Here is an 89,023-nt window from a genome sequence, read left to right as displayed (position 1 = left end):
GGGATTGGCCTTCGACGCGCTGATCGCCGACAAGGCGTTCGACAGCAACGCCATCATCGCCGAACTCGATGCGCGCGGCGCCAAGGTCGTCATCTCCCAGCATCCGCGCCGCGCCAAGCCTCTCACCATCGACGAGGAGATGTACAAATGGCGGCATCTCATCGAGAACTTCTTCGGCAAGCTCAAGGAGTTCAAACGCATCGCCATGCGCGCCGAAAAGACCGATCAAAGCTTCGCCTCCATGATCCATCTGGTCGCGGCCGTGATAAACTCCCGATGAATCCCAACAGACCCTAGTCCAACCGCGCGATCGTCTGGACGGCGATCAGGAACGATCCCCACTGCGCCACGTTGACGGCAAATCTGAAACCTCTTGCGACGGCTCTGGAGGCATGCCGAGACCGTCTTCCGATGACCCGCCGTGAGAACATTCCCGTATGCAGCGACGCGACTATTTCCTCGAGAAGATGTGCTTCAGGTAGCAGAGCCCCTCGTAAGTCAGCCGCGTCTCACGGGTTTCTCCCTTTGCCACTTCGCCTTCCAGGAACGTCTCAAGCTCCGGAAGCGCGCGGTCGAACTTCTCCGTGATGCCCATCATCACGCAGGTTTCCTTGATACGCTCTATCGGTTTTTCAAGAACGTCGATTTGAACCATCGCCTTCAAATTCATGATCCCGCGCTTTGTTCCGACGCCGCAGCGGAAGTCCGCCGCCGGTCACTGAGAATCATCTGGTGATCGCTTAACTAGCCGTGAGTCTACTTGCCATGCGTGTCAGCATGAAGAAGGAGCGGTCAGGCAACGCGGCGCGGCTGTGGCCTCTGCTCGCTCTGAACTTCTTCATGGCGGACATGCAGTCCGGCATCGGGCCGTTCGTCGGCGTCTTCCTGCAGGCACATGGCTGGGCCAGCGGCTGGATCGGGACCGCGATGACGATAGGTAACGTCGCGGGCATGCTGATCACGACCCCGATCGGCGGCTTCATCGATGCAAGCCGTCACAAGCGCGCCTGGGTGATCGTGCCGGGCGTCGCCGTTGTCACCGCATCAGCGCTGATTCTCGTCTCGCAGAATTTCTGGACCGTCGCCGCATCGCAAATCGCGACCTCGCTTGCCGGCGCCGCCATCATTCCCGCCGTCACCGGCATCACGCTCGGCATCGTCAGACAGAAGGGCTTCAACCGGCAGAACGGTCGTAACCAGGCCTTCAACCATGCCGGCAATATGGTCGGAGCAGCGGCATCGGGCTATCTTGGCTGGAAATACGGCTACACGGCCGTATTCCTGCTGGCGGCGATCTTCGGCGCCATTGCGATCGCCTGCGTTCTCCTGATCCCACCTGATGCCATCGACAACAACGCCGCGCGCGGCGCGAGAGAGCATGATCCGGAGAGCCAGCCAAGCGGCTTCACCGTCCTGGCCAGGCACAAACCGCTGCTCGTGCTCGCGTTGGCGCTGGCCGCCTTCCATCTCGGCAATGCCGCGATCATTCCGCTCTATGGATTGGCCGCGGTTGCCGGCGGCCATGCCAACGGCCCGGATTTCGTGGCGACGACGATCGTGATCGCGCAGGCCGTCATGATCGTGACCTCGATCGTCGGCATGCGCGCGGCGGAAAGCCGCAGCTATTGGCCGGTGCTTCTCGCGTCCTTCCTGGTGCTGCCGGTGCGCGGCATCCTGGCGTTCTTCCTCACAGGCTGGTGGGGCGTGCTCCCCGTGCAGATTCTTGATGGCATCGGGACCGGCCTGCAGAGCGTCGCCGTCCCTGGAATGGTCGCGCGCTCGCTGAACGGGACCGCATCAATCTCGGACAGGGTGCAGTGATTACCGTTCAAGGTGTCGGCGCTTCGCTGAGCCCTGCCCTCGGCGGTTGGATCGCGCAATGGATCGGCTATCCGCCTACGTTTGTCCTGCTCGGCGCACTTGGCTTGGTCTCGGTAGCGTTATGGGTCGGCTTTGCTTTCGAGATGAAGAAATATTGACGCCTGCAAATCCGGTCTGGTTCCAGGGGACCGGAGTGCCTAAGTATCGGACGGAGCTGGCCATCGGAATAAGACATTCGTTCTCGGAGTGCTTCTTTGCGTCTTCTCAGTCGTGCCGCTACCGCCGCCCTCGCCTTGGGTATCCTGCTTGCTTTCCCTTTCCCGAAGGCCTATCGCGACGCGAAGGCACAAAGCGCGACCGCCGCTGTCACCAAGCCCGTATCATTGCCTGACATCGCAATCGGCTCGCCGAAAGCGCCGGTGACGATCACCGAATATGCCTCGATGAGCTGTCCGCACTGCGCCGCATTCGGCGAGAACGTATTTCCGATGCTCCGTTCGAAATATATCGACACCGGCAAGGTCCGCTTCGTGTTTCGCGAATTCCCGCTCGACATCAAGGCAGCGGCCGCCTCGATGCTGGTGCGTTGTATCGGCAAGGACGATGCGGAAAAGCATTTCGCCGTCATCGAGACGATGTTCAAGCAGCAGGCCGGCCTGATGGATCGAACGAAGGAAACGCTGATCCTGATCGGCAAGCTCAACGGGATGAGCGAGCAGGACGTCGAAACCTGCGAGACCGACCAGGCGCTGCTCGACAAGATCGCTGCCGACCAGCGCTACGCAATGGAGACGCTCAAGGTCGACGCGACGCCAACCTTCTTCGTCAATGGCGAGCGATGGAAGGGAGCGATGTCCTATGAGGAGCTGGACGCGAAGCTCAAGACCCTGCTCAAGCGCTGAAACTGTCTACTCTCGCAAATGCGATTGTGCAAAGCGGGATACATCACCTCATCGTTACAACGCAGACGTGCCCCGCGTGTTGGTGGGCTTGTCGTTCGCCGCGGCTCAAGGATAGCCTTGTTAACCATAGGCGGGGCGATGGGCGCGACGCCCGCTTGAACCAATTGAACAGGCGCCAAGGGGAAACGCCATGTTCGAGATTCTCGATCGCCGGAGGCGTCTGACCGGCAACCAGATCAAGATCCTTTCGGCTGCCATCATCGGCGACGCGCTGGAATTCTTCGATTATTTCCTGATCGGATTCGTGCTCGCCTTCCTGATCGGGCCGTGGAAACTCACCTTCGGACAATCGGCGACCGTGCTGATGAGTTCCGGTATCGGCGCAATCATCGGAGCCTACGTCTGGGGATGGCTCGCCGACCGCGTCGGGCGCCGTATCGTGTTCGTCGGCACCGTGCTCAACTTCTCTATCGCCACGGGCCTGCTCTATTTCACGCCTGACAACGGTTGGATCTATCTCACGATCATGCGCTTCTTCGTCGGCACCGGCGTCGGCGGTCTCTATTGCGTGGACCTGCCGCTGGTGCAGGAGTTCATGCCTTCGCACAAGCGTGGCTGGATCGGCGGCCTCGTCACCTGCGTGATCCCGCTCGGCGTCGGACTTGGCGCCATCCTTGGTGCCTTCATGGGCTCAGACCAGTGGCGGCTGTTGTTTGCGATCGGCCTGCTGCCATCCCTGCTCGTGCTGCTTGTCCGGCTCTGGGTTCCCGAGAGCCCGCGCTGGCTGTGCCGCCAGGGCCGCTACGAGGAAGCGCGCAAGTCGCTGGCCTGGGCGCTCCAGGTGGAGCCGTCCTCTCTCCCGCTGCCGACGGCGGCCGATGCCGGCCCGGTCATCAAGACGAGCTGGCTAGATCTCTTCAAATATCCGCGCAGCCTGATCGTCTCCTGGCTCGGCAATGCCGGCGCCCAGACCGGCGTCTACGGCGTCACCCTGTGGGCGCCGGCGCTGTTCGTGTTGATCCTGAAGGCGACGCCACAGGAAGCCGCCAGGATGATGATCCTGCTCAGCCTCTCGGGCTTCCTCGGCCGCATCTCCTTCTCCTATTTCTCGGAGCTCCTGGGACGGCGGACCGCCGGCGGCCTGCTCGGCTTCGGCGCGGGCGCGCTGACGATCATCGCTGGCTATCATTACGACGCCACGCTGTTCGGCGTCTCGGCGTTCTGGCTGATCTTGACCCTGGCATTCTTCTTCGCCGATGGCGGCTTTGCCATTGTCGGGCCCTATGCGGCAGAGGTCTGGCCCTCGCATCTGCGCACCACCGGCATGGGCTCGGCCTATGGCTTCGGTGGCATCGGCAAGATCATCGGTCCGGTCGGCCTTGCGCTGATCGTCGGCTCAAACAACTACCTGAAGCCTGATGTGCCGCTGACACAAATCCCGACCGCCTTTGTCTATCTCGGCTGCTGGTTCCTGATGGCCGGTCTGGTCTATTATTTCCTCGGCATCGAGACCAGGGGCAAGTCGATCGAACAGATCGATCGGGAGCTGACGGCCGGCGCCGACGTGGCGGCCGCCGCGTCGGTTCGCCAAGCCTAGGAGCCTTGAGCGATGATCGCGACGTCTGCTGAACTCGCGGGCGATCCAGCCGTGATCGCCCGCGCGAAAGCTGTCCAGCCGCTGGTCGCAGCGGCCGCAAACGAGATCGAGCAAACGCGTCGGTTGCCATCTCCTCTGCTTGACCAGCTCCATGATTACGGGCTGTTTCGCCTGTTGCTGCCGCAATCATCACAGGGGATCGAGACCGATCCCCTCACCTTCTTCCAAGTCATGGAGATCATCGCCCAGGCTGATGCCTCGACGGCGTGGTGCCTGAGCCAGGCCGGCGGTTGCGCAATGGCGGCCGCCTATCTCGACCTGCCGGTCGCACATGCGGTGTTCAGCGATCCCCGGGCGGTGCTGGCCTGGGGTCCAGGTCCGAAGGTGAAGGCGGTCGAATGCGAAGGTGGCTACCGGGTCACCGGCACCTGGTCGTTCGCGTCCGGCGGACGGCACGCCACCTGGCTGGGCGCGCATTGCCCGATCTATGCAGCCGATGGCATGCCGAAACGCGACGCCAACGCCTCGCAGATCGAGCGCACCATGCTGGTGCGGACCGAGGACGTCGAATGGACCGACATCTGGAATACGGTCGGGCTGCGCGGCACCGCGAGCGACCAGTTCACGCTGAACGACTTCTTCGTCCGCGCGGACCATTCGATCACCCGCGAATTCGACCGCGAACGCCGCGAGGACGGCCCGCTCTACCGGATGGGTTCTGGCACCTGCTACCAGGTCGGTTTTGCCGGCGTCGCTTGCGGCATCGCCCGCGGCGCGCTCGATAATTTCGTCGACATGGCGCGCAACAAGGTACCGCGCGGCGCCAAGAGCCCGCTGCGCGACAACGCCGTGGTGCAGTCCGGCCTGGCCCAGGCCGAAGTCCATCTGCGCGCCGCGCGCGGCTTCGTGCTGCAGTCGATGGCCGACATCTGGAAGGACCTCGTCGCCGGCAACGACATTACGATCGAGCAGCGGATCACCATTCGCATGGCCGCCACCCACGCCATCCACAAGGCGCGCGAGGCCGTCGACTTCGCCTACAATGCCGCGGGCGCCACCGCGATCTTCGACGGGCATCCGCTGGAGCGCCGCTTCCGCGACATCCACACTGTGACCCAGCAGTTGCAGGGCCGGCTCAGCCATTTCGAAACCGTCGGCGCCTGGATGATGGGTGCCGACTGCGACCTCACCTTCGTCTAGAGCTTCGGTTCTGATTCGAATCAGAACCGAAGCTCTGGATTCTTGTTTTGACGCGTTTTCTTCACGCGAACCGGTATCCACTTTGCTCGAAAACGCTATAGCTTCCAAGGAGAACACCATGCCGCTTGGTCCACTGCAGCACTACACGATCGAACCCCAGGACCTCGAGAAGACCAAGAATTTCTATTGCGACGTGCTGGGTCTGGAGAACGGCGAGCGCCCGCCGCTCGATTTCCCCGGCTACTGGCTATACTCCGGCGGCCTCGCCACCGTGCACCTGATGGGCACCCGCAAGCCGCGCGAAGGCATCGTGGTCCGCGGCACCGAAAAGAAATACGAGGACACGGGCCGACTCGACCACATCGCCTTTTCCGCCACCGACGTCGATGGCGTGCGCAGGCGCCTGCGGGAGCACAAGGTTCAATTCCGCGAAAGCATCGTGCCACGGACCGGCGATACCCAGTTCTTCCTCTACGACCCGGACGGGGTGGGCGTGGAACTCAACTTCGCCAAGGCCTGAGGGAAGCTCTTCAGGTGTAAGCCCGCCACCCCCCTCATCGGCCAGCCCCACGCTGGCCGATGCCATTTTATAGCGCCGCGCCAACGGGTTCCCGACAAGACCTTCAATCAGCCATAAGTCCGGCCTGAATCAGTCGAGGTTTCTTCAACTTTGCATGACGATTGGAGCGGCCGCGCCGCTGCGGCAGGATAGCCGGGTGCCACGCCTTCAACCTACCCCAGGGCATGGTTACCCGGCTATTCGTGGTGGCGGCCGCTCAATCCAGTCCGCGTTCGTGGCTGAGGCGGACCATTTCGTTGATGAAGATCTGCTTCTGCTTGTCGTCGAGGCTTGCATAGAGCGGCTCGGCGGCATCGGCGACGTTGCGCTGGTCGACCGCGCGGTCGTTGAGGAACTGGGCCTCGTTGCGCATCTGTTCGATGACATCGTCCGGCGGGTCGCGCTGGGCACGGGCAATGCGCAGGTTCACGCGATCGGCCCCGTTGTGGCCGAGATAGTGCATCGCACTATTGAAAGCCCCCCAATACTTCTCCTGCTCGGGCGTGAGGTTCAGCTCCTTCTTGATCCGCTCGATATTGGCGTCGCTGTTGACAACAATCTGTTCGGCCGTGAGCTGCGGCGCGTTCGTTTGGGTCAGCATCTGCGGCTGCTTGGCGGTCTTGTCCTTGCTGGCCTTTGCAGCCTTGCTGCTCTTGGCCGGAGCGCCTTGCTTGTCGGCCGGCGCCGGGTTGCGGTTGGTGCCGGTGAGCACGCCGGTCACCCCCGTGACCACGCCAACCACGCCTCCGATTGCACCGCCCAAGACGCCACCGACCGGCCCGGCCGCTTTGCTGCCTTCGCGGGCGCCCTGCTGGACTCCCTGAACCAACCCCTGCGCGTTGGCGCGCGGCGACGAGTTGACGCACAGGATGGCAGCCACCGCCAGCGCGGCGCATAGCCTCAAGCGCGCACGCAGCTTCGATACCAGGCTTGGCATGATCGGAGTCTCCATGATCGATCGTGGGTTACCGGTCTGACGTTCGATTGCAGCTGAAGGGCCGCAGATCCGGACCTTATCGTTCTCGCCGCGAGCAGGTCTACCTGTCGCGACCCTTCGATCCGACGACGAAAAGCCGCGAGGGGCCACTTGGATCGCCCGCTTCGCGGCTCCGCAGCCGCTCGCGTGCGCCGCAAAAAGATGCCTGCCGGCGTCCTGCGGCAGGCATAGCGCGAAGATTAACAGGCCTGACTGCCTGCAATTTGTACACAACGTTAGTTCTAGGAAAGCGCGCACCTGGTTTCTCGACAGGCGCCAACAATTCTGCTCTGATCTCGTTCGAGGAAATCGCCCCGCCGCCTCGAATGCGGCGAGCAAAAAAACAAAAACGAGATTTCGCAAGTCTTTGACCGTCGGCTCACCAGGGAGGGAACGCCATGTCACGGAAGAAGCTTTCTCGACGAGAATTTGTTGCGGCTACGGCGCTGTCATCGGCAGCGCTGATTACGGCTCCTTACATCCGCGGCGCCCATGCAGCGGGCAAGCTCGCGATTGGTTTCTGGGATCACTGGGTCCCCGGGGCCAACAAGACCTCGACGGCTCTCGTCAATGAATGGGCCGAGAAGGAAAAGGTCGAAGTTCAGATCGATTACATCACGAGCCAGGGCAACAAGACTCTCCTGACGATGGCAGCCGAAGCCCAGGCCCGGTCCGGCCATGATATTCTGGCCCAGGCGACCTGGCAGGCGCATGCCTACGCCGAGCTGCTTGAACCCGTCAACGATATCATGGAACCGATCATCAAACAGAACGGCGCCGTGAACGACACCGTCAATTATCTCGGCCAGGCCAAGGGCAAGTGGCTCGGAGTTCCCGCCTGCATCGGCAGCCAGATCAAGGGGCCCTGCTCCCGCATCGACCTGATGAAGAAACACGCCAATATCGACGTGCAGGCGATGTACCCGGCTGGCAGTCCGCCGAAAGCCGACAACTGGACATTGGATACGTTCCTCAAAGCGGCGGAGGCCTGCCATAAGGCCGGCCATCCCTTTGGCATCGGTCTCGGCGAAACCAGCGACAGCGTCGATGCCGCGGGTGCGATCTTCAACTCGTTCGGCGCAGAACTCGTCGACGCCAAAGGCAACCTGACCGTGAAGACCGACGCTGTTCGGCAAGCGCTTGAGTACTACAAGAAGCTCATCGCCTTCCTGCCGCCGGATGCGGCGGCCTGGGACGATGCTTCGAACAACAAGTGGTTGGTGTCCGGCCGGGGCGCACTGATCATGAATCCGCCAAGCGCCTGGGCTGTCGCCAAGCGCGATGCGCCACAAGTTGCCGAGCAGTGCTGGACGCACGGATTCGCGGCTGGGCCGAAGGGCCGGTTCGCGCCTTATCTGCCGTTCTTCTGGCTCACCTGGAGTTTCTCCAAGAACAAGGCGGCGGCCAAGAGCCTGCTCACGCATCTGTCGCAACCGTCGTCGATCGAGAAGCTCGTCGCGGCGAGCGGTGGCTACGATCTGCCGGCGTATGAGAAACTGACCACCTTGAAGACGTGGGCGGAAGAAGGGCCGCCGAAGGGCACGCTCTATCACTATCCGAACCCCTACAACCATCAGAAGCTGTCGATCGCGGCTTCGCCGGCGCCGCCCAAGGTGGCACAGCAGATCTACACACAGGCGACGCTGACGAAGATGGCGCTCCGCTACTCGCAGGGCGAGAAGATGGAAAGCACGCTCGCCTGGGCCGAAGGCGAGTGCGAGGGCTTCATGCGGAGCTAAGCGGAACGATGCTGCCGGACGGCTCACCGCGTGGGCCGTCCGGCGCGTTCGCCCCTACGCCTGCGCGATCGGGAATCGGCCCGCGCCCTTGCGCGGCGGGACCAGCTTACAAGGAACATAGTCATGGCTGATGTCGTATTTCAGGAAAGGCGCGTCGCCCACCGGCCAAGCGTTGGCAAGCGGTCAAGCCTGCACTACGCGCTCAAGCGGAAATCGACTGTGGCATTCCTGATGGCGCTACCGCTGATCCTGCTGGTCGCCCTGCTTGTGGTCTATCCTGCCCTCTACTCGCTGCATCTGGCGACGCTGAACAAGTCGATGACGAAATTCATCGGCTTGGGCAATTTCGAATTCCTGTTCAAGCGCGATACGTTCTGGCTGGTCGTGAAGCAGTCCTGCATCTTCGCGATCTCGGCGGTGATCTTCAAAGCACTGATCGGCTTCATCGTCGCGCATTTCGTGCACAACGTTCCCGCCAACAAGCAGCGCAGATGGCGCGGCATGTTGCTCGTGCCCTGGGTGATCCCGCCGGCGATGAGCACGCTCGCCTGGCTGTGGCTGTTCGATCCGTCCTACAGCGCCTTCAACTACACGCTATCCTTCTTCGGCATCGGGCCGATCCCGTGGACCGGCGATGCCATGTGGGCGCGCTTCTCGGTCATCCTGGTCAATGTCTGGTATGGCGCGCCGTTCTTCATGATCATGTATCTGGCGGCGCTGAAATCCGTGCCCGATCAGCTCTATGAGGCGGCCGCAATCGACGGCGCCAATTGGTGGCAGCGCATCTGGTACGTGACGCTGCCCATGATGCGCAACATCATCGCGATCACGACACTGTTCTCGCTGATCGTCACCTTCGCCAATTTCGATATCGTGCGGATCCTGACAGCCGGCGGCCCACTCGACCACACCCACATCTTCGCAACCTGGGCGTTCCGCGTCGGCATAGAGGGCAGCGACATCCCACTTGGCGCCAGTGTCTCACTATTCATGGTCCCGATCCTAGCCGTCGCAGCGATCTTCATCCTGCGCGACATCTCCAAACGCGGGAACGAAGCCTGATGAGCACGCTCACGATTGACAAGGCCGGCCCTCGCCGCAAGGTCAAATATGGCAGCATGAGCCGCGACCGCGCCTGGGCGCTGCGCTGGTCGTATTTCTTCCTCACTGTGTTCGCGATTTTCTCGCTGACGCCGCCGCTTTACATGCTGATCACCTCGCTCAAGAGCAGCGCGGAGATTTCGGCGGCGACCAATCCGTGGTGGGTTTACCATCCGACGCTGGAGAACTACATCCAGCTTCTGACCTCGAACCAGTTTCTGCGCTTTTTCTGGAATTCGGCCTGGGTCTCGATCATCGTCGTGACCATCACCATGCTGATCAGCGTGCCGGCAGCCTTCGCGCTTGCACGGATGAAATTCTGGGGTTCGGCGACGCTCGCGACCGGCGTATTCCTGACCTACCTCATTCCCGACAGCCTTCTCTTTATTCCCCTGTTCAAGACGTTTGCGCTGATCGGCGACTGGACAGGCATCCAGCTAATCAACCGCTGGTACGTTCTGCTGTTCATCTATCCGACGCTGACGGTGCCGTTCTGCACCTGGATCATGATCGGCTATTTTGCCTCGATCCCGAAGGAGCTCGATGAGGCCGCGATCATCGACGGCGCCTCCTGGTTTCAGACGCTGACCCGGATCTTCATCCCGGTGGCGCTGCCTGGCCTGATCGCCGCGACCATCTTCGCCTTCACGGTGTCATGGGCGCAGTTCCTCTATCCGATGGTGTTTACCACGTCGACGGATCAACTGGTGCTGCCGGTCGGCATCATCACCACGCTGATCAAGGGCGACGTGTTCAACTGGGGACAGATCATGACCGGGGCGCTGCTCGGCGCCGCGCCACCGCTGATCATCTACGCCTTCCTGATGGACTACTACATTGCCGGCCTGACCGCCGGCGCGACAAAGGGTTGAACTCATGGCTGAAGTTTCGCTGCGAAAGGTTGTGAAGCGTTATGACGAAGTCGAGGCGGTGCGCGGCATCGATCTCGACATCGCCGACCATGAGTTCGTGGTGCTGGTCGGTCCCTCCGGCTGTGGCAAGTCGACCACGTTGCGCATGATCGCTGGGCTGGAAGACATCTCGGATGGCGACATCACGATCGGCGGTGACATCGTCAACGACGTACCGCCGAAAGACCGCGACATCGCGATGGTGTTCCAGAACTACGCGCTCTATCCGCATATGACGGTGGCCGAGAACATGTCGTTCGGGCTGCGGCTGAAGCACTATCCCAAGGCCGAGATCAAGAGCCGGGTGGCGGAAGCCGCGCGCATGCTCGACATCACCGACCTGATCGACCGCAAGCCGAAGCAACTCTCCGGCGGCCAGCGCCAACGCGTCGCCATGGGCCGCGCCATCGTGCGCAATCCCAAGGTGTTCCTGTTCGACGAACCGCTGTCGAACCTCGACGCTAAATTGCGTGTGCAGATGCGGATCGAGATCAAGAAGGTGCACCAGAAGGTCCGCACCACCACGGTCTACGTGACCCACGATCAGGTCGAGGCGATGACGCTCGCCGACCGCGTGGTGGTGATGAACCACGGCCGCATCGAGCAGATCGGCACGCCGAACGAGCTTTACCACAAGCCGGCGACCCGTTTCGTCGCCAGCTTCATCGGCTCGCCGGCGATGAACTTCGTGCCCTGCCGGCTCGAGGATGTCGGTGGCCGCCTGCATCTGCGCCTGACCGACCGTCTTGCCTTTCCAATGCCGCCGGTCCGAGCCGCCCGCTACCAGGCGGTGCCGCGCACCGACAAGCTGCTGCTCGGAATCAGGCCGGAACACATCATCGAAGCCAGGCAGCATCTGGCGCCCGGGGTCGAGCCGTTCGACACCGTGCTCGACGTCACCGAGCCGATGGGCATGGAGACCCTGGTCTATTTCACCCTCGAGGGCAGCCAGGTCTGCGGCCGGGTCAATCCCAATGCCGGCGCGCAGGATGGCGCCCCGCTCCGCTTGGCTGTGGACCTCAACAACATGCATTTGCTAAACGAGGTGACGGGCGTCGTCCTTTGACGGCGTATTACGCAATAGCTAAGGGCAGGAAATGGCCACCAACAAGAAGAAGATTTTCGTCACCCAAACACTCTCGCCAGGGGCACGGGCTCTCCTCAACGAACGGGACGACATCGAACTCGTCGAATTTCCCAACCTGATCTCCGCCAAGGATTTCGAGGCCTTGCTGAGACAGCATGCGCCAGTGCATGGTGTGGCGCTTGGCGCCACCCGTTTCGGCGAGCCGGAGCTCGAAGCGTCCGGAGACATGAAGGTGGTGACGCGGATCGGCGTCGGTTACGACGCGGTCGACGTCCCCGCACTCTCGCGCCGCAAGGTGCCCCTGATGGTGGCTGGCACGGCGAACTCGCCGTCGGTGGCCGAACACGCCCTGTTCATGATGCTGACGCTGGCCAAGCGCGCGCAGGAAATGCATGCCGTCGTCAAGGACGGCACCTGGGCGAACCGGCTCGGCGTGCTGCCTTTCGATCTCTACGGCAAGACGGTGTTGATCGTTGGCTTCGGCCGCATCGGCACCCGCACCGCCAAACGGTGCCTCGCGATGGAAATGCAGGTGCTGGTTTACGATCCCTACAAGCCGGCCAGCGAAATCGCGGCCGCCGGCTGCGAAGCGGTGCCGGATCTCGACGCAGCGCTGCCGCGTGCCGATTTCGTCACCATCCATTGTCCGAGGACACCGGAGACGATCGGCATGTTCAATGCCGCGCGCCTGCGGCGGATGAAACCGACCGCCTATCTGATCAACACCGCGCGCGGTGGCCTCGTCGACGAAGCGGCGCTCTATGATGCGCTGGTGTCCGAAAGACTCGCCGGCGCCGGCCTTGACGTGTTCGAGCAGGAGCCGCCGCCGGTCGGTCAGCCCCTGCACAGCCTGCCGAACGTCATCATGGCGCCACACGTTGCCGGCGTCACCGTCGAGGCTGTCGACCGGATGAGCGAGCAGACCGCGCGCAACATCCTGAGCGTCCTGGACGGCGCCCCGCTGCGGCACAACGTGATCAACCAGGACGTGCTCAACTAATCCGATAGAACCGTCTATCTTCGGATGGGCCGACAACGATCGGCCTGTCATCAGTGCATGACCCGGTGGATACTGGTCCTCCGACAGGTCAGGCTCCAAACAAGAGGGATAGAGACGAAACGCGTCGAAGATGCGCCGTTCGGCTCTAGGTGTGGAATATGGCTTTCAAGGAATTCGGCAACTACGATGCGGTGGGCCTCGCCGAGCTGGTCCGCAACAAAGAGGTCACTGCGCGCGAATTGCTCGACGAGGCGATCGACCGCACGACCAAGGTTGATCCCGAGATCAACGCCGTTGTCGTCAAGCACTACAACTATGCCGAGCAACAGATCGAGAGGGGGTTACCGGACGGACCGTTCACGGGGGTACCATTCCTTCTGAAAGACCTCGATCTCCTGCAGGGAACCCGCACAACCTCGGGTGCCAGCGTCAATCGGGATTTTGTTGCCGATCACAGCAGCACCCTCACCCGGCGCTTCCTCGACGCCGGCGTGACCATTTTCGGCAAGACCTCGAGCCCGGAATTCGGGCTGATGCCGACCACGGAGACTCGCCTGTTCGGGCCCACCCGCAATCCCTGGAACCTCGCGCATTCCTCGGGCGGGTCCTCCGGCGGCGCCGCTGCCGTTGTCGCCGCACGCATCCTGCCCGTGGCGCATGCCAGCGACGGCGGCGGCTCGATCCGCATCCCTGCTTCCGCCTGCGGCGTGTTCGGCATGAAGCCAAGCCGGGCCCGCAACCCGGTCGGTCCCGATCGCGGCGAGGGCTGGAGCGGCTTTTCGACCGCGCATGTCGTCAGCATCAGCGTGCGCGACAGCGCCGTGATGATGGACGCGATCCATGGTCCGGAGCCGTGGAGCCTCTATGTCGCGCCGCCGCCGGTGCGGCCATTCTCACAGGAGGTCGGCCGCGACCCCGGCAAGCTTCGCGTCTCCTTCACGGACAAATCGCCCTATGGGGATGCGATCGACCCGGAGGTCGCCGCGGCCGTTCGCGACACCGCAATACTGCTCGCCGACCTCGGCCATCACGTCGAGGAGCGCTCCCCCATCCTTCCCGCCGACCCCACCGTCGTGATGACCGCCATCGTGAGCGCGAACACGGCAGTCGCGGTGCGCACCATCGAGCAACGCATCGGTCGCGCAGTGACACGTGACGATCTTGAAATGCTGTCGCTCGCAAGCGCCCACAATGCGCAGACCATCGCGTCTGCGGACTACATCGCCATGCAGCTCGCGGCGTTCCAGATCTCGCGCAGCCTTGCGATCTTCTTCGAGGGCTGCGACGTGTTCTTAAGTCCAACGCTGTGCACGCCACCGATCCGGCTTGGCGAGATCAACACCATGTCCGAGGACCTGTCGCATATCGGGCCGATCCTGCGGCGCTATATGCCGGGTACCTCGATGTTCAACATGTCCGGACAGCCCGCGATGTCGGTGCCGCTCGCCTGGAGCAAGGACGGCCTGCCGCTCGGCATGATGTTTGCGGCCAAGCTTGGCGACGAGGCAACGCTGTTCCGCCTGGCCGGCCAGCTCGAGCAGGCGCAGCCCTGGAAGGACAAGCGCCCACCAGTATGCGCGTAGGGGAAAAGCTGCCACGGGGCCAAATCTCAGCCTCATTCCGGGTTGAGTAAATGGGAAGCGTCGGCAGCCATCTTTGCCAACCAACTTCCAAGGAAAAAGATTTTGAGCCAGAGCGATCCTACTGACAATGCGCTTGCGGCCATCGCCAGCATTTTGGACGAGCAGCAAGCGCCGCCACCGATCGAGAAGCCGCAGGCCGAGCCGGAGACCGTCGAAGACACGCCCGCGAGGCCTCCGCCGCTGGAGGCGAATGGCTATTCCAAGGTCGGCCCTGGCCCGATGGCCGCCCTCCGCTTCAAGTGGACGGTGCGTGAGCAGGATGGCCAGTACTATGTCGACGAGACCATCGGCGAGAATTCGAAGGCCATGGTGAGCGGCCCGATGGATCGGGAGGCCGCGATCAAGTTCGTCGACGACCGCGAGGCCGACGCACATCAGCGCTTCGAGGTCTTGAAGCAGGAAATGTCCAGCCGTGCCGCTGTCGCCAGCCTGGTCCGCGAGGAAGGCGGCGAGATCTAACTTCGCAGCTACGCCGGTCTTGGCGGCCCCAGGAAGTCCTTCTTAACGAGATCAACGCCGGCGTGCCGCAGGATGTCGTAGGCGGTTGTAACGTGAAAGAAGAATTGCGGTACGCTGAAGCTCAGCAGCAGCGATCGTCCGGTGAATTTGCGCTGCGCGCCGCTCTTGAACGTGAACACCACCTCCTTGTCGCCGGCCTCGTCGATCGCAGCACGCGGCAGGCTTTGGACGAAATCGATCGCGGCCGCGATCCTGCGCTTGAGTTCGTCAAGATCAGGTTCGATATCGCTGAATCTGATTGGCTCCTGCCCGGCGAGCAGCGCGCAGCAGGCGATCGCATGACGGTTGGCTTCCCCGACCTGCTGTCTGAAACTGTACATGTTCGGATAGAGCCGCATGCCGAGCAGCACGGCAGGATCGATGTTTCGTGCGTAGGCGGAGGCGTGATCGAGCAGCCCGGAAAGATTGCCAAGATACGGCACGAATACGCCGACCGATGCTTCGTAAACCGAGATTGTCACGATTTTACTTCCTTTGACTGGTTCGACGCGCACATCTCATCTAAAGCCGTTGCAACAAATTAGCATCGAAGCAATCGATGGAGGAAAGATTGATGTTGCGGGCATTCGTCGGCCTTGCGGCCGCCATGCTGATGATGGCTCCCGCCCATGCCCAGCAAGGGGCGCCGTCCCGGCTCGACAACATCATCCGGCGCGGCACGCTGCGGGTCGGCATGACCGGCGATTACGCGCCGTTCAGCTTTGTCGACAAGACGACTTCCGCCTTCAGGGGATTCGATGTCGACATGGCGGAAGCGCTTGGCAAGGCGCTCGGCGTCAAGGTGGAATATGTCAAGACAGCCTGGCCACAGATGACGAACGATTTGGAAGCCGATCGCTTCGACATTGCGATGGGTGGCGTCTCGATCACGCTCGATCGCCAGAAGAAGGGGTTCTTCTCGATCCCCGTCATGCGCGAAGGCAAGACGCCGATCACGCGCTGCACGGACGTCAACAAGTACCAGACGGTCGCCGAGATCGACCATGCCGGCACGCGCGTCATCGTCAATCCCGGCGGCACCAATGAGCGCTTCGCGCGGGCGCATATGAAGAACGCCAAGATCAAGGTCTTCAACGACAACACCAGGATTTTTGACGAGATCGTCAAGGGCGATGCCGACCTGATGATGACGGATGCGTCCGAGACGCGCTACCAGCAGAAACAGCATCCCGGCGTGCTCTGCGCTGTGCATCCCGATCAGCCGTTCGACTTTGCCGAAAAGGCCTACTGGCTGCAGCGCGACGTCACGCTGAAGTTCTTCGTGGATCAATGGCTGGACATCGCGATGAAGGACGGCACGTTCAAACGCATCTATGCCGCCTGGTTCGAATGATCCGACCGGCGGCAAAAGCCAGGAAAATTGACCACCTGACGAGCTCTAACTAGACTGGCGGCCAGCCGTTTGAACCAAAGCCGCTAGTACACGACTTACGTTTTGAAAGTGATCCAGGTCACGTTGCATCAGGTTGCTGATGTGTAGTTTCGCTGACCGGGGATTCCTGCTCAGGAGGTCATCATGAAGAAGCTTCTGGCTATCGCTGCGCTTTTGCTTGCGAGCACTGCAGCGCACGCCCAGTACACCTTCGAATATGGCGGCCGCACCATCCGCATCGACCCCGATCGCGGCACCGTCTCGATCCCCGGCGTCTACGATAATACCGGCCACAAGTCCAAGCGCGCCAAGAGCGAGGAAGGCACTCGCAAGCAGAAGTCGAACCAGGAAGCCAAGACCGATTCACAATCCGCGCCAGCTCCGGCGCCCGGTCCTGCTGCGCCGCCTGCGGCAGCGACCTCCACCGAAGCCACAACGGCCGCCGTCGCGCCGAGTAATGGCGCGGGTATGCCTCAGACCTCACCGCCCAGCCCGCCAGCGCCGCAGAGCCAGCAGACCGCGGTGCCCGCCTCGCCTCCTTCGCCTCCACCTCAAGCGCCAGCCCCGACAGTCGCGACAGCCGCTCCGGCGCCAGTCGCGAAGCCTGTGACGCCCGCGGCGGCAGCGCAGGCCAATTCCCCAATCGGGATGTGGCTTACAGAGGAGAAGGAAGGTCAAGTCCGCATTGAGCAGTGCGGCACCAATCTCTGCGGCTATGCCGTCGACAAGACGTCGAACCAGAACGGCGAGCAGGTCCTGATCAACATGAAGCCCGGCAAGGACAAATGGAGCGGCCGCATCCTCGATCCGAACACCGGCAGTACCTATGACTCCACGATCGCGCTGAAGGGCTCCGACACGCTGCGCGTGCAGGGCTGCGCCTTCGGCGGCATGTTCTGCGGCGGCCAGACCTGGACGCGGGTGAACTGAGCTTCGCCGCCTGGTGGCGTGGACGGAGCGCAGCGCATTGAAGGAGCGCTGCGCGATTATCCAGTTGGAGAACTAGCCGACCTTCGCGTTATACTGCTCGTCGGTGACATGCTCCATCCAGTTCGAATAGACGCCGTCGAGCGCTTCTTGCATTGCGATGTGTGTCATAGCGTTGGTTGGCGAAGCGCCATGCCAATGCCTTTCATTCGGCGGAATCCAGACCACGTCGCCGGGCCTGATCTCCCTGACAGGACCGCCCTCGGCCTGGACCCGGCCGATGCCCGAGATCACGTAGAGCGTCTGGCCGAGCGGATGGGTGTGCCAGGCGGTGCGCGCGCCCGGCTCGAAGGAGACGCGCGAAGAGTTCAGCCGCGCCGGCCCTGGCGCCATGATGACGGGATCCTGCAGCACCGTGCCGGTGAAATATTCGGCCGGCCCGCGACGGGTCGGCCGCATGCCAGCGATATGGATTTCCATAGGCTTACCTCGCTCTTTTGAAGTTATTTCTTGCTCGCGGCGTAGCGCGCCTTGGTCTCGGCATTCATCGGATAGAGGCCCGGCAGTTGCGCGCCATTGTTCACCTCATTGACGATCCAGGCCTCCATCCGTTCCTGCTCCGGCCCTTCGGCCAGCACTTGGTCGAGGAAGGCCTGCGGGATCAGCACCGCGCCGTCCTGATCGGCGACCACGACGTCGTTCGGGAACACCGCCACCCCGCCGCAGCCGATCGGCTCGCCCCAGCCGACGAAAGTCAATCCGGCGACGGATGGCGGCGCGGCAAAGCCGTTGCACCACACCGGCAGTCCCGTGCCGAGCACGCCCTCGACGTCGCGCACCACGCCATCGGTGATCAGCGCGCTCACGCCACGCTTCATCATCCGCGCGCAGAGGATGTCGCCGAAGATTCCTGCGTCGCTGACGCCCATGGCATCGACCACGGCAATACAGCCTTCCGGCATCGCCTCGATCGCGGTGCGGGTCGAGATCGGAGACGACCAGGATTCCGGCGTCGCCAGATCCTCGCGCGCCGGCACGAAGCGCAGCGTGAAGGCGGGTCCGACCAGCCGTTTCTGGCCCGGCCTGAGCGGCTTGGTGCCGCGCATCCAGACGTTACGCAGCCCCTTCTTGAGCAGGACCGTGGTGATGGTGGCGGTGGACACGTGCGACAGCGTCGCGATGGCTTCTGCAGTCAGGGACATCTTGAAAGATCGGCTCCGGTGGGAATGATTTGGCGCGCGCATCTTGCGAGCCGCAGCACTCGCGTCAAGGGCGAGAATACAAGACCGATTACGCTATCTTATCGCCAGCCCGTGGTTTAATTTATTGAAGTTGTTTGGTGATTTTTCACAGGCCGAATTCCACTTCGCTCTGAAACACGCTAGCTTGATGCGCGATGAGCAATGACGCCATGGCCGCGAGCCAAGCCCCCCCACGCCTATTGCCGAGTGGCGACAGCGCTATCACGGTGGAATTCAGCCGTGACATCGATGACGCCGCCAACCGGCGGGTGCTGGCGCTCGATCGCAACCTTGCCGCGGTGCCGGTCGCCGGCGTGACCGAAACCGTTCCGACCTATCGTTCGCTGCTCGTGCACTATGACCCTGTCCATATCGGCTTCGAAGCGTTGGGGGAACAATTACTCGGACTGGCGCAGCGCCCCGATCCGGCCGCCGCAAGAACGCGGCGCTGGCGCATCCCCGTGGCGTACGGGGGCGAACATGGCATCGACCTCGAGGACGTCGCCAAGACCCTCAACGCGACGCCCGACGAAATCGTAAGACGCCATGTCGCCGGCGATTACCGCGTCGCCATGATTGGTTTCACCCCCGGCTGGTCCTATCTCAGCGGCCTGGACAAGTTCCTGCACTTGCCGCGCCGCCAGAGTCCACGTGTGCTGACGCCTGCCGGCACGATTTCGATCGGCGGCGTACAGACCGGGATCCAGTGCATCGCCGGACCCAGCGGCTGGCACCTGCTCGGCCGCACCCCGGTTCGCACTTACCAGCTTCACCGCGATCCGATCTTCCTGCTCGAGCCGGGCGACACCGTCAGCTTCACGCCGGTTGACGCCAAGACCTTCGCCGAGCAGGACCGCGCCGCCGAAGCCGGCGAGTTCGTCGCCGAACTGGTCGCCGCATGAGCAAGCTCATCGTCTCCTCGATCGGTCCGGCGAGTTCCGTGCAGGACGGCGGCCGTCCGGGCTCGCAACGCTATGGTCTGACGCCGAGCGGGGCAATGGATCGCCTCTCGCTGGCGATCGCGAATACGCTGGTCGGCAATGAGCCGTTCGCCGCTGCCGTGGAGATCGGTCCGTTTGGCGCGGCCTTCACCGCGCACTGCGGCGCGGTACGTATTGCGCTCTCAGGCGCCTCGCGCAGCGCTGACATCGCCGGACGACCCGTGGCGTTTGATAGCTCCGCAACCCTGGCCGATGGCGAGACGCTGACGCTCGGCTTCGCCAAGGGCGGCGCGTTCAGCTACCTCGCGATCGAGGGCGGGATTGCAGGGGAGCCGATGTTCGGCAGTCTCGCCGTGAACGCACGCGCGGGCCTCGGCAGCCCCTATCCACGCCCACTCCAGAGCGGCGATGAACTGCAGGTACAATCCGCCAGCGGCGCGGCCGAGCGGCGGATCGAATTGCCCGAACAACCGGACGCGCCGATCCGCATCCTGTTCGGTCCGCAGGACGACGAATTCTCCGAGGACAGCAAAAAACTGTTCCTGGACAGCGAGTGGAAGGTTTCCGCGACCAGCGACCGCATGGGCTACCGGCTCGAGGGTCCGGTGATCAAGCATCTGCACGGTCACAACATCGTCTCCGATGGCACCGTGAACGGCAGCATCCAGGTGCCCGGCAACGGCCAGCCGATCGTGCTGATGCCGGACCGCGGCACCAGCGGCGGCTATCCCAAGATCGCGACGGTAATCACCGCCGATTTTGGCCGCTTTGCCCAGATTTCTGCGGGCCGCGCGTTCCGCTTCAAGGCGGTCACCATGGCCGAAGCGCAAGCCGAGGCTCGAAAATTTGCCGAACTGTTGCACACCCTGCCCGACCGGCTGCGGCCGCTCGAAAGCCTTGATCTCAACCTTGAAGCGCTGAGCGCGGCCAATGTTGCGGGGCACGCCGTCAATGCCGTTGACGCCGCCACATGGCAGGTCGCGGAATCAGCGACTAGTTAGCCAAGAACCACCCACGCAAAGCGGGACAGCACCATGACAACAACGATCGACCTCAACTGCGATCTCGGCGAAAGCTTCGGCCCGTGGGAGATGGGCAACGATGCCGCGATGATCGAGCTGGCGACCTCCGTCAACATCGCCTGCGGTTTCCATGCCGGCGACGCCGACATCATGCGCCGCACCGTGGATCTGGCAAAGGCGCGCCGCGTGAGCATCGGCGCCCATCCGGGCTATCGCGATCTGCATGGCTTTGGCCGCCGGCCGGTTCCCGGCCTGAAATCATCCGAGATCGAAAACCTCGTCGCCTACCAGATCGGCGCGCTGCAGGCGATCGCGACCGCGGCCGGCCACAAGGTCACCCACGTGAAGGCGCATGGCGCGCTCTCCAATGTCGCCTGCGAAGACGACATGACGGCGAAAGCGATCGCGAGCGCGATCAAGGCGGTCGATCCGAACCTGATCTTCGTCGTGCTCGCCAACTCGAAGCTGGTGCGCGCCGGCGAGGAAGCCAATCTCCGCCTAGCGCATGAAGTGTTCGCCGACCGCGCCTATGAGGACGACGGCAATCTGGTCTCGCGCAAGAAGCCGGGGGCGGTGCTGCACGATCCCAAGGCGATCGCCGATCGCGTGGTGCGGATGGTGCAGGACGGCGCGGTGGTTTCGGTCACCGGCAAGGTGATCAAGATGCGCACCGATACGGTCTGCATCCACGGCGACACGCCCGGGGCTGTCGAAATCGCGCGTGGCGTGCGGCAGGCGTTGAAGAATGCCGGGATCACGGTCGCGCCGTTCAAGACAGCGCAGTAATCCGCCCACAATTTCCGCGCATCAAAACGGATGGACGGACAGCGTGCCGAACACGATCGCCGCGATGACGGCGAATGCGCTGTAGAGCGCAATGATGTGGAAACCCGTCCCCGATTTCCGTGACGTGCTGCGCGTATAAAGATGCAGGCGGGTTTCCGCCGATAGTTCGCGCATCGTCGATCTCCAATGCAACATCCGCAGCATATGGAATGGCGTTCGTGGTCGAACGCAAGACGATCGGAAAAATAGCGATGTGGGCGCTTCCAGCCAGTTCCCTTGAAGGGAAAACTTCTCCGCCTCGCGATCGGAGAAGAATATTATTCGCTCGAATTTGGGCCGGATTTGCCGCTCAGTAGACGTCGAGCTGGAACCTGCTCTTCTTCTTGAGGTCGGCGACGAAGGCGATCGCCTCATCCACCGAGCGGGCGCCGAACTGGGCGACAATGTCAACCAGCGCGCGTTCGACATCCTTGGCCATGCGCTTGGCGTCGCCGCAGACATAGACGTGCGCGCCTTCCGCAAGCCAGGTCCAGAGCTCGCGGCCGACCTCGCGCATGCGGTCCTGCACATAGAACTTCTTCTCGCCGTCGCGCGACCAGGCAAGCGACAGTCGCGTGAGCAGGCCTGCCGTCTTCATCGCATTGAGCTCGTCGGCATAGAAGAAATCGCAGTCGCTACGCTGATGGCCGAAGAACAGCCAGTTCTTGCCAGGCGCGCCGGTAGCGCGGCGATCGAGCAGGAAGGCGCGGAACGGTGCGATCCCGGTGCCCGGTCCGATCATGATGATCGGCGTCTTGGCATCCTGCGGCAGCGCGAATCCGTGCGCCTTCTGCACATAGACCTTCAGCTCGTCGCCCGGATTGACGCGCTCAGCCAGGAAGGTTGAGGCCAGCCCAAGCCGCTGGCGCTTGTTGATGACGTAGCGCACGCAGTCGACCGTTAGCGACAATTTCCCGGGTGTCGCGTTGTGTGACGAGGAGATCGAATACAGCCGCGGCTGCAGCGGCTCCAGCGCCTCGACGAAGGCTTCCGGATGCGGCCGCACCTTCGGGAATTTCTGCAGTACCGCCATCACGTCGAGCGTCGCGGCATCGCCGTCGGGATCCTCGCCTTGCGCCAGCGCCCGCGCCTTCTCGCGCTGCGCACCGCCGGTCAGATAGGTGATCAGCTCGAACAGGGAGTCCGGCGCCGGGCACAGCAAGACATCATTGAGCAGGACGTCGCGCAGGGTCTTGCCGCGAACTTCGGTCATGTGCGACGCGCCGAGCAGCGCGATGATCTGGTCGACCAGGCCGAGGTCGTTCTTCGCAAAGATGCCGAATGAATCGCCCACGACATAATCGAGCCCGCAGCCGGAGAGATCGAACTCGATATGCCAGGTCTCCTTCTCGGAGCCGGATTTGTTGAGCAGTCGCCGCGAGACAAACTTTGCGGGCACTGGATTGTCGCGCGAGCGCCCGGGTTCGGCGGCGGGCATTGTGGCCGCAGGCGCGGGCGCCGCAGCCGCCGGTGGCGCTGATGGCGCCTTGTCGAGTTCCTCATAGAGCGACTTCAGCATCCGCGCGGTTTCCTTGCCGCCGGGGGCGCAGAGGTTGATCCGCGCTTCGCTCTTGTTGGCGATCGCTTCCGAATAGTCATGGCAGTTGTAGCCGCACTGCCCGCAATCCTGCTGCGCCATCGCCGCCATCATGCGCCGCCGCAGCGGCCGCCCCTCGGCGAGTTTCATGCGCTCCGCGATCGGCATCATCTGGTCATGCCAAGGCGCTTCGCCATCATCGCCATCGCCGGCAGGGCCTTGCATAACGGCCGCTCCCTGCTCCGCCGACAGCGGCGTCGCAGCGTCAGGCGACAGGAGTCCCGCAAAGAAGCCGTTGAGCCAGGAGCGCTGCGCGTCGGAGAACGGCGCGCTGGCGGGAATGATGTCGAGCTTCGGTGGAGGCGTGATCTGGTTCATGCGGATGCCTCGGCAAGCTGGCGCAGCGTCTCGCCATCATGGCGGCGCGCGAAGGAAAGGAAGGATTCGTCTGATGATGAGCGGTGCGCCAGATAGGCCTTCAGGAGCTTCTCGACCGTCTTCGGCGCGTCCTCTGCCTTGAGGTCGTGATAGACCTCCTGCCCAACATCGGCGTCGGGGCCGAAGCCGCCGCCGGTGAAGAGATGATAACCCTCAACCGGATCGGTATCCTCGCCGACATCCACTTTCGCTGCGATCAGGCCGATGTCGCTGATATAGTGCTGGGCGCAGGAATGATGGCAGCCGGTGACATGGATGTTGACCGGCTTGTCCATGGCAACACGCGGCTCGCACCAGTCGCCGATCTCGGCAGCATGGCGCTTGGTATTCGATGCGGCGAAGCGGCAGCCGGCATTGCCGGTGCAGGCAATCAACCCCGCGCGGATGTGCGAGGCCTCGACCGCGAGCCCCATCGTCTTGATCGCGGCGATCGCGAGTTCAACATTCTCGTCGCGCACGCCTGATATCAGCAGGTTCTGCCAGACCGTCAGGCGGATCTCGCCGTCGCCGAGATCGCGGGCGATCTTGGCCAGTCCACGCATCTGCTTGCAGGTGATCTTGCCGAGCGGCAGCGACACGCCGATCCAGTTCAGTCCCTCCTGCTTCTGCTTGTGGACGCCGATATGCGCCATGCGGTCCGTCGGAGGCCGCGGCGCCAGTGCTTCGCCCGGCACGCGGCTGAAGGGTTTCTTCAGCCGCTCCTCGACGAGCTTCAGGAACTGGTCGTGACCGATCCCATCAAGAACATATTTCAGCCGCGCCTTGTTGCGGTTGGTGCGGTCACCGAGATCGATGAAGACGCGGACGATGGCGTCCGCCACCTTCGTCGCCTCCTCCGGCTTGACAATGATGTCCGAGTATTTTGCAAAATCCTTGTGTCCGGTGATGCCGCCGAGCCCGAGCCGGAACCAGACGCCGGGCTCCACGCCGAATCCCTCCTGCACTTCTACCGCCGTGAAGGCGATGTCGTTGGTCTCTTCCAGCACCGCGATCCTTCCGCCGCCATCGAAGGCGACGTTGAACTTGCGCGGCAGGCCGTAGAGCGAGCGGTCGTTGAGAATGTGGTAGTGCCACTCGCGCGCGTAAGCGCGTGTGTCCAACAATTCCTGCGGGTCGATGCCCGCGGTCGGTGTGCCCGTGACGTTGCGGATATTGTCCGCGCCGGAGCCGCGCGAGCACAGGCCTAGATCCTGGATGCCCTCAATCAGTTTCACCGCATTCTTGGGCGGGATCTCGCGCACCTGCAAATTTGCGCGCGTTGTGACGTGGCAGTACGGGCCGCAGAGTTCTTCGGCGAGATCGGCAAGGCCAGTGAACTGCCAGTGCTTCAGGATGCCGTTTGGAATGCGCAACCGGCACATATACGAATCCTGCGCCGGAGCGACGTAGAACAGGCCGAAATAACGCCAGCGGAAATTATCAGCGGGCGACGGTGGCGCATTGTCGAGCGCCTGTTGCTTCAAGCGCGGATAGGCATCGAAGGGATGCTCGTCGCGTTTGAATTTTTCCTGGTCGACGAGCTTCTTGCCTGACGCGACGACCTTGTCCTGTGCCTTGATATGCGTGGCATCCGGACCCGTCGGCTCGGCATTGGCTTTGGCCGCGCTCCCGCCAAGCCCGCGGCCGACCCGGCTGATCTGCAGGCCAGTGGCAAAGCCTTCGAGGTAACGTTTCTGCTCGTCGGTGAAGTCGACTGAGAGCGGCTCGATTTTCATGGTCTGCGACGAAGCTCCTGCGGCCACGGCGAGTGGCGTCAACGGCGTGGAAAGCGACCGCTCGGAACCCGGCTTGGCCTAGGACTGCCTTGCTTGATCCCTGGGAGCGGTCCGATCAGCTTCGTTGCTGCGGAAATCCATCTTGGACGTGAGCCAGCAGACATCTGCGACAGGCTGGCTGCACTGCAACATTCAACTTACGTGCCAGACGTCGCCGAAGAAAATATCGCGCTATTTCAGTGTATTAGACGAGCAGCCTGGAAACCCGGAGGTAAGCCTCGTTGCGAATTTTCGAGCAGCCCGCTCAAAACTTAGCCAACTTGTGGCAACTGCCTAAGATCGCAGCGCCAGTTTCACGGCTTCCAGTGACCGATCTTGAACGCGGCTAGATGCCCACGAATATCGTCGGGATCGAAGGGCGGCCCGGCGAAAGCGCCGATCGCCTGGGGCGCATCAGCGGGTGCCGGATGATGCCCCACGGCCGCGTCGTAGAGACCGGGCCGGAACACGTCCATGGCCGTCTTCAGGGCGTCCGGCTTCATCGCCGCCTGCCCCCACCGCACCATCTGCGCATAGAGCCACGCGGCCTGCGCTGGATCGGGCCGCGCCACGCCCTGCCGGCCCACCAGCAGGTAACGCTCGCTTTCGCGCTTGGCGCCGTCGGGCGAGATCTTGAGCCGGCCGTCAAGCGTGCGCTGGATCACCTCGGCGTCGACGCCGATCCGCTCCGGCTGCGCCAGGATCGCGGCGGCTTCGGCACGGTTGTCCGGCTGCTCGATGAACTCGGCGGCGCGCAGATGCGCCCGCACCAATGCGGCGACCATGTCCGGGCTCTTCTCCGCCCAATTCTGCCTGATCGCCAGCACCTTCTCGGCCGCGGCGACCAGGATGTCGGAAACGAAATGCAGGATGTGGCCGATGCCAAGATCGACCGCGATCGAGTTCCAGGGCGCGCCGACGCAGAACGCATCGACATGGCCGTTGGCCAGGCTGTCGACCATGTAAGGCGGCGGCAGCACCACGAGCCGCACGTCCTCGTCGGGGTCGACGCCGCCCGCCGCCATCCAGAACCGCAACTGGTAATTGTGGGTCGAGAACGGAAACGTCATGCCGAAGATCAGCGGCTCGGCTCCGCTCTTGCGCCGCTTGGCAACCACGCGCGAAAGCGCAAGCGCTGTCGCCATTGGATCGAAACGGTCGCCGTCGATCTCCTTCATGATGTCAGCATGCAGCGACGGCGAGACCGTGATCGCGTTGCCGTTGAGGCCGAGATTGAAGGGCGCCACGATCGGCACCTTGACGTGGCCGAGGCCCAGGCTGGACGCGATCGCGACCGGCGCCAGCAGATGCGCGGCATCGAACAGGCCGATATTGAGCTTGTCGCGGACGTTCGACCACGACACTTCCCGCACCAGGGTGATGTCGAGCCCCTCGGCGGCGGCAAAGCCCTTGTCGGCGGCGACGATCAGTGCGGCGGCGTCGACCAGCGGAATGAAACCGATCCGAAGCGGTGTGGTCATTTGAGCAACTCCGACGCGGTCAGGATCGACTGCGCGATCTCGCCGATTTTCTTTTTTTCGCGCATCGCCGTGGAGCGCAGCAGCACATAGGCCTCGTCTTCGGTGAGGCCCTTCAATTTCATCAGGATGCCCTTGGCGCGGTCGATCACCTTGCGCTCTTCCAGCGCGTGCTTGGCGCGGTCCAGTTCGTCCTGCAGCCGCGCGAATGCGTTGAAGCGGGACACGCAGAGGTCGAGGATCGGCTTGATACGCTCCTTTTTCAGGCCGTCGACGATATAGGCCGACACACCTGCCTCGACGGAGGCCTCGATCGAGGCGGCGTCGCTCTGGTCGACGAACATGGCGATCGGCCGGCGCACCGCCCGGCTGACCTGGAACATCTGTTCCAGCACGTCGCGGCTGGGGTTCTCCAGGTCGATCACGATGATGTCGGGGTCGACGGCATAGATCCGCGCCAGCAGGCTGTGCATCTCGCTGATATGCACAACGCTGGTATAACCCGCCTCCCGGAGGCCTTCCTCCAGGATCGCGGCGCGGATCGGGCTTTCATCGACGATGACGATTTTCGGAGACGACTCGGCGGCCATCGCTTACTCGTGTTCTCTGAAGCTATCCATAGCACGACGGAAGCCAGCTCAAAGCCTTGTAATTGTGGGCAATTGGGACTAACTCCTGCCAATCAATCAGGCAGATTTGACTATGCAACAGGCGGCCGCGCCAAAAATCAGCTTTGTCTCGCTGGGATGTCCGAAGGCCTTGGTGGATTCCGAGCGGATCATCACGCGCCTGCGTGCCGAAGGCTATGAACTCGCGCGCAAGCACGACGGCGCCGATGTCGTGATCGTCAACACCTGCGGCTTCCTCGACAGCGCCAAGGAGGAATCACTCTCGGCGATCGGCGAGGCCATGGCCGAGAACGGCAAGGTGATCGTGACCGGCTGCATGGGCGCGGAACCCGAGCAGATCGAGAGCGCCTATCCCGGCGTGCTCTCGATCACGGGGCCGCAGCAATATGAGAGCGTGCTCGACGCCGTGCACCGCGCGCTGCCGCCGGTGCACAACCCGCACCTCGACCTGGTGCCGCCCCAGGGCGTCAAGCTGACGCCGCGCCACTACGCCTATCTGAAGATCTCCGAGGGCTGCAACAACCGCTGCACCTTCTGCATCATTCCGAAACTGCGCGGCGACCTGGTGTCGCGGCCCGCCAACGACGTGCTGCGCGAGGCCGAGCGGCTGGTGAAGGCCGGCGTGAAGGAACTGCTGGTCATCTCGCAGGATACGTCGGCCTATGGCGTCGACCTGAAATATGCCGAGAGCCCATGGCAGGATCGCGCGGTGCGCGCCAAATTCTTCGATCTCGCAAAGGAACTCGGCGAACTCGGCGCCTGGGTGCGGCTGCAATATGTCTACCCCTACCCGCATGTCGACGAGGTGATCGGGCTGATGACCGAGGGCAAGGTCCTGCCCTATCTCGACATCCCCTTCCAGCATGCGAGCCCGGATGTCCTCAAAGCCATGAAGCGGCCCGCCGCGCAGGACAAGACGCTGGCGCGGATCAAGCAATGGCGCGAACAGTGCCCGGAGCTCACCCTGCGCTCGACCTTCATCGTCGGCTTCCCCGGCGAGACCGATTCCGATTTTGCGTACCTGCTCGATTGGCTCGAGGAAGCCGAGATCGACCGCGTCGGCTGTTTCAAATACGAGCCTGTTGCCGGGGCCAGCTCGAACGCGCTTCCCGGCGCCGTGCCGGATGAGATCAAGCAGGAGCGCTACAACGCGCTGATGGCCCGCCAGCAGAAGATCTCCGCGCGCCAGCTGAAGCGCAAGGTCGGCACGCGCCAGCAGGTCATCATCGACGAAGTCGGCCCAACGGTGGCACGAGGCCGCTCGAAGGCCGATGCGCCGGAGATTGACGGCGCGGTCTATCTCGTAAGCCGCCGACCGCTCAAGGTCGGCGAGATCGTCACCGCGAAGATCGAGCGCTCGGACGAATACGACCTGCACGGCAGCGTCGCCGGATTCTGAGCCGCCTCCGTAGCGCCAGTCGTTGCGGCCATTTCGGACGTTTTGATCCAGCGCAATGCCGGTCCGACGTCCGCCAAACGATATTCAAAATTCAGAGAATCCTACCGCTACCGTCGCGGCAGGGAATGGCGTCGCTTTCGCAGTCTGCGAACGCGCTTTTGCGCGCCTCAATCACCGATACGTACTACATATTGTAACAACTTTAAGATGTTATGCTTCGTTCACGGACTCGCCGTATGGCTCACGTACCTTCCAATCTAAGGGGTGAATGATGAGCCGCTTCTCGGACACACTGCGCACGCAACGTTGGGACGATTACCGCTACTATCACCAGAGCCGCATCAATCAGACGCTGCACCTGATCAGCGCCGTCATATTCCTGGTCTGCTATGGGCTATTGTTCACCGATCCTGCGCTGGCCGGCCTCGTGGGCTGGCTTGCGATGTTGACGCGGCAGACCGGGCACTTCTTTTTCGAACCCAACGGCTACGACGCCGTGAACAAGGTCTCAAACGAATACAAGGAAGCGATCAAGGTCGGCTACAATCAGAGCCGCAAGATCGTCCTGCTCGTTGTCTGGGGCCTCGCGCCGGTCACGCTGTTCGCCTTTCCGACGCTGTTCGGCCTGTTCTCGCCGCCGGCCACCAGGCTCGATTTCGTCCGTCATGTCGGCGCCGTCTGGCTCGTGATCGGCATCGCCGGCGGGCTCGCGCGCATGGTGCAACTGTTCGTCATCACGGACGTGCCGACGGGGCTGATATGGGTATGCAAGGTCCTGACCGATCCATTCCACAACATCGCGCTGTACTACAAATCGCCGCTTGCCCTGCTCCGCGGCGAGTTGATCGACACGTCCATCGCCGACGCCGATTGGGGCGAGGAGGACACTGAAGAGGCGCCGCGCGCGACTTGACATTCCCTGCCCTTGGGCTGTATGGCCCATCGCCATGAAGCTGAACCGGACCAACCGCCGCGCCACTTTCCGTCGTCGCACCCGCGACGATGATGGGTTGCGCCATGTCCGACGCCAGCGCTGACTAGCTAGTTCAGCCGAGGTTTTCGAGAAGGCCGCACCCCAAAAGTGCGGCCTTCTTGCTTTTCCGCCTGCCTTTTGATCCCAACCAATCAAGGAGCCTGACATGCCCAACGCCATCCATCCGTATCATGCGCTGATGGACATCACCGCGCGCCCGAAGACCGTGTTTGTCCGCGGCGAAGGCTCCTACCTCTGGAATGATAGTGGCAAGCGCTATCTCGATTTCGTGCAGGGCTGGGCGGTCAACAGTCTCGGTCATTCGCCGCCTGCGGTCGCGGAAGCACTCGCCGCACAGGCCAAGTGTCTCCTGACCCCGAGCCCGGCCTTCTACAACGAACCGAGCCTCAAGCTTGCCAATGCACTCGTCGAGAAGAGCTGCTTCGACCAGGTGTTCTTCGCCAACTCCGGCGCGGAAGCCAATGAAGGCGCGATCAAGCTCGCGCGCAAATATGGGACAAAACACAGAAACGGCGCCTTCGAGATCATCACCTTCGAGGGCGGTTTTCACGGCCGTACGCTGGCGACCATGTCAGCCTCCGGCAAGAAGGCGTTCGAACCCCTGTTCGAACCGAAAGTGCCGGGTTTCCGCAAAGCGCGGCTCAATGACATCGCATCGGTGAAGGAGTTGATTTCATCGAACACCGTTGGCGTGATGCTGGAGCCGATCCAGGGCGAGGCCGGCGTCTGGCCCGCGACCGATCAATTCCTGAAAGAACTGCGCGCGCTGACCAGCGAGCACGGCCTGCTCCTGATCGTCGACGAGATCCAGACCGGCATAGGCCGCACCGGAAAGCTCTTCCACCACGAGCATGCCGGGATTGCGCCTGACATCATGGCGCTCGGCAAAGGCATCGGCAGCGGCGTGCCGCTCGCCGCCCTGCTTGCGACCGAACGCGCGGCCTGCTTCGAGCATGGCGACCAGGGCGGCACCTTTAACGGCAATCCGCTGATGTGCGCGGCGGGGCTTGCCGTGCTCGAGGAGGTCAGCAAACCGGAATTCCTGAAGTCCGTCGCCGACACCGGCTTGTTCCTGGAGAGCGAGTTGCAGCGGCTCTCGGCCCGGCACGGCCTCGGCGACATCAGAGGCCGTGGACTGCTCCTGGCGCTCGATCTGAAACTGCCGATCGGCGCCGCGATCGTGGCGCAGGCGTTCTCGAAGGGCCTGTTGATCAACTCGCCGCAACCCGACGCGCTGCGCTTCATGCCCGCGCTCAACGTGTCGCGGGCTGAGATCGCCGAGATGATCGAGGGCTTGGACGCGATCCTGACGCAAGCAGGTGCTGCGCGTCGGGTGGCGTAACCGTCTCGCCGTCATTGCGAGGAGCGAAGCGACGAAGCAATCCGTTCTGTCCGCACGTGGGGAGGGATGGATTGCTTCGCGGAGCCTGTCATCGGGCGGCGCTGCGCGCCGACCCGGTGGCTAGCAATGACGGATTACGGCCTCAGGATCGACGCCCCCGTGGTCGCGCGGCTCTCCAGATCGATATGCGCACGCGCGGCATCCTTCAACGCGTAAGCATGATTGATCGGGACGTGCAGCTTGCCGTTGATCACGGCGGCAAAGAGCGTGTCGGCGCCTTCGAGCAATTCATTGCGGGTGGCGACATAGTCGTTGAGCTTCGGCCGGGTCGCAAACAGCGAGCCGTGATTGTTGAGTTCGGCGAGCGCGAACGGCGGCACTGGGCCGGACGCGTTGCCGAAGCTCACGAACAGGCCGCGCGGCTTCAGGCACGACAGTGAGCCCGGGAAGGTGGTCTTGCCGACGCCGTCATAGACGACGTCGCAGAGCTCGCCGCGGCTGATCTGCTTCACCCGCGCGACAAAATCCTCCTCATTGTAAAGGATGACGTGATCGCAGCCGTTGGCGAGCGCGAGATCGGCCTTCGCCTTCGAGCCGACGGTGCCGATCACGTGGGCGCCCATCGCGCGGGCCCATTGGCAGGCGAGCAATCCGATGCCGCCGGCGGCCGCATGAATCAGTACACGGTGGTGCGGCTCCACCTTGAAGGTCTTGTGCAGGAGATACCAGACCGTCAGCCCCTTCAGCATCAGCACCGCGCCCTGCTCATAGGTGATGTGGTCGGGCAGCTTCACCACCTTGTCGGCGGGGATGACGCGCTCGGTGGTATAGCCGCCGAGATTGAAATAATAGGCTACGCGGTCGCCGGGATGGAAATTGGTCACGCCGGGACCGACCGCAACCACCTCGCCTGCCGCCTCGTTACCGGCGATGAAGGGAAGGCCGGGCGCCTTGTAGAGGCCGGTGCGGAAATAGACGTCGATGAAATTGAGCCCGATCGCGTGCTGGCGAATCCGCACCTCGCCCGCCGCCGGCGCCGGCACCTCGACACCCTCGTAAGTGAGGACTTCCGGGCCTCCCACCTTGTGCACGCGCACGGCCTTGGTCATGTCGGGCTCTCCCCTCAACTATCTCGCTGGCCCCGAACCGAAAGCCATCAGCGCCCCGTTGTCAACTCGCGGGCCAGATCGGCTACCTGACCACCTTCCTCCGGTTGCGCCTCGCCAGCACGTTGAACATCTCCACCGCGGCGGCGAACGCCATCGCGAAATAGATGTAGCCGCGGGGGATGTGGAAGTGGAAACCATCGGCGACCAGGGCCACGCCGATCAGCACCAGGAATGCCAGCGCCAGCATCTTGGTGGTCGGATACTCCGCGACGAAACGCGCCACCGGACCTGACGAGACGTACATGACGATGCAGGCGATCACGACAGCCGCGATCATGATCTCCAAATCCTGCGCCATGCCGATCGCCGTAATGATCGAGTCCAGCGAGAACACCATGTCGACGATGATGATCTGGACGATCACCCAGAAGAAGGCGCTGCCGCCGCCGGGCGTCGCCTGTTCCTCGCCCTCCCGCGCTTCGACTTCACCATGGATCTCATGCGTCGCCTTTGCGATCAGGAAAAGCCCGCCGCCGATCAAGATGATGTCGCGCCAGGACAGCGCGAACCCCCTTACCGTGATCACCGGCTCCGTCAAGCCGATCAGCCACACCAGCAGGCTGAGCAGCAGGATGCGGAACACGAGCGCCAGGAACAATCCGATCTGCCGCGCGCGTCTCGCCTGTTGCGGCGGGATGCGGGAGACCAGTACCGACAGGAAGATCACGTTGTCGATGCCGAGCACGATCTCCAGCGCGGTCAATGTGACCAGCGCCGCCCACGCTTCCGGGCTGGCCAACAGTTCGATCATGTTCTCAGCGACCTCATCAACCGGATGATGGCGTCGCTGCCGACGACATAGGCGGCGATCGCGCAGAGCGCGACGATGATCGGCGCGCCGACATCGAAGTCGCGGGCGAGCGTGTATAGCGCAAGCACCGCTCCGGCGGCCATCAGCCACAGCGTCAGCCAGCGCAGCCGCGCCACACGCACCGGATGCAGCACGTGGAACGGCGCGAAGGTGAGCGCGATCAGGATCGCCACGGCAAGGCTCGACCACACCGGCGGCAGATGCAGCAGGAACAGATAGAATGCCGCCGCGTTCCACAAGCCGGGAAAGCCGCGGAAATGATTGTCGGCGGCCTTCATCCTGCGGTCCGCAAAATACAGCGCGCTCGAGATCACGATGCCGATGCCGAGGATCGGAGCCGCCAGTGGCAGTAGCAAATGGCTCGCGGTGATCGCGTAGGCGGGAACGAAAACATAGGTGACGAAATCGACGACGAGGTCGAGCACCTCGCCGGACCAGTTCGGCTGCAGCCGGACCACGTCGAGCCTGCGCGCGATCGGGCCGTCGATCGCATCGATGACCAGCGCCACCCCGAGCCAGCCGAACATATTGGCCCAGTGCTCGCGCACGGCCTCCATCAGCGCGAGCAACGCGACGCCGGCGCCCATTGCGGTGAAGATATGGACAGAGAATGCCGCCATCCGCATTCGCAGCGATGCCGGAAACGTAGCTGGCTGGCTGGTCTGATCCATCTCCATCGCCGGGAAGTGCTATCAGGAATCGCCTATGTTTGCATATCCGCGCTTGCGGCGTTCCGCCGCGCAAACCGGTGGAAAGATTTTAGCGAATTTGATGGCTTGAAAATGCTGCCGATCCCGTCAAATGTCCCGATATGAGCGATGCTTCTCATGTCTATGACGCAGTGGTCATCGGCGGCGGCCCCGCAGGGCTGACCGCCGCAATCGCGCTTGCGGATGCCGGGGCGAAGACCGCCCTGCTCGCCCGCCGCGCCCCCTATGCAGACAACCGCACCACGGCGCTGCTCGGCGCCTCCGTCGACCTGCTCGAACGGCTGGATGTCTGGCGGCGCCTGGCCGACAAGGCCGCGGCGCTGAAGGTGATGCGGCTGGTCGACGACACCGGGCGGCTGATCCGCGCGCCCGAAGTCAGGTTCTCCGCGGATGAGATCGGCCTCGAGCAATTCGGCTTCAACGTCGACAACCGCTCGTTGATTGCGGCGTTGGAACAACGTGCGGCGGAACTACCCGGTCTTGCGCGCTTCGACGACGAGGCCGAGATCATCAATCCGGAAGAAGCCATCGTCACGATCCGGAGCGGCCGCGGCGAGCCGCTGGCGGCGCGGCTGGTGATCGGCGCGGACGGCCGGCAGTCGCAGTCGCGTGAGGCCGCCGGCATCGACATGAGCCATCGCGAGCTGAAGCAGTCGGCCCTGACCTTCAACATCATCCACTCGCACCCGCACAAAAACATCTCGACCGAATTCCACACGCAGCACGGACCCGTCGTGTTCGTGCCCCTGCCCGGCAACCGCTGCAGCGTGGTCTGGGTTTCCTCGCGCGCGGAAGCCGGGCGGCTGATGGCGCTCGCTGATGCGGAACTGTCTGAGGCCGCCGAGAAGCGGTCGCACTCGATTTTCGGCCGTGTCGAGGTCGAGCCGGGGCGTAATGTATTTCCGCTGGCAATCGAACAGCCCCGGCAATTCGCCCGGAACCGGATCGCGCTGGTTGGCGAATCCGCTCATGTCGTGCCGCCGATCGGCGCGCAGGGTCTCAACCTTGGGTTGCGAGACGCCACGGATATCGCCAAACTCGCCGGCGAAGCGCTCGCGCATGGCGAGGATCCCGGCTCGTCGCAGGTATTGGCACGCTACCAGTCGGCGCGGCGGAGCGATGTCATGAGCCGGACCTTTCTCATCGATCTCGCCAACCGCTCGCTGCTCAGCGATTTCCTCCCCATGCAGTCAATGCGCGCCGCGGGCCTGCATCTGATCGGATCGATCGGCCCGCTTCGGCGGCTCGCCATGCGTGAGGGACTCGCGCCCTCGTGGCGGCGCGAAGCTCTTTAGGGAAAACTCAGCCGTCCGCTCTGCAGCACCCACATCACGCTGGTCAGCGTGACGACTGAGGCAAACGTGCCCACCAGCACGGCGACCGAGGCCGGCTTGACCCAGGTGTCGTTCTGTTGGGCGATCACGAACACGTTCAGCGCCGGCGGCAGTGACGCCATCAGCACCGCCGTCGCCGCCCAAGGCTGCGTGAAGGGGCCGAACGCCAGCATCAGTCCAAGAGCAAGCAACGGATGGACCAGAAGCTTGACGGCAATCATGCCCGGCACGTCCCACGGAATCCGATCGAGCGGCCGCAGCGCGACCGTGACGCCGAGCACGAACAGCGCCACCGGCGCCGCGGCGTTCTGCAGGAACAATAGCGTATTATCCAGTGCAACCGGAAAGCGCAGGTGCAGCGCCGCGGCAAGCGCGCCGAAGCACGCCGCCATGATCAGCGGGTTCAGCACGATCTGACGCACCACCACCCGGAGCGCGTGCAGGAGCGAGGGATGGTCGCGGTCCGTCAGTTCGATCAAAAGCGGCACGATCGAGAACAGGAAGATGCTGTCACAGCAGAAGATCAGCGCGGTCGGCGCCGCAGCCTTCGGCCCCAACACCGCGAGCGCCAGGCCCGGGCCCATATAGCCGATATTGCCATAGGCGCCGGAGAGTCCCGCAAGCGTCGCCTCGCGCAGCGACAGCCGCCCCAACAGCTTGGCGATCAGCATCGCCAGGAAAAAGGCGATCACGGTTCCGAGGGTGGTCGCAACCAGGAACGGCGGGTTGTTGAGCTCTGAGAACGGCGTCTTCGACATGATGCTGAACAGAAGCGCCGGCAGCGAGACGTAGAGCAGGAAGAAATTCATCCAGGCAAGCCCTGATTCAGGCAGGCTCTTGGCTTTGCCGCAGGCGAAACCGATGAAGATCAGCCCAAAGTAAGGCAGCGCGAGATTGAGGATATCGACCACGGAAGGCGTCTTTTTGGGGATTTTTCAGGGGAAATGCCGGAAATTCCGGCAGGAAGCGCGAAGTTAATTCGCGCGCTTGCCCCTAGCATCCGCCGCCATCATGGTCTATCGACGAGCTATGATAAAAGCGCGTACCGCCAAGTTCCAGATTGGGCAGATCGTCCGCCACCGGGTATTTTCCTTCCGCGGCGTGATCTTTGACATCGATCCGGAATTCAACAACACCGAGGAATGGTGGCTGTCGATCCCCGAAGAGGTGCGGCCGCACAAGGATCAGCCCTTTTATCACCTGCTCGCGGAAAACGCGGAGACCGAATACGTGGCCTACGTCTCCGAGCAGAACCTGCTGCCCGACGATTCCGGCGAACCGATCCGGCACTCCCAGGTCGCCGAGATCTTCGTCCAGGACAAGTCCGGCGGCTACCGTCCGCGCAATCCCTCGCTGAACTAGCTCTCTCGCGATGCGGATGCCGCACCGCATCATCGCAGCGCCGATCAGATCTCTCCCGTAAGAAAGAAGGCGCCCCGTCCGGAGCGCCTTTGATTTGTTACGAGAAACCTGCCGCTACTTCGCCGCCGGAGGCGGGCTGGAGACACCCGTTGCGGACGGATTCGCCTCGAGCTTCTTGCGGGCCTCTTCAGCGCGCTTCTGCAGCTCTTCCTGCAGCTTCTTCTGATTTTCCTCGAACACCTTCGGATCGGTCGGCGGGCCGTCATAGGCCTTGGCGAACTCGTTGACGAGCGGCAGCGGCAACGTCAGCGGCGCACCGTTGGCGTTGATCGCCTGCACCACCAGGTTCTGGCCCTTCTTCAGGTTGTTGAGGAGTTCGGGGGTCGCTTCATAGTCCGACATGCAACCATTGGCGAAGCAGATCACATAGGGCGCCTGCTGCGGCGGGTTGTTGTCGACGATGATGCGGGTGCCGTGCACGAGCTGCATGCCGAGCGGCAGCGTCACGCGCAGGATCTTCTTCGGCTCCCCTTCCGGCTCGATGATCACGGCTGCGATCACCGGCTGGCCGGACTCGATACGGCCGTCCTTGCCCGTGAAGCAGACCTGCTTGGCGTTGGCATCCTGGCCCTTGAGGCAGAACTTGGTCCAGGGCGCGTAGATGAGCTGGACCTGCTGCTGCTCCTGGGGCGGCTGCTGCGGCTGGGCTTGCGCACCGGGAGCGCCCTGGGCGGGCGGCTGAGCCTGGGCCGCCGGCGCCTTGGGCGCGGCCTTCGGCGTCGCCTTGGGCGCCGCTTTCGGCGCCGCCGGCTGCTGGGCACCCGCCTCGGGAACCAGCACTGCGGCGGACAGGGCCGTCGCTGCCAAGGCGGCGAAAATTCGCCCACGCGGCCGGGCCGACGCGGCCAAGATACGGAAATTCATTGCGGAAAACCCTTTCTCAACGGCGGCGCCCGAAACCGCTGCAGGCACCGACACCTAGCCGTTTGGGGCGGCTGTCTCCTAGTCAATTGAGGCGGATACGTGACAGGCGTTGCCGCCTTGTTCAATTGCACGCCTTCAATACAGCGGCAGACGAAAAGATCAATGCCGACAAGCATATTTGCCCAACGTCACGGCGAGTTGCAAGCTCCTGTGCTAAAGCTCGTTCCGTGAAATTTCGCGAATCAGATCGACGCGTTGCTGCACGCGTTTCCTGGGTTGCATTAGGGCGTGGCGGGCTTGCCGCGCTGGGTCTCAGTATCGCCTTCGCCTGGATCGGTAACGCCCCGGCGCGGGCGGCGGAAAGCTACGCCATCGCGATGCACGGCGCGCCGGCGCTGCCGGCCGATTTCACCCACATGCCCTACGCCAACCCCGATGCGCCCAAGGGCGGGCGGCTGACCTGGGGCATCCTTGGAACGTTCGACAGCCTCAACCCCCTGATCGTGCGTGGTCTGGCCGTGCAGCAGATCAGGGGCTTCGTCGTCGAGAGCCTGCTCGCGCGTGGCAATGACGAGCCGTTCACGCTCTACGGCCTGCTCGCCAAGACGGTCGAGACCGACGATGCAAGGAGCTACGTCACCTTCCATCTCGATCCCCGCGCCCGCTTCTCCGACGGCAAGCCCGTCACGGCCGAGGACGTGCTGTTCTCCTGGGCGCTGTTGCGCGACCACGGCCGTCCCAACCACCGACAATATTATGCCAAGGTCGCGAAAGCCGATTCTCCCGACCCGCTCACGGTGCGCTTCGACCTCCGCGGCGCCGATGACCGTGAACTGCCGCTGATCCTCGGACTGATGCCGGTGTTGCCGAAACACGCGGTAGATCCCGCTACTTTCGAGGACACCACGATGAAGCGGCCGATCGGCTCCGGCCCCTATCGCATCGGCGCGGTGAAGCCCGGCGCAAGCGTCATGCTGGTGCGCAATCCGGATTATTGGGGCCGTGACCTTCCGGTCAATCGCGGTCTCTATAATTTCGACGAGATCCGGCTGGATTTCTACCGCGAGGCCAATGGCCAGTTCGAGGCTTTCAAGCGCGGCCTCTACGATTTTCGCGTCGAGGCCGAGCCCCTGCGCTGGCACGACGGCTATGATTTTCCCGCCGCCCGCAACGGCGAAGTGATCCGCGACACCATCAAGACCGGGCTGCCGCAACCTTCCGAATTCCTGGTGTTCAACACCCGCCGTGCGCTGTTTGCAGACGTCCGCGTGCGGAAGGCGCTGACGCTCCTGTTCGATTTCGAATGGATCAACCGTAACTACTTCTTTGGCCTCTATGCCCGCAGCGGCAGCTTCTTCGCCGGCTCGGAACTGTCAGCCTATGGCCGCCCTGCCGACTCGCGCGAGCGAGAATTGCTGCGGCGGGTGGGCGCGCATATTGCACCGGGCATTCTCGACGGCAGTTATCACCTGCCGGTCAGCGACGGCTCGGGCCGCGATCGCACCGCACTGCGCAGCGCGCTGGCGCTTCTCTCGGAGGCCGGCTACGAGCTCGACGGCACCGTCTTGCGCAACCGCACGACCAAGGCGCCGTTTGCCTTCGAAATCCTGGTGACGACCCGCGACCAGGAACGGATCGCACTCGCCTACCAGCGCGACCTCAAGCGCGCCGGCATCGAGGCGCGCGTGCGCGCCGTCGATCCGGTGCAGTTCGACCAGCGCCGGCTCGGCTACGAGTTCGACATGATCCAGAACCGCTGGGATCAATCGCTGTCGCCCGGCAACGAGCAGTCGTTCTATTGGGGCAGCCAGGCCGCCGATATTACCGGCACCAGGAATTACATGGGCGCCAAAGATCCCGCGATCGACACCCTGATCGCCGCGCTCTTGGAGGCGCGGGAGCGCCCTGCCTTCGTCGCGGCCGTGCGAGCGCTGGACCGCACTCTGATGTCAGGCTTCTACGCTATTCCCCTGTTTAACGTCGCGGAGCAATGGATTGCGCGCTGGAATCGGATAGAACGGCCAGAGAGCACTGCCCTGACCGGCTACTTGCCGGAAACCTGGTGGCAGAGGCCAGAGCCGCAATCGAAGTAGCCCTAGGCGACGTGATGCAACCGACGTTGAACCCGTGACTCAGTCCGCTTCGCCCACGCTCGATTCCCTGTTCAAGCGCGTGCTGGCCCGGCAGCCGGAGGCGCTGGCGCTGGTCGATCCGCTCAACAAGCAGCGCATCACCGGCCAGACGCGTAAGCGGCTGACCTATGCGCAGGCCGACCGCGCGATCTCGGCGATAGCGGCGCATTTCATTGAAGCGGGGTTGCCGGCCAACTCCGTGCTGGCCGTGCAATTGCCGAACACGGTCGAGTTCGCTCTGACGGTGCTGGCCGCCCATCGCTGCGGTCTGGTGGTCGCACCCATGCCGCTGCTCTGGCGGCACGCCGAGCTGACCGCTGCATTGAACCGCACCGCGGCGCGGGCGATCGTGACGACAAGGCGGATCGACGGCGTTCTCTATGCCGATCTTGCGATGAACGCGGCCGCTGAGGCGTTCTCGATCCGCCATGTCTGTGGTTTCGGCGACGACCTTCCCGAAGGTATGGCCTCGCTCGACCAGGCCATCCTCCGTGAATCCGCGACCACGCGGACGGTGATCCAGGACGGCCGCAAAGCCTCGCTGATCTCCTTCGATGTGACTGCCGATGGCTTCCGGCCCGTACCGCGCGCGCATTTCGCCCTGATCGCGGGCGGACTTGCGATGTCGCTAGAGAGCGACGTGCCACAGGGCGCAACCATCATGTCAACTTTTGCCCCGATGTCTTTCGCGGGGCTGGTTTCTTCGCTTGCAGTCTGGCTGCTCACCGGCGGCACTTTGGTGCTGCATCACCCGTTCGACGAAGAGGTGCTGCAGACCCAGATCAATGACCAAGCCTGCGACACGCTGATTGCGCCTGCGCCTCTGGCGTTGCGGTTGGCTGAATTGGACCTCGACGCCAACATGCCGAGTTTGCGGAACGTGATCGGGCTGTGGCGAGCACCCGAACAGGTCGCCTCCAGCGCGTCCTGGACCGCGCAACGCACGACGCTGACGGACGTCTATCTGTTTGGCGAAGCCGGCCTGTTCGGCGCACGCCGGACCGCCGAGGATGGCTTGCCCGCGCCGATTAGGTTCGGTCCGCATGGCGCGCCGCGAGACGTCGCGGGCTCCTCCATTGCCGGCGAGATCCTGCTGACGCCAGCGGGAACGCTGGGGCTGCGCGGGCCGATGGTGCCCGCGGCGGCCTACGCACCGCCGCAACAGCCGAACGATTCGCTGATCGCCCCGCCGCCACGCGATTACGTCGACACCGAATATGCAGCGCGGCTCGATCGTTCGACCGGCGCCATCAATATCACCGCGCCGCCCTCCGGCATCATGGCGGTGGGTGGCTACCGCTTCCTCGCCAACGATCTGCAGGAATGGTCGCGCCGCCTCGGCCAGGGCGCGCTGCTCACCGCTCTGCCCGACCGCCTCGCCGGCCATCGCCTCGCCGGGCGCACCCAAGACAATGCGCGTGCCCGCAACGCCATGACAGAACTCGGCCTCAACCCATTGATGGTCGAAGCCTTTCGCGATCGGACCGGCGGCATCTGAGCAAACCGCACGCACAGCGTTGACGCCGCATTAAGCGGCGGCAACTAGCATCGCGACCAGAGCTTGCGCCCGATCCGAGTTACCGAATGCCTCAGCAAGGCCCAATCCTGATTGCGTCGACCACGGGTCGGCCAGCCTTTGCACGCGCGCTCGATGAGGCCAGGCTGTTTCCGGTGGTCGAGACCACCTGGCGCGACGCCGCGCGCGCAGTCGCCCAGGTACAGCCTGCCGCCGTGATCGCGGCGGCCTCGGCGGCAGACGCGGCGGGCCTTGCCGAATTGGCAGTGGCGGTCGCGTCGCGCCAACCCTACCTGCCGCTGATCGCCATCGATCCCGAGGCAGCGCTGCCCGACCATGCCATTCCTTTCTTTCACGCCGAGAGCTATCCGAACCGCCTGCTCGCGCGTCTCAACGCGGTGCTGCGCATCCGCTCGCTGCATTCGACCGTGATGCGCCGGCTGGTGCCGCCCTCGCCGATCCTGCTTTCGGATATCGACACCAGCCGCGACGCGACGGTGCTCCTGATCGGCCGCGGAGGCGCCTACCCGGCGCTCTCGGTCGTGCTCGGCGAGCGCTGTGGCGTGGTCGGAGCGCTCAGCATCGAGGCGGCCGCCAAGCATCTCAACTCCCGCGACGTCGACGGCATCGTGCTCGGCGAAGGTTTTACGCTGCGGGTGATCGATGCTTTCCTGACGGTACTGGCCGAAGACGGCCGCTTCCGCAATCTGCCGGTCGTGGTGACGCCCGGCGGGCTCGCCCCGCACTACGAGCTGCCGCATCTCGAACTGGTTGCCGGCGAACCGGCCGACGTCGCGGCGATCGCACTGCCCTTGGTGCGCCAGCACGCGTTCCAAGTGCATCTGAGCCGGACACTGCGCGCAATCGACGCCGAAGGCCTGATCGATGCGCGCACCGGCCTCCTCACCTGCACTGCCTTTGAGCGCGATTTCGCTACCGCCGTCCATCAGACCATCGAACATGGCGGCGCCTTGAGCGTGGCACGCTTTGCCTTCGATCCCGCCCATCCCCGCGCCCAGTTCGACGGCGCGCGCATCATCAGCCGCTTGATGCGTCAGATGGATTTTGGTGCGGCCCAGGAAGACGGGTCGGTTATCGTCGTGTTCGCCGGGGCCGACCTGCGCAACGCCCATGCCATCGCGCGTCGCCTCTCCAGCGTCATGTGCCACACCAGCCACGGCAACCGCGATATTCGCACCGAGCCGAGCGTGAGCATCGCCACGCTGCTGCCGAACGACACCGCAAGATCGCTGCTCGCTCGGCTACATGACGAGGCGCATCGCGCGGCATCGTGACGGTGCACCGGAACAGCGCCCGGCGGGCGGCCGATCTCAAGACCTCCTTTTCGGCAGATGGTAGAGATTGCAAGTTTGGACAGCAAGAACGGCGACTCTTGCAATGTTGGATTCGATTTTTCTTCTGTAGCGAATGCATCCGAAGCGATCGCTACGCTGCCATTCATGACGATATTGCGGCGAGACTTGTGCGTCCATACGACGAGGCTGACCGCACGGTATCTTGATGGCCCGGCTGCACCGGGCTCGTCAGGCCTTCTGCCGACGCTGCCTGGTGGTTGTTGACGTGGCGCAGCACCACTGGTGTAGTCAACATGGATTTGGAAAGGACGAGACGGCGCCGTGGGAATTCTCGACTGGATCAACGGATTGCGGAATGCCTCGGTTCGAGGCGCTGCGGCGGATCAAGAGATCACGCGTTGGCAGAAGGCGCTTTCAGACCTCGGATACCCTTACGATCTGGTCAGCGGGTCGACAGTGGATGAAGCCTTCGCCGCGGCGAAGGAGTTAGGAGGTCAGAACGGCTTTATCGTTTGCGTTCCGGCCGCATCACCTGACGAACTTCCTGCCTATTTCCAGTGGGGCGGATGGAACAGCACGCCGAGCCCGGAGATGATTGTCGCCGTGGCGCGCCACTGGCGACAAGCCTACGGGAGCGAACTGGTGGCCATGGGTCCCGACCTGCTGGAGTTCAATGTGCCGCGTCCGCCGCAGGACCATGCGTCAGCCGTCTCCCTGCTCAAAGAGCATTATGTCTTTTCGCCCGACAGCTTTGAATTTGACCCCGAATACCTCGAGCGAGCGGCCGCGCGGCTGCGTGCGGATAGATCCTGGGTGTTTTGGTGGGACTGATAGATCAGACCTAGTAGCAACGCGTGATGTTGACGCTGTGTTCTTTGCCGCCACGCCCAGGGACCGTCACGCTCTCGGAGGGACAGCTCGACACATAGGGCCGGTCGGAGGGCACGACCATTGGCGGGTAGCGATGAGCCCAGTCCCAGGGAACGTCATAGGTGTAGGTGTAACGGAAATCGCCCGAGACAGATTGCGGAATCTCGGCGATGGCTTCGCGGGCCGATGGCGCGTAGGGATAGCCCGCGGCACCCGGCCAGAAACCGCCGACAAAGCCTCTCCGATGCGGCCGAAACGAAGGGCCGACGGATGGACGCGCAACCGATGGCGCCGAAGCAATCCCTGCGCGCGGCGCTGCTCCAGACCTCGCGGATACATCGTTTGCAGCGAACAGGAGCGCTGCGGCGCCAACGGACGCGATCAACGCGCCACAGATTCGATAGCTCATTACGCACCAACTCGCCGGTTACTAAGCCGCACCCGGCGCACGCTAAGCCATGCGCTTTCGTGCCGGCAAACACATACTTAACTGGTAGTTAAGCAGTAATATTAACAGGGCGCCATTGTCTCAAAACATCGGGATCGGCAGCGCCTGTGCTGCCGGCATCCCGTGCTCAGGAAGGCAAGCTTACGCTGCCTTCTTGTTCTCGGCGAGATTGGCAAGTTGCCGCAGGATTTCCGTTGTCCCGGCAAGGCGTTCTTCCGGAGTCTTCCATTCCTGGAAGAACACGACCTTCATGTCGGGCCGCACCTTGGCGGCCTGGCCATGCTGGCGGATGAAGGCGACCAGGCGGTCGGGCTGGGCAAAGGCATTGTCGCGGAAGGAGATCACGGCACCCTTCGGACCGGCATCGACCTTCTCGACATTGGCGCGGCGGCAATAGGCCTTGATCGTCGCGACCTTGAAGAGATAGCGCACCTCATCCGGCAGCACGCCGAAGCGGTCGCGCATCTCGGCCGCGAAATTGTCGATTTCATCCTCGGTGTCGAGATCGGCCAGCCGACGATACAGCGACAGTCGCACCGCGAGATCGTTGACGTAATCCTCGGGAATGAGCACCGGCATGCCGATCGTGATCTGCGGCGACCAGCGGTCGGCGGCGGGCTCGGCAATGCCGGCCTTCAGGTTGACGATCGCCTCTTCCAGCATCGACTGATAGAGTTCGAAGCCGACTTCCTTGATGTGACCGGATTGCTCCTCGCCCAGAAGATTGCCGGCGCCGCGGATGTCGAGGTCGTGGGACGCGAGCTGGAAGCCCGCACCCAGCGTTTCCAGCGATTGCAGCACCTTCAGCCGCCGTTCCGCCTGTGGCGTGATCTTCTGCTGCGCCGGCAGCGTGAACAGCGCGTAGGCACGCAGCTTCGCGCGACCGACCCGGCCGCGAAGCTGATAAAGCTGGGCAAGCCCGAACATGTCGGCACGGTGCACAATCAGCGTGTTGGCATTCGGAATATCCAGCCCGGACTCCACAATCGTGGTGGACAGCAGGATATCGTATTTGCCGTCGTAGAACGCGGAGATGATGTCCTCGATCACGGTTGGCGGCATCTGGCCGTGCGCCACCGCGACCTTCATCTCCGGCACGTTCTTGTCGAGGAAATCCTTGACACCAGCGAGATCCTCAATCCGCGGCACCACGTAGAACGCCTGCCCGCCACGGTAACGCTCGCGGAGCAGCGCCTCGCGGATCATCAGCGGGTCATGCGGTGCGACGAAGGTGCGCACCGCGAGCCGGTCGACCGGGGGCGAAGCAATGATCGAGAGATCGCGCACGCCGGTCAGTGCCAGTTGCAGCGTCCGCGGGATCGGTGTCGCGGAAAGCGTCAGCACGTGCACCTGCGCCCGCAACTGTTTCAGCCGCTCCTTGTGGCCGACGCCGAAATGCTGCTCCTCGTCGACGATGAGAAGGCCCAGGTCCTTGAACTTGATCGACTTGCCGAGCAACGCGTGGGTGCCGACGACGACATCGACGCTGCCGTCGGTAAGGCCCTTCTTGACCTGCGTCAGCTCCTTCGCCGGGATCAGCCGCGAGGCCTGCGCGACATTGACCGGGAAGCCGCGGAAGCGCTCGGCAAAGGTCTTGCTGTGCTGGCGTGCGAGCAGCGTGGTCGGCACGACGACCGCGACCTGCTTGCCGTCGAGTGCGACCGCGAACGCCGCACGCAGCGCCACTTCCGTCTTGCCGAAGCCGACGTCGCCGCAGATCAGCCGGTCCATCGGACGGCCGCTCTCCAGGTCCTTCAGCGTCGAGGTGATCGCGCCGAGCTGGTCCTCGGTCTCCTCATAGGGGAAGCGCGCGCAGAACTCGTCATAGACATGCGGCTGCACCGGCATCTTCGGCGCTTCGTGCAGCATCCGTTCGGCCGCGATCTTGATCAGCTCACCCGCGATCTCGCGGATGCGGTTCTTGAGTTTCGCCTTGCGCGCCTGCCAGCCGGTGCCGCCGAGGCGATCCAGCTCGACATTGGCGCTGTCGGAGCCGTAGCGCGACAGCAGCTCGATGTTCTCGACCGGCAGGAACAGTTTTGTCTCCGCCGCATAATGCAGCTCGAGACAATCATGCGGCGCGCCGGAAACTTCCAGCGTCTGCAGGCCGACGAAGCGGCCGATGCCGTGCTCGACATGGACGACGAGATCGCCGGCCGACAGGCTCGTGACCTCAGAAATGAAGTTGTCGAGCTTGCGGTGCGCCTTGCGTGGCCGCACCAGGCGGTCGCCCAGGATGTCCTGCTCGCTGATGACGGCGACGTCGTCGGTCTCGAAGCCGCTTTCCATGCCGAGCACGGCGAGCATCGCCTCGTTGCGCGGCGTCGCCTGCACCATGCGCCAGGTGTTGACGTTAGTGAGGTTGAGGAGCTTGTGGTCCTGCAGCATCGAGCCCATGCGGTCGCGCGAGCCCTCGCTCCACAGCGCGATCACGACCTTCTTGCGCTGCGCCTGCAACGCCTGCACATGAGCGACGACGGCTTGAAACACGTTGACGGACGTATCGGCGCGTTCCGGCGCGAAGTTGCGGCCCTGCCGCGCGCGCGCGTCGAACACTTCTGCGCTGCCCTCAGGGACAGCAAACGGCGTTAGCCGCGCCAGCGCGCCGTCGCTCAGGCGCTGCGTCCATTCCGCTTCGGTGAGATACAGCCGGTCCGGCGGCAAGGGCTTGTAGATCGCGCCGCCACCGGGATGCTCCATCGCCTCACGACGTGCATCATAGTAATCGACAATCTGCTTGAAGCGCTCGCGCGCGGCGTCCTCGCTTTGCGGCTCGATCGCAACAGGCGCGTCGTCGAGATAGTCAAACAGCGTATCCATCCGCTCCTGGAACAGCGGCAGCCAGTGCTCCATGCCGGGATGGCGGCGCCCTTCGGTGACGGCTTCATAGAGCGCATCGTCGCGCTCCGGTGCACCGAACGCGGCGACATATCCCATGCGGAAGCGGCGGATGGTTTCCGTGGTGAGCTGGAATTCGGACACCGGAACGAGATCGAGCCCGCGCATGTCCAGGAGCGTGCGCTGGGTCTCGGCATCGAAGGTGCGGATCGACTCCAGCGAATCGCCGAAGAAATCGAATCGCACCGGCTGGTCGAGCCCGGCGGGAAATAAATCGAGGATGCCGCCGCGCACCGCATATTCGCCGGGCTCGCGCACGGTGGAGGAGCGCGTATAGCCATTGTGCTCGAGCCAGGCGACGATCGAATCCATCGCCACCACATGGCCCGGCGCAACCGACAGCGCCTGTGCTGCCACGATTTCGCGCGCCGGCACGCGCTGTGTGACGGCATTCACCGTAGTCAGCACGATCAACGGCTTGTCGCTGCCCGTGAGCCGCGACAACCGCGCCAGCGTGGTCAGGCGCTGCGCCAGGATGCCGCCATGCGGTGAGACGCGGTCGTAGGGCTGGCAGTCCCAGGCCGGGAACTGCATCACCCCAAGATCGGGCGCGAAGAACTCCAGCGCGCGGGCGAGCTGCTGCATCCGCGGCCCGTCGCGGCACACCACGGCAAGGCTGACCGCCGGCCGCTTCGGCTTTGCTGCGATCGCGCGCGCGAGATCGGCGATAACCAATCCCTCGGCACCCTCGGCGACATTGGCAAAGGTCACCGCGCGGCCGGGGGCCAGCAATGCGGCTGGTGATTTGACTTGTTGCTTCATGCGTCGTGTTCCACCGCGCGAAACGCCTTGATACGGGCAAACAGCGCGCCCGCTCCTTCAGGCGTCTTGTCGCCGGTCAGCGCGGCATAGAGGTCGGGATCGGGCACCTCGAGCAGGTGCTCCAGTTCGGACAGTTCGGCGTCCGAGAGATTGCCGATTTCGGCGTCCGCGAAGCGGCCGAGGATCAGGTCCATCTCGCGGGTGCCACGATGCCAGCAGCGAAACAATAGCCGCTTGCGGCGGTTGTCGAGCCCGCCGCTCGACCGTGTCGTTCCCGTCATGTCGCAAATCCATCCAAACGCCAAAAGCCCGGACGTGCCGGGCGGGGGTGATATAGCGACTGAGATGACCGATGTCAGCCCTTCTTGTTCCCGGATTTATCAACTGTTGCATCATCGCCGGGCTTGACGGCACACGGCTGCCTGATGACGGATGCTGCCATGCGCCCTGCTCTGCTCAATCCCCTGTTTGCACCGGTCACGAGCCTGTCGGGCGTCGGGCCGAAGCAGGACAAACTGTTGCGCTATTTGCTCAACCGCAGCGAGACGCCGCGGCTGGTCGATCTCCTACTGCATCTGCCCGCAAGCGTGATCGACCGCCGCGCGCGGCCGAAGATCCGCGACGCGGTTCCGGGCATGGTGGCGACGCTTGAGGTCACAGTCGACCGCCATCGCCCGCCCCCGCCGCGCAATGCGCGCGCGCCCTATCTCGTCTATACCAGCGACGACACCGGCGACGTGGTGCTTACCTTCTTCCGCGCCCAGCCGGGCTATGTCGAAAAGCTGCTTCCCGTCGGTGCCAAGCGCTACGTGTCCGGCACATTGCAGATGTACGACGGCATCCCCCAGATCGTTCATCCCGACCGCGTCGTCGACGAAGAAGGCTTTGCAAAGCTCTCCGGCATCGATCCAGTCTATCCGCTGACCGAGGGACTTGCGGTCGGCTCGCTCCGACGGGCCATCGCGCAGGCCCTGCAGAAACTTCCCTCATTGCCGGAGTGGATCAGCCCAGAGGTGCTGCGCCGCTGCAGCTTTCCGCCGATCGCGGAAGCGCTGCAGCGTGTCCACGTGCCGGTCGAGCTCACCGACATCCTGCCTGACGGCCCGTTCTGGTCCCGCCTTGCCTTCGACGAACTGCTCGCCGGTCAATTGGCGCTGGCGCTGATCCGCGCCCAGCTCCGCCGGCCTGCCGGCGACCGCAATGCCGGCGACGGCCATCTCCGCAACAGGATCATCGACGCGCTGCCCTACGCGCTCACCGCATCGCAGCGCGCCGCGATGGCGGCGATCGCGGAAGATCTACGCCAGCCGTTACGCATGCTGCGCCTGCTGCAAGGCGACGTCGGCTCCGGCAAGACGGTGGTGGCCCTGCTCGCGGCCGCCGCCGTCGCCGAGGTCGGCAAGCAGGCCGCGCTGATGGCCCCAACCGAAATCCTGGCGCGCCAGCACATCAAGACCATCGCCCCGCTCGCCGAGCGCGCCGGTCTTCGTGTCGCCATCCTCACCGGCCGCGAGAAGGGCAAGGAGCGCCGCGAATTGCTCGCCCGGCTTGAGGCCGGCGAGATCGACCTTTTGGTCGGCACCCATGCGCTGATCCAGGACGACGTGATCTTCAAGTCGCTCGCGCTCGCGATCGTCGACGAGCAGCATCGCTTCGGCGTTCGCGAACGGCTGGCGCTGACGTCGAAAGGAGAAGCCGTCGACGTCCTGGTGCTGAGCGCCACGCCGATCCCGCGCACGCTGGTGCTGACCTATTTCGGCGACATGGACATCTCCGAGCTGCGCGAGAAGCCGGCCGGCCGCCAGCCGATCGATACCCGCGCGGTGCCGGCAAGCCGCATCAGCGAGGTCATCGACGCCGTCGGCCGCGCGCTGAACGCGGGCAAGCTGGTCTATTGGATCTGCCCGCTGGTGGAGGAATCCGAAGCCGAGGGCACCGAACACCTGACCAACGCGACCAAGCGGTTCGAGAGCCTGCAGAAGCGCTTCGGCGACAGCGTCGGCCTCGTCCACGGCCAGATGAAGGGCGCGGAGAAGGACGCGGTGATGGCGCAGTTCGCCGCGCACGAGATCGCGCTCCTGGTCGCCACCACCGTGGTCGAAGTCGGCGTCGACGTGCCGGCTGCGACCATCATGGTAATCGAGAACGCCGAACGTTTTGGGCTTGCGCAATTGCATCAACTGCGCGGCCGGATCGGACGCGGCTCCGAAGCTTCAACCTGCCTCCTGCTCTACCAGGAGCCGCTCGGCGAAATCGCAAAGGCGCGGCTGAAAGTGATCCGCGAAACCACCGACGGATTCCGCATCGCCGAGGAAGACCTGAAGCTGCGCGGCGAAGGCGACGTGCTCGGCATCCGCCAGAGCGGCCTTCCCGGCTACCGCATCGCGCGGCCCGAGGTGCACGGCCAGCTCATCGCACAGGCCCGCGAAGAGGCGCTGCGCATCATGAAGGATAATCCGAAGCTGAAAGGCGAGCGTGGCGAGGCATTGCGCTGCCTGCTCTATCTGTTCGAACGCGACGAAGCGATCCCGCTGATCGGCGCGGGGTGATGCGTCATTGCGAGCGCAGCGAAGCAATCCATTGCCACCGCAAATGCCGAGAGATGGATTGCTTCGTCGCTTCGCTCCTCGCAATGACGGCGGTGCGCCTTACGCCTTCTCCGTGCAGCTCTCGGCGAACGCTTTCAGCTTCGCAACGTTCTCGCCCGCGCCGTCGGCATCCGCGGCGATATGCTCGAACAGCCTGGCGAATCCCTCATAGACGAGACTGGCGGGATGGTCCGGACCAAGGAAAGCCGCGATCTCGCGCATCTCGGCGACCCAGCGATACGCCTTCGGCACCATGTCTGGCAGCGCGACCCCGAGCCGCGCCAGGATGTGCGGTTGGCTCTGCGCCAGTTCGTCGCGCAACGCGGTAGCGGCGCCCGCGCGCGTGGCCGCCAGCACCATGGCGGCGCCGACGGCTGTCAGTCCCTTGTTGATCCCAGCATACGACATCTTCAGCGCGGAAGCTGCGCCGACCGGCCCTTCGATGATGCGCAGGTCGAGGCCGAGCTGCTTCAGCACAGCGACATCCTGCGCATGCTCGCCCGAGACATAAAACGCCGGCCCGGTTGAGCCTGGTTTAGGCGGCAAGCCGATGATGGCGCCGTCGACGAAGCGCGCGCCGGACGCAGCGATGATATCGCCGACTTTCTGCACCGTCTCGACATTGACGGCGTTGCAATCGACGACGACAGGTGTCGTCCGGCATTTGACGATGCCGGCGGCCAGCTTTTCTGCCAGCACGATCGCCTCTGCGGGCGGCACGATCGAAAGGATGATGTCGGCACTGGCGATATCGGCGTCGTCGGCTGCCACCATGCCGGCGGCAGCCGCCCGTTTGGCGCTGGCTTCACTCCGGCCGGCGAGCGAAGTCAGGACGCGTGCGCCATGTTCAGCCAGGCGTTGCGCCACCGCGCTGCCCATGGCGCCCGGCGCGAGGATCGCGATCGTATTGGACATGATGGATCCTGAAGGGTTCTTGCGAGATCGCACTTGTAGAACGATCCGGCGGCGAACACGAGTTCGCCTCACCTTCAAAATCGGGAGAGCCCCTATTCCACTTTTGCAGGCGCGGACTTTGGCTGCAGCGAGGAGGCGGAATTGGCGATGCGGGCGGCGTTGGCCACGCCGGCGAGCGCGGCCATGCTCTTTGCATCGCCGGCGCCCGGCTGCACGACGCCGGCGGACATGATCAATGTCGCGGCGTCCTCGGTGCTCATCTCGACCTCGATGATCTTGCTCTTCGGCACGTAGAAGAAGAAGCCGGTGGTCGGGTTCGGCGAGCACGGCAGGAATACCGAGATGTGCTCCTCCTGCCCGGGAAGGCTCGCCGCGATGTTGGCGCTCGGCGACTGCGAGATCAGGACGATCGACCACATGCCCGGCGAGGGAAATTCGACCAGGCCGACGCGGCGGAAGCTCGATCCGTTGCCCGAGAACAGCGTCTCGAACACCTGCTTCAGGCCGCGATAGATCGCGCGCACGGCTGGAATCCGGCCCAACAGTCGCTCGCCGAGATCAACCAGCGTCCGCCCGATCAGGTTGGCGGTGAGGAAGCCGAGCAGCGTCAGCGCGATCACCGCGACAACCAGCCCGGAACCGGGCACACCGAACGGCAGGTAGGTTTCGGGACGATAGTCGGAAGGCACGAACGGCCGCACCAGGCCGTCGACCCAGGTAACGAACCACCAGGTCAGATAAAGGGTGATCGCCACCGGCCCCGTGACGATCAGCCCGGTCAGGAAGTAGTTTCGGAAGCGGGCCATCAGGCCGCGCGGGCCGTCTGGCGAGGGGTGTTCCGAGGGCAGGATTGGAGGCGAATTGTCGGGTTTCATTATGGTTCCAGGTCGCAAGGCGCAGCCAGAATCTGCCAGCTAAGCCATCCTAGCAGGTTTTTGAAGAGCCAACGTAATCCAAGCGGTTGCGGCTATTCGACCGTAACCGACTTGGCGAGGTTGCGGGGCTGGTCGACGTCCGTGCCCATGACGACGGCGGTATGATAGGCGAGAAGCTGCACCGGAATGGCATAGACTATCGGCGTAAAGGCCGCCGCCATGTCCGGCAGCACGATCGTGACCAGGGAATCGACGGTCGCCTCCGCCGCGCCCTTGGTGTCGGTCATCAGGATGATGTTGCCGCCACGGGCGGCCACTTCCTGCATGTTGGAGACGGTCTTCTCGAACACCTTGTCGAAAGGTGCGATCACCACAACCGGCACGTTCTCGTCGATCAGCGCGATCGGGCCGTGCTTGAGCTCGCCGGCGGCATAGCCTTCGGCATGGATGTAGGAGATTTCCTTCAGCTTCAGCGCGCCCTCGAGCGCGAGCGGATAGCTGGTGCCGCGGCCGAGATAGAGCACGTCGCGCGACTTGGAGATTTCGCGCGCGAGCTTCTCGATCTGCGGCTCCGTGGTCAGCGCCGCCGCGATCAGGCGGGGAATCTCGATCAGCCCGTGCACGAGCTTGGCTTCATCCGCATCGGACAGTTCGCCGCGCGCCTTGCCGGCGGCGACCGCGAGCGACGCCAGCACCATGAGCTGGCAGGTGAAGGCCTTGGTCGAGGCGACGCCGATCTCGGGACCCGCCAGTGTCTGCAGCACGGTCTCGCTCTCGCGCGCGATCGTCGAGGTCGGCACGTTCACCACCGAAACCGTGTGCGCGCCCTGCTCTTTCGCGTAACGCAACGCGGCCAGCGTGTCGGCAGTCTCGCCGGATTGCGAGATGAAGATCGCAAGGTCTCCCTTGCGCAAAGGCGCCTCGCGGTAGCGGAATTCGGAAGCGATATCGATCTCGACCGGCAGGCGGGAGAACCGCTCCAGCCAGTATTTTCCGACATAGCCCGCATAGTTCGCTGTGCCGCAGGCGGTGATGGAGACGCGCTGGATATCGTTGAAGTCGAACGGCAGCTTGACCGGCAAGATGACCCGCTCGGTCGCCATGTCGACATAGCGGGCGAGCGTGTGGCCGACCACTTCCGGCTGCTCGTGGATCTCCTTGGCCATGAAGTGGCGGTAGTTCGCCTTGTCGACGAGGAATGCTGATGCGCCGGATTTCAGCACGTCGCGGTTGGCGACCGCGCCATGCTCGTCATAGATCACGCCGACCTCGCGCGACAGCACCACCCAGTCGCCGTCCTCGAGATAACTGATCGTATCCGTGAACGGCGCCAGCGCGATCGCATCCGATCCCAGATACATCTCGCCGTCGCCATGCCCAACCGCCAGCGGCGAGCCCTTGCGGGCACCGATCAGGAGGTCATTGTGGCCCTTGAACAGGAACGCCAGCGCGAACGCGCCGCGGAGCTGCGGCAGCGACGCCTTCACCGCTTCCTGCGGCGAATGGCCCTTCAAGAGGCAGGAATTGACGAGATGGGCGACGACCTCGGTGTCGGTTTCGCTTGAGAATTTCGCGCCCTGTTTCTCGAGCGCCTCTCGCAATTCGCGAAAATTCTCTATGATGCCGTTGTGGACGACAGCGACGTTCTCTGTCGCATGCGGATGCGCGTTGCCCTCGGTCGGCCGGCCATGCGTCGCCCAGCGCGTATGCCCGATGCCGGTGTGGCCTTGAAGCGGCTCGGCGCGCAGCCGCGCTTCCAGGTTCTTCAGCTTTCCTTCCGCACGCCGCCGCACCAGATCGTCGCCCTCCAGCGTGGCGACGCCTGCGGAGTCATAGCCGCGATATTCGAGCCGCTTCAGCGAGTCCACCAGTTGCTCCGCAACCGGTGCCTGTCCGAGAATGCCGATAATGCCGCACATGCGGATGAAAATCCCCAAATCGCCGAAAATTTGCCAAACCGACGACACGCTCCCTTAACGGGAAACGCGGGCAGCAACAAACTCAATAATTATTGCGGATTGAGACAGTGTTAAAGAGAAGATTAACGGGTGAGCAAGAACCTACCACCCTTCTTCCGTTCTCGCCACAAACCACCGCGTCATTCCGGGGCGATGCGATAGCATCGAGCCCGGAATGACAGCGGGTGTGCTAGACGATGACAGCGGAGAGCTGTTTGACAACGGCGTCAGCTTCCCTTCGCGGCCTTCGCCTTCATCTTCATCTCGCGATAGCGCGCGGCGCCGCCTTCGCGGACGGTTTGCGGGCTGCGTTCGACGGCCATTGCATCGTCCGGCACGTCCTTGGTGATGACGGAGCCCGAGCCGATATAGGCGCCGGCGCCGATCTTCACGGGTGCGACCAGCGAGGAATTGGTGCCGATGAAGGCGCCCTTGCCGATCACGGTCTTGTGCTTGAGGAAGCCGTCATAATTGCAGGTGATGGTGCCGGCGCCGAGATTGGAATTGGCGCCGACATGGGCGTCGCCAACATAAGAGAGATGGTTGACCTTGACGCCCTCCTCCAGGATCGCGGCCTTGGTCTCCACGAAATTTCCGATCCGCGAGCCGTCACCAAGCGAGGTGCCGGGCCGCAGGCGCGCATAGGGACCGATCGAGACCTTCTTGCCGATGGTGGCCTCGACGATATGCGAGAACGAGTGGATCACCGCGCCGTCGCCGATGGTGACGCCGGGGCCGATCACCACGAACGGCTCGATGGTGACGTCGCTGCCGAACTTGGTGTCGGCGGCGAGATAGACCGTCTCCGGCGCGATCAGCGTCACGCCTGCCTCCATCGCAGCCTTGCGCAACCGCGCCTGCAGCACCGCTTCGGCCTCTGCAAGCTGCGCCTTGGTGTTGATGCCGCGCACTTCGTCTTCGCTGGTCTCGATCACGACGGCCTCCAATCCTTGTCTGCGCACAATGGTGATGGCATCGGTCAGATAATATTCGCCTTTGCTGTTGGCATTGCCGATCTCATCGAGGATGCCGAGCGCCTTGCGCCCGGCGAACGCCATCACGCCGGCATTGCACAGCGTGATCTTGCGCTCCTCGTCGCTGGCATCGGCCTGCTCGCGGATCGCCGCGAGCTTGCCGTTCTCGACCACCAGCCGTCCGTAGCCGGTGGGATCGGCGGCGCGGAAGCCGAGGACCGCGAGCACAGCGCCATTCTTTAGCGGCGCGCGCAGTCGCTCGAAGGTTTCGGCTGAGATCAGCGGCGTGTCGCCGAACGCGATCAGCAGATCGTCGGCGCCGTCGGCGATGGCCTCCCGCGCCGCCAGCACCGCATGCGCGGTGCCGAGCCGTTCGCGCTGCACGTAGGTCTCGGCATCGGAACGGATTCGCCGCGCTTCATCCGCGACCGCCTGGTGGTCGGGTCCGACCACGACCGCCACCGAAGCGCCCGCCCCATTCGGCGCAGCGCGGAGCACGTGCGAAAGCAGCGACTGGCCGGCGACGGGATGCAGGACCTTCGGCAGCGAGGATCGCATGCGCGTGCCCTCGCCGGCCGCGAGCACCACCGTCAGGCTGGATCGAGCAGTCATAAAGAACCCTCAAACATCATGCGCCGATCGCGCTAGATTCTGTTGTTTGAGCGTGATCTCCGCGCAAACGCTTCGCGTTTGTCGCGAGGGAAAACCGGTCTCCGCTTTTCCGGATCATGCTCTGGGCCGTCTTAATTGGTTTCCCGAGGAGAGGAAACCTATTCGCCTCCCGGGCTGGTTACGGATTCAGGTTCCCCGCGCATTTCCTGTTAATCTTTCAGGCGTGATTCGGCGGGCCTTGAGGAGGGCCAAGGGGGTTTTGGCCAAATATCCTGACAATCTGGCTGGCGATCTCGGCGCGGAAAGCACCGGCGGTTTGTTTACCGGCTTCCTTGCCGAGGAAGACGAATTCGACCGCCGTACCCTGTGGCGTCTCGGCTCCTGGGGTTTTGCCGCGGTTGGCGCCGTCACACTGGCGATCCTGGCCAACCAATCCTCGCTCGGGTGGCGGCGCGACCAGGTCGCCGTTGCAGAGGTGGCGCGACAGGCGCAAGAGATCCAGGTGCTGACCAAGGAGAGCCAGAACGAGGCGCGGCGGCTTGCGTCCGCGATCGAGACGCTCAACTCCGACCGCGACCGCCTCTACGCCCGCGTCACCATGCTGGAGCAAGGACTGGACTCCGCTACCGGCGCGATCGCGAAGCAGAGCACCGCGGCCGCGCCGCAGCCGGCTTCCTCGCCATCTCCAGCGCCGGTGCAAGTGCCGGCCGCGCAGCCTGCTCCACGCCCCGCCCCGGTCGTGGCCCCAGTCGCGGCGACGGCATCCGCTCCAGCCGCGCCTGAGAAACCCGCCGCCGAAAAGCCCCCGGTGATGGCTTCGAACAAGCTGACGGCCGCACCTGCCGAGAAGCCGCCAGCGGAGAAACCGCCGGTCGCGGCTGCCGACACGGCCCCGGCCGCCACTGTGCCAGCCGACAAGCCGACCCCGGTCAACGCCGCGATAGCGGCGCTTCCTGCGATGCCACTCGTCACTGCGAAATCGATGATCGGGCCGCCCGATCCGGCCGCGAGCAGGCCGGTCGAGCCGGCCAAGCCCGCAGCCGCCGTAACTGCCAGCCCCATGCCCGAGGTGGTCGCCGCCGCGCTTGCCGCCGGTGACGGGGAGAAGGCGAAAGAGGACGCCAGTGCCCCGAAGGCCGAGGTGCAGCGTACCGAGTTCGGCGTCGATCTTGGCACTGCCAATTCGGTGCCGGGGCTACGCGCGCTGTGGCGGGGCCTGTTGAAATCACGCTCGAACGCACCGCTGTTTAACCTGCGCCCGATCATCGTCATCAAGGAAGGTACCAATGGGCTCGGCATGCAGCTTCGCCTGGTCGCCGGTCCCTTGCGCGACGCCGGCGCCGCGGCGAAGATTTGCGCAGTGCTCGCCGAGAATGGCCGGACCTGCGAAACCGCTATTTTCGACGGCCAGCGCCTGACGCTCAAGGACGAGCCGCCGCCAGCTGCCACAGCGCCCAACAAGCCCGTCATACGCCGGCACGTCGCGCCGAAACGCGCCGCAGCGCCAGTGGTGGTCGAGGAGCCGCCGAAGAAGCCGGAGCCGCCGCCGTCGGCGGTCTCGACGATCACCTCGCTGTTCGGTCGCAAGGAGCAATAATGGCGTGACCGCAAGACATTGCGGCCATATTTTCACCCGCTTTCACGCCGCCTGAGGCGGCTTGTCCTCCTCCCCTTTACCGACCATATTCGCGCGATGACAAAGACCCCGTTTCGCCTCACGCCCTATCAAGTGCAGTTCCTGCTGATCGTCGGTTTCCTCACCGTCGGTTACGCGCTTTACCTGCGCTATCTCGTGATCGAATTCTCGACCGTCGCGCTCGCTTGCGATGCCGGCCTGCAGACCATGACCTGCAAGATGCGGGTGCTGGCGACGACCCTGTTCAGGAACTCGGTGTTCGGCATCGTCGCGCTCGTCATCGCCACGCTGCACGTGATGCGGCCGTCGATCGTCTTGATGACCGGCGGGCTGATCGCGGCGGGGCTCGGGATCGTGCTCTACAACGTCGCGCTGTCGGGGATCGCGATCGGCCTGCTCATTTTGGGCTTTGCGCGACCCGCGCCCGCCACAGCGTAAGCGCCAGCAACACATACATCGCGCAGGTCCAGACCGACTGCCAGTTGTCGGTGCCCTCATTGAGGAAGGTATAGCCGGCCCCGACCAGCAGAAGCCCGGCGAATACCGCCTCCGCGATCGGCCTTACCCCCGCCTGCGGCCGGTTGAGCAGCATCAGCAGCGCAAACGGCACCACGGCCATCGTGAGCGAGGCGAACGGAAAGTCCTTGTAGCGCGGGTCGAAGGTGAAGCCGAGCGCGGTCTCCGCCCCGATCACGGTCGTCACGATCAACGAAAGGCCGAGCAGCGCGGTGAGCAGCGTGCCCTGCCGGTATTGGCGCGGCCCGAGCAGATCCAGGAAGGTCGGCAGCGACTTCCCCGCCATCAGCGCATGCGCCGACAGGATCGGCGCCAGAGTGGCAGCTGCAAGCAGGGTCCCCCATTGCACCCAGCCGCCGGTCCCGTAGCTCTCATAGATCATCTTGTCGATGGCGACCCCGAGCAGGACTCCGGCACTGGTCGCGGAAATGCCGACCGCGATCCAAGACATGATCCTCGGCGCCCATGGCCGCCGCCGGACCGTCAGCCAGGCCACCAGGAAGGTGATGAAGCCCAGCCCAAGGCCAGCGCCCATGTACCATTTCCACAGCGGATAATTGCTGATGGCAATCCCGGGCGGATACTTCACCACCCGATTGACGCTGTCGAACAGCCCCCAATAGCCGCCGACAGTGCCCTCAAGCTGGCGCTTCCAGGGCTGGTCGTAGGCTTCGATCAGGTTGACGCGAAAGCCCTCGCGCTTAGCGAGATCGAGGATTTCGGAGACGATCCGCGCCTGGTTGGTGCGCGATGGCAGCGCGCTCTCGCGCATCCTGCCCATGCTCGGCCAGCCGGTCTCGCCGATCAGGATCTCCTTGCCCGGGAACGCCACCGCCATCCGCTTGCGGATGGCATCGACGTGGGCGGCGGCGAATTTCGCCCGCACCGGCATGTCTTCCCAGTAAGGCAGGATATGGATGGTGACGAAATCGACGGCGTCATAGACCTCACGGTTGCGCAGCCAGAATTCCCAGACATCGGCATAGGTCACGGGCACCTGGACCTGCGCCTTCACCGCGCGGACGTAAGCCGCGAGATCCACGCTCGTCATCTCCCCGCGCAGCAGCACTTCGTTGCCGACGACCAGCGCCGTGATCACGCCCGGATATTGCTTGGCGAGCCCGACCGCGACCGCTATCTGCGTCTGGTTCTTCAGCCGGTCGCTGCCGAGCCAGATTCCCTGGATGACCTTCAGCCCGACCTTGGCGGCGATGCCCGGCACCTGGTCGAGCCCGTTCTCAATCGAATAAGTGCGCACGCAGTCGGTGACCTTGGCGAGATCAGCCAAATCCTGCTCGATCTGCTCAGCCGGAATATGCGTGGTGCGAATCAGCGGCGTCTGCGTGTCGCGGAACGGCGCATAGGAGACGCATTGCAGTTTTGCATTGGGATCGATCGGCGCGCGCGACAGCGTAATCGGCGTGGCGAGCCACCACCACACGGCCGCAATCACACCTAGCGATATGAGGAGAAGCGCCAATGGCGTACGAAGAGAAATCAGTTCCATCCTCCGGAGGACCGTCGATTACCCGGTCATGCAGCGTCTGCCAAGACCACGAGTCGGGCAATACCAAGGTTGTCCTGCGACAGTTTTGCGCTGTTGCGATAAAGTTGTGACTTTGCTGGACAAAATCCGAAATACCGGTCATGGGATTCTGCCAGCGTCTCCGCCGCACTGGAGACCTATTTGGACGGCATTACGCTGTGGCCGTCGGGATGATTGTTGGGCGGGAAATCGATCGGGGAAGGTATGGGTCGACGGGTGCTTCAGTTCAAAATCGCGGTCTTGCGCCATTTCGCCACTGCCGGCCTCGCGCTTCTGATCGGTACCGGTGCCGCTTTCTCCCAAAGCGGCACCCCGAATCCGCAGGAGCAGTCGAAGCAGGGGACGAGTCCGTCCGACGCCACCAAGGAGAACCAGCGCAAGACCGACGAATTCGTCGAGGCCACGCAAGCGATCAACGGCCCAGCCGGAAACCCGGAGTGCGTCTGGCTCGGCCGGCGCGTGGTCCGGCTGATGTGGCTCGACGACCTCGACACCGCCTTCCGCCACCTCGACCTTTATGACCGCTTCGGCTGCCCCGGCGGTCATGTGCAAGCGACCTTCCGCTGCCTCACCCGGTTCGGCGCCACGATCGACGACAAGGTGCCGCGCAGCCTCGACGGCCGCATCCATGCCTGCTGGATCAACCCCGGCGCCCAGCCGCCGGCGGCTGCAGCCGCGGCGGCAGCGCCCAACCCGCAAGCATCGCCCGCGACCGCAGGCAACGCCGCGCCGGCGCCGGCCGCCTCACCTTCTCCATCGCCGTCGGCTTCGCCCTCGCCGGCTCCAAAATAACCAGCTTCAACTTGGAACGATCGCGATTTCCCTGCTTTGAGCCGCGTGGCGCCCTCAAAACGCCATGCGGTCATATCAGTTGTGGAATCGCGTGGCAGGATTATCTTCAATTTGCCGTCATGTCGGTCGAACCTAGGGGACGGGTTCGCTTTCTCCTTTCCTAGCAGGCCCCGCATGGTTTAGCCGCGATGCGCGCTGTCGCCGCCGTTCTGTTGCTTGTTACCGCTGCGCATGCCGCGCTCTGGGGCCTTCTCCAGGAAAAACAGCAGGCTCCTGACTTCCGTGGCATGCTGCCGAGCGTCTCCTATGCGCCGTTCCAGGGTAACGCGCATCCCGACGTCGACAATATCCCGCAGACCGAGAAGATTCGCGCCGACCTGAAGAAGCTGTCGACGATGACGCGCGCGATTCGCCTGTACTCGTCGACGGGCGGCGTCGAACTGGTTCCGCCGATCGCAGCCGAATTCGGCTTGAAGGTCATGGTCGGCGCCTGGATCGACAAGAATTCCGAGCGCAATGAGCGTGAGATCGACGCTGCGATCAACCTCGCCCGGCGCAATAGCAACGTTATCGGCGTCGTGGTCGGAAACGAGGTGATCTACCGCGGCGAGCAGAAGATCGAGGACCTGATCGAGCTGATCAAGCGTGTCAAGAAATCGGTCAATGTGCCCGTCACCACAGGCGAAATCTGGAACATCTGGCGCGACTATCCGCAGCTCGCCAATTCCGTCGATTTCATCGCCGCCCACGTCCTGCCGTACTGGGAGAACTTCACCGCCCAGCAGGCGGTCGATCAGGCGGTCGCCATGTTCCAGCTCCTTCGCGACCAGTTCCCGGGCAAGCGGATCGTGATCGCCGAATTCGGCTGGCCGAGCGCGGGCTACAATCTCCGGAATGCCGAGCCCGGCCCATTCGAGCAGGCCTCCGTGTTGCGCAATTTCGTCACGCGCGCCGAAGCTGTCGGCATGGACTACAACATCGTCGAGGCGATCGATCAGCCCTGGAAATTCTTCGAAGGTGGTGTCGGCCCCTATTGGGGCATCCTGAATGCCTCCCGCGAGCCGAAATTCGCCTGGACCGGGCCGATCGTGAACGAGAACTACTGGAAGCTCGCGCTGATCGCCCTCCTCTTCGGCGTCCTGATGTCACTGCCGATCCTGCGCCTGGAACGCCCGACGGTGATGCAGGCGCTGCTGCTGTCGGCTGCCGCCAACGCCGTGGGCGCCTGGGTTGCGACTGTCTTCGCCTATTGGGCCGGGCATTATTTCGTCTTCGGCTCGGCGTTCGCGCTGACGCTCGGCCTGATCCTGCTGGTTCCGCTAGTCCTGATCGCGATGGCGCGGATCGAGGAGATCGCCGATGTCGCCTTCGGACGCGGCCCGCAGCGGCTCATCACGAAGAGCGCGCCGGTCGCGCCCGCCACGATCGGCGAGCAGGTCGCCTTCCCCAAGGTTTCGATCCACATCCCCGCCTATTACGAGCCGGTGGAGATGCTGAAGCAGACGCTCGATGCCGTGTCGCGGCTCGACTATCCCAATTTCGAATGCGTCTGCATCATCAACAACACGCCCGACCCGGCGTTCTGGCAGCCGATCCAGGATCACTGCCGCGCGCTAGGCGAGCGTTTCAAGTTCATCAATGCCGAGAAGGTCCAGGGTTTCAAGGCCGGTGCCTTGCGCATCGCCATGGATCGCACCGCGGCGGACGCCGAGATCATCGGCATCATCGATGCAGACTATGTCGTGCATCCTGACTGGCTGAAAGACCTCGTGCCCGTCTTCGCCGACCCGCGCGTCGGCCTGGTGCAGGCGCCGCAGGAGCATCGCGACGGCGACCGCTCGCTGATGCACTACATCATGAATGGCGAATATGCCGGCTTCTTCGACATCGGCATGGTCCAACGCAATGAGCACAACGCCATCATCGTGCACGGCACGATGTGCCTGATCCGCCGCGCCGCGATGGACATGGCCGGCGGCTGGTCCAGCGATACCATCTGCGAGGACACCGATCTCGGGCTTGCCATCATCGAGCGCGGCTGGCTGACGCATTACACCAACCAGCGTTACGGCGAAGGCCTGTTGCCCGACACCTACGAAGCCTTCAAGAAGCAGCGCCACCGCTGGGCCTATGGCGGCTTCCAGATCGTGAAAAAGCACTGGCGGCGTTTCCTGCCCGGCGCGAGCCGGCTCTCGCCCGACCAGCGCCGCGAATTTTCGCTGGGCTGGCTGAACTGGCTGGGCGCCGAGAGCCTCGGCGTGCTGGTCGCGATCCTCAATTTGATCTGGGTGCCGATCGTCGCCTTTGCCGATATCGCCATCCCCGACAGGATCCTGACGCTGCCGATCATCGCGTCCTTCATCGTCTCGCTCGTGCATTTCGTCGCGCTGTACCGGCTGCGCGTCAAGGTGAAGGCCGGCCAGTTGCTGGGCGCCATGATCGCAGCGATGAGCGTGCAATGGACGGTGTCGCGCGCCGTGGCGCAGGGGCTGATCACCGAACACCTGGCCTTCGCGCGCACGTCCAAGGGTGGGCTGTCGCGGATGTCGATCGAATTCCAGGCGTTCTGGGAAGCGGTGATCGGCGTCCTCCTGCTGGTCGGCGCCGCCGTCCTCGTCGCCACGAACGGCTTCAAGCAGGTCCATGAGATTTACATCTTCGCCGGCGTGCTGGTGCTGCAGAGCCTGCCGTTCCTCGCCGCGGTCTCGATCGCGATCCTGGAGAATTCGCGCCTCAACTCGTTCTCGTTCTGGCGCAACAGCGCCATCCGTACCGCGGAACTGATCGGCTTGCGCCCGGTCGCTATGCCGACGATCGCCGCCCCCTCCCAGCAAACCGCCCCCGAAATCCGCCGCGACGCCAACTAAACTGCTGCCAGCCGTGGATTGATTTCGCGGCCGGACTTGAAGGAACGGCGCCAACCGCCAGCTACCCCAGAGAAATCCGGGCGCGAACGACTGCTCACTTGCCACTCTTTGCGCTATTGACCCGCCGCGCCCCGCCCCCTACACAGCGCGGGCTGGAGCATGATCCGGACAAGCGGAAGTCGGTTTCCGGCGGACCATGGCCAGACAACAACTGGAACGGGATGACGGCCGAGAACGTCGTCACGCTTCGGAAAGTGAGCGCGTAGCTCAGGTGGTAGAGCACGTGACTTTTAATCATGGGGTCGAGGGTTCGAGTCCCTCCGCGCTCACCACGACCAAAATTGTCCAGACCGACGACATCGGTAACAGACGTACCGAAGACATAGGTGACAACCTCGTGCCGATCGCGTTGATGCGCGGTCTTCGCTCTCTCAGCTTTGCTTTGTTTTGCGCGCCGCCTCAGAAGCCTCTTGCCGGCCGATTTTCTGCTCGCCCTCAAGTTTTCATTTTGCGACAAGAACTAACCCGCTGCAGGGTGTTTCTCTCTGCCAGTAAGGCGGCCGAGATGTGCGGATGTCTCCCCGTTATCCGAACACGATGCGTGCAGTCGTCGCCGCAACCGAACTCCCCGCGGATTGTGGCCTGATCTTGTCGCTCACGTGGCGGACTGCGTCAGGTGACGCGGCCATGGCGGGGCACGAAACCATTTTCCAGCGCCGACGAAAACGTCCTGAAACAAAGTACGGCTTATCTACGTTTCCAAACGAGAACAGGGATGGCTAACATGCAGTTCATATTCGACCTGTTGTGGGAACAATCGTGCAGCCGATATCTCGCCTCCTTGGCACAGCAGGAGGTGCATCAATGATCGAGGCTTCTGCAGCAATCCTCGCGCTGGTGAGCGTGGGAATCTTCCTCGCGCACGCGTTCGACGCTTATCGGATGGGTTAGCGCAAACCCGATTCCGTTTGGATGCGGTCCCGTTCGAGTGATCTTGAATGGGACGCATAGCCCTAATTCCCGCGGCCCCCGGAAACGTTTGTCACCTTGCGCGTTCTTGCAGGGAGCCAACACGGGAGGAGCGCGGATGCGAACCTCAGTTCTCGCAATGCTCATCGCGCTGGGAAGCATCACCGCGCTGCCGGTGGCGGCGCAACAGGTGACGCCCGGCAAGCAACGGATGCAGGAGGACGCCAACAAGGGCGTCAAGACCCGCAACTCCTATGTGGGCGACCAGGAGAAGCAGGGCGCGCACGTTCCCGGTCAACCTGACAAGAGCCAGACGACAGGCTCCAACAACGGAACCGGCAGACCGGGTTCTGGATCGGGCGCAAAAAGCCGATAGTGCGGTCAATCATCCGCGTCGGAGGCCGCGCCGATCGCGCCAGGAGATCCGAATGACCACCGCGGCAAAGCTCCTCGCGCAAAAGCAGCAGCTGCTTGAGCGGCTGCAGCAGGATCCCGGCCCGAACGAACGCGCCGAGATCGAGCGGCTGCTCGATCAGATCGACACCGCCCTGAATCTGTTGGATGAAGCGGGCTCGACCGGGTCCGGCGAAGAGCCCGAGAAGTGACGCCCGTCGGATAGCTGCCTGCAAAAACGCCACGCCGGATCGGGATCTCCGCGCTTTCCTTCAAATCGTGGGTCCTTGGGGCGACACCCAGGGTTTCACCTGGCCTCGTGCCATCCACCCGCGAGAGAGCCCCTGCCTTCCTCCCGGTCGGCAGGGGTTTTGTTTTTCCTCAAAGGATTGGCCCAAGAAAAAGTGTAAGATAGGCCATTAGGAACTGCTCCAGCTCATTTCGAGGATGCGCGATGGATGTTGATTTTATCGGTTACCAGCACGCGATGCTTGTCCTGATGCGCCACATACTGGCCGAACAAGCACTGCAGAGCGGCGAAGAGCCGATGCAGTGGCTCCGCAACTTCAAGACTCGGGTCGTCCAGGACATCAAGGGGACTTCAGGTCCTTCGGAGCAGGACGAACTGGCGGTGATCCCGGTGTCTCTTGCGGTCATCGACGACGTTTTTGCCGATGTCATGTAGGTAGTCTGCGAATGAGCGCGTTCGACCAGAGTGGATCCGTCACCTCGCGCCGCCGCGGGGCGCCTTGATGCGGGAGATGTCGAGGATTTCCGCCTCGCCGCTGCCAACACGGACAACGTCTCCCACGCTCCTGCCGAACAGCGCCCGCGCCAAGGGCGAGGCGTGCGAGACGGTGCCGTGAGCAGGATCCGCCTCGTCCTCGCCGACGATCCGGAAAGTCTGTCGTCGACCATCATCGCGGAGGATGGTGACCGCATGTCCGAAGCGAACCTGGCTGTCGTCCTCCGGCTCCGCCACCACATGAGCGGTGGCGTGTCTCGCGCTCCAATAGCGCAGCTCTCGTGAGGCGCTCGCGATCGCCGAGCGATCGTCTTCCGCCTGTGCGGCCGCCAGCGATTCCTGCGCCGCCGCGAGTGCAGCCTCGATCTGCGCCAGGCCTTCCCTGGTGACATCATTCGGCGCGTCCGAGATCGGCCGATCGGGCAGATCGTCAAGATTGCCCTCACCTTCCCTGACAAAGGCACGACTCATTTTGCTTCCCTGCGCGTCCAGCCGGGACGCGGATCGCCACCCTGGTCCTGCGGGCCTTCGAGGCCATTCGCTCCTGGCATCTTCATCTCCAAGGCTGGAGATTTCCAACGAGCGCGAACCGGTGTCGTTCCCTCGACCGCCTTCTTGAGAGCGGAAGCCCATGACCGCGATTCCATTCGGGATAATTCGGCATCATTTTTGGGAAGAGACGGAACGCCCCGCAGCCTCCCAGGTTATCGCCCCATCGATTGGGACGACATCATCCACCTTCCAAGGACCCCGGCAATTGCCCCCCGAGCAAGCCGGGGCCCGACTTTTCCTGCGAAGCAAAGATTGAACGCGCTGAAGTACTTCGGACCGAGCGCGAGAAGATCGGGCGATGCCACGTCTGGCGCCGGTTCTTTTAGGTCGGCCCAGCGCGAAGGCCGCTCGAGGTGCGAGCGATATCCCGAATCCAAGCTGATCGATCGCGAGCTGAAGAAGCGAGCTCAGGAAGATGCCGGGTTAAGCGAAGTCGCCGCGCCCCGAAGCGAAATTCGCGAATCGGCCAAACAAAAAAGACGAGGCCCGGTCAATCTGGAAGACCGGGCCTCGTCGCATCAACCCCCTGCCCCATCAGCGCGATGATGTCTGCTGGAACAGTCGCCTCATACGCAAAATCCACGGCGCGATCCATCCGGGCGACTACGGGACATGTCGAGCGTGTGCGATCGGCGCAGCATGATCGGACGGCCGGACCTCGTCATCGGCTCCAGCGATGCGTTGCAGCAAAAGCTGCATCCTCAGCTCTCGCTTAATTGATCGAATTGCCGGCAGCGTGCCTCGCACAGATTAGAAAGCACTGATGGAGGCTGCCATGCTCGCCGAGAAATTCATCCTGCTGCTGGAGACGCTGAGGAGCTACACCGAGAGCGACGGAAGTCAGCGCGCAGTCAGCAAATCGCCGCACGTCCCGGTCCAGCTCCCGAGCCGCAAGTAGTCTACACCCCGTTCAGGGCTGTGACCCGGGACGACAATACGGTTTGAGCGTTTGACGCGAACATCGCAATGATCGCCGCCGTGCTGGTCGGCATCAGACTCGCGATGGGATATGCGGCGCGCTCATCCGGACAGCACCAATAAAGATGCCAGTCCGGATCATTGGCGGCTCGAAATACAACCCTGGCGCTTTTTGTTCTAGGTGTTTTGCGACGAATCAGACGTACTGCAGCCTTGATCGTTTCTCATGAGATTTTGGCGGCATGACCCAGCCAGACATCTTGGATCAAGACATGCGTTCGCTGCAGGAATGGCTTCGTGCCGCCTGGCAGCAACTCGCCGATCCCTCGCTCACGCCTTTCGGCCGGCGTGAGCTGCGCAACCAGATGAAGCAATGCAACGCCGACTTGCGCGCGCATCTCAGACGGGCCGCTGAGCTGGAGCCGAAACAGAGCGCGGAGCCGGAGCGCAGCTTCGCAACACCCGAGATGCGCATTCTCGGCTGGCGCTAGAAACGCTTCCGGGCGGCGCAGACAGAGCATGATCCGATCAGATCGAATCGGCCGCGGATTGGCTTCACCTCCTCCGCTTGCGAGGGAGGTCGGCCGGCGAATGCCGCGTGAGAGCTCTCTCCACACGCTCGGATAATTGCGAATTGCGGGGAGACCCCGCCCCAGTCCCCCAGCCGGCGCGGTGATGACGCCGCGCCATGATGCTCGCGCCGTGTCTTGTTGTGGCAGCTGTGAAGGGCCAGCCTCGCGTGCCGAAGCCAGCCCTTCAATGCTAAATGCGGTGGGTAGCCTTGATCATTTCTGCCGCGCGTTCACCAATGACGACACAGGGCGCCATGGTGTTTCCGCTGGTGATGTTTGGCATGATCGACGCATCCGCGATGCGGAGCTTTTCGATCCCATAGACCTTGAGCCGACTATCGACCACCGACATCGAGTCACGCCCCATTTTTGCGGTACAAGACTGATGCCAATAAGTGACCGCGGCATTTCGCGCGTAGTTTCGCATAGCCCCTTCATCAAGGTTACCAGGCAGAGCCTCGCGACTTACCAGGTCGGCGAACACTCTATGGCCGCCGAGTTCGCGACACAGTTCGATGTTGGCGAGGGCTGTCGTGAGATCGTCCGGATGCGAGAGTGTGTTGGCTTCAATGAGAACCGGATCCTGCAGATTTGGACCAGACAGATGGACCGATCCACGGCTCTTGGGATGGGCCAGTCCCGCAAACATCGTCCAGCCGTGCGCTGGAACACCCAATGATGCGGTTTCTGCACTCGGAACCGAAAATTCCACCTGACAATGAAACATGTCAGGAAGCTTCAAGCGCGCGTCGCTTGACCAGTATAGCGTGGCCTCTGAGCCTCCATATCCGATCCGCTGCGGCTCCCTGTATTCAAAGATGCAACCGAAAGACACGTGATCTTGGTGATTCTGACCTACACCTCCCAAATGTTGAATGGTTGGGATGCCGTGCCGCCGGAGTTCTGCATCGGGTCCGATACCCGACTGCATAAGCACCTTCGGTGTGTTAATAGCGCCAAGGGAGAGTATTACTTCGTGTTCAGCACGATATTGGCAATACTCACCATCTTGGATGACCTCCACGCCGATAACCGACGTTCCGTTGAAAATCAGCTTGCTTACCAGGGTATGCGTGCGGATCGTGAGATTGTGTTGCCCCCGTCGAGGCTGGACGTAGGAGCGGAACACCGAGACGCGCCGTCCGTCGCGAACGATCAAGTCATTGATAGCGACGCCTCCCCGACCCTCCATCATCTCGCCATTGGGACTATTGAAGCGCGGCACACCTAACGCCTGGGCAGCCTCGATCATGGCCAAGGCGACCGGCTGTGGCTGCGCGGCCGAGTTAACGAAGACGGGGCCACCGATGCCGCGTCGCAGAGGGTCCTTCGCACCCTGCCAGTTCTCAATGCGACGATAGATTCCAAGAACTGATTGGTATCCCCAGGCGGGATCGCCAGCTTCCGCAGCGAAGTGCTCCCAGTCGTTCTTATGGCCTCTCGCCCAGACCATGACGTTGATGCTGGACCCACCGCCAAGCACCTTGCCCATGTTGAGTGGGATGGCGCGGCCATTCAGATGAGGGTTAGGGGTGGCGGTGAAGCACCAATCACGGTCCGAACCCAAATTGGAGGGCCAGGCGGCCGGAGCCATGACCGCCGCAACATCATCGTCTCCTCCAGCCTCGAGCAGCAACACGCGGACTTCGGGATTCTCCGCCAAACGTGCCGCGACAACCGATCCCGAAGACCCGGCGCCGCAGACGATGAAATCATAAACTTCGTAGGCTTCTCCGTGGCTTCCACCGGGCTTGCGCGAATCTGCCCGAGATTGTGAGCGAGACTGGATAGTGGCCATCGATTTTCGTCCTCCGGTTGTGCCGATTGAATTTACTCGCCACCAGGTGGCTGGATGATGGGAAGCCGCACACACACGCACGCTGTGGCCATGCCACGCCTATATGAACTATCAATTATATCAAATATATCAAATATAGTTGATTTTCACGGTGATGTGCGTACCTTCGGCAAGCACCTGGATCTCAAGGCGAAACCGCTGCAGCTATACAAAGTCGGGCACGTTACGAAGCTTGGAAAATGGACAAGGACATTCTGACCACGTCTCAAGCGGCAAAATTACTCGGCATATCGGTGCGTACAGCCCAGTTGCTGATCGAGGGCGGCTCGTTGATCTCCTGGAAAACGCCCGGCGGTCATCGACGCGTCTACCGGGCCGACGTTCTGACTTTGATGGCTCGACGGAACGCCGTTCGGCATGCTGACTCGGCGCGTGTTCTTCTCCTCACCTCGCCGGAGCGGTTATCGATACTCGGAGAGCAGCTCGCCGCCATCGGTGGATGTACCGTCGAAGCTTATACGAGTGCGTATGCGGCATCGTCGTCGATAGGCTCCCGAGCTCCAGCCGCCGTCGTCGTTGATGTCGATATGGACCGCAGAGAAGGAACATCGTTCTTGGACTACCTGGCGTCGAGCTCCGTCATTAGAATGACGAAGCTTATTGGCTTTGGAGGTGCCTCATCCTTTCCAAGTGCCATTGCTGCCCGGTTGCATGCGATGGTGTCGAACCCGCAAGAGCTCACCGATGCAATGCGCATCGCATTAAAGGGCACGAGCGAGCCGGCCGAGTTGCTCCCGGGAGAAGCATCATTTCCACTTGCCTTAAACGAGACCCAGCGACTGGCGGCCCTGGAGAGATCCGGCTTGTTGGGCGCAGAGCCCTTAGAAGCGCTGGACGAATTGACTTGGCTGGCGAGCTACAGTCTGAAGACGCCCGTCGCTTTGGTGACCCTGCTCACATCGAATCACCAATTCTTCAAATCGCGCCAGGGCCTCGAAATGACTGAGACACCGCGAAGCTGGGCATTTTGCAATTACACCATACTGCAGAGAGGGATTTTCGCTGTTGCCGATTTGTCTCTTGACGAGCGATTTGTCTCCAATCCGGCCGTTGCTGGCGAACCTTACTTTCGCTTCTATGCGGGCGTCCCAATCGTCGATGCCGACGGATTCGCGTTGGGATCATTGTGCGTCATCGACCGCGAGCCGCGCAGGCTGGATGCTGATCAAGAGCACCTCCTTCGACTGCTCGCGAAACTTGCTTCCGGCGAAGTTCAGTCGCGAGCCACGCAAGGCCTCTTGTCGGGCCCCCAAGGTTTTTGATGCAAATGCTTTGGTCCCCTTTTGAACCGTCACTTGTAGCCCTGATACGTCCGCACTTCGACTGTTCAGCCGGATTGTCCGAGCGCATGTGATCGGTGGTGCCAACAGTGCACGATGGCCTGGCTTCATGGCGTGACATGCCCCTCACCAAACCTGTGTTAACACATTTGCGCGGCGCGCCTGTTCCGGACGGCGTCGGGAAGCCGCAACCAGTCGGATTGCGCTTCCTATATGTTCGGTCCTGTCGCGGCTGAGCTCGAAAAAGGTTTATCGTGCTTTATCTAGAACTTGCGATCGTTTTTGTTCTGATTGTCGTCAACGGCCTGCTTTCGATGTCGGAACTGGCGATCGTTTCCTCCCGGCCGGCACGGCTGGCGGGACTGGTGGAAAAGGGCGTGAGCGGCTCGCGGCGGGCGCTGGCGCTTTCATCCGATCCGGGCAAATTCCTTTCCACCGTGCAGATCGGCATTACCCTGATCGGCGTGCTGTCAGGTGCGTTCTCCGGGGCAACGCTCGGACAACGGGTCTCGCAGTGGCTGCTGGGGCTGGGCGTTTCGCAAACGCTCGCGGATGCCATCGGCGTCGGTCTTGTCGTCACCGTCATCACTTATGCCTCGCTGATCGTCGGCGAACTCGTCCCCAAGCAGATCGCGCTGCGCGATCCCGAGGCGATCGCGGTCAAGGTCGCGCCAGCGATGGTGTGGATGGCGAGGATCTCGCTGCCATTGGTTTGGCTGCTCGACCGCTCCGGCAAGGCGCTGCTGTGGCTGCTTGGCCATCGCGGCGAAGCCGAGGAAAAGGTCAGCGAGGAGGAAATCAGGACGCTGGTGGTCGAAGCCGAAAACGCTGGCGTGCTCGAGCCCGGCGAGAAAGAGATGATCGCGGGCGTGATGCGGCTCGGCGATCTCCCGGTCGGCGCGGTGATGACGCCGCGCCACGAGGTCAGTTCGATCGACCTTGCCGATACCCCTTCCGAGATCTACGCCACGCTGCTTGAGACCAGCCACTCGCGCGTCGTCGTGTTCGACACCAATCGCGATATTGCACTGGGCATCGTGCAGGCGAAGGATCTGCTCGATGCGTATCTGTCTGGCGAAACGCCGGACATCCGCTCACTGGTCCGTGAGGCGCCGGTGATTCCGGAGACCGTCGATGCACGCGACGTGATCGCGATCCTTCGCGATTCCGCCGTCCATATCGGGCTCGTGCACGATGAATACGGCACCTTCCAGGGCGTGGTGACGAGCGCCGACATCCTGGAAGCGATCGTCGGCGCCTTCCACACAGAGGAAGGGCCCGCCGAGCCCGCTTACGTCAGGCGCGATGACGGCTCCTACCTGATCTCGGGCTGGATGCCGGCGCTGGAATTTGCCGACTTGCTCGGCATCACCCTGCCCTCGCCGCGGCCCTACCAGACCTTTGCCGGCTTCCTGCTGCAGGAATTCGGCGCGATTCCCAATGTCGGCGAAAAAGTCACGGCCCATGGCTGGCGATTCGAGATCGTCGACCTCGACGGCCGGCGCATCGACAAGGCAATGGCCAGCCGCGTGGAAGAGACGTGACTTGGCTCTTCTGGCCAGGAAATCCTGTCGGTTCCCTGCCCTGCCGTAACGGCTGTTGCGCACCCGTCCCATGCGCCGGACCGGCTCGCTGCAGCGCCGTTCTGTTGATAACCAGGAACTTGTCCATCCCCGGCGGCGGGACAGCCGGCCCCCTGTGCTATCGGCATAACGGCAAGATCAGGTACGGAACACAGATATGCGGATCACCCTTGTCGGTTCCCGCCATTTCGGCGTGGCGACCTTGAATATGCTGCGCCAACGTGAAGTCGATGTCGCCAGGGTCGTGGTGCACGATGGCGAAGACCGGCTGGCGGCAGCCGCCCGGGCCACAGGCATCGACGTGGTGGTGCAGGCCAATCCCAAACTCGTCACGGCCGCCGAGATTGCGCCCAAAACCGACCTGATTGTGACCGCCCACAGCCACGCCCGCGTCAGCAAGGAAGCGCTGGCCGCCGCGAAACTCGGTGGGGTCGGCTACCACCCTTCGCTGCTGCCGCGACACCGCGGCATCGCTGCGGTGGAATGGACCATCAAGGAAGGCGATCCGATCGCCGGCGGCAGCATCTATCATCTCGCCGACCGCATGGATGCCGGCGCCATCGCGGCGCAGGACTGGGTGTTCGTCAAGAAGGGCGAAACAGCGCGCGAGCTCTGGGACCGTGCGCTGGCGCCGCTGGGCCTTCGGCTGCTCGCCGAGGTGGTCGACTACGCGAGAGCCCACGGCAGCCTTCCCGCCAGGCCACAGGACGAGCAGTTCGCGACCAAGGCACCGAGTCTTTCGGACGCCGGGCACTGAAGGCCAGCCGCAAGCATCGAGCGCGCAATTTCGAACACGCCGATTCACCATCGCAGTTCACTATGCGAATTCACCATGACGTGTTTGATGTCACAGGAACTTTTTGCCTTCCACAGGACGGCCCATTTTGAACACATTGTGACTGGATAAGCCGGATTGATCACACACATTTCAAGGAAATCTGATCCATGCGTCCTGACCGCATTCGCGCGCTGCTGTTTGCGTCTTTTCTCGGTTCTGCTGCCCTGATTTCTGCCCCTGTTTCGGCCCAGCAGCCCTATGATGGCCTTTGGCAGGTCACCGTGGTCACCAAAACCGGAAGCTGCCAGCCTTCGAGCTCCTCCACGGTGACGGTCGCAGACGGTCAAATCTCCGCGCCGGGCGCCGCTATCTCAGGTAGGGTTGGCCGCGAGGGACTTGTGCGGGTCTCGATCAATGGTGCATATGCGAACGGTCAACTCAGTGGCAACTCCGGATCGGGGAAGTGGAATGGGGCGTCAGCAGGCGTGCCGTGCAGCGGTCGATGGGAAGCGTCTCGTCAGTAAGATCCACCGGATCTCGGAACTACTCCTTTCCGCACGACGACTGACGTTCGCAGCCGCATTCGCAATAACGACGTTTGCAGTTTCCCCCAGCCATGCCCAATCCGGCCCGTTCGCCGGAATGGCCGGCACCTGGCATGGCGGCGGCAGCGTGACCTTGGACGACGGCTCCAGGGAGCGCATCCGCTGCCGCGCGACCTACCGCGTCGGCGGCGTCAACATGGCCATGTCACTCACCTGCGCCAGCGATGCCTACAAGTTCAACCTGCAGGCCGATGTGGTCGCCCGAGGCAGCGCGATCTCCGGCAACTGGAGCGAATCCAGCCGCGGGATCAGTGGCAATCTGCAGGGCCGCGGCGGCGCCGGTAATTTCCAGGTTGCCGCCAGTGCCGGCGGGTTCAACGCCAACCTCAGCATGAGGACGAGCGGCAACAGGCAATCCGTCAGCATCAGCGCGGACAGCGGTTTCCGCTCGGCCAGTATTTCACTGGCGAGATAGCGCGCGATCACCGCCTGCAGAAGCAGCCGACGATCACGCAACTGGTCTAGCTTGTCTTTGGTTTCGCCAGCCGCTCGGCAGTATCCTTGATGGTCTTGGCGATCAGCAGCGCCTGTTCCTTGTTGAACGCAAAATCCTGCACGCCTTTGTGCGTCGTCAGCGACAGCACCATGATATCAGGCTGATGGTCGGGCCAGCCGGTGGCGAAGCCGGTCACGAAATCCGCTGATGTTTTGCGATTTGCCATTGGCGCGCCCTATGCCGCGGGAACGAACGCGGTGACTTCGATCTCGACCTTGGCGCGTTGATCGACCAGGCCATCGATATAAAGCAAGGTCGACGGCGGGAAATTGCGGCCCAGCGTCTCCTTCCAGGCCGCGCCGATCCCGGCGCCTGCGGCCTCGTATTCAGCGCGGCTGGTCAGATACCAGGTCAGGCGGACGATATGCTCAGGCCGGGCGCCCGCTTCACTCAAGAGCTTGATAATCCGCTTCAGCGCAGTGGCGACCTGCGCCGCAAGGTCCGGCGCGTAATCGCCCTTCTCATCGCCGCCGGTCTGGCCCGCCAGCACGATCCATTTGCCGGGTCCATCGAAGCTGACGCCATGCGAGAAGCCGCGGGGTTTCGACCATTCGGCCGGTTGCAAGACATGCATGAATTTATCCTCCCAGAAGCCGGACGATGCTTAGCACCGAACGGGCGGTCACGGCAAAGCTGAAGGGCCTTGCATCGCTGCCTCCCCGGAATTGCGAGTTGCAAATCACGTCGAGCTCGCCGATACCGGCGTTCCCGCCCCTCTCTTTTTTCTGCATCACCGATGGACCGTACACCTTCCAAGACCAAGGCCGCACTGTGGATGGCGGGTTGGCTCACGCTGATGCTGGTCATCGCGATCTCGGGCCGCGAAGCGATGCGGGACATGAACGTGTTTCAGCTGATGGAAGCGCGCTCGATCCTCGGCTTCTTCATGCTGTACCCGCTGATCCACGCGAGCGGCGGATTGTCGATCCTGAAGACAGCGCGCGTGCACATGCACATCGCGCGCAATTTGATCCATTATGGTGCGCAGCTCGGCTGGTTTTTCGCACTCACGCTGATCCCGATCGGCCAGGTGGTAGCAATCGAATTCACCATGCCGATCTGGACGGCAATCCTCGCTGCAGCCTTCCTCGGCGAACGCATGACGGTGTGGAAGATCGCAGCCATCGTGCTCGGCCTGATCGGCGTAATCATCATCGTCCGCCCCGCCACCGGTGAGATCAATCCGGGCCAATTGATCGCGCTCGCCGCAGCCGTGGGTTTCGGCATCTCGATTGCGATAGTGAAGTCACTGACCCGCACCGAACAGACGCTCTCGATCATCTTCTGGATGCTGGTTGTGCAGTCGGCCGCCGGCCTCTTGCCGTCGCTCTATGTCTGGACATGGCCGCCGGCGCATGTGTGGGTTTGGGTCGTCCTGATCGCCTTCTGCGGCACTTTCTCGCACTACTGCATGGCGCGCGCGATGCTGTACGCGGATGCGACGGTCGTGATTCCCATGGATTTCCTCCGGGTGCCGCTGACCGCAACGGCGGGCTGGCTGATCTATTCGGAACGGCTCGACCTGTTCACCGTGCTCGGCGCGGCGCTCATCCTGACCGGTAATCTCTTGAATTTGAAACCGAACGCGCCGGCTCACGTCCGCGCAGGGACCTGACATTCGACACGGCTGTGACGTCGATCACGCAGGCGGCGCGCGTCGTCGCATGCCTCACGGCAACAGGATCCTCACCCTCGACCGCTGCGGTTTTTTTTGCTGCGCGAATGGTGGTGTTTTCGTGTAATCTGACGCAACGCGTTATAGCCAAAGTCTTTTCGATTCTGCTGGGGGATTTCAGATGCGCACCCTTACCCTCCTCGCCTCCTTGATCTGCGTGGCGCTGACCGCAACCGCCGCTCACGCCGACAGACGCGTCGCGTTCGTGGTCGGCAATGGCGCCTACAAAAACGTGACGCCACTGCCGAACCCGACCATCGACGCCAAGTCGATGGCGGGCGCATTGCGCAATGTCGGTTTCGAGGTGGTCGAGGGCACCAACCTCACCCGCGACAAAATGACTGAGAAGCTGCTCGACTTCGGCAAGAAGGCGCAGGGAGCTGATATCGCGGTGTTCTACTATGCCGGCCATGGCATCGCGATCAGCGGCACCAACTATCTGCTGCCAATCGATGCCGACATCAAGTCGGAGATGGACGTCAAGCTGGGCTCTGCCATCAACATCGACCTCACGCTCGACCAGACCATGAGCGATGCCAAGGTCAAGCTGGTGTTCCTCGATGCCTGCCGCGACAATCCGTTCGCCGCCAAGATCAAGTCGAACTCGGCGACGCGAAGCGTCAATGTGCAGACCGGCCTTGCCGAAATGAAATCCGGCGAAGGCACGCTGATCGCGTTCGCGACCGGCCCGGGCCAGACCGCGCTCGACGGTCAGGAAGGCGCCAACAGCCCGTTCACGCGCGCGCTGATCGCCAACATCACCCAGCCCGGCGTCGAGATCCAGCAGGCGATGACCAAGGTCCGCGCCCAGGTCAACGAGGAGACCAACAAGGGCCAGTTGCCCTGGGGCCACACCAACCTGATCGGCTCGGTGTATCTCAATGGCATGCCGGCGAACAACACGCCGGCGGCCGCCGCTCCGGCGGGATCGACCGCGGTTGCGGCCGCACCGAGCTCGGATGTCGAGCTCGAGTTCTGGCGTTCGATCAAGGACTCCAACAAGACCGAAGAGTTCAACGCCTATCTCTTGAGCTATCCGAACGGCCAGTTCCGTTCGCTCGCCCTCGCCCGCATCGCTGCGCTCGAGAGCGGTGCAGCTCCGAGCACGCAGACGCGCAACCTTACCGCCGGCATCGATCCTGCGACCTTCACCGAGGAAGCGAACCAGGTCACTGAGGACCAGATCGGTCTCGACAAGGGCCAGCGCCGCGACGTGCAGCGCCGCCTGAACGGGCTCGGCTTCGACGTCAAGGCAACCGGCAAGTTCGACGACCCGACGCGCGCCGTGATCACGCGCTGGCAGGCCGCGCGCGGCTATCCGAAGAGCGGCTACCTCAACCGGCTGCAGCACAAGGCGCTGCTGACCGAGGTCGTGGCGACACCCTCGGCGAGTTCGGATGAGGAACGTCCCGCTCGTCGTCGCGCCAGCAGCAGCGGCGGCACCTCAGCTCCCGCCCCGGCTCCGCGCTACCATGGCGGAGGCGTCGATCCCGGAGCCGCCTTCGTCGGCGGCGTCGTAGGCGGTATGCTGGGCGGCGCGTTCCGTCGGTGATGCGCCAACAAGCTCAAACAAGAGCCCGGCTCGCGCCGGGCTTTTTATTGGATGCCGTGGATTTCGTCGACGTCGGGGGCTATTTCCCCGCGGCCCTGCGCAGCGCCTCGTTGATGCGGTCCTGCCATCCCGGGCCGCCTTCCTGGAACCATTCCAGCACGTCCTGGTCGATGCGCAGCGTGACCTGCTCTTTCACGCCAGGAGCGGCGTTCGTCTTCGGCGGCGCCACGGCCACCTTGGTGGTGGCGCGCTTGAACGCCGCCTCCGCCTCGCTGCGGGCGTCGTTCAGCGTGCGCGGTCGCCTGGGTTGATCGGCCATTGCTAGATTCCTTCAAACAGCGCCGTCGACAGATAGCGCTCGGCGAATGACGGTACCACGGCCAGGATGGTCTTCCCCGCCGCTTCCGGCCGCTTGCCGATCTCAAGCGCCGCGGCGATCGCCGCCCCCGAGGAGATGCCGCCGGGAATGCCCTCGCTCCGCGCCAGCGCACGCGAGGTCTCGATTGCGGTGGTGCTGTTGACCTTGACGATCTCGTCGATCACAGAACGATCGAGGATGTCAGGGATGAAACCGGCGCCGATGCCCTGAATCTTGTGCGGCGAATGCTGGCCGCCTGACAGCACCGGGCTCTCCTTGGGCTCGACGGCAACGATGCGCAGCGACGGCTTGCGTGGCTTCAACACTTGCCCGACGCCGGTGATGGTGCCGCCGGTACCCACGCCCGCGACGAAATAGTCGATGTTCCCGCCGGTATCGTTCCAGATCTCCTCCGCGGTGGTGCGGCGATGAACTTCCGGATTGGCGAGGTTCTTGAACTGCTGCGGCATCACCGCATTGGGCGTCGTGCGCACCAGCTCTTCCGCAGTCGCGATCGAGCCTTTCATGCCCTGCGCTGCCGGCGTCAGCACGAGTTCGGCGCCGAGGAACGCCAGCATCTTGCGGCGCTCGATCGACATCGATTCCGGCATCACCAGTTTCAGCCGATAGCCGCGCGAGGCCGCGACAAACGCCAGCGCAATGCCGGTATTGCCCGAGGTCGGCTCGATCAGCACGGTATCGGCATTGATGATCCCGGCTTTCTCCATGGCGACGATCATCGCAGCCCCGATGCGATCCTTTACGCTCGCCGCCGGATTGAAGTATTCCAGCTTGGCGAGGATCGTCGCGTGCGCGCCGTGGGCCTGCGGCAATCGGCGCAGCCGGACGATCGGGGTGTCGCCGATCGCATCCACGATGGAGTCATAGACCAGTCCTCGTCCCGGCCGTTGCACTGCACGCATAGCTGAAGGCGCATCCATCGCGGGCTCCCTGACAAAATGTGCCGCGGAAATCGCGGACGCTGTTAGTTAGGAACAGTGCACACTGCGGCGCAAGAAGGCGAAATAATCGACTAACAAATCGCTGCATCGCAATAGCGAAATGTTTCTAAATAGCGATAAACCAACGTATTTGTGTTGCGACAACGTCAAACAAACGGGTGTATAAGTTACTGGTGAATTAAACTCCCAGGTCAGATCGCAAGGAGGTCACGATGACAGCGCTCGCTGAAATCCCGTCGACCATCGCGGTTCGTCCGAACCCGCGTGGGTGCGATCTGCCGACCTGCCCAGTGTGCGCAGACTCCATGGTAGCGGCGGAAGCGTCGGCCTATCTGTACGACAGCATCATCAGCTATCTCTGGACCTGCGACACCTGCGGTTACGGTTTCGTGACCAAGCACTCGATCAAGCGCTTCATGTGCAATTGAGCCTATCTCGCAGTGATGTCGCCACGCGCCCAGTCGGTGCACGTTTGCTGTTGGAAGTCCTCAAATCTCCCGCCAGCGATCGCGGCGCGAATGTCGTGCATGAGCTGCTGGTAGTAGGCGATGTTGATTTCCGACAGCAGCATTGCGCCGAGCGTCTCGCCCGACTTCACGAGGTGATGCAGATAGGCGCGTGAACAGGTGCGCGCGGAAGGCCACGCGCTCTCTTCGTCCAGCGGGCGCGGGTCGTCGGCGTGCCGCGCGTTGCGCAGGTTCACGGGCCCGAACCGGGTGAACGCCACACCATGGCGTCCGTTCCGCGTCGGCATGACGCAGTCGAACATATCGACGCCGCGCGCGACTGCTTCCAGGATGTCCTCAGGCGTGCCGACGCCCATCAGATAGCGCGGGCGGTCCGCGGACAGCACCGGCGCGCTCTCCTCGATCATCGCAAGCATCACCGCCTGCGGTTCGCCGACCGCGAGCCCGCCGATCGCATAACCGTGAAAGCCGATATCGACCAGCGCCTCGGCGCTCCGCCGGCGCAGCTCTGGCACATCACCGCCCTGCACGATGCCGAACAGCATGTAGCCGGCAGGCGCAGTCTCGAAGGCGCGCTTGCTGCGCTCGGCCCAGCGCAGCGAGAGCCGCATCGCGCGCTCGACATCGTCGCGCTCCGCCGGCAGCCGCACGCATTCATCCATCTGCATCGCGATGTCGGAGCCGAGCAGCCGCTGCACCTCGATCGAGCGCTCCGGCGACAGCTCGACCTTGGCGCCATCGATATGCGAACGGAAGGTCACGGCGTTCTCGCTGACCTTGCGCAACTCCGACAATGACATCACCTGGAAGCCGCCGGAGTCCGTCAGCATCGGCCCGTTCCAGCCGGTGAACTTCTGCAGGCCGCCGAGGGCTGCAATGCGCTCGGCACCGGGCCGCAGCATCAGATGGTAGGTGTTGCCGAGCACGATGTCGGCGCCGGCGTCGCGCACCTCGCGCCAGTGCAAGCCCTTCATCGCGCCGGCCGTGCCGACCGGCATGAAGGCGGGCGTGCGCACCACGCCGTGCGGCGTGGTCAGCCGGCCGGTACGGGCATCGCCGTCGGTCGCGAGCAATTCGAACTGATTGGGAAGGCTCATGCGGCCGCTTATGGCGTGACAACGGCCCCTGTTCAACCGCGTTGAGGGCGATTTCCTGCCCCGAAACCGTTGACGGTGCCCAAACTCTCCCGCATAAGTCCGCCACCATGATGATCGCGACCAAACGTACCACCACGGCCAAAAAGCTCCCCGGGGCCTTGGGAGGCGTGCGCGCGTAGTCGGACCGACCGCATCATCTCGAACCGAAGCCCCGCCTGAAGAAGGTCCGGGGCTTTTTTATTTGTCCAATCCTGATGGAGATTCCCGTGAAGAACGATCCCGTTGTTGCCATTGCCGGCGTGACCGGCGCCGTCGGTGCCGAGTTCATCGCCACCATGGACCGGCGCGGCTTCCCCGTGCGCAAGCTGAAGCCGCTCGCAAGCAGCCGCTCGGCAGGCAAGACCATCGACTTCCGCGGGCAGAAGGTCGTCATCGAGGAGCTCAACGAACGCTCGTTCGAAGGTGTCGACATCGCCCTGTTCTCGGCAGGCAGCGGCGTGTCGAAGAAGTTCGCACCGATCGCGGTGAAGGCCGGCGCCGTCGTCGTCGACAATTCCTCCACCTTTCGCATGGACCCGAAGGTGCCGCTGGTGATCCCGGAGATCAACGCGTCCCGCATCCGCGGGCACAAGGGCATCATCGCCAATCCCAATTGCGCCGCGATCACCGCGCTGGTGCCGCTCTGGCCGATCCACCAGAACAACCGCATCAAGCGCGTGATCATCTCGACCTACCAGGCCGCAAGCGGCGCCGGCGCCGCGGCCATGGAAGAGCTGGTGGAATCCACCCGCGCCAATCTCAACGGACAGGTCTATACGCCGAAGGTGATGCCGCATCCCTACGCCTTCAACCTGTTCAACCACAACACCGCCGTCGATCCCGAGACCGGTTACAACGACGAGGAGACCAAGGTCATCAAGGAGACCCGCAAGATCTTCGAGGACGACAGAATCGCAATCGGCGTCACCTGCGTCCGCGTGCCGGTGCTGCGCGCGCATTGCGAGGCCATCACGTTTGAATGCGAGAAGCCGATCAGCGAGGACCAGGTGCGCACGCTCCTTGCGGTCGCGCCGGGCGTGCGGATCGTGGATGATCGCGCCAGGAATTACTTCCCGATGCCGATCGATGCGTCCGGCCAGGACGACGTGCTGGTCGGCCGGATCCGCAAGGATCTGAGCGACCCGAGCGGCCATTCGATCTCGATCTTCGTGGCGGCTGACCAGCTCCTGAAGGGCGCGGCGCTGAACGCGGTCCAGATCGCGGAGCTGTTGCCCGAGCGAGTGATGGCATGAGGCCGGCAGATTGGCGATGACGGCTGGATAGCGGCGCGATATAGAGCGAAGGACATCGTAGCGCGGAGAGGACGGAACCACTGACGAGGGTAATGGCACGGGCGGCACGGCAAAGGGTTGCGAGATCTCGCGGCGGCCGTCCGACAAAAAGCGCCGCCATCCAGCGCGACCTGCGGCTGATCGAAGTTGCCACCCGGCTCTTTCTGGAGCGCGGCTTCGAGGCGACGTCGATCGACGCCGTCGCGGAAACGGCGCGGGTCAGCAAGCCCACCGTCTACGCCCGCTATCGCGACAAGCGTGGCCTGTTCGAGGCCGTGCTGCGGCGCGAGATTTCGCGCTGGCTCTCCCCGCTCGCGACCGCGGCGGAAATGCAGTGCAGCGATGTTTCCAGCATTTCCGTCGAGCAGGCTCTCCTCGATCTCGCGCGGCAGATGCTCGATCTGATCAGCGGACCCGAACCCGGGGCGCTGAGCCGCATTGTGGCGGCACAGGCAACCAACTTTCCCGAGCTTGCCCGGCTCGCGGAAGAAGAAGGCTATCTGAAAGCCGTTTCGACGATGACACGTCTGTTTGATCGCCTGGTCGCCGAGGGAGCGGCCCAGATCGAGGACACGACGATCGCCGCTGAGGTCTATCTCAACATCACCGTCGGCCACACCTTCCGGCAGGCGACCAATGGCATTCCAATCGACCGGAAAGCTGAAGAAAAGCGCTTGCGGGCGTCCTTGCGGCTTTTCATGACCGGTATCGGCGGACTGGGTCGGCCGCACCGGTCCGGCGCACGAACCCGCCCGCCCCGCTGACCAACTCGACGATTCAAGGCCGCAGGCCGCCGCCCGATTTGGGTGGCTTCCGGTGCCGGATGGATTGTTGACGATAACTAAACGATACGGTATGGTTTTATTAAGTGGGCCGGCGATATCTGCCGCACCGGACATCGCCCAGCGCTCACGCCGTCGCAAACTTCGATCGGCGCAACCGTGGCTGTCTGGCCCCCGGGGCCCGGCTTGCGTTGTTCGGACGGCCGACCCGGACGCGGGTCGGCCGTCTTCCTTCGGCGCAACCGAGTTGACGCAAGGGGCGCTGTTGCAGGTGACGCGACGCGCGCCAGTCGTCTCGACCAGGAAGGATCGCCGCATTGGCCCCTGCCAAGTTGCAAAGATGCACCCAATTCGTGGCTGTGGGTCTTGCGATCACGGCGCTGTCCTGCGCCGCGCGAGCCGATGCAGGAGATCAAGGAACGACGGAAGAGCGGGAGGCCTGTACGCCCGACGTCTTCCGGTTTTGCTCCGGTTCCATACCGAACACAGACCAGATCGTGTCGTGCCTTTACGCAAATAAGCAGCGGTTGAGCGAAAAATGTCGCGGTGTGATCTCGGTTCGGAACTCAAAAATGCCGGATCGAAGTGCCAAATGATGGGAGACGCACGGCTGCGGACCAGGTGCTTTCAGCCATGGAGGAGGATCGATGGTGAATCAGCGCGCGCGCTCCACGAGGGCGATGTCCAAAACGACACGGCAGCTGCTCGTGATCGGTCTGCTGACGCTGCTCGCATCCGCGCCGTCTTTTGCCGTCGCCGCTCCGTCAGCTCCTGACTCCTCTTCGGGCCAGGAGCAGGCAACGGAATCCGACGACCTGGCGATCGCCCACCAAATCGAGATCTTCCGGACAGCGCAGGTATCGCTCAACCGGGCCATCGAGATCGCCGAGCGGGCGCACGCCGGCGCGAGGACTTCGGATGTCAGCTTCGACGGGGGATCAGGTGCGCCGGTATTCCGAGTCAGGACATTTCATGATGGCCAGCTCTGGGAACACGCCATCAATGCTGCGACCGGTGAGATGTCGACGGATCGCTTCGTGTCGTCCCTGAAGGAACTCAATGCCGAGGACCGCACCAACATCGCCTCGCTGTCGGGTGTCGATCAGCAGCTGTCGGATGCAGTGCGAGTGGCAGAACGAGCCACCTCGGGCAAGGCAATCAGCGGCGGCCTGACCCGCGAACGCGGCAAGCTGAACTTTGTCGTCATCATCGTCAGCGGACTGGATCTGAAGCAGGTGCTCCTCGAACCGCCCCGTCGCAAGAGCCGCTGACGCTCGTTCCCTTCTCCCCCTTGTGGGAGAAGGTGGCGCGAAGCCCCGGATGAGGGGCTGTCTCCACGGGCGACCGTGCACGTGGAGAGAACCGCTCACCCAAACGAGTTCGTTGCCGGTGCGGAGCAGCCCTCTCCCACAAGGGCGAGGGCACATCAACTGGCAGCGCGAACGCGTAGCAGCCCCGCACCAGATCCAGCATCACTCGTGCGCGCGAAACAGCAGGCACGCGTCGCCGTAGGAATAGAAGCGATAGCCCGCCGCGATCGCATGCGCATAGGCCCGTCTCATGGTCTCGAGCCCGGAGAAGGCCGACACCAGCATGAACAGGGTCGAGCGCGGCAGATGGAAATTGGTGAGCAGGATATCGACCGCGCGAAAACGGTGGCCGGGCGTGATGAAGATCGCAGTGTCGCCGGTGAAGGGCTGGATCGTGCCATCCTCCCTCGTCGCGCTTTCGAGCAGCCGCAGCGAGGTGGTACCCACCGCGACGATGCGCCCGCCTTTGGCGCGCGCCGCATTCAGCGCGGCGGCGGTCCGCGCGGAGATGCAGCCCCATTCCGAATGCATCTTGTGCTCGGAGGTGTCGTCCACCTTCACCGGCAGGAACGTCCCTGCCCCGACATGCAATGTCAGCCTGACGATATCGACGCCGCGGCCATGCAGCGCGGCTTCCAGCGACGGCGTGAAATGCAGGCCCGCAGTCGGGGCTGCGACCGCGCCCTCATGGGCCGCGAACATGGTCTGGTAGTCGGCAGCATCCTGGTCATCGGGCGTGCGCTTGGAGGCGATGTAAGGCGGCAGCGGCGGGCCGCCGAGATCGGCGATGGCCTGGTCGAGCGCAGGTCCATGGAACGAGAATGACAGCGTCACCTCGCCTTCCTGCCCCTTGGCTTCGACCTGCGCATCGAGATGCCCGAGCAGACAGACCTTGCCCTCATTGCCGAAGCGGACGATGTCGCCTTCCGCCAATTTCTTCGCCGGCTTCACCAGCGCCTGCCAGCGCGAACCATCAAGCCGCTTGATCAGGGTCGCCTCGATCTTCGGCTCGGTCTCGCGGCCGATGCGGCGGCCCTTCAATTGCGCCGCGATCACCTTGGTGTCGTTGACGACGAGCTGGTCGCCCGGCTCGAGCCATTGCGGCAGCTCGGCCACGGTGCGGTCGCGCAGCACGCCGTCGCCCTGCACCACCAGCATCCGCGCAGCATCGCGCGGAGTCGCGGGCCGCAGCGCGATCCGTTCAGGCGGGAGATCGAAGTCGAAGAGATCGGTGCGCATCGGACCCAGCGACATACAACCAGACCCTCATCCTGAGGAGCGCGGAACGCGCGCGTCTCGAAGGATGAGGCCCGGCTCTAGCAGCGAGGGCCTCGTGGTCCGAGACGCCTGCTGCGCAGGCTCCTCACCATGAGGAGCAACGGCTACTCCGCGTCAGCGGCCATCCTTGCCTTGACGATCTTGTCGGGATTCTGCACCGGCTCGCCGCGCTTGATCTTGTCGACATTCTCCATGCCTTCGGTGACCTTGCCCCAGACCGTGTACTGGCCGTTGAGGAAGGCGGCGTCATCGAAGCAGATGAAGAACTGGCTGTCGGCGGAATCCGGGTTGGCGGCGCGGGCCATCGAGGCGGTGCCGCGGACGTGCGGCTCCTTGTTGAACTCGGCCTTCAGCTTCTTGCCGGAGCCGCCGGTGCCGGTGCCATGGGGACAGCCGGTCTGCGCCATGAAGCCGTCGATCACGCGGTGGAACACGATGCCGTCGTAGAAGCCCTCGCGCACCAGCTCCTTGATGCGGGCGACGTGGTTTGGCGCGACATCCGGCCGCATCTCGATGGTGACGGGACCCTGGGTGGTTTCCAGGATCAGAGTGTTTTCGGTGACAGCCATGCTCGCCTCTCTTTGGCTTCGGGTTGACGCTCGCGGGTTCTAAAGGGAATCGCAAAAGGTCGGCCAGCGACGGCGCCGCCCAATGCGTCGGTAAATGGCAATGGCGTGCAGCGTTGCAATGCCTCCATCACGGCGATCCGGTATTGCAAACGGTCATTGTCGCTGGCCTGTTCCGTCTCGTAGGTGATCCTGGGATGCCCGAGGATCGCTCCCTGGCGGTTGAAGCTGACGATTACGGTGATGTCGATCGGGTTGGCCTGAGACAAAGGCGGCGGCTTGAAGCAAGCATGCAGCCTCACGAAGATATCCTTGAGCGTGTCGAGCTTCTCGGGTGCCGGCTGCGCCCGCGTCGCGCAAGCAAGCAGCATCAGCGGCGCCGCAAACCAGAGAAATGGCTTGCCGCGCAGCATCGGCAAATCTCACTTGATGTCGGACGCGACTTGCACCTTCACCATCTTGTCGGGATCGGTCACTGCGCCGCTCGGCGATCCCGCCGGCGCCTTCTTCAGCTTGTCCACCACGTCCATGCCGGACACAACTTCGCCGATCACGGTGTACTGGCCATTCAGGCTCGGTCCGTCGGCGTACATGATAAAGAATTGCGAGTTGGCGCTGTCGACGCTGTCGCCGCGCCGAGCCATGCCGACAATGCCGCGCTTGAAGGGCACGTTCGAGAATTCCTGCTTCAGGTTCGGGTATTTCGAGCCGCCGGTGCCGTTGAAGTTCTGGCCGTCGCCGGTCTGCGCCATGAAGCCGTCCATCACGCGGTGGAACGGCACGTTGTTGTAGTAGCCCTCGCGCGCCAGTTGCTTGATGCGCTCGGCATGCTGCGGCGCGATGTCCGTCCTGAGCTTGATGACGATGCGGCCCTTGGTGGTGTCGATCACGACCGCATTGGCCTTGTCCAGATTGGCCGGCAAGGGCTGCGCGACCGCGGCAGCCACACAGAGCAGCGCGGCGAGAACGGCGAGAATTCGGATCATGAAAACTCCGGAGCGGATATCTGGGGAGGAGCGCTAGCTAGCTGGCGAATTTGGCCTTGAGGCGGGCGGCAACGGCTTTGGGCACGAAACTGGAGACGTCGCCACCCATGCCGGCGATCTGGCGGACAAGCGTGGCCGTGATCGGCCGGACCGTCGGCGAGGCCGGCAGGAACACGGTGTGCACCTCCGGCGCCATGGCTTCGTTCATGCCGGCCATCTGCATCTCATAGTCGAGGTCGGTGCCGTCCCGCAGGCCCCGGATCAGAATCGTAGCACCGGCGCGTTGCGCTGCGGTGACGACCAGATCGTCGAACGTGATGCATTCGAAGGCACAGCCGGTTTTCGCGGCGATGGGGCCAAACACCTCGTCCAGCATGCCCAGGCGCTCCTCGACCGAAAACAGGGGCTTCTTCCCTGGATGGACGCCGATGGCGACGATCAGGCGATCGCAGAGGACGACGGCGTGTTTGACCACGTCGAGATGGCCGTTGGTGACCGGGTCAAACGAGCCCGGATAAAGCGCGATGCGAGGCATATCCCCCTCTAGCCTGCCCAGGGCTGGCCGGCAAGCCAGCCGGGTTCCCAGAGCGTTCTGAAACCCAATGTTTCATTTATCTGACGCTGACGAAACAAAACCCCGAGGTAACGAAACCATTTTCCGCCTCTGCGAAGACAGCAGGAAACAAGCGACCCCTATCACTCCCGCCAACTAAACGACGGGCCACCAAGGCCCACTGACAGGGGACCGTCATGATCAAGGCACTTTCCGCCGTCGCCATTGCCGCCTTCATTGCCGCCGCGCTCACCCTGCTTCCAGGCTTTGCGCCCCAGGTCGAAGCCAGCGTGCCCCGCGCCCTCGCCAAGTCCGACCGGCTGGATGTCCGCCCCATCGCCAAGGACTGCTCGCAGCAGAACTGGCCGAACTTTGACGTCTCCTGTCTCCGCAACGCCGGCGGGAAGGCCGCGGTCCGTGAAGCGCGTCTGGTTACTGCCGACCGCACCCCATAGGCGAGCGTTCGCGCCCCTCTGTTTCACGTACTACCGATGACGTGCCCGCCCGATCACCAATGGCGGGCACAACCGCATTGCGAACTCCCTCGAGGCTGTGCGGAAACTCACGACCCTTGCCGGAGGCTTCATCCTGATTGAAGGGCTTCAGGGATGTCGCTTCAACGAAGTGGCCGTCTTGCGATCCTTCCACGCGTATTTGTCGTCATTTGTCTCCGGTCTCAGCGCGCCCATCTAGCGCGGAGCTATGAACAGCGAGCATCTTCCACCGACCTTCTGCCGCCCCTGCAAAGTTCCCGTGACAAGGTCGCTCTTCCAACTTTTCCCGATGCGATTGCGCAACACGTCGGATCAATCTTGCGGCAGCGCGGTACCCACCGTTGCCCGCTTACTACCGAACGTTGTATGTGTCCGAACATTGCAGTTGGAGAGCATTGCGCCTTTCGCGTGCGTACTTAGCCGATCTCATGACCTGACCAGTAGATTGCTCAACCCGTTAACTGGGCGAGGGGCAGATGCTCGGCTACGTAGGTCACCGCCGCAAAGGTGGTCGAAGGATTACGGTTACGGCGTTCGCTTCCTCCGCAAGACACGAGCAGGACTGGCTTCCGGCGGCGCAAGCTTACTTAAGACCTCAGGACTGTTGTTCGCAACTTCTTCAACGCGATGCCGCGCGAAGCTGTCGCGGACGTGCGCTGCGGCCCCTTCTGTTGGAAACGGTCGCGTCGGTCGCTTTGCTTTGCCTGCTCGATGGACGGGCTTTCGCGCAATGCGTGGCAACCGACGCCAGCACGGTGAACTGTCGCGGTTTCGATCCGGACGGATTTGCGATAGCTCCGCCTCCGCCCCCTGGACCGAATGTCACACTCACCGTGGACCCCACTGCAACCGTGAACGGGCCGTTCTCGATCGATGGTCTCTCGTCGCTCACCTTCAACAACAACGGCCAGATCAACGGCAACGTCACCGTCACCAACAATGGCAATTTGAGTTTCGATCAAAACGGCACGTTCGGCGGAACGACGTTGTCCGTGAGCGGCTCCGGGACCAACAGTTTGCTCGTTCGCGCCGGACGGTCAGTCAACACCGTGATCATGTCAGGCGCGCAAAATCAGATCGACAATCTCGGCGTTCTCAATAATTCCGTCACTCTAAACGCGACGACTTCGAATACCGTTATCAACCGAGCCGGTGCGGCGATCAACCAACTCAATCTCTCGGGCCCCACCAATACAATCGACAACAGCGGTCTCCTCAACCAGGGCCTCCAGTTCAGCAACAGCGCCACCGCTACCGGCAATCCCAACTTCGACAACACCATCAACAATAGAGCGGGCGGTGTAATCAACACCATCACCAGCACAGGTACCGCCAGCAACAACGTCGATAATTCCGGAACAATCAACGGCCCCGTCAACATCGCCGGCAACTACAATGTCTTTGTCAATCGCGCGACAGTTCAGGGCAGTGTCACTTTTGGTGGCGGAAACGATGTTTTTGCCCAGACGGCCGGCACTACTTGTTGCACCGTCAATCTCGGCAATGGCACCAATCAGGTATTCATGTTCGCCGGCACGATCAGCTCAAACGTGGTGACGGGCTCGGGACAGGATTTTCTTTACTGGGGCGGCGGAAATATTGTCACCGGATTCAGCCTCGGGGCGGGCAATGATACCGCGCTGCTTTCCAATCTCACGTCGACCAATCTGACGCCGGGATTGCCGATCGATGGCGGGCAAGGCAATGACACCCTCGTCTTCAGCAACTCGCAAAACGGTGCGAATGGCACTTCTGTGTCACAACTCTGGAATTGGGAAACCATCCGACTCCAGGCGCATTCGCAACTCACCTTCAGTAACTTCAGCACTCTGACACTGGGCGACAGCGGAACCGGGACCGGCACGCTTTCGATCGAAAGCGGCAGTTCTGTATTGGCCGGAAACGGTACTCACACCGTGAGGCCGTACGATCCCAGCGCCCTTGCCGTTGTCAACAATGCCAGCATCATCGACCTGACCAACAGCACGCCGACGGCGACCGACCGGTTTGTGATCTTCGGCAACTATGTCGGCCAGAATGGAAACCTCAACCTGCAGACCGTGCTGGGCACCGACGACTCGCTGTCGGATCAGCTTGTGATTCAGAAAAATTCAGCCGCGACCGCGACCCCGACCGCGTCCGGCTCGACCCGGATCAACGTCTCGAACCTGAACGGGCCCGGAGCCATGACCGTCGCCGACGGCATCAGGGTTGTTGACGCCGTCGACGGTGCCGCGACAACGCCGGGGGCGTTCACGCTCGGCCACCCGGTTGCTGCGGGCGTGTTCGAGTATCAGCTCTTTCGTGGTGGCGTGACGTCGAATGTCGCAAACGATAACGACTGGTTTTTGCGCTCGGGTGTGACCTCGCCGCCGGCG

The 89,023-nt window shown here is 63.3% G+C and carries 85 protein-coding genes, 1 tRNA gene and 1 pseudogene; 52 read left to right on the top strand and 35 right to left on the bottom strand.

Annotation, left to right across the window (positions count from 1 at the left end; genetic code table 11):
- On the top strand, nt 1-280 hold a 280-nt coding region (locus J6497_RS26480), incomplete at its 5' end, for a transposase (protein ID WP_225705104.1).
- 171 nt (nt 281-451) lie between these two features.
- Here J6497_RS26480 and J6497_RS26475 read toward each other — a convergent pair.
- Entirely contained in the window at nt 452-670 is a 219-nt protein-coding gene (locus J6497_RS26475) for a hypothetical protein (RefSeq protein ID WP_225707218.1), read from the bottom strand.
- A gap of 95 nt (nt 671-765) precedes the next feature.
- On the opposite strand from J6497_RS26475, the gene J6497_RS26470 reads away from it, so the two are divergent.
- The 6 genes from J6497_RS26470 to J6497_RS26445 all read left to right on the top strand — a co-directional run bounded on the left by J6497_RS26470 (nt 766) and on the right by J6497_RS26445 (nt 6,040).
- Complete coding sequence (locus J6497_RS26470) at nt 766-1,821, top strand: MFS transporter (RefSeq protein WP_225707217.1); 1,056 nt, start codon at nt 766-768, stop codon at nt 1,819-1,821.
- Nucleotides 1,818-1,979 carry an MFS transporter gene (locus J6497_RS42525; RefSeq protein ID WP_225707216.1) on the top strand — a complete coding sequence of 54 codons (162 nt, stop codon included), beginning with the start codon at nt 1,818-1,820 and terminating at the stop codon, nt 1,977-1,979. Before J6497_RS26470 ends, J6497_RS42525 begins: the two co-directional genes overlap by 4 nt.
- A 96-nt stretch (nt 1,980-2,075) precedes the next feature.
- On the top strand, nt 2,076-2,723 hold the full coding sequence (locus J6497_RS26460) for a DsbA family protein (RefSeq protein WP_376708275.1): 648 nt from the start codon (nt 2,076-2,078) through the stop codon (nt 2,721-2,723).
- A gap of 190 nt (nt 2,724-2,913) precedes the next feature.
- A complete protein-coding gene (locus J6497_RS26455; RefSeq protein ID WP_225707215.1) occupies nt 2,914-4,320 on the top strand; it encodes an MFS transporter in 1,407 nt (468 codons plus the stop codon).
- Between the two features lie 12 nt (nt 4,321-4,332).
- Nucleotides 4,333-5,520, top strand: a complete 1,188-nt coding sequence (locus J6497_RS26450) for an acyl-CoA dehydrogenase family protein (protein ID WP_225707214.1) — start codon at nt 4,333-4,335, stop codon at nt 5,518-5,520.
- 118 nt (nt 5,521-5,638) lie between these two features.
- Nucleotides 5,639-6,040, top strand: coding sequence for a VOC family protein (locus J6497_RS26445; protein ID WP_225707213.1), 402 nt, complete (start codon nt 5,639-5,641; stop codon nt 6,038-6,040).
- Nucleotides 6,041-6,296: 256 nt separating this feature from the next.
- Here J6497_RS26445 and J6497_RS26440 read toward each other — a convergent pair whose 3' ends face one another.
- Complete coding sequence (locus J6497_RS26440; RefSeq protein ID WP_225707212.1) at nt 6,297-7,016, bottom strand: Spy/CpxP family protein refolding chaperone; 720 nt, start codon at nt 7,014-7,016, stop codon at nt 6,297-6,299.
- A gap of 437 nt (nt 7,017-7,453) precedes the next feature.
- Here J6497_RS26440 and J6497_RS26435 point away from each other — a divergent pair, with 437 nt between their 5' ends.
- From J6497_RS26435 to J6497_RS26405, 7 genes are all read left to right on the top strand, one after another.
- A complete protein-coding gene (locus tag J6497_RS26435) occupies nt 7,454-8,794 on the top strand; it encodes an ABC transporter substrate-binding protein (RefSeq protein ID WP_225707211.1) in 1,341 nt (446 codons plus the stop codon).
- A 123-nt stretch (nt 8,795-8,917) separates the two neighbouring features.
- Nucleotides 8,918-9,856, top strand: coding sequence for a carbohydrate ABC transporter permease (locus J6497_RS26430; RefSeq protein WP_225707210.1), 939 nt, complete (start codon nt 8,918-8,920; stop codon nt 9,854-9,856).
- Nucleotides 9,856-10,767 (top strand): carbohydrate ABC transporter permease, encoded by a 912-nt coding sequence (locus J6497_RS26425; RefSeq protein WP_225707209.1) that lies wholly within the window; start codon nt 9,856-9,858, stop codon nt 10,765-10,767. Before J6497_RS26430 ends, J6497_RS26425 begins: the two co-directional genes overlap by 1 nt.
- Before the next feature lie 4 nt (nt 10,768-10,771).
- Nucleotides 10,772-11,872 carry an ABC transporter ATP-binding protein gene (locus J6497_RS26420; protein WP_225707208.1) on the top strand — a complete coding sequence of 367 codons (1,101 nt, stop codon included), beginning with the start codon at nt 10,772-10,774 and terminating at the stop codon, nt 11,870-11,872.
- A 31-nt stretch (nt 11,873-11,903) separates the two neighbouring features.
- The gene (locus J6497_RS26415; protein WP_225707207.1) at nt 11,904-12,893 is read left to right on the top strand and encodes a hydroxyacid dehydrogenase; all 990 of its coding nucleotides are present in this window, start codon (nt 11,904-11,906) and stop codon (nt 12,891-12,893) included.
- 158 nt (nt 12,894-13,051) lie between these two features.
- Entirely contained in the window at nt 13,052-14,476 is a 1,425-nt protein-coding gene (locus J6497_RS26410) for an amidase (RefSeq protein ID WP_225707206.1), read from the top strand.
- Nucleotides 14,477-14,578: 102 nt separating this feature from the next.
- Nucleotides 14,579-14,995 (top strand): hypothetical protein, encoded by a 417-nt coding sequence (locus J6497_RS26405; protein ID WP_225707205.1) that lies wholly within the window; start codon nt 14,579-14,581, stop codon nt 14,993-14,995.
- A gap of 8 nt (nt 14,996-15,003) precedes the next feature.
- Here the strand turns inward: J6497_RS26405 and J6497_RS26400 are convergent, their stop codons facing one another.
- Nucleotides 15,004-15,516, bottom strand: coding sequence for a DUF1993 domain-containing protein (locus tag J6497_RS26400; RefSeq protein ID WP_225707204.1), 513 nt, complete (start codon nt 15,514-15,516; stop codon nt 15,004-15,006).
- A 92-nt stretch (nt 15,517-15,608) separates the two neighbouring features.
- Between J6497_RS26400 and J6497_RS26395 the strand changes: the two genes are divergently transcribed.
- Complete coding sequence (locus tag J6497_RS26395; RefSeq protein WP_225707203.1) at nt 15,609-16,388, top strand: transporter substrate-binding domain-containing protein; 780 nt, start codon at nt 15,609-15,611, stop codon at nt 16,386-16,388.
- 183 nt (nt 16,389-16,571) lie between these two features.
- Nucleotides 16,572-17,357, top strand: a complete 786-nt coding sequence (locus J6497_RS26390) for a DUF2147 domain-containing protein (protein ID WP_225707202.1) — start codon at nt 16,572-16,574, stop codon at nt 17,355-17,357.
- A 72-nt stretch (nt 17,358-17,429) separates the two neighbouring features.
- Here the strand turns inward: J6497_RS26390 and J6497_RS26385 are convergent, their stop codons facing one another.
- Nucleotides 17,430-17,834, bottom strand: coding sequence for a (R)-mandelonitrile lyase (locus J6497_RS26385; RefSeq protein WP_225707201.1), 405 nt, complete (start codon nt 17,832-17,834; stop codon nt 17,430-17,432).
- Nucleotides 17,835-17,857: 23 nt separating this feature from the next.
- Nucleotides 17,858-18,556: a ribonuclease activity regulator RraA gene (locus J6497_RS26380; RefSeq protein WP_225707200.1), complete on the bottom strand. Its 699-nt coding sequence runs from the start codon at nt 18,554-18,556 to the stop codon at nt 17,858-17,860.
- Between the two features lie 209 nt (nt 18,557-18,765).
- Here J6497_RS26380 and pxpB point away from each other — a divergent pair, with 209 nt between their 5' ends.
- The 3 genes from pxpB to J6497_RS26365 are packed head-to-tail and all read left to right on the top strand — an operon-like array spanning nt 18,766 to nt 21,344.
- Nucleotides 18,766-19,497: a 5-oxoprolinase subunit PxpB gene (gene pxpB / locus J6497_RS26375; protein ID WP_225707199.1), complete on the top strand. Its 732-nt coding sequence runs from the start codon at nt 18,766-18,768 to the stop codon at nt 19,495-19,497.
- Entirely contained in the window at nt 19,494-20,537 is a 1,044-nt protein-coding gene (locus J6497_RS26370) for a 5-oxoprolinase subunit C family protein (protein ID WP_225707198.1), read from the top strand. Before pxpB ends, J6497_RS26370 begins: the two co-directional genes overlap by 4 nt.
- Nucleotides 20,538-20,570: 33 nt before the next feature.
- The gene (locus J6497_RS26365) at nt 20,571-21,344 is read left to right on the top strand and encodes a LamB/YcsF family protein (RefSeq protein ID WP_225707197.1); all 774 of its coding nucleotides are present in this window, start codon (nt 20,571-20,573) and stop codon (nt 21,342-21,344) included.
- Between the two features lie 21 nt (nt 21,345-21,365).
- Here J6497_RS26365 and J6497_RS26360 read toward each other — a convergent pair whose 3' ends face one another.
- The 5 genes from J6497_RS26360 to J6497_RS26340 form a co-directional block, all read right to left on the bottom strand.
- Nucleotides 21,366-21,518, bottom strand: a complete 153-nt coding sequence (locus J6497_RS26360) for a hypothetical protein (RefSeq protein WP_225707196.1) — start codon at nt 21,516-21,518, stop codon at nt 21,366-21,368.
- Between the two features lie 175 nt (nt 21,519-21,693).
- Nucleotides 21,694-23,298, bottom strand: a complete 1,605-nt coding sequence (locus J6497_RS26355; RefSeq protein WP_225707195.1) for a sulfite reductase subunit alpha — start codon at nt 23,296-23,298, stop codon at nt 21,694-21,696.
- Nucleotides 23,295-25,073 (bottom strand): NirA family protein, encoded by a 1,779-nt coding sequence (locus J6497_RS26350; protein WP_225707194.1) that lies wholly within the window; start codon nt 25,071-25,073, stop codon nt 23,295-23,297. The genes J6497_RS26355 and J6497_RS26350 overlap by 4 nt, the downstream gene beginning before the upstream one ends.
- Before the next feature lie 353 nt (nt 25,074-25,426).
- Nucleotides 25,427-26,593, bottom strand: coding sequence for a CmpA/NrtA family ABC transporter substrate-binding protein (locus tag J6497_RS26345; protein ID WP_225707193.1), 1,167 nt, complete (start codon nt 26,591-26,593; stop codon nt 25,427-25,429).
- A complete protein-coding gene (locus tag J6497_RS26340) occupies nt 26,590-27,180 on the bottom strand; it encodes an ANTAR domain-containing response regulator (protein WP_225707192.1) in 591 nt (196 codons plus the stop codon). The genes J6497_RS26345 and J6497_RS26340 overlap by 4 nt, the downstream gene beginning before the upstream one ends.
- A 112-nt stretch (nt 27,181-27,292) precedes the next feature.
- Between J6497_RS26340 and rimO the strand changes: the two genes are divergently transcribed.
- From rimO to J6497_RS26325, 3 genes are all read left to right on the top strand, one after another.
- The gene (rimO, locus tag J6497_RS26335; RefSeq protein WP_225707191.1) at nt 27,293-28,618 is read left to right on the top strand and encodes a 30S ribosomal protein S12 methylthiotransferase RimO; all 1,326 of its coding nucleotides are present in this window, start codon (nt 27,293-27,295) and stop codon (nt 28,616-28,618) included.
- A gap of 271 nt (nt 28,619-28,889) precedes the next feature.
- Entirely contained in the window at nt 28,890-29,531 is a 642-nt protein-coding gene (locus J6497_RS26330; RefSeq protein ID WP_225707190.1) for a DUF962 domain-containing protein, read from the top strand.
- Between the two features lie 226 nt (nt 29,532-29,757).
- Complete coding sequence (locus J6497_RS26325; RefSeq protein WP_225707189.1) at nt 29,758-30,954, top strand: acetylornithine transaminase; 1,197 nt, start codon at nt 29,758-29,760, stop codon at nt 30,952-30,954.
- Nucleotides 30,955-31,088: 134 nt separating this feature from the next.
- Here the strand turns inward: J6497_RS26325 and J6497_RS26320 are convergent, their stop codons facing one another.
- The 3 genes from J6497_RS26320 to pcsA all read right to left on the bottom strand — a co-directional run bounded on the left by J6497_RS26320 (nt 31,089) and on the right by pcsA (nt 33,605).
- Complete coding sequence (locus J6497_RS26320; RefSeq protein WP_225707188.1) at nt 31,089-32,063, bottom strand: quinone oxidoreductase family protein; 975 nt, start codon at nt 32,061-32,063, stop codon at nt 31,089-31,091.
- Nucleotides 32,064-32,145: 82 nt separating this feature from the next.
- Nucleotides 32,146-32,874 (bottom strand): TerC family protein, encoded by a 729-nt coding sequence (locus J6497_RS26315; RefSeq protein WP_225707187.1) that lies wholly within the window; start codon nt 32,872-32,874, stop codon nt 32,146-32,148.
- On the bottom strand, nt 32,871-33,605 hold the full coding sequence (gene pcsA / locus J6497_RS26310) for a phosphatidylcholine synthase (protein WP_225707186.1): 735 nt from the start codon (nt 33,603-33,605) through the stop codon (nt 32,871-32,873). Before pcsA ends, J6497_RS26315 begins: the two co-directional genes overlap by 4 nt.
- A gap of 140 nt (nt 33,606-33,745) precedes the next feature.
- On the opposite strand from pcsA, the gene J6497_RS26305 reads away from it, so the two are divergent.
- A complete protein-coding gene (locus J6497_RS26305; RefSeq protein WP_225707185.1) occupies nt 33,746-34,939 on the top strand; it encodes a UbiH/UbiF family hydroxylase in 1,194 nt (397 codons plus the stop codon).
- On the opposite strand, the gene J6497_RS26300 is transcribed toward J6497_RS26305, so the two are convergent.
- Nucleotides 34,936-35,889: an AEC family transporter gene (locus J6497_RS26300; protein ID WP_225707184.1), complete on the bottom strand. Its 954-nt coding sequence runs from the start codon at nt 35,887-35,889 to the stop codon at nt 34,936-34,938. The genes J6497_RS26305 and J6497_RS26300 overlap by 4 nt on opposite strands.
- Nucleotides 35,890-36,007: 118 nt before the next feature.
- On the opposite strand from J6497_RS26300, the gene hspQ reads away from it, so the two are divergent.
- Nucleotides 36,008-36,340 (top strand): heat shock protein HspQ, encoded by a 333-nt coding sequence (gene hspQ, locus J6497_RS26295; RefSeq protein ID WP_225707183.1) that lies wholly within the window; start codon nt 36,008-36,010, stop codon nt 36,338-36,340.
- Between the two features lie 114 nt (nt 36,341-36,454).
- Here hspQ and J6497_RS26290 read toward each other — a convergent pair whose 3' ends face one another.
- Nucleotides 36,455-37,264 carry an invasion associated locus B family protein gene (locus J6497_RS26290; protein WP_225707182.1) on the bottom strand — a complete coding sequence of 270 codons (810 nt, stop codon included), beginning with the start codon at nt 37,262-37,264 and terminating at the stop codon, nt 36,455-36,457.
- A gap of 317 nt (nt 37,265-37,581) precedes the next feature.
- On the opposite strand from J6497_RS26290, the gene J6497_RS26285 reads away from it, so the two are divergent.
- The 4 genes from J6497_RS26285 to J6497_RS26270 all read left to right on the top strand — a co-directional run bounded on the left by J6497_RS26285 (nt 37,582) and on the right by J6497_RS26270 (nt 43,059).
- Nucleotides 37,582-39,357, top strand: coding sequence for an extracellular solute-binding protein (locus J6497_RS26285; RefSeq protein ID WP_376708276.1), 1,776 nt, complete (start codon nt 37,582-37,584; stop codon nt 39,355-39,357).
- Nucleotides 39,358-39,391: 34 nt separating this feature from the next.
- On the top strand, nt 39,392-40,894 hold the full coding sequence (locus tag J6497_RS26280; RefSeq protein WP_225707181.1) for a class I adenylate-forming enzyme family protein: 1,503 nt from the start codon (nt 39,392-39,394) through the stop codon (nt 40,892-40,894).
- 86 nt (nt 40,895-40,980) lie between these two features.
- A complete protein-coding gene (locus J6497_RS26275; protein ID WP_225707180.1) occupies nt 40,981-42,207 on the top strand; it encodes a GGDEF domain-containing protein in 1,227 nt (408 codons plus the stop codon).
- Nucleotides 42,208-42,549: 342 nt separating this feature from the next.
- A complete protein-coding gene (locus J6497_RS26270; RefSeq protein ID WP_225707179.1) occupies nt 42,550-43,059 on the top strand; it encodes a DUF4253 domain-containing protein in 510 nt (169 codons plus the stop codon).
- Nucleotides 43,060-43,069: 10 nt separating this feature from the next.
- On the opposite strand, the gene J6497_RS26265 is transcribed toward J6497_RS26270, so the two are convergent.
- The 3 genes from J6497_RS26265 to J6497_RS26255 form a co-directional block, all read right to left on the bottom strand.
- A complete protein-coding gene (locus tag J6497_RS26265; RefSeq protein WP_225707178.1) occupies nt 43,070-43,507 on the bottom strand; it encodes a hypothetical protein in 438 nt (145 codons plus the stop codon).
- A gap of 180 nt (nt 43,508-43,687) precedes the next feature.
- A complete protein-coding gene (mfd, locus tag J6497_RS26260) occupies nt 43,688-47,206 on the bottom strand; it encodes a transcription-repair coupling factor (RefSeq protein ID WP_225707177.1) in 3,519 nt (1,172 codons plus the stop codon).
- Complete coding sequence (locus J6497_RS26255; RefSeq protein WP_225707176.1) at nt 47,203-47,487, bottom strand: FAD assembly factor SdhE; 285 nt, start codon at nt 47,485-47,487, stop codon at nt 47,203-47,205. Before J6497_RS26255 ends, mfd begins: the two co-directional genes overlap by 4 nt.
- A 159-nt stretch (nt 47,488-47,646) precedes the next feature.
- On the opposite strand from J6497_RS26255, the gene recG reads away from it, so the two are divergent.
- Nucleotides 47,647-49,755: an ATP-dependent DNA helicase RecG gene (recG, locus tag J6497_RS26250; RefSeq protein WP_225707175.1), complete on the top strand. Its 2,109-nt coding sequence runs from the start codon at nt 47,647-47,649 to the stop codon at nt 49,753-49,755.
- Between the two features lie 99 nt (nt 49,756-49,854).
- Here recG and J6497_RS26245 read toward each other — a convergent pair whose 3' ends face one another.
- From J6497_RS26245 to glmU, 4 genes are all read right to left on the bottom strand, one after another.
- Nucleotides 49,855-50,709: an NAD(P)-dependent oxidoreductase gene (locus J6497_RS26245; RefSeq protein WP_225707174.1), complete on the bottom strand. Its 855-nt coding sequence runs from the start codon at nt 50,707-50,709 to the stop codon at nt 49,855-49,857.
- 92 nt (nt 50,710-50,801) lie between these two features.
- Nucleotides 50,802-51,584, bottom strand: coding sequence for a DUF502 domain-containing protein (locus tag J6497_RS26240; protein WP_225707173.1), 783 nt, complete (start codon nt 51,582-51,584; stop codon nt 50,802-50,804).
- A 92-nt stretch (nt 51,585-51,676) separates the two neighbouring features.
- The gene (glmS, locus tag J6497_RS26235) at nt 51,677-53,503 is read right to left on the bottom strand and encodes a glutamine--fructose-6-phosphate transaminase (isomerizing) (RefSeq protein ID WP_225707172.1); all 1,827 of its coding nucleotides are present in this window, start codon (nt 53,501-53,503) and stop codon (nt 51,677-51,679) included.
- A 266-nt stretch (nt 53,504-53,769) separates the two neighbouring features.
- Nucleotides 53,770-55,128 carry a bifunctional UDP-N-acetylglucosamine diphosphorylase/glucosamine-1-phosphate N-acetyltransferase GlmU gene (gene glmU, locus J6497_RS26230; RefSeq protein WP_225707171.1) on the bottom strand — a complete coding sequence of 453 codons (1,359 nt, stop codon included), beginning with the start codon at nt 55,126-55,128 and terminating at the stop codon, nt 53,770-53,772.
- Nucleotides 55,129-55,387: 259 nt separating this feature from the next.
- Between glmU and J6497_RS26225 the strand changes: the two genes are divergently transcribed.
- Nucleotides 55,388-56,725, top strand: a complete 1,338-nt coding sequence (locus J6497_RS26225; protein ID WP_225707170.1) for a hypothetical protein — start codon at nt 55,388-55,390, stop codon at nt 56,723-56,725.
- Nucleotides 56,726-56,821: 96 nt separating this feature from the next.
- Entirely contained in the window at nt 56,822-57,202 is a 381-nt protein-coding gene (locus J6497_RS26220; protein ID WP_225707169.1) for a hypothetical protein, read from the top strand.
- Here the strand turns inward: J6497_RS26220 and J6497_RS26215 are convergent.
- Nucleotides 57,162-58,787 carry a glycoside hydrolase family 17 protein gene (locus J6497_RS26215; protein ID WP_225707168.1) on the bottom strand — a complete coding sequence of 542 codons (1,626 nt, stop codon included), beginning with the start codon at nt 58,785-58,787 and terminating at the stop codon, nt 57,162-57,164. The genes J6497_RS26220 and J6497_RS26215 overlap by 41 nt on opposite strands.
- 243 nt (nt 58,788-59,030) lie before the next feature.
- Between J6497_RS26215 and J6497_RS26210 the strand changes: the two genes are divergently transcribed.
- The 6 genes from J6497_RS26210 to J6497_RS26185 all read left to right on the top strand — a co-directional run bounded on the left by J6497_RS26210 (nt 59,031) and on the right by J6497_RS26185 (nt 64,532).
- Nucleotides 59,031-59,618, top strand: a complete 588-nt coding sequence (locus J6497_RS26210; RefSeq protein ID WP_225707167.1) for a beta-1-3, beta-1-6-glucan biosynthesis protein — start codon at nt 59,031-59,033, stop codon at nt 59,616-59,618.
- Nucleotides 59,619-59,806: 188 nt separating this feature from the next.
- Nucleotides 59,807-62,485 carry a glycosyltransferase gene (locus J6497_RS26205; protein WP_225707166.1) on the top strand — a complete coding sequence of 893 codons (2,679 nt, stop codon included), beginning with the start codon at nt 59,807-59,809 and terminating at the stop codon, nt 62,483-62,485.
- A 256-nt stretch (nt 62,486-62,741) separates the two neighbouring features.
- Nucleotides 62,742-62,817: transfer RNA gene (locus J6497_RS26200), tRNA-Lys, on the top strand.
- 755 nt (nt 62,818-63,572) lie between these two features.
- Entirely contained in the window at nt 63,573-63,830 is a 258-nt protein-coding gene (locus tag J6497_RS26195; RefSeq protein WP_225707165.1) for a hypothetical protein, read from the top strand.
- Nucleotides 63,831-63,882: 52 nt separating this feature from the next.
- Nucleotides 63,883-64,059: a hypothetical protein gene (locus J6497_RS26190; RefSeq protein ID WP_225707164.1), complete on the top strand. Its 177-nt coding sequence runs from the start codon at nt 63,883-63,885 to the stop codon at nt 64,057-64,059.
- A gap of 242 nt (nt 64,060-64,301) precedes the next feature.
- Nucleotides 64,302-64,532 (top strand): hypothetical protein, encoded by a 231-nt coding sequence (locus J6497_RS26185; protein ID WP_225707163.1) that lies wholly within the window; start codon nt 64,302-64,304, stop codon nt 64,530-64,532.
- A 39-nt stretch (nt 64,533-64,571) separates the two neighbouring features.
- On the opposite strand, the gene greA is transcribed toward J6497_RS26185, so the two are convergent.
- Nucleotides 64,572-65,063 carry a transcription elongation factor GreA gene (gene greA, locus J6497_RS26180; RefSeq protein WP_225707162.1) on the bottom strand — a complete coding sequence of 164 codons (492 nt, stop codon included), beginning with the start codon at nt 65,061-65,063 and terminating at the stop codon, nt 64,572-64,574.
- Nucleotides 65,064-65,919: 856 nt separating this feature from the next.
- Between greA and J6497_RS41280 the strand changes: the two genes are divergently transcribed.
- Together J6497_RS41280 and J6497_RS26175 are read left to right on the top strand one after the other, a co-directional pair.
- On the top strand, nt 65,920-66,042 hold the full coding sequence (locus J6497_RS41280) for a hypothetical protein (protein WP_283845036.1): 123 nt from the start codon (nt 65,920-65,922) through the stop codon (nt 66,040-66,042).
- Between the two features lie 292 nt (nt 66,043-66,334).
- Nucleotides 66,335-66,553, top strand: a complete 219-nt coding sequence (locus J6497_RS26175) for a hypothetical protein (RefSeq protein ID WP_225707161.1) — start codon at nt 66,335-66,337, stop codon at nt 66,551-66,553.
- A 271-nt stretch (nt 66,554-66,824) separates the two neighbouring features.
- Here the strand turns inward: J6497_RS26175 and J6497_RS26170 are convergent, their stop codons facing one another.
- Complete coding sequence (locus J6497_RS26170) at nt 66,825-68,432, bottom strand: GMC family oxidoreductase (RefSeq protein ID WP_225707160.1); 1,608 nt, start codon at nt 68,430-68,432, stop codon at nt 66,825-66,827.
- A 239-nt stretch (nt 68,433-68,671) separates the two neighbouring features.
- Between J6497_RS26170 and J6497_RS26165 the strand changes: the two genes are divergently transcribed.
- The 5 genes from J6497_RS26165 (at nt 68,672) to J6497_RS26145 (ending at nt 73,153) form a co-directional block, all read left to right on the top strand.
- Nucleotides 68,672-69,754 carry a GAF domain-containing protein gene (locus J6497_RS26165; protein ID WP_225707159.1) on the top strand — a complete coding sequence of 361 codons (1,083 nt, stop codon included), beginning with the start codon at nt 68,672-68,674 and terminating at the stop codon, nt 69,752-69,754.
- Nucleotides 69,755-70,026: 272 nt separating this feature from the next.
- Nucleotides 70,027-71,316, top strand: coding sequence for a hemolysin family protein (locus tag J6497_RS26160; RefSeq protein WP_225707158.1), 1,290 nt, complete (start codon nt 70,027-70,029; stop codon nt 71,314-71,316).
- 196 nt (nt 71,317-71,512) lie between these two features.
- On the top strand, nt 71,513-72,112 hold the full coding sequence (locus tag J6497_RS26155; RefSeq protein WP_225707157.1) for a formyltransferase family protein: 600 nt from the start codon (nt 71,513-71,515) through the stop codon (nt 72,110-72,112).
- Nucleotides 72,113-72,300: 188 nt separating this feature from the next.
- Nucleotides 72,301-72,657 (top strand): hypothetical protein, encoded by a 357-nt coding sequence (locus tag J6497_RS26150; protein WP_225707156.1) that lies wholly within the window; start codon nt 72,301-72,303, stop codon nt 72,655-72,657.
- A complete protein-coding gene (locus tag J6497_RS26145; protein ID WP_225707155.1) occupies nt 72,602-73,153 on the top strand; it encodes a hypothetical protein in 552 nt (183 codons plus the stop codon). The genes J6497_RS26150 and J6497_RS26145 overlap by 56 nt, the downstream gene beginning before the upstream one ends.
- A gap of 46 nt (nt 73,154-73,199) precedes the next feature.
- Here the strand turns inward: J6497_RS26145 and J6497_RS26140 are convergent, their stop codons facing one another.
- Both J6497_RS26140 and J6497_RS26135 read right to left on the bottom strand, forming a co-directional pair.
- Nucleotides 73,200-73,400, bottom strand: a complete 201-nt coding sequence (locus J6497_RS26140) for a hypothetical protein (RefSeq protein WP_225707154.1) — start codon at nt 73,398-73,400, stop codon at nt 73,200-73,202.
- A gap of 9 nt (nt 73,401-73,409) precedes the next feature.
- Nucleotides 73,410-73,808, bottom strand: a complete 399-nt coding sequence (locus J6497_RS26135) for a RidA family protein (RefSeq protein ID WP_225707153.1) — start codon at nt 73,806-73,808, stop codon at nt 73,410-73,412.
- Nucleotides 73,809-73,970: 162 nt separating this feature from the next.
- Between J6497_RS26135 and J6497_RS26130 the strand changes: the two genes are divergently transcribed.
- Together J6497_RS26130 and J6497_RS26125 are read left to right on the top strand one after the other, a co-directional pair.
- Nucleotides 73,971-74,849, top strand: coding sequence for a DMT family transporter (locus tag J6497_RS26130; protein WP_225707152.1), 879 nt, complete (start codon nt 73,971-73,973; stop codon nt 74,847-74,849).
- 181 nt (nt 74,850-75,030) lie between these two features.
- On the top strand, nt 75,031-76,461 hold the full coding sequence (locus J6497_RS26125) for a caspase family protein (protein WP_225707151.1): 1,431 nt from the start codon (nt 75,031-75,033) through the stop codon (nt 76,459-76,461).
- 79 nt (nt 76,462-76,540) lie between these two features.
- On the opposite strand, the gene J6497_RS26120 is transcribed toward J6497_RS26125, so the two are convergent.
- Together J6497_RS26120 and cysK are read right to left on the bottom strand one after the other, a co-directional pair.
- A complete protein-coding gene (locus J6497_RS26120) occupies nt 76,541-76,780 on the bottom strand; it encodes a BrnA antitoxin family protein (RefSeq protein ID WP_225707150.1) in 240 nt (79 codons plus the stop codon).
- Between the two features lie 2 nt (nt 76,781-76,782).
- Nucleotides 76,783-77,760 (bottom strand): cysteine synthase A, encoded by a 978-nt coding sequence (gene cysK, locus J6497_RS26115; RefSeq protein WP_283845034.1) that lies wholly within the window; start codon nt 77,758-77,760, stop codon nt 76,783-76,785.
- A 233-nt stretch (nt 77,761-77,993) separates the two neighbouring features.
- On the opposite strand from cysK, the gene J6497_RS26110 reads away from it, so the two are divergent.
- Complete coding sequence (locus tag J6497_RS26110) at nt 77,994-78,209, top strand: hypothetical protein (protein WP_225707149.1); 216 nt, start codon at nt 77,994-77,996, stop codon at nt 78,207-78,209.
- Between the two features lie 2 nt (nt 78,210-78,211).
- Here J6497_RS26110 and tgt read toward each other — a convergent pair whose 3' ends face one another.
- On the bottom strand, nt 78,212-79,345 hold the full coding sequence (tgt, locus tag J6497_RS26105; RefSeq protein ID WP_225707148.1) for a tRNA guanosine(34) transglycosylase Tgt: 1,134 nt from the start codon (nt 79,343-79,345) through the stop codon (nt 78,212-78,214).
- A 254-nt stretch (nt 79,346-79,599) separates the two neighbouring features.
- Between tgt and J6497_RS26100 the strand changes: the two genes are divergently transcribed.
- From J6497_RS26100 to J6497_RS26090, 3 genes are all read left to right on the top strand, one after another.
- Nucleotides 79,600-80,637 (top strand): aspartate-semialdehyde dehydrogenase, encoded by a 1,038-nt coding sequence (locus tag J6497_RS26100; RefSeq protein ID WP_225707147.1) that lies wholly within the window; start codon nt 79,600-79,602, stop codon nt 80,635-80,637.
- 92 nt (nt 80,638-80,729) lie between these two features.
- Complete coding sequence (locus J6497_RS26095) at nt 80,730-81,440, top strand: TetR/AcrR family transcriptional regulator (protein WP_225707146.1); 711 nt, start codon at nt 80,730-80,732, stop codon at nt 81,438-81,440.
- Between the two features lie 668 nt (nt 81,441-82,108).
- Nucleotides 82,109-82,729, top strand: coding sequence for a PepSY domain-containing protein (locus J6497_RS26090; protein WP_225707145.1), 621 nt, complete (start codon nt 82,109-82,111; stop codon nt 82,727-82,729).
- A gap of 201 nt (nt 82,730-82,930) precedes the next feature.
- On the opposite strand, the gene queA is transcribed toward J6497_RS26090, so the two are convergent.
- From queA to coaD, 5 genes are all read right to left on the bottom strand, one after another.
- Nucleotides 82,931-84,007, bottom strand: a complete 1,077-nt coding sequence (gene queA / locus J6497_RS26085; protein ID WP_225707219.1) for a tRNA preQ1(34) S-adenosylmethionine ribosyltransferase-isomerase QueA — start codon at nt 84,005-84,007, stop codon at nt 82,931-82,933.
- Nucleotides 84,008-84,150: 143 nt separating this feature from the next.
- Nucleotides 84,151-84,615, bottom strand: coding sequence for a peptidylprolyl isomerase (locus tag J6497_RS26080; protein WP_225707144.1), 465 nt, complete (start codon nt 84,613-84,615; stop codon nt 84,151-84,153).
- Nucleotides 84,591-85,025, bottom strand: coding sequence for a UCP034077 family protein (locus J6497_RS26075; RefSeq protein ID WP_225707143.1), 435 nt, complete (start codon nt 85,023-85,025; stop codon nt 84,591-84,593). Before J6497_RS26075 ends, J6497_RS26080 begins: the two co-directional genes overlap by 25 nt.
- A gap of 9 nt (nt 85,026-85,034) precedes the next feature.
- Nucleotides 85,035-85,598, bottom strand: a complete 564-nt coding sequence (locus J6497_RS26070; RefSeq protein ID WP_225707142.1) for a peptidylprolyl isomerase — start codon at nt 85,596-85,598, stop codon at nt 85,035-85,037.
- A 37-nt stretch (nt 85,599-85,635) separates the two neighbouring features.
- Nucleotides 85,636-86,133 (bottom strand): pantetheine-phosphate adenylyltransferase, encoded by a 498-nt coding sequence (gene coaD / locus J6497_RS26065; protein WP_225707141.1) that lies wholly within the window; start codon nt 86,131-86,133, stop codon nt 85,636-85,638.
- A gap of 215 nt (nt 86,134-86,348) precedes the next feature.
- On the opposite strand from coaD, the gene J6497_RS26060 reads away from it, so the two are divergent.
- Nucleotides 86,349-86,606, top strand: coding sequence for a hypothetical protein (locus J6497_RS26060; RefSeq protein WP_225707140.1), 258 nt, complete (start codon nt 86,349-86,351; stop codon nt 86,604-86,606).
- 890 nt (nt 86,607-87,496) lie between these two features.
- Nucleotides 87,497-89,023 (top strand): annotated as a pseudogene (locus J6497_RS41615) (autotransporter adhesin family protein); the annotation flags it as partial.

The sequence above is a fragment of the Bradyrhizobium cenepequi genome (assembly GCF_020329485.1).
Lineage (GTDB): Bacteria > Pseudomonadota > Alphaproteobacteria > Rhizobiales > Xanthobacteraceae > Bradyrhizobium > Bradyrhizobium cenepequi.
This window is presented reverse-complemented; position numbering and strand designations above follow the sequence as displayed.

What these genes read in the sequence shown, in the direction of transcription:
- J6497_RS26475 (WP_225707218.1), bottom strand. Translation starts at nt 670, where the DNA reads ATGAATTTGAAGGCGATGGTTCAAATCGACGTTCTTGAAAAACCGATA.
- J6497_RS26470 (WP_225707217.1), top strand. Translation starts at nt 766, where the DNA reads ATGCGTGTCAGCATGAAGAAGGAGCGGTCAGGCAACGCGGCGCGGCTG.
- J6497_RS26455 (WP_225707215.1), top strand. Translation starts at nt 2,914, where the DNA reads ATGTTCGAGATTCTCGATCGCCGGAGGCGTCTGACCGGCAACCAGATC.
- J6497_RS26450 (WP_225707214.1), top strand. Translation starts at nt 4,333, where the DNA reads ATGATCGCGACGTCTGCTGAACTCGCGGGCGATCCAGCCGTGATCGCC.
- J6497_RS26445 (WP_225707213.1), top strand. Translation starts at nt 5,639, where the DNA reads ATGCCGCTTGGTCCACTGCAGCACTACACGATCGAACCCCAGGACCTC.
- J6497_RS26440 (WP_225707212.1), bottom strand. Translation starts at nt 7,016, where the DNA reads ATGCCAAGCCTGGTATCGAAGCTGCGTGCGCGCTTGAGGCTATGCGCC.
- J6497_RS26435 (WP_225707211.1), top strand. Translation starts at nt 7,454, where the DNA reads ATGTCACGGAAGAAGCTTTCTCGACGAGAATTTGTTGCGGCTACGGCG.
- J6497_RS26430 (WP_225707210.1), top strand. Translation starts at nt 8,918, where the DNA reads ATGGCTGATGTCGTATTTCAGGAAAGGCGCGTCGCCCACCGGCCAAGC.
- J6497_RS26425 (WP_225707209.1), top strand. Translation starts at nt 9,856, where the DNA reads ATGAGCACGCTCACGATTGACAAGGCCGGCCCTCGCCGCAAGGTCAAA.
- J6497_RS26420 (WP_225707208.1), top strand. Translation starts at nt 10,772, where the DNA reads ATGGCTGAAGTTTCGCTGCGAAAGGTTGTGAAGCGTTATGACGAAGTC.
- J6497_RS26415 (WP_225707207.1), top strand. Translation starts at nt 11,904, where the DNA reads ATGGCCACCAACAAGAAGAAGATTTTCGTCACCCAAACACTCTCGCCA.
- J6497_RS26410 (WP_225707206.1), top strand. Translation starts at nt 13,052, where the DNA reads ATGGCTTTCAAGGAATTCGGCAACTACGATGCGGTGGGCCTCGCCGAG.
- J6497_RS26395 (WP_225707203.1), top strand. Translation starts at nt 15,609, where the DNA reads ATGTTGCGGGCATTCGTCGGCCTTGCGGCCGCCATGCTGATGATGGCT.
- J6497_RS26390 (WP_225707202.1), top strand. Translation starts at nt 16,572, where the DNA reads ATGAAGAAGCTTCTGGCTATCGCTGCGCTTTTGCTTGCGAGCACTGCA.
- J6497_RS26385 (WP_225707201.1), bottom strand. Translation starts at nt 17,834, where the DNA reads ATGGAAATCCATATCGCTGGCATGCGGCCGACCCGTCGCGGGCCGGCC.
- J6497_RS26380 (WP_225707200.1), bottom strand. Translation starts at nt 18,556, where the DNA reads ATGTCCCTGACTGCAGAAGCCATCGCGACGCTGTCGCACGTGTCCACC.
- pxpB (WP_225707199.1), top strand. Translation starts at nt 18,766, where the DNA reads ATGGCCGCGAGCCAAGCCCCCCCACGCCTATTGCCGAGTGGCGACAGC.
- J6497_RS26370 (WP_225707198.1), top strand. Translation starts at nt 19,494, where the DNA reads ATGAGCAAGCTCATCGTCTCCTCGATCGGTCCGGCGAGTTCCGTGCAG.
- J6497_RS26365 (WP_225707197.1), top strand. Translation starts at nt 20,571, where the DNA reads ATGACAACAACGATCGACCTCAACTGCGATCTCGGCGAAAGCTTCGGC.
- J6497_RS26360 (WP_225707196.1), bottom strand. Translation starts at nt 21,518, where the DNA reads ATGCGCGAACTATCGGCGGAAACCCGCCTGCATCTTTATACGCGCAGC.
- J6497_RS26355 (WP_225707195.1), bottom strand. Translation starts at nt 23,298, where the DNA reads ATGAACCAGATCACGCCTCCACCGAAGCTCGACATCATTCCCGCCAGC.
- J6497_RS26350 (WP_225707194.1), bottom strand. Translation starts at nt 25,073, where the DNA reads ATGAAAATCGAGCCGCTCTCAGTCGACTTCACCGACGAGCAGAAACGT.
- J6497_RS26345 (WP_225707193.1), bottom strand. Translation starts at nt 26,593, where the DNA reads ATGACCACACCGCTTCGGATCGGTTTCATTCCGCTGGTCGACGCCGCC.
- J6497_RS26340 (WP_225707192.1), bottom strand. Translation starts at nt 27,180, where the DNA reads ATGGCCGCCGAGTCGTCTCCGAAAATCGTCATCGTCGATGAAAGCCCG.
- rimO (WP_225707191.1), top strand. Translation starts at nt 27,293, where the DNA reads ATGCAACAGGCGGCCGCGCCAAAAATCAGCTTTGTCTCGCTGGGATGT.
- J6497_RS26330 (WP_225707190.1), top strand. Translation starts at nt 28,890, where the DNA reads ATGAGCCGCTTCTCGGACACACTGCGCACGCAACGTTGGGACGATTAC.
- J6497_RS26325 (WP_225707189.1), top strand. Translation starts at nt 29,758, where the DNA reads ATGCCCAACGCCATCCATCCGTATCATGCGCTGATGGACATCACCGCG.
- J6497_RS26320 (WP_225707188.1), bottom strand. Translation starts at nt 32,063, where the DNA reads ATGACCAAGGCCGTGCGCGTGCACAAGGTGGGAGGCCCGGAAGTCCTC.
- J6497_RS26315 (WP_225707187.1), bottom strand. Translation starts at nt 32,874, where the DNA reads ATGATCGAACTGTTGGCCAGCCCGGAAGCGTGGGCGGCGCTGGTCACA.
- pcsA (WP_225707186.1), bottom strand. Translation starts at nt 33,605, where the DNA reads ATGGATCAGACCAGCCAGCCAGCTACGTTTCCGGCATCGCTGCGAATG.
- J6497_RS26305 (WP_225707185.1), top strand. Translation starts at nt 33,746, where the DNA reads ATGAGCGATGCTTCTCATGTCTATGACGCAGTGGTCATCGGCGGCGGC.
- hspQ (WP_225707183.1), top strand. Translation starts at nt 36,008, where the DNA reads ATGATAAAAGCGCGTACCGCCAAGTTCCAGATTGGGCAGATCGTCCGC.
- J6497_RS26290 (WP_225707182.1), bottom strand. Translation starts at nt 37,264, where the DNA reads ATGAATTTCCGTATCTTGGCCGCGTCGGCCCGGCCGCGTGGGCGAATT.
- J6497_RS26275 (WP_225707180.1), top strand. Translation starts at nt 40,981, where the DNA reads ATGCCTCAGCAAGGCCCAATCCTGATTGCGTCGACCACGGGTCGGCCA.
- J6497_RS26265 (WP_225707178.1), bottom strand. Translation starts at nt 43,507, where the DNA reads ATGAGCTATCGAATCTGTGGCGCGTTGATCGCGTCCGTTGGCGCCGCA.
- mfd (WP_225707177.1), bottom strand. Translation starts at nt 47,206, where the DNA reads ATGAAGCAACAAGTCAAATCACCAGCCGCATTGCTGGCCCCCGGCCGC.
- J6497_RS26255 (WP_225707176.1), bottom strand. Translation starts at nt 47,487, where the DNA reads ATGACGGGAACGACACGGTCGAGCGGCGGGCTCGACAACCGCCGCAAG.
- recG (WP_225707175.1), top strand. Translation starts at nt 47,647, where the DNA reads ATGCGCCCTGCTCTGCTCAATCCCCTGTTTGCACCGGTCACGAGCCTG.
- J6497_RS26245 (WP_225707174.1), bottom strand. Translation starts at nt 50,709, where the DNA reads ATGTCCAATACGATCGCGATCCTCGCGCCGGGCGCCATGGGCAGCGCG.
- J6497_RS26240 (WP_225707173.1), bottom strand. Translation starts at nt 51,584, where the DNA reads ATGAAACCCGACAATTCGCCTCCAATCCTGCCCTCGGAACACCCCTCG.
- glmS (WP_225707172.1), bottom strand. Translation starts at nt 53,503, where the DNA reads ATGTGCGGCATTATCGGCATTCTCGGACAGGCACCGGTTGCGGAGCAA.
- glmU (WP_225707171.1), bottom strand. Translation starts at nt 55,128, where the DNA reads ATGACTGCTCGATCCAGCCTGACGGTGGTGCTCGCGGCCGGCGAGGGC.
- J6497_RS26220 (WP_225707169.1), top strand. Translation starts at nt 56,822, where the DNA reads ATGACAAAGACCCCGTTTCGCCTCACGCCCTATCAAGTGCAGTTCCTG.
- J6497_RS26215 (WP_225707168.1), bottom strand. Translation starts at nt 58,787, where the DNA reads ATGGAACTGATTTCTCTTCGTACGCCATTGGCGCTTCTCCTCATATCG.
- J6497_RS26210 (WP_225707167.1), top strand. Translation starts at nt 59,031, where the DNA reads ATGGGTCGACGGGTGCTTCAGTTCAAAATCGCGGTCTTGCGCCATTTC.
- J6497_RS26205 (WP_225707166.1), top strand. Translation starts at nt 59,807, where the DNA reads ATGCGCGCTGTCGCCGCCGTTCTGTTGCTTGTTACCGCTGCGCATGCC.
- J6497_RS26195 (WP_225707165.1), top strand. Translation starts at nt 63,573, where the DNA reads ATGCGAACCTCAGTTCTCGCAATGCTCATCGCGCTGGGAAGCATCACC.
- J6497_RS26190 (WP_225707164.1), top strand. Translation starts at nt 63,883, where the DNA reads ATGACCACCGCGGCAAAGCTCCTCGCGCAAAAGCAGCAGCTGCTTGAG.
- J6497_RS26185 (WP_225707163.1), top strand. Translation starts at nt 64,302, where the DNA reads ATGGATGTTGATTTTATCGGTTACCAGCACGCGATGCTTGTCCTGATG.
- greA (WP_225707162.1), bottom strand. Translation starts at nt 65,063, where the DNA reads ATGAGTCGTGCCTTTGTCAGGGAAGGTGAGGGCAATCTTGACGATCTG.
- J6497_RS41280 (WP_283845036.1), top strand. Translation starts at nt 65,920, where the DNA reads ATGCTCGCCGAGAAATTCATCCTGCTGCTGGAGACGCTGAGGAGCTAC.
- J6497_RS26175 (WP_225707161.1), top strand. Translation starts at nt 66,335, where the DNA reads ATGCGTTCGCTGCAGGAATGGCTTCGTGCCGCCTGGCAGCAACTCGCC.
- J6497_RS26170 (WP_225707160.1), bottom strand. Translation starts at nt 68,432, where the DNA reads ATGGCCACTATCCAGTCTCGCTCACAATCTCGGGCAGATTCGCGCAAG.
- J6497_RS26165 (WP_225707159.1), top strand. Translation starts at nt 68,672, where the DNA reads ATGGACAAGGACATTCTGACCACGTCTCAAGCGGCAAAATTACTCGGC.
- J6497_RS26155 (WP_225707157.1), top strand. Translation starts at nt 71,513, where the DNA reads ATGCGGATCACCCTTGTCGGTTCCCGCCATTTCGGCGTGGCGACCTTG.
- J6497_RS26150 (WP_225707156.1), top strand. Translation starts at nt 72,301, where the DNA reads ATGCGTCCTGACCGCATTCGCGCGCTGCTGTTTGCGTCTTTTCTCGGT.
- J6497_RS26145 (WP_225707155.1), top strand. Translation starts at nt 72,602, where the DNA reads ATGGGGCGTCAGCAGGCGTGCCGTGCAGCGGTCGATGGGAAGCGTCTC.
- J6497_RS26140 (WP_225707154.1), bottom strand. Translation starts at nt 73,400, where the DNA reads ATGGCAAATCGCAAAACATCAGCGGATTTCGTGACCGGCTTCGCCACC.
- J6497_RS26135 (WP_225707153.1), bottom strand. Translation starts at nt 73,808, where the DNA reads ATGCATGTCTTGCAACCGGCCGAATGGTCGAAACCCCGCGGCTTCTCG.
- J6497_RS26130 (WP_225707152.1), top strand. Translation starts at nt 73,971, where the DNA reads ATGGACCGTACACCTTCCAAGACCAAGGCCGCACTGTGGATGGCGGGT.
- J6497_RS26125 (WP_225707151.1), top strand. Translation starts at nt 75,031, where the DNA reads ATGCGCACCCTTACCCTCCTCGCCTCCTTGATCTGCGTGGCGCTGACC.
- J6497_RS26120 (WP_225707150.1), bottom strand. Translation starts at nt 76,780, where the DNA reads ATGGCCGATCAACCCAGGCGACCGCGCACGCTGAACGACGCCCGCAGC.
- cysK (WP_283845034.1), bottom strand. Translation starts at nt 77,760, where the DNA reads ATGGATGCGCCTTCAGCTATGCGTGCAGTGCAACGGCCGGGACGAGGA.
- J6497_RS26110 (WP_225707149.1), top strand. Translation starts at nt 77,994, where the DNA reads ATGACAGCGCTCGCTGAAATCCCGTCGACCATCGCGGTTCGTCCGAAC.
- tgt (WP_225707148.1), bottom strand. Translation starts at nt 79,345, where the DNA reads ATGAGCCTTCCCAATCAGTTCGAATTGCTCGCGACCGACGGCGATGCC.
- J6497_RS26100 (WP_225707147.1), top strand. Translation starts at nt 79,600, where the DNA reads ATGGAGATTCCCGTGAAGAACGATCCCGTTGTTGCCATTGCCGGCGTG.
- J6497_RS26095 (WP_225707146.1), top strand. Translation starts at nt 80,730, where the DNA reads ATGGCACGGGCGGCACGGCAAAGGGTTGCGAGATCTCGCGGCGGCCGT.
- queA (WP_225707219.1), bottom strand. Translation starts at nt 84,007, where the DNA reads ATGCGCACCGATCTCTTCGACTTCGATCTCCCGCCTGAACGGATCGCG.
- J6497_RS26080 (WP_225707144.1), bottom strand. Translation starts at nt 84,615, where the DNA reads ATGGCTGTCACCGAAAACACTCTGATCCTGGAAACCACCCAGGGTCCC.
- J6497_RS26075 (WP_225707143.1), bottom strand. Translation starts at nt 85,025, where the DNA reads ATGCTGCGCGGCAAGCCATTTCTCTGGTTTGCGGCGCCGCTGATGCTG.
- J6497_RS26070 (WP_225707142.1), bottom strand. Translation starts at nt 85,598, where the DNA reads ATGATCCGAATTCTCGCCGTTCTCGCCGCGCTGCTCTGTGTGGCTGCC.
- coaD (WP_225707141.1), bottom strand. Translation starts at nt 86,133, where the DNA reads ATGCCTCGCATCGCGCTTTATCCGGGCTCGTTTGACCCGGTCACCAAC.
- J6497_RS26060 (WP_225707140.1), top strand. Translation starts at nt 86,349, where the DNA reads ATGATCAAGGCACTTTCCGCCGTCGCCATTGCCGCCTTCATTGCCGCC.